80 protein-coding genes, 2 tRNA genes and 2 pseudogenes (1 of these 84 running past the window's edge) are annotated in these 91,536 nt (G+C 53.3%); 50 read left to right on the forward strand and 34 right to left on the reverse strand.

Annotated features, from left to right (window positions below; translation table 11 throughout):
• The 3 genes from ACTG3Z_RS10645 to ACTG3Z_RS10655 form a co-directional block, all read right to left on the reverse strand.
• Positions 1-2,186, reverse strand: partial view of a hypothetical protein gene (locus tag ACTG3Z_RS10645; RefSeq protein ID WP_439143049.1) — the 5' portion only. The gene continues 652 nt to the left of window position 1, outside the view; only the first 2,186 of its 2,838 coding nucleotides appear in the window; it begins with the start codon at positions 2,184-2,186; the stop codon falls past the left edge of the window.
• A 271-nt stretch (positions 2,187-2,457) separates the two neighbouring features.
• Positions 2,458-3,549 (reverse strand): Gfo/Idh/MocA family protein, encoded by a 1,092-nt coding sequence (locus ACTG3Z_RS10650; RefSeq protein ID WP_439143050.1) that lies wholly within the window; start codon positions 3,547-3,549, stop codon positions 2,458-2,460.
• Positions 3,550-3,561: 12 nt separating this feature from the next.
• Positions 3,562-4,263 (reverse strand): GntR family transcriptional regulator, encoded by a 702-nt coding sequence (locus tag ACTG3Z_RS10655; protein ID WP_439143051.1) that lies wholly within the window; start codon positions 4,261-4,263, stop codon positions 3,562-3,564.
• Positions 4,264-4,352: 89 nt separating this feature from the next.
• Here ACTG3Z_RS10655 and ACTG3Z_RS10660 point away from each other — a divergent pair, with 89 nt between their 5' ends.
• Genes ACTG3Z_RS10660 through ACTG3Z_RS10685 form a run of 6 tightly spaced genes read left to right on the forward strand, consistent with a single transcriptional unit; the run spans position 4,353 to position 10,146 of the window.
• Positions 4,353-5,507, forward strand: a complete 1,155-nt coding sequence (locus tag ACTG3Z_RS10660) for an LLM class flavin-dependent oxidoreductase (RefSeq protein ID WP_439143052.1) — start codon at positions 4,353-4,355, stop codon at positions 5,505-5,507.
• A complete protein-coding gene (locus ACTG3Z_RS10665; RefSeq protein ID WP_439143053.1) occupies positions 5,508-6,398 on the forward strand; it encodes an aldo/keto reductase in 891 nt (296 codons plus the stop codon).
• Entirely contained in the window at positions 6,395-6,916 is a 522-nt protein-coding gene (locus tag ACTG3Z_RS10670) for a flavin reductase family protein (RefSeq protein ID WP_439143054.1), read from the forward strand. The genes ACTG3Z_RS10665 and ACTG3Z_RS10670 overlap by 4 nt, the downstream gene beginning before the upstream one ends.
• A gap of 52 nt (positions 6,917-6,968) precedes the next feature.
• On the forward strand, positions 6,969-7,562 hold the full coding sequence (locus ACTG3Z_RS10675; protein ID WP_439143055.1) for a TRAP transporter small permease: 594 nt from the start codon (positions 6,969-6,971) through the stop codon (positions 7,560-7,562).
• Complete coding sequence (locus ACTG3Z_RS10680) at positions 7,563-9,038, forward strand: TRAP transporter large permease (protein ID WP_439143056.1); 1,476 nt, start codon at positions 7,563-7,565, stop codon at positions 9,036-9,038. It abuts the gene before it with no gap.
• A 40-nt stretch (positions 9,039-9,078) separates the two neighbouring features.
• Entirely contained in the window at positions 9,079-10,146 is a 1,068-nt protein-coding gene (locus ACTG3Z_RS10685; RefSeq protein WP_439143057.1) for a TRAP transporter substrate-binding protein, read from the forward strand.
• A gap of 159 nt (positions 10,147-10,305) precedes the next feature.
• Here the strand turns inward: ACTG3Z_RS10685 and ACTG3Z_RS10690 are convergent, their stop codons facing one another.
• Both ACTG3Z_RS10690 and ACTG3Z_RS10695 read right to left on the reverse strand, forming a co-directional pair.
• Positions 10,306-11,232: an SH3 domain-containing protein gene (locus tag ACTG3Z_RS10690; RefSeq protein WP_439143058.1), complete on the reverse strand. Its 927-nt coding sequence runs from the start codon at positions 11,230-11,232 to the stop codon at positions 10,306-10,308.
• A gap of 209 nt (positions 11,233-11,441) precedes the next feature.
• The gene (locus ACTG3Z_RS10695) at positions 11,442-11,912 is read right to left on the reverse strand and encodes a tetratricopeptide repeat protein (protein ID WP_439143059.1); all 471 of its coding nucleotides are present in this window, start codon (positions 11,910-11,912) and stop codon (positions 11,442-11,444) included.
• A 27-nt stretch (positions 11,913-11,939) separates the two neighbouring features.
• Between ACTG3Z_RS10695 and ACTG3Z_RS10700 the strand changes: the two genes are divergently transcribed.
• Positions 11,940-13,211 (forward strand): cytochrome-c peroxidase, encoded by a 1,272-nt coding sequence (locus tag ACTG3Z_RS10700; protein WP_439143060.1) that lies wholly within the window; start codon positions 11,940-11,942, stop codon positions 13,209-13,211.
• Between the two features lie 79 nt (positions 13,212-13,290).
• Here ACTG3Z_RS10700 and ACTG3Z_RS10705 read toward each other — a convergent pair whose 3' ends face one another.
• Both ACTG3Z_RS10705 and ACTG3Z_RS10710 read right to left on the reverse strand, forming a co-directional pair.
• Positions 13,291-14,349, reverse strand: a complete 1,059-nt coding sequence (locus tag ACTG3Z_RS10705) for an ABC transporter ATP-binding protein (protein ID WP_439143061.1) — start codon at positions 14,347-14,349, stop codon at positions 13,291-13,293.
• Between the two features lie 4 nt (positions 14,350-14,353).
• Complete coding sequence (locus ACTG3Z_RS10710) at positions 14,354-15,166, reverse strand: IclR family transcriptional regulator (protein WP_439143062.1); 813 nt, start codon at positions 15,164-15,166, stop codon at positions 14,354-14,356.
• 221 nt (positions 15,167-15,387) lie between these two features.
• On the opposite strand from ACTG3Z_RS10710, the gene ACTG3Z_RS10715 reads away from it, so the two are divergent.
• From ACTG3Z_RS10715 to ACTG3Z_RS10755, 9 genes are all read left to right on the forward strand, one after another.
• Positions 15,388-16,650 carry an ABC transporter substrate-binding protein gene (locus ACTG3Z_RS10715; RefSeq protein WP_439143063.1) on the forward strand — a complete coding sequence of 421 codons (1,263 nt, stop codon included), beginning with the start codon at positions 15,388-15,390 and terminating at the stop codon, positions 16,648-16,650.
• A 127-nt stretch (positions 16,651-16,777) separates the two neighbouring features.
• Entirely contained in the window at positions 16,778-17,707 is a 930-nt protein-coding gene (locus tag ACTG3Z_RS10720) for a carbohydrate ABC transporter permease (RefSeq protein WP_439143064.1), read from the forward strand.
• Positions 17,707-18,555: a carbohydrate ABC transporter permease gene (locus tag ACTG3Z_RS10725; RefSeq protein WP_439143065.1), complete on the forward strand. Its 849-nt coding sequence runs from the start codon at positions 17,707-17,709 to the stop codon at positions 18,553-18,555. Before ACTG3Z_RS10720 ends, ACTG3Z_RS10725 begins: the two co-directional genes overlap by 1 nt.
• 1 nt (position 18,556) lies before the next feature.
• Positions 18,557-20,638 (forward strand): alpha-galactosidase, encoded by a 2,082-nt coding sequence (locus ACTG3Z_RS10730; RefSeq protein WP_439143066.1) that lies wholly within the window; start codon positions 18,557-18,559, stop codon positions 20,636-20,638.
• Positions 20,639-20,723: 85 nt separating this feature from the next.
• On the forward strand, positions 20,724-21,488 hold the full coding sequence (locus ACTG3Z_RS10735) for an SDR family NAD(P)-dependent oxidoreductase (RefSeq protein ID WP_439143067.1): 765 nt from the start codon (positions 20,724-20,726) through the stop codon (positions 21,486-21,488).
• Entirely contained in the window at positions 21,485-22,402 is a 918-nt protein-coding gene (locus tag ACTG3Z_RS10740; protein ID WP_439143068.1) for a 2-dehydro-3-deoxygalactonokinase, read from the forward strand. The genes ACTG3Z_RS10735 and ACTG3Z_RS10740 overlap by 4 nt, the downstream gene beginning before the upstream one ends.
• A 2-nt stretch (positions 22,403-22,404) precedes the next feature.
• Positions 22,405-23,013: a 2-dehydro-3-deoxy-6-phosphogalactonate aldolase gene (locus ACTG3Z_RS10745; RefSeq protein ID WP_439143069.1), complete on the forward strand. Its 609-nt coding sequence runs from the start codon at positions 22,405-22,407 to the stop codon at positions 23,011-23,013.
• Positions 23,010-23,843, forward strand: coding sequence for an SMP-30/gluconolactonase/LRE family protein (locus ACTG3Z_RS10750; protein ID WP_439143070.1), 834 nt, complete (start codon positions 23,010-23,012; stop codon positions 23,841-23,843). Before ACTG3Z_RS10745 ends, ACTG3Z_RS10750 begins: the two co-directional genes overlap by 4 nt.
• Entirely contained in the window at positions 23,840-25,729 is a 1,890-nt protein-coding gene (locus ACTG3Z_RS10755; protein WP_439143071.1) for a beta-galactosidase, read from the forward strand. Before ACTG3Z_RS10750 ends, ACTG3Z_RS10755 begins: the two co-directional genes overlap by 4 nt.
• Before the next feature lie 248 nt (positions 25,730-25,977).
• Here the strand turns inward: ACTG3Z_RS10755 and ACTG3Z_RS10760 are convergent, their stop codons facing one another.
• The 5 genes from ACTG3Z_RS10760 to pdxH all read right to left on the reverse strand — a co-directional run bounded on the left by ACTG3Z_RS10760 (position 25,978) and on the right by pdxH (position 32,123).
• Positions 25,978-29,655 (reverse strand): vitamin B12-dependent ribonucleotide reductase, encoded by a 3,678-nt coding sequence (locus tag ACTG3Z_RS10760; RefSeq protein WP_439143072.1) that lies wholly within the window; start codon positions 29,653-29,655, stop codon positions 25,978-25,980.
• Positions 29,656-30,274: 619 nt separating this feature from the next.
• Positions 30,275-30,351 (reverse strand) — tRNA-Pro (locus ACTG3Z_RS10765).
• A gap of 48 nt (positions 30,352-30,399) precedes the next feature.
• Positions 30,400-30,897, reverse strand: a complete 498-nt coding sequence (locus tag ACTG3Z_RS10770) for a DUF192 domain-containing protein (RefSeq protein ID WP_439143073.1) — start codon at positions 30,895-30,897, stop codon at positions 30,400-30,402.
• Positions 30,876-31,397, reverse strand: a complete 522-nt coding sequence (locus ACTG3Z_RS10775; RefSeq protein WP_439143074.1) for a cold-shock protein — start codon at positions 31,395-31,397, stop codon at positions 30,876-30,878. Before ACTG3Z_RS10775 ends, ACTG3Z_RS10770 begins: the two co-directional genes overlap by 22 nt.
• Positions 31,398-31,517: 120 nt before the next feature.
• Positions 31,518-32,123: a pyridoxamine 5'-phosphate oxidase gene (gene pdxH / locus ACTG3Z_RS10780; protein WP_439143075.1), complete on the reverse strand. Its 606-nt coding sequence runs from the start codon at positions 32,121-32,123 to the stop codon at positions 31,518-31,520.
• 164 nt (positions 32,124-32,287) lie between these two features.
• Here pdxH and fabI point away from each other — a divergent pair, with 164 nt between their 5' ends.
• The 7 genes from fabI to ACTG3Z_RS10815 all read left to right on the forward strand — a co-directional run bounded on the left by fabI (position 32,288) and on the right by ACTG3Z_RS10815 (position 39,856).
• Positions 32,288-33,094, forward strand: coding sequence for an enoyl-ACP reductase FabI (gene fabI, locus ACTG3Z_RS10785; protein ID WP_439143076.1), 807 nt, complete (start codon positions 32,288-32,290; stop codon positions 33,092-33,094).
• 4 nt (positions 33,095-33,098) lie between these two features.
• Positions 33,099-33,701 (forward strand): LysE family translocator, encoded by a 603-nt coding sequence (locus ACTG3Z_RS10790; protein ID WP_439143077.1) that lies wholly within the window; start codon positions 33,099-33,101, stop codon positions 33,699-33,701.
• A gap of 27 nt (positions 33,702-33,728) precedes the next feature.
• Entirely contained in the window at positions 33,729-34,247 is a 519-nt protein-coding gene (gene gpt / locus ACTG3Z_RS10795) for a xanthine phosphoribosyltransferase (RefSeq protein WP_375266285.1), read from the forward strand.
• A complete protein-coding gene (locus ACTG3Z_RS10800) occupies positions 34,219-35,451 on the forward strand; it encodes an aminotransferase (RefSeq protein ID WP_439143078.1) in 1,233 nt (410 codons plus the stop codon). The genes gpt and ACTG3Z_RS10800 overlap by 29 nt, the downstream gene beginning before the upstream one ends.
• 54 nt (positions 35,452-35,505) lie before the next feature.
• Complete coding sequence (locus tag ACTG3Z_RS10805) at positions 35,506-37,353, forward strand: SurA N-terminal domain-containing protein (RefSeq protein WP_439143079.1); 1,848 nt, start codon at positions 35,506-35,508, stop codon at positions 37,351-37,353.
• Between the two features lie 12 nt (positions 37,354-37,365).
• Entirely contained in the window at positions 37,366-38,877 is a 1,512-nt protein-coding gene (trpE, locus tag ACTG3Z_RS10810; protein ID WP_439143080.1) for an anthranilate synthase component I, read from the forward strand.
• A 67-nt stretch (positions 38,878-38,944) separates the two neighbouring features.
• Positions 38,945-39,856 (forward strand): tetratricopeptide repeat protein, encoded by a 912-nt coding sequence (locus ACTG3Z_RS10815; RefSeq protein ID WP_439143081.1) that lies wholly within the window; start codon positions 38,945-38,947, stop codon positions 39,854-39,856.
• Between the two features lie 5 nt (positions 39,857-39,861).
• Here ACTG3Z_RS10815 and ACTG3Z_RS10820 read toward each other — a convergent pair whose 3' ends face one another.
• Positions 39,862-41,238 (reverse strand): divergent polysaccharide deacetylase family protein, encoded by a 1,377-nt coding sequence (locus ACTG3Z_RS10820; protein WP_439143082.1) that lies wholly within the window; start codon positions 41,236-41,238, stop codon positions 39,862-39,864.
• A 158-nt stretch (positions 41,239-41,396) separates the two neighbouring features.
• Between ACTG3Z_RS10820 and ACTG3Z_RS10825 the strand changes: the two genes are divergently transcribed.
• The 6 genes from ACTG3Z_RS10825 (at position 41,397) to lexA (ending at position 46,286) form a co-directional block, all read left to right on the forward strand.
• The gene (locus tag ACTG3Z_RS10825) at positions 41,397-41,978 is read left to right on the forward strand and encodes an anthranilate synthase component II (RefSeq protein ID WP_439143126.1); all 582 of its coding nucleotides are present in this window, start codon (positions 41,397-41,399) and stop codon (positions 41,976-41,978) included.
• Positions 41,975-42,988: an anthranilate phosphoribosyltransferase gene (trpD, locus tag ACTG3Z_RS10830; RefSeq protein ID WP_439143083.1), complete on the forward strand. Its 1,014-nt coding sequence runs from the start codon at positions 41,975-41,977 to the stop codon at positions 42,986-42,988. Before ACTG3Z_RS10825 ends, trpD begins: the two co-directional genes overlap by 4 nt.
• A gap of 60 nt (positions 42,989-43,048) precedes the next feature.
• Entirely contained in the window at positions 43,049-43,867 is an 819-nt protein-coding gene (gene trpC / locus ACTG3Z_RS10835) for an indole-3-glycerol phosphate synthase TrpC (RefSeq protein WP_439143084.1), read from the forward strand.
• Entirely contained in the window at positions 43,864-44,340 is a 477-nt protein-coding gene (moaC, locus tag ACTG3Z_RS10840) for a cyclic pyranopterin monophosphate synthase MoaC (protein ID WP_439143085.1), read from the forward strand. Before trpC ends, moaC begins: the two co-directional genes overlap by 4 nt.
• Complete coding sequence (locus ACTG3Z_RS10845; protein ID WP_439143086.1) at positions 44,337-45,509, forward strand: molybdopterin molybdotransferase MoeA; 1,173 nt, start codon at positions 44,337-44,339, stop codon at positions 45,507-45,509. Before moaC ends, ACTG3Z_RS10845 begins: the two co-directional genes overlap by 4 nt.
• A 78-nt stretch (positions 45,510-45,587) precedes the next feature.
• Positions 45,588-46,286 (forward strand): transcriptional repressor LexA, encoded by a 699-nt coding sequence (gene lexA / locus ACTG3Z_RS10850; RefSeq protein WP_439143087.1) that lies wholly within the window; start codon positions 45,588-45,590, stop codon positions 46,284-46,286.
• Here lexA and ACTG3Z_RS10855 read toward each other — a convergent pair.
• Positions 46,283-48,331 (reverse strand): ComEC/Rec2 family competence protein, encoded by a 2,049-nt coding sequence (locus ACTG3Z_RS10855; RefSeq protein WP_439143088.1) that lies wholly within the window; start codon positions 48,329-48,331, stop codon positions 46,283-46,285. The two genes, lexA and ACTG3Z_RS10855, sit on opposite strands and share 4 nt — an antisense overlap.
• A gap of 84 nt (positions 48,332-48,415) precedes the next feature.
• On the opposite strand from ACTG3Z_RS10855, the gene gltX reads away from it, so the two are divergent.
• Positions 48,416-49,825, forward strand: coding sequence for a glutamate--tRNA ligase (gltX, locus tag ACTG3Z_RS10860; RefSeq protein ID WP_439143089.1), 1,410 nt, complete (start codon positions 48,416-48,418; stop codon positions 49,823-49,825).
• Positions 49,826-49,900: 75 nt separating this feature from the next.
• Positions 49,901-51,199 (forward strand): citrate synthase, encoded by a 1,299-nt coding sequence (gene gltA / locus ACTG3Z_RS10865; protein ID WP_439143090.1) that lies wholly within the window; start codon positions 49,901-49,903, stop codon positions 51,197-51,199.
• Between the two features lie 51 nt (positions 51,200-51,250).
• Here gltA and ACTG3Z_RS10870 read toward each other — a convergent pair whose 3' ends face one another.
• Positions 51,251-52,570, reverse strand: coding sequence for an ATP-binding protein (locus ACTG3Z_RS10870; RefSeq protein ID WP_439143091.1), 1,320 nt, complete (start codon positions 52,568-52,570; stop codon positions 51,251-51,253).
• Positions 52,571-52,611: 41 nt separating this feature from the next.
• Between ACTG3Z_RS10870 and ACTG3Z_RS10875 the strand changes: the two genes are divergently transcribed.
• Complete coding sequence (locus ACTG3Z_RS10875; protein ID WP_439143092.1) at positions 52,612-53,523, forward strand: MBL fold metallo-hydrolase; 912 nt, start codon at positions 52,612-52,614, stop codon at positions 53,521-53,523.
• Between the two features lie 75 nt (positions 53,524-53,598).
• Positions 53,599-53,673: transfer RNA gene (locus ACTG3Z_RS10880), tRNA-Asn, on the forward strand.
• A gap of 67 nt (positions 53,674-53,740) precedes the next feature.
• Here ACTG3Z_RS10880 and ACTG3Z_RS10885 read toward each other — a convergent pair.
• The 5 genes from ACTG3Z_RS10885 to iolD form a co-directional block, all read right to left on the reverse strand.
• A complete protein-coding gene (locus ACTG3Z_RS10885) occupies positions 53,741-54,706 on the reverse strand; it encodes an HlyD family secretion protein (protein WP_439143093.1) in 966 nt (321 codons plus the stop codon).
• 171 nt (positions 54,707-54,877) lie between these two features.
• Positions 54,878-55,705, reverse strand: a complete 828-nt coding sequence (locus tag ACTG3Z_RS10890; RefSeq protein ID WP_439143094.1) for a class II fructose-bisphosphate aldolase — start codon at positions 55,703-55,705, stop codon at positions 54,878-54,880.
• Positions 55,702-56,544 carry a 5-deoxy-glucuronate isomerase gene (locus ACTG3Z_RS10895; RefSeq protein WP_439143095.1) on the reverse strand — a complete coding sequence of 281 codons (843 nt, stop codon included), beginning with the start codon at positions 56,542-56,544 and terminating at the stop codon, positions 55,702-55,704. The genes ACTG3Z_RS10890 and ACTG3Z_RS10895 overlap by 4 nt, the downstream gene beginning before the upstream one ends.
• Positions 56,545-56,556: 12 nt before the next feature.
• Positions 56,557-57,537: a 5-dehydro-2-deoxygluconokinase gene (gene iolC, locus ACTG3Z_RS10900; protein WP_439143096.1), complete on the reverse strand. Its 981-nt coding sequence runs from the start codon at positions 57,535-57,537 to the stop codon at positions 56,557-56,559.
• Between the two features lie 2 nt (positions 57,538-57,539).
• Positions 57,540-59,408 (reverse strand): 3D-(3,5/4)-trihydroxycyclohexane-1,2-dione acylhydrolase (decyclizing), encoded by a 1,869-nt coding sequence (gene iolD, locus ACTG3Z_RS10905; protein WP_439143097.1) that lies wholly within the window; start codon positions 59,406-59,408, stop codon positions 57,540-57,542.
• Positions 59,409-59,526: 118 nt separating this feature from the next.
• Between iolD and ACTG3Z_RS10910 the strand changes: the two genes are divergently transcribed.
• The 3 genes from ACTG3Z_RS10910 to ACTG3Z_RS10920 are packed head-to-tail and all read left to right on the forward strand — an operon-like array spanning position 59,527 to position 62,695.
• Complete coding sequence (locus ACTG3Z_RS10910) at positions 59,527-60,630, forward strand: Gfo/Idh/MocA family protein (RefSeq protein WP_439143098.1); 1,104 nt, start codon at positions 59,527-59,529, stop codon at positions 60,628-60,630.
• Between the two features lie 13 nt (positions 60,631-60,643).
• Complete coding sequence (locus ACTG3Z_RS10915; protein WP_439143099.1) at positions 60,644-61,540, forward strand: TIM barrel protein; 897 nt, start codon at positions 60,644-60,646, stop codon at positions 61,538-61,540.
• Positions 61,541-62,695 carry a Gfo/Idh/MocA family protein gene (locus tag ACTG3Z_RS10920; RefSeq protein ID WP_439143100.1) on the forward strand — a complete coding sequence of 385 codons (1,155 nt, stop codon included), beginning with the start codon at positions 61,541-61,543 and terminating at the stop codon, positions 62,693-62,695. It abuts the gene before it with no gap.
• A gap of 21 nt (positions 62,696-62,716) precedes the next feature.
• Here the strand turns inward: ACTG3Z_RS10920 and ACTG3Z_RS10925 are convergent, their stop codons facing one another.
• Together ACTG3Z_RS10925 and ACTG3Z_RS10930 are read right to left on the reverse strand one after the other, a co-directional pair.
• The gene (locus ACTG3Z_RS10925) at positions 62,717-63,712 is read right to left on the reverse strand and encodes a LacI family DNA-binding transcriptional regulator (RefSeq protein ID WP_439143101.1); all 996 of its coding nucleotides are present in this window, start codon (positions 63,710-63,712) and stop codon (positions 62,717-62,719) included.
• A gap of 15 nt (positions 63,713-63,727) precedes the next feature.
• The gene (locus ACTG3Z_RS10930; RefSeq protein WP_439143102.1) at positions 63,728-63,928 is read right to left on the reverse strand and encodes a hypothetical protein; all 201 of its coding nucleotides are present in this window, start codon (positions 63,926-63,928) and stop codon (positions 63,728-63,730) included.
• A gap of 240 nt (positions 63,929-64,168) precedes the next feature.
• Here ACTG3Z_RS10930 and ACTG3Z_RS10935 point away from each other — a divergent pair, with 240 nt between their 5' ends.
• Positions 64,169-65,827 (forward strand): sulfatase-like hydrolase/transferase, encoded by a 1,659-nt coding sequence (locus ACTG3Z_RS10935; RefSeq protein ID WP_439143103.1) that lies wholly within the window; start codon positions 64,169-64,171, stop codon positions 65,825-65,827.
• Here ACTG3Z_RS10935 and ACTG3Z_RS10940 read toward each other — a convergent pair.
• From ACTG3Z_RS10940 to ACTG3Z_RS10960, 5 genes and pseudogenes are all read right to left on the reverse strand, one after another.
• Positions 65,824-67,161 (reverse strand): HlyD family type I secretion periplasmic adaptor subunit, encoded by a 1,338-nt coding sequence (locus tag ACTG3Z_RS10940; protein WP_439143104.1) that lies wholly within the window; start codon positions 67,159-67,161, stop codon positions 65,824-65,826. The two genes, ACTG3Z_RS10935 and ACTG3Z_RS10940, sit on opposite strands and share 4 nt — an antisense overlap.
• Positions 67,151-68,890, reverse strand: coding sequence for a type I secretion system permease/ATPase (locus tag ACTG3Z_RS10945; RefSeq protein ID WP_439143105.1), 1,740 nt, complete (start codon positions 68,888-68,890; stop codon positions 67,151-67,153). The genes ACTG3Z_RS10940 and ACTG3Z_RS10945 overlap by 11 nt, the downstream gene beginning before the upstream one ends.
• Positions 68,891-69,003: 113 nt before the next feature.
• A complete protein-coding gene (locus ACTG3Z_RS10950; RefSeq protein WP_439143127.1) occupies positions 69,004-69,807 on the reverse strand; it encodes a cyclase family protein in 804 nt (267 codons plus the stop codon).
• Positions 69,808-69,996: 189 nt separating this feature from the next.
• A pseudogene (locus tag ACTG3Z_RS10955) lies at positions 69,997-70,998 on the reverse strand (aminotransferase class V-fold PLP-dependent enzyme); the annotation flags it as partial.
• Positions 70,999-71,081: 83 nt separating this feature from the next.
• Positions 71,082-72,263 carry an ABC transporter substrate-binding protein gene (locus ACTG3Z_RS10960; RefSeq protein ID WP_439143106.1) on the reverse strand — a complete coding sequence of 394 codons (1,182 nt, stop codon included), beginning with the start codon at positions 72,261-72,263 and terminating at the stop codon, positions 71,082-71,084.
• Positions 72,264-72,415: 152 nt separating this feature from the next.
• On the opposite strand from ACTG3Z_RS10960, the gene ACTG3Z_RS10965 reads away from it, so the two are divergent.
• The gene (locus tag ACTG3Z_RS10965) at positions 72,416-73,150 is read left to right on the forward strand and encodes an SDR family NAD(P)-dependent oxidoreductase (protein ID WP_439143107.1); all 735 of its coding nucleotides are present in this window, start codon (positions 72,416-72,418) and stop codon (positions 73,148-73,150) included.
• Between the two features lie 19 nt (positions 73,151-73,169).
• Here ACTG3Z_RS10965 and ACTG3Z_RS10970 read toward each other — a convergent pair whose 3' ends face one another.
• Positions 73,170-73,943: an MBL fold metallo-hydrolase gene (locus ACTG3Z_RS10970; RefSeq protein WP_439143108.1), complete on the reverse strand. Its 774-nt coding sequence runs from the start codon at positions 73,941-73,943 to the stop codon at positions 73,170-73,172.
• A gap of 29 nt (positions 73,944-73,972) precedes the next feature.
• Between ACTG3Z_RS10970 and ACTG3Z_RS10975 the strand changes: the two genes are divergently transcribed.
• From ACTG3Z_RS10975 to ACTG3Z_RS11000, 6 genes are all read left to right on the forward strand, one after another.
• Entirely contained in the window at positions 73,973-75,097 is a 1,125-nt protein-coding gene (locus tag ACTG3Z_RS10975; protein WP_439143109.1) for an aminotransferase class I/II-fold pyridoxal phosphate-dependent enzyme, read from the forward strand.
• A gap of 186 nt (positions 75,098-75,283) precedes the next feature.
• Positions 75,284-76,390, forward strand: a complete 1,107-nt coding sequence (locus ACTG3Z_RS10980; RefSeq protein ID WP_439143110.1) for a hypothetical protein — start codon at positions 75,284-75,286, stop codon at positions 76,388-76,390.
• Between the two features lie 40 nt (positions 76,391-76,430).
• The gene (locus ACTG3Z_RS10985; protein WP_439143111.1) at positions 76,431-77,807 is read left to right on the forward strand and encodes a tetratricopeptide repeat protein; all 1,377 of its coding nucleotides are present in this window, start codon (positions 76,431-76,433) and stop codon (positions 77,805-77,807) included.
• Between the two features lie 93 nt (positions 77,808-77,900).
• Positions 77,901-78,323, forward strand: coding sequence for a VOC family protein (locus tag ACTG3Z_RS10990; protein WP_439143112.1), 423 nt, complete (start codon positions 77,901-77,903; stop codon positions 78,321-78,323).
• The gene (locus tag ACTG3Z_RS10995; protein WP_439143113.1) at positions 78,320-79,033 is read left to right on the forward strand and encodes a DUF1194 domain-containing protein; all 714 of its coding nucleotides are present in this window, start codon (positions 78,320-78,322) and stop codon (positions 79,031-79,033) included. Before ACTG3Z_RS10990 ends, ACTG3Z_RS10995 begins: the two co-directional genes overlap by 4 nt.
• The gene (locus tag ACTG3Z_RS11000) at positions 79,030-79,743 is read left to right on the forward strand and encodes a DUF1194 domain-containing protein (protein WP_439143114.1); all 714 of its coding nucleotides are present in this window, start codon (positions 79,030-79,032) and stop codon (positions 79,741-79,743) included. The genes ACTG3Z_RS10995 and ACTG3Z_RS11000 overlap by 4 nt, the downstream gene beginning before the upstream one ends.
• Positions 79,744-79,749: 6 nt before the next feature.
• Here the strand turns inward: ACTG3Z_RS11000 and ACTG3Z_RS11005 are convergent, their stop codons facing one another.
• The 3 genes from ACTG3Z_RS11005 to ACTG3Z_RS11015 form a co-directional block, all read right to left on the reverse strand.
• On the reverse strand, positions 79,750-80,271 hold the full coding sequence (locus tag ACTG3Z_RS11005; RefSeq protein ID WP_439143128.1) for a MarR family winged helix-turn-helix transcriptional regulator: 522 nt from the start codon (positions 80,269-80,271) through the stop codon (positions 79,750-79,752).
• An 80-nt stretch (positions 80,272-80,351) separates the two neighbouring features.
• Positions 80,352-80,609: a succinate dehydrogenase assembly factor 2 gene (locus ACTG3Z_RS11010; protein WP_439143115.1), complete on the reverse strand. Its 258-nt coding sequence runs from the start codon at positions 80,607-80,609 to the stop codon at positions 80,352-80,354.
• The gene (locus ACTG3Z_RS11015) at positions 80,609-81,046 is read right to left on the reverse strand and encodes a helix-turn-helix domain-containing protein (protein ID WP_439143116.1); all 438 of its coding nucleotides are present in this window, start codon (positions 81,044-81,046) and stop codon (positions 80,609-80,611) included. The genes ACTG3Z_RS11010 and ACTG3Z_RS11015 overlap by 1 nt, the downstream gene beginning before the upstream one ends.
• 93 nt (positions 81,047-81,139) lie before the next feature.
• On the opposite strand from ACTG3Z_RS11015, the gene ACTG3Z_RS11020 reads away from it, so the two are divergent.
• Positions 81,140-82,342 carry a pyridoxal phosphate-dependent aminotransferase gene (locus ACTG3Z_RS11020; RefSeq protein ID WP_439143117.1) on the forward strand — a complete coding sequence of 401 codons (1,203 nt, stop codon included), beginning with the start codon at positions 81,140-81,142 and terminating at the stop codon, positions 82,340-82,342.
• 23 nt (positions 82,343-82,365) lie between these two features.
• Complete coding sequence (locus ACTG3Z_RS11025) at positions 82,366-82,770, forward strand: hypothetical protein (protein WP_439143118.1); 405 nt, start codon at positions 82,366-82,368, stop codon at positions 82,768-82,770.
• On the opposite strand, the gene ACTG3Z_RS11030 is transcribed toward ACTG3Z_RS11025, so the two are convergent.
• A complete protein-coding gene (locus ACTG3Z_RS11030; RefSeq protein ID WP_439143119.1) occupies positions 82,767-84,143 on the reverse strand; it encodes an MATE family efflux transporter in 1,377 nt (458 codons plus the stop codon). The genes ACTG3Z_RS11025 and ACTG3Z_RS11030 overlap by 4 nt on opposite strands.
• An 81-nt stretch (positions 84,144-84,224) precedes the next feature.
• On the opposite strand from ACTG3Z_RS11030, the gene ACTG3Z_RS11035 reads away from it, so the two are divergent.
• The 3 genes from ACTG3Z_RS11035 (at position 84,225) to ACTG3Z_RS11045 (ending at position 87,172) form a co-directional block, all read left to right on the forward strand.
• Positions 84,225-84,872 carry a TIGR02453 family protein gene (locus ACTG3Z_RS11035; protein ID WP_439143120.1) on the forward strand — a complete coding sequence of 216 codons (648 nt, stop codon included), beginning with the start codon at positions 84,225-84,227 and terminating at the stop codon, positions 84,870-84,872.
• A 111-nt stretch (positions 84,873-84,983) separates the two neighbouring features.
• Positions 84,984-86,279 carry an alpha/beta hydrolase family protein gene (locus tag ACTG3Z_RS11040; protein WP_439143121.1) on the forward strand — a complete coding sequence of 432 codons (1,296 nt, stop codon included), beginning with the start codon at positions 84,984-84,986 and terminating at the stop codon, positions 86,277-86,279.
• A gap of 23 nt (positions 86,280-86,302) precedes the next feature.
• Complete coding sequence (locus ACTG3Z_RS11045) at positions 86,303-87,172, forward strand: alpha/beta fold hydrolase (protein WP_439143122.1); 870 nt, start codon at positions 86,303-86,305, stop codon at positions 87,170-87,172.
• A 491-nt stretch (positions 87,173-87,663) separates the two neighbouring features.
• On the opposite strand, the pseudogene ACTG3Z_RS11050 reads toward ACTG3Z_RS11045, so the two are convergent.
• Together ACTG3Z_RS11050 and ACTG3Z_RS11055 are read right to left on the reverse strand one after the other, a co-directional pair.
• A pseudogene (locus ACTG3Z_RS11050) lies at positions 87,664-88,542 on the reverse strand (sulfotransferase domain-containing protein).
• 71 nt (positions 88,543-88,613) lie between these two features.
• A complete protein-coding gene (locus ACTG3Z_RS11055) occupies positions 88,614-89,222 on the reverse strand; it encodes a carboxymuconolactone decarboxylase family protein (protein WP_439143129.1) in 609 nt (202 codons plus the stop codon).
• Between the two features lie 135 nt (positions 89,223-89,357).
• Between ACTG3Z_RS11055 and parE the strand changes: the two genes are divergently transcribed.
• Positions 89,358-91,313 (forward strand): DNA topoisomerase IV subunit B, encoded by a 1,956-nt coding sequence (gene parE, locus ACTG3Z_RS11060; protein ID WP_439143123.1) that lies wholly within the window; start codon positions 89,358-89,360, stop codon positions 91,311-91,313.
• Positions 91,314-91,536 lie beyond the last annotated feature (223 nt).

Genomic DNA, 91,536 nt, shown 5'->3' on the forward strand with positions numbered 1-91,536 from the left:
CGCGAAATTGGCAGAACGTTGCCGACAGAGTCTGTGCCCGTCACCGTGTAGATCATCGAGTCTTGGTAATCCATTGGGATACCACTCTCAGGGATATGGACACTCCAAGTCCCATTCACCCCATCGACCGTTGCTTGATAGTTGCGCCCGTTGAATTCGACCCACACAGTAGGTGTTCCATCAACGTCGACCCAGTTCGTTTCCATTGTACCGGTCAGATTGACGCCACCTGCGGCATCATCAAGACCAATGTAGGAGTCATCGCCAAGTGCAGGACGGTTAGACACCGTCAAGTTTTGCACTTCCGTGTCAACGCGCACGGTCATGTCTGCGGTGTCTTTGTTGCCATGCTCATCCGTGGAAATAGCAGAGGCTTCATAGGTATGTGTGCCAGTCTGATACGTGCCCGGCTCAAACGTGACAGACCACTCGCCGGTATCAGCGTCGACAACCGCATCACGGGTAAACCCGTTCATTGTGACACGCACAGAGGTCGTCCCGGGCTCTGACGTACCCGTCAGAATGAGGTTGTTGCCGACATTGTTGTCGAAGTCTTGCTGTGACGCCACGTGATCGGATTCGCCATCAAAGGTCGCTCCGAAATCAACATCTGCTAATGTATCAAGGTGGATCGTATCTTGGACTTCCAACGATGGGTTACCAAAATCGTCGATAGAGGTCATCGTGAAAGGAACGTTGTAGCCGTTCACACCGCTCAAACCACCAAGCTCTGCAAGCGAGAATTCTGCACTCCAATTACCGTTCTCATCTATCTCGCCAGTTTGGAAAGCACCACTGCCATTCTTGAGCTCAACGCGATACGAAGCGCCAGCCTCACCCGTGCCATTTATAACAACCTTGCCGTCTGCGTTCACGTCATCTTTGTTGACGACAAAACCCGCTGAGTTTGCACCGTTGTCACCATCAACTGAACTCGCACCTATCACAGGCAAGATTGTGTCGATGTCCATGTATTCGATGAAGGTATCCGTGTTTCCAAAAGCGTCGATCGTTTTGACGGAGATTTCAGCAGTGTAGTCACCACCATCAATTTCGCTGCTGTCAAAATCAACAAACCACTGGCCGTTTTCACCAACTTGTGCGCCATGGGTCGTGTCATCGATAGTCACCTCAACGCGCGAGCCAGCTTCGCCACTTCCAGAAATTCTGATTGTGCCAGCGCCATGATCCGCCGCATTGATGCGATCACCCGAGGAAATCGTGCCCTCGGAGTAATCAACCTCAGCTGGAGTTGTGTCGATTACCACTGTCTGACCAACAAGCCCAGTTGTGGTACCATCCGCTTCAACAACAGTCACTTCCGCGGTGTATGTGCCGTCAGCTGGGAAATCATCGCCATCAAACGTAGCGCTCCAGTTGCCGTCTTCGTCGGTTGTGACAACTTCGGTCTCGCCGGCCACTACAACAGTAACCTCAGATCCAGCTTCCGCAGTGCCCGTAACCGTAATTACTTTGCCAGCTTCAGTAAGATTGTCTCCGCCATAGGTATCTGTACGACCAGTGCCATCAATCGTTGGCGGCGTGCGTGGGTCGACAGGGTCAACGGGAACAACAGGCGTGACTGGAGTCTCGGGCGTCACTGGTGTCTCAGGCGTGACCGGTGTCTCAGGCGCTTCAGAGCCACCTGCACCAGATGCCAAAAGCGCAGCACCTGCCGCACCGGCAGCGATCGCACCAGCACCAATACCTGTACCACCACCAAGAAGGCCCGCGCCTAAAAGACCCGCACCAAGCATGGAAACATCCTGATCGCCATCAATGCCCGTTGCGGCCATGAGGTTCGGATCGTCCACAAAAATCAGTTCGTCATTAGGGCTCCACTTGCCCCACTCTGCTGTCGTGCCATACTGGGCAAAAAGCGCGCCATCAGCGCCCTCAATAAAGCTCACTTCGTTCAGCGTACCGCCAGAACTGATGAACAGACGGTTCGGGTTCTCACCGCCACCTACAAAGTAACCCTCTAGGATCAGCACCCGGCCATCGGCGAGTACGATCTCTAGATTATTTCCTTGTCTGCTATATGCTTGCATGTCGCCGGGTTGAAGGTTCAAAGAGAACTCTACCCCTGCACCCATGCCTACAACTGTCTCTGCGGCATCCGCCGCAACCGTGCCGCGCTCAACAACACCCATACCCCGACGGGCAACGAAATCTATCGCTTTCATGACCTATACCGCTCTTTACCTCAGACCGCCTCTTACGGACGTGCCTATTTTAGTTATGAGCAGAACGTAGCAATCTTTAGATACGTTTAATAGTCCAAAAGTTGCTCGATTCGCTCAAACGACAGAAGAGTCAAGGGATTGTTGCATTATTTCAGCACAAGAATGAGGCCAATATAGGCTAAATGCCCACGTTTGCTGCGGTGTCGCTACAAGATATAGTAGCGTGACGGATTTGCATCAAAACTTCTGCTTCAAGTCGGAAAAGGCTTGGTTAGAGTACAACCGCCTCTCCCAAAATCGCTGATTGCTGTGCAGCTTGGCCAATTCTAACGGCCCAAGCACCATCCTCTAGCGTGACATCAATTGGGCCTTCCCCGCGTACAGCCTCAACGAAACGTTGATGTTGATAAAAGGTGGAGCCATTGTGATCTCCCGCTGAAAGCAAAGCCGGATCAACGGAAATCTCATGCTCTACAGGCCCCATTGGAGAACGCGGACTTTCAACAAGACGCGCGATGGGCGGTGCGCCCAAATGCTCTGGCCAAAAACGCCCAGGCCCTGGAACGAAGACTTCAATTTTCCCGCTAGGCCCAACGGCACTTATCTCTTCTTGATAACGGGCACCTTCTGCAAACATGCAAAGCTCAAGCATTGCGCGCACACCATTTGCAAAATCGACAATGACGTAACCACTGTCCCAAATATCCGAGACACCGTCGTCGTAAGCCTCACCAATATGATTGACCGCCTGCCCTGCACTTGCCATGACGCGCACCGGATCGCTGCCAATAGCCAGACGCATCAAATCAAAGAAATGGCAACATTTTTCGACTAAGGTGCCGCCAGTGTTCTTGTTAAAACGGTTCCAATCACCAACTTTTTCGAGAAACGGAAATCGGTGTTCGCGGATTGTGAGCATCTTTAAGCCACCTGTCGCCGCATCCAAACGTTCAAGCAGCGCTGTAATTGGTGGCATATAGCGATATTCCATCGCCACCCAAATCGGTGCCTCATGCTTTTCTTTCAAAGCAGACACCCGCGCAAGATCGCTTGGGTCAGTAAACAAGGGCTTCTCTACAAGGATCGCGATATCTGGTCGTACCGCATTGATCGCTTCAAGCTGGCTTGCGTGGCAATGATTGGGCGAGACTATCAAAATCGCATCAAGAGCGGGAAAGTTAATGAGCTCCTCTTCTGTAGCCACCAATACGGCATTTGGTGCCAGCGATTGCGCCGCTTCAGCCATCGCAGCATCCGGCTCAAAGATTGCCACGACACTTGCATCTTCGAGCAACGCAATATTTCTTATATGCTCCCCGCCCATCATGCCGCAGCCTAGAATTCCGTAGTTGAACGTTGCCATGCACGCCTCTCCCTATTTGATCCGCGCGACGTAACGCGCTTTATTTGTATCTATCCAGTTACGCGATACTTCCGCGCGCGCCCCGTCTTGTGCCCAGCTTATGCGTTCTGCATAGGCGAGCGTGCTGCCGCTAACGGGCGCAAATTCATCAGGGGCCCATTCGGGACAGGCCGCAACGCTCAAGCGATCTTCGGCTCGTGTGATCCACAACCCCAGCGTTTCGCGATAAAAGAGATAGAGCGAGTCCGGCAACATTGGCGCAGTCAGTGTTTCAGCATAACTGCCATCGAGCCAGATCTCTTCAAGCACGCAAGGCACGGCTGATAAGCGACGCAAACGCCGAATCCTGTATCCAAACGCAGTGCTTCCAAATTCCGGTAAATCATCTGGCTTTTCACAACGATCCACTGACAAAAGTTGCGCCGTTGGCAGGCCACCGCCTTGCAGCAGCTCAACCCGAAAAAACGCATAGACGCTCTCAACATCTGATTGCGCTTGCACATAATTACCAGACCCCTGAACGCGCTTTAAGAGCTTCTTTTCATCTAGCATTTCCAGAGACTTGCGAAGCGTAGTTACGGTAGTGCCCAAACTAAATGCCAAGTCCCTTTCAGACGGCAAGCGCTCGCCATCCAGATATCGGCCAGCCGCTATATCACGGATCAAAAGCTCCGCAATCTGAACATAAAGAGGCAAGGCATTCTGCGCTGTCATTCTGCGGGCATCCAAAAATTGATACACTATTGATTTACACTTTCAGCGATGCTACGCAAGACAAAATGACGCATTCGAAAGGTGCTTAAATGACGGTCGTTCCTATCACGTCCCCAGACCTAGATGCGGCGGAAGTTTCATGGTTTTCTGCGCTCTGCTCTGATGACTACGAGTTCCTTGGCGTACCAAACGGCGACCTACGCTCGAGCTGGGATCACTGCTCGAACATCGTCAAAGAGGCGGAAGCGCAAGGGTTTCGCAACATTTTGTGCCCGTCGTCTTATCAGGTAGGCCAAGATACTTTGAGCTTTGTCGCTGGATGCGCGCCGATCACTGATAACATAAACATGCTTGCCGCAGTGCGTTGCGGCGAAATGCAACCCATCATGCTGGCTCGTACAATCGCGACGCTTGATCACATGATGAAGGGGCGTTTAACGGTAAACATTATCTCTTCTGACTTCCCCGGTGAAAAAGCTGACAGTGCATTTCGCTACCAGCGTTCTCGCGAAGTTGTCGAAATCCTGAAACAATCTTGGACACAAGATGAAATCAACTACAGTGGCGAAGTATATGATTTCCAAGGGGTAACCACCGACCCCGCGCGCCCGTATCAAACTGGCGGCCCTTTGCTATATTTCGGCGGATATTCTCCGTCTGCCTTGGATCTTTGCGGGCAGCATTGTGATGTGTACCTCATGTGGCCAGAGCCGAAAGACCAACTCTCAGAGCGCATGAAAGCAGTTCATAATGTGGCCGAAGGCTATGATCGTACACTCGATTACGGCTTACGGGTTCATATGATCGTGCGCGACACCGAAGCAGAAGCCCGCGAATATGCAGAATACATCGTGTCCAAGCTCGATGATGAGCAAGGCAAAACAATTCGTGATCGCGCGCTGGACAGTACATCTTTGGGCGTCAGCCATCAGGCCGCAAACCGCGATTTGGCGGACATGGAAGGCTTTATCGAACCGCATCTTTGGACTGGCGTAGGGCGTGCGCGTTCAGGCTGTGGCGCTGCATTGGTTGGTAGCGCAGATCAAGTCCTGAGCGAGATTGAAAACTATCAAAAGATGGGCATTCGTGCTTTCATCTTCTCGGGCTATCCGCATATTGATGAGTGCAAGCACTTTGGAAACCTTGTGTTGCCCCACTTGAAAACCTGTTCACTGCCCCACGTTTACGGTCGGGTGCCAGACAGCACCCCTTTGACCCCTCTTGGCGCAGGAGAAAGACGCTAAATGGAACGCATTAACCTCACTTCCGACGTAAGCCTAAGCCGTTTAATTTATGGCATGTGGCGTATTGGCGATGATGCCGACACCAGCACGAGCCATGTGCAAGCCAAGATCGAAAGCTGCCTGTCACAAGGTATCACCACAATGGATCAGGCTGACATTTATGGCGGCTATGAAGCCGAAGAAATTTTAGGAAACGCCCTGAAAGGCACCGATCTACGTGACAAGATCGAGCTTGTGACAAAGTGCGATATCGTCGCGCCCGCTGGTCGCTATTCTGATGCGCGGGTCAAGTATTACGACACATCGCGCGCGCACATCATGGCCTCTGTCGAGCATTCATTGCGCTTGATGGATACGGATTATGTCGATCTTTTGCTGATCCACCGCCCTGATCCCATGATGGATGCGGATGAAACCGGTGCCGCACTGGATGACATTGTCGCTTCTGGTAAGGCCCGCTCAGTGGGTGTGTCAAACTTCAAGCTGCACGATTGGACGTTGCTTCAGAGCGCGATGAAGACGCCGCTTGTCACGAACCAGATCGAACTGTCGTTGCTCGCACATGAAGGTTTCACCAACGGTGACGTCGCCTATCTCCAAGAGCGCAAGATCGCGCCGATGGCCTGGTCCCCGCTTGGCGGAGGCGCGCTTTTCTCACAAGCAAACAACGACCTACTAGACGCTTTGAAAGTAATAGGTGAGACGCATGGCGTTGATGAAACAGCCGTTGCTGTCGCTTGGCTTCTCGCGCATCCAGCGCGGGTGATGCCCGTGATGGGGACAAACTCTTTGGATCGCATTGGCAAGATCAGCGATGCCTTGAAGGTCAAAATGGATCGTGAGACGTGGTTTGAGCTCTACACCATTGCGCTGGGAAATGAAGTTCCATGAGCCGCGAAATGCCAACGCCTTCGCTAGATGTTAGCTTTGTGCCAGATGCAGACAACGCGCGCGCGCTTCGTGACGCACTCGGGCGTTTCGCGACGGGGATCACGGTTATAACCTGTGACAGTGCGCTCGGTCCTCTTGGCATTACTGCCAATAGCTTCGCCTCCGTCTCCCTTGACCCACCTTTGGTTCTTTGGTCGCCGGGCAAAGCTTCAAAACGCTATGAAGCCTTCGTAAGCGCAAAACACTACGCAATCCATGTTATGTCGGCAGCCCAAGCGAACATTTGCTCTGGTTTCACAAGCAATGGCCATGCCTTTGAGGGCTATGACTGGCATGCCTGCCCAAAGGGTGTCCCGCTGATTGCTGGCTGTTTGTCACGATTTGAGTGCACCCAAGAGGCGGTTCATGACACTGGTGATCACTCTATCATCGTGGGGCGCGTCACACGAGCGAGCACACAGGCGGCAGACCCGCTAATGTTCTATTCTGGAAAGTACGGGGGCTTTAAAGAGGCCTAATTCTGCCAATGAGGGCAGAATATCACAAGTCATCCTTGGGAGGGGAACGGCAATGGGACTACTTAAAGGGCTCTTGATGCCTTTTCAGATCTTCAATGATCTGGTGCTGCCCGTTGGTCGTGGCCTTGCTGTGCTGTGCATCGCGCTTATGGTGGTGTGTATCCTGATCCAGGTTTTCTTTCGTTATGTTTTGAATAACGCTCTGCCTTGGCCTGATGAAGCTGCCCGCTTTTTGATGCTTTGGATGACGGGCCTTATTGCACCATCTGCTTACCGTGTTGGCGGGTTTGTCGCGATTGACATGTTCGAGCGCGCATTACCGCGAGCGGCGGCTGCGATTGTGTCGCTCTTCTTATTGGGGACGTCACTGTTGGTCCTGATCACAGCAGTTCAACTCGGAATGGATCATTCCAGCGGCATGTCATGGAACTTCAAATCCTCGACCCTTTGGGTGCCACTCGATTGGGTTGGTGGCAAAAGCTTCAAGGTCGCTTTGGCGTGGATGTATATGTCCCTCTTGGTCGGGTTTATCTTATTAACAATCGTCAACATCGAACTGATCTTGCGTAGCCTCATCACTTTAACGGGGGGCGGTGAAAGCTTGAAACCGCTCTCCGATGTTGAAGAATTTGTGGGAGCTGAATAGATGCTCATCTGGTTCCTTCCCGTTTTTCTAGTCCTTTTGATGATCGGCCTTCCAGTTTTCTTTGGCCTTCTGGCGGCTCCGGGCATTCTGCTTTACCTCAACGGGCAAGAACGTGATATCGCCCTGCTCTACCGCAACGTCTACAATGGCATGGACAGCTTTCCTTTGATGGCGATCCCGTTCTTCATGCTTGCGGGTGAGTTGATGAATCGTGGTGGCATCACTGAGCGTCTCGTTGAATTTTCCCAAGCATTGATGGGGCATTTGCGCGGCGGTCTTGCGCAAGTGAACATCCTTTCCTCAATGCTCTTCGCAGGTCTGTCTGGATCAGCAGTCGCAGACACCTCTGCGCTTGGCTCTATGTTGGTGCCTGCGATGGAAAAGGAAGGGTACACCCGCAAATACGCTGCCGCCGTTACCGCAGCGTCCTCTGTCATTGGCCCGATCATCCCACCCTCTGGCATCATGATCATCTACGCCTACGTGATGGGCGAAAGCGTCGCGGCACTGTTTCTCGCTGGCATTGTACCCGGCATTTTGGTCGGTGTTGGTCTGATGGTCATGGTCCGTTTGACGGCTGATAAATATGACCTGCCAGCAGCGAAACGCGTGGTGTTGCAAGGCACATCCATGGGTGCGGTGGAATGGTGGGTGTCCTTCATCCTCGTTCGTTTGAATATCGGCCTTATCATTTGGGCCTTTGTGCCACTTGGCGATGATGCGAGCGCGACGGCGAATTGGCTTAGCCTAGGCGGCGCATTGCTCGCCGCGCACGGTTTGTTCCTTGGCATCCGCCAGCTTGTCGGCCATGATTTCCGCATGGTGTGCAAACGCGCCATGGTGCCGTTGCAAACGCCGATCCTGATCTTGGGCGGCATTCTAGTCGGCGTCTTTACCCCAACAGAAGCCGCGGCCATCGCGGTCTTCTACGCAACGCTCGTCGGCTTCTTCATCCTACGCACGCTGAAAATGAAAGACATGCCGCTGATCTTGATGAAAGCGGCGAGCACATCGGCTGTGGTCCTCCTGCTCGTTGGCGCAGCGATGGCGTTCAAAACCGTCGTCAGCCTGTCGCACGCACCAGAGCAACTCGCCGCGATCATCCTTGGCCTGTCAGAGAACCCGCTGATTTTGCTGCTCCTCATCAACCTCTTGCTCTTCATTGTCGGCATGTTCCTAGACGCAGGCCCTGCGATCATCATCCTTGGCCCAATCTTGGGTCCGATCTTCGTCGATCTCGGCGTGCACCCTGTGCATTTCGCCATCATCATGAGCGTGAACCTGACCGTCGGCCTTGCCACACCGCCGATGGGCCTTGTGCTGTTCGTTGCCAGCTCCGTCAGTGGCGAGCGAGTCGAAGCCATTGCGCGCGCCATTATTCCATTCCTTTTGGTTGAAATATTTGTGATTTTCCTGATCACTTATGTTCCAGCCATTTCGATGACGATCCCCCGCCTTACGGGGTTCGTAAACTAACCAAAAACCAACACGATCAACTAAACTGGGAGACCCAAAAATGCTAAAAAGCTTAACTAAAACACTGCTTGCTGCGAGCTTCCTCGCAACAACAGGCTTTGCTGCCTACGCAGACGGCCACGCGCAATATAAAATTCGCGCGACAGCGAACTCCAATGAGAACGACGAAGACTATGACGGTCTGGTGGTTTTCAAAAACTACGTCGAAGCGGCCTCCAACGGTGCAGTCGAAGTTGAGCTGTTCATCGGCACGCAGCTTTGCTCCAAAGGTGCTGAGTGTTTGCAAGGTGTGGCCGACGGCTCAATCGACGTCTACATCTCCACATCCGGCGGTGCAGCTGGACTGTTCCCTTATGTTCAGGTGCTCGACCTGCCCTACCTAATGGCGGACGACCGCGTGGCAGAAGCTGTGCTCGAGGGCGACTTCACCCGCAAAATGCGCGAAATGGCACTGGCGACATCCGGCGACAAGATCCGCTTGATGACCATCGGTAACACAGGCGGCTGGCGCAACTTCGCGAACACAAAGCGTCGCGTCCAAAACCCGTCCGACATGGAAGGCCTGAAAATCCGCACGGTTGTTGCTGATCTTCCACAGGAACTTGTCCGCGCATTGGGTGCCTCCCCGACGCCGATCCCATGGCCTGAGCTGTTCACATCGTTCCAAACGGGCGTTGTTGAAGGCTCCAAAAACGGCATCACTGACATCATGGGCATGAAGTTCCCGGACGCGGGTCTGCAATATGTGACGCTTGACGGCCACGCCTACATGGGCGCGCTCTGGTGGATGAGCAACGACGCATTCATGGCAATGCCAGAAGACGTGCGCGCAGTTGTTGTGGACGGGTTCTCCCAGCTCCAGCAAGCGACATTTGCGTCACCAAAGCGTAAGTCGATCCAAGCCTACGCGGACTTCGTCGCAGGCGGCGGTGACCTTTATGTGCCAACACCCGCGGAAAAAGCAGCTTTCAAAGAAGCGGCGACACCGGTTTATGATTGGTTCAAAGGCAACGTAGAGGGCGGCGGCGAGATCTTTGACGCGCTGACATCTGCGGTTGCGGATGCTGAGGCCGACATTAATGCTGGCCGGATGGCTGATATTAAGTAAGGCTTTTGCTTTCGAAGAGTGATGTCTGAGAGACTAAGGAGCGGCATCCAAAAGGATGCCGCTTTTTTGTGAAAACCGAAGCAATGATAAAAGTCGTTCCGAAAACGCCCTCTAAGTGATTATACTCACTCAAAAATCCGTACATCTACTCTAGAAAAATCAGGCTTCTCGCAAAAATTCAGAGAATACGAACCCGTCGGCAACTCCATCGTTTTCTAAATCGACTTGCGCCCAAGCATTGCCACTGCCGCCATATCCCAACAAAGCCAAACTGGTCCCGAAAGGCACAAGCTTCAAGACGTCAAATTTCACACTTGGACCAGCCCGAAGCCGAAGGCCAGATCGAGCGTTAACTAAATACCGTTTGTTACCATTTTGCCCGCCGATCACTGCATCTGCGATATTCATATACTGGTAGATAAGTTCGCCGTAGTATTTTTGCGCCCACTTAATCCAACGAATTTGCTTGAGACCGCGGAGAGGGTCATAGTCCTTACTCCCCCCATTATAGATCGCACCGATGAGCGCGAGATCATAATTGGAAATTTTTTCATTAGAATCTCTATCATAACCAAGGAACTCGGCTGCAAGTAGCATTTCCTCTATAGCTTTTTCCAAGCAACGATCGAAATCCATCCATCCTTTTTCCAAAAAATATTGACTATCCCCTTCATTATAAAACAATAAGTCGTATTGAAAAATTCCATATCCAAATAAGATGTTATCACTATCGTGAAAATATGACCCAAAAGTCTTTGGGTTAACCGCCGCCGCCTTTTTCAAAACATCTCTAGCAATTTTATACATTTTTGGACCATTTGGGGCGTCTAGAAGTGTTTTCTTTTTTGCCGGAAAATAACTACGTCCAGCATCCCAGCCCAACTTATCGCCGACGCAAAGCTCTAGAAATTCTTCCTCTGTACTCACAGATTTTCGAATATTGGACCAAATATAACCAGTTTCATGAACCGCTATAGAAGCTACAAATGAGAGAGTTAAAGGTGTTTGCTCAACCCTCTTAGCCACTCGATCTCCGAAATTCTCAATGAACCAAATGATATTTTTTTTGACATTATTTTTCTCCATAAATTAACAAACATCTTTATATCAAATGCGGGCGAACTTACGAAGATAAAAATTTTAATGCACCATTTTGCTTGACCGGCGGCATGTCAGATAAATCGTCTTGAGGTGCCTCGCGTTCGCTTGCGGTTCGTTTGAAGCATATTTTCGTCAATCGGAAAAACTACAGCCATCCCTCTTCACCTACGGCCAATTGCCAACTACCCTGCCTCCTAACGAAACGGATACATCCACACACGGTAGTCATCGATCAGCACATGCGCTTTCTCAATCTGCTCCGCACTCATCTTCTTCACGACCTCTTCCTGAGAGATCGCAGCGTCAGGGTCACCCCCAATCGCGCTGAGGACATACCACAAATACGCGCGGGTCAAATCGGGCGCGGGCATGCCAAGGCCAACCTCATAGTACCAACCCACCCCACTTTGCGCGCCCGGATGGCCCTTCATTGCAGAGCGCAGATACCACTCAAACGCACGCTCATAATCCTGCTCCACCCCAAGGCCCAGCGCGTACATCACGCCGATCAACTCCTCCGCATCCGCATTGCCAGAGCGGGCCGCGGGCCAAAACGCCTCGCGCGCTTCCTCGAAACGCCCTTGCTCCATCAAATCGCGGCCTTCTTCAATCTCGCCAAACGCGGGAGCCGCCAGAACCGCCAATATTGCCAGACATTTGCGCATGTGGCGCTCCTTTTGATGCTGCCTGTGATGGCGCAAGCAAATGATCTGCCCGCGCCTTTAACTGCGGATCAGTTTCACACCGCTGATCCTGAAAAAGCAAGGATCGGGCAGTTGTTATTCTATGACAAGATCCTGAGCGGCAATCGCAATATTTCTTGCGGCACCTGTCATCACCATGATCTCGGTGGCACTGATGGACTGAGCCTCGGCATTGGCGAGGGCGGCGTTGGCCTCGGCCCCAAGCGAACGGCTGGCGTCGGCGAGAGCAAAATCCGCAAGCGCATCCCCCGCAATGCACCCGCACTGTGGAACATTGGCCATAAGAGCATTCGCAACATTTTCCACGATGGCCGCTTGTCGATCTCGGACCTTTACGGCAACGGTTTCAACTCTCCCGCCGAAGAATGGCTGCCCCAAGGGCTCGACAACATCACCGCCGCACAAGCGCTGTTCCCTCTGACGGCGCAGTTCGAAATGGCAGGCAATCCCAAAGAAAACCAAATCGCAGGCGCTGTGCATGATCGCATCGATGCCGCATGGCCAATCATCGCCAAACGCGTACGCGCAATCCCTGAATATGCGGATATGTTCGCCGCCGCCTTTGACGACATCAACGATCCGCAAGACCTCACCATCGTGCAAATCGGCAATGCGTTAGGGGCGTTCATCAATTCCGAATGGCAAAGCCATGACAGCCCTTTTGATGCGTTTCTCAAAGACCAAACGCCACTGCCCGAAGCCGCCCAGCGCGGTATGGCCCTCTTTTACGGCAAAGCAAATTGCGCCTCTTGCCACTCAGGACCACTGTTCACAGATCAAAAATTCCACGCCCTTGGCCTCCCCGCCTTTGGCCCCGGCAGAACACGTCGCTTCGATCCCATGCCGCGCGACGTAGGGCGGATGGGCGAAAGCGATGCACTCGAGGATGCCTATCGCTTCCGCACGCCGCCTTTGCGCAACGTGGCCCTCACCGCGCCCTATGGCCACAACGGGGCCTTCCCAACGCTTGAAAGCATGATCCAACACCATATCAGCCCCGAAACGTCCCGAAACACTTGGACCCGCGATATGGCAAATCTGCCAAGCGCGCCTTGGTTGCAAGCGATCGATTTCACAATTCAATCAGACACGCGCGAAATGGCCCGCCAAAACCGCGCGCTGGACATCACGCCAATCGCGCTGACACCAAATGATATCGCTGATCTGGAAAGCTTTTTGCATAGCCTAACAGGATCGTCAGGCAATATACGCCCCCTCGGTCGCACTAACAGCGTCCCCAGTGGTCTCATCGTCGATTAACTTCATTTTTCCAAATAAACTCTGGGGGGTCTGGGGGGCTAGCCCCCCAGACGGTCGGATCACAAAGTGATCCGAAATGCTACCTAATGCGCATTTCTGTCCCAGCATCAAAGACGTAAGATCGCGCCTGTTCAAAGCTCAACCCAACAACATCCCCTTCACGCGACCGCTCATCACCGCGTTCTTCAACAACAATACGCTCGCCCGTGTCGCCAATCAGATAGGCATATGAAATGCCGCCGAGGCTTTCTGTCATATCAACTTTATGCGTCGCACCTTTAGGGTCAATTGTGATATGTTCAGGACGGATCCCAAAACTGACCTTGGTACCAACAGCCCCTTTAACACCCGTTGCAACATCGCATTGCAAAGCCGGGACAGTAACAGAACCACCCTCGCCCATGACACCTTCCATAAAGTTCATCGCTGGGGAACCGATAAAGCCCGCCACAAACTTGTTGTTAGGATCACGATAGAGATCCATCGGGCTGCCAAATTGCTCAATCACTCCAAGTCTAAGTACAACGATCTTATCGGCCAAAGTCATCGCTTCGACCTGATCGTGTGTGACGTAAATCATTGTCGCACCGATTTCTTTGTGCAAGCGCGCAATCTCCACACGCATCTCAACACGCAATTCAGCATCCAGATTGGACAAAGGCTCATCGAACAAGAAGACTTCTGGACCACGTACAATCGCGCGGCCAATAGAGACACGCTGACGCTGACCACCTGACAAAGCAGCAGGCTTTCGTCCCAAATATTCATCCAGTTTCAGAATTCGACTCGCCTCAGCGACTTTCTCTTTTATCTCGGCCTTGGGATGTCCGTTCATTTTCAGACCGAACCCCATGTTTTCGCGCACTGTCATATGCGGATACAAAGCATAGGTTTGGAATACCATCGCAACACCGCGTTGGGATGGATCCGCTTTGGTCACATCGCGCGCGCCGATATTGATTTGTCCGTCAGTGGTTTCTTCCAATCCCGCCACCATCCGCAGCAAAGTTGATTTGCCACACCCGGACGGGCCAACAAAGACGCAGAACTCACCGTCTTCGATTTCAAGATCAATCCCATGGATCACTTGAACATCACCGTATTTCTTAATGACCTTATTGAGCGTCACACCAGACATTAGCCTACCCCTTTGCCGTCTCTACGGATTGAAATCTTGATTGATCAGGAAAACGCCAGCTTTCCGCTTCACTTGCGATGGCCGTTGCGGCCGATTGAATACGCGGCACCAATGCTTCTAACGCAGCGAGGTTGGTACGCGCGGTCGAACTTGTGACCGATAGCGCCCCAAGAACACGGCCTTGCGCTGTTAAAATCGGAAGCGCGATGCAGATGATGCTGGGCTCATGTTCTTCACGATCAAATCCGTAGCCATTGGATCGAATATCGATCAACTCGGCGCGCAGTGATTGCGCATCGGCCAGTGTGTGCTCGGTAAAGACATGAAAGCTCTGTTGTTCAATCACTTGATCCAAATGCGGTGCATCCAGATAGGCCATCATCGCTTTGCCAACACCTGTGCAATAAGCGGGACCGACTTTGCCAGCTTGACTGAACATTTCGATTGGCTTGCTTGGATCTATCTTGTCGACGTAGAGCACTTGCGCGTGATCGAGCTGCGCCAGATGCACCGTTTCGCCGACCTCTTGCGCTAATTTTTCGATGTGAGGATGGGCAACAGGTGCAAGCGAAGACTGCTGCCAAGCAGAATGCGCCAACCGGACAAGCCGAATCCCCAAGGCATATGTCTGCCTGTCGGGATCGTAATTCAGCATACCCTGAGAAGTCAGCGTTTGAATAAATCGATAGACTGTTGCCTTTGGAAAATCGGCACGTTCGAGCACATCAGAAAAGCGCACAGGGCGCTCAAAGGATGCGACAAGATCTAATATTTCCAGCGCCTTACCAACGGTTCCGTCGCTTTTACCTTTATCCATAGAATTCCTGTAAGCCTCCCTACCAAACGCTTGAATGCAGTTAAAAATTGCTGCACCGCCGCATGTCTTGGCTGTTGACAAGCCTAGCCTGTTCGCGATTTAGTATCAATATCCAAAACCAAGTTTCAAATAATGGAACTTTTCTTGGAACAGAAAGACCGATGGGGTGACGCGATCTCGCGCGCCCTATTCGACATATGAATGCACCTAGGGAGGACACCATGCGTTCCATCATTAAAGCGTCCATCGCGACGCTTACAGCAACAACAATTCTGGCAGGCGCTGCATTTGCAGATGGCCACGCCGCACTCAAGGGTGAGTTGAACATCACATCCGACATGTCCAACCCTGCGCCACGCGCAGTGATGGAAGGTCTCGCAGCTCAGTTCGACGAGATGCACCCAGATCTCACAGTGAACCTGACAATCGTTGACCGCGAAGCGTGGAAAACACAGATCCGCAACTCGCTCAGCGCGAATGCACCGGACGTTGTAAACTGGTACGCGGCAAACCGTATGGCTCCATACGTTTCTGCTGGCCTGTTCGAAGACGTCTCTGACGTTTGGGCGGACGAGTCCATGGCGGCACTTGCCTCCACAAAAGGCGCGATGACAATCGACGGCAAGCAGTGGGGTGTACCATATACGTACTACCAGTGGGGCATCTACTACCGCGAAGATATCTTCAACGACCTGGGCCTGTCCGAGCCAGCGACATTCGACGAAGAAATGGCGAACTGCGCAAAGATCATCGAATCTGGTCGCAAGTGCTACACAATCGGCTCCAAGTTCCTTTGGACAGCCGGCGGTTGGTTCGACTACATGAACATGCGCACAAACGGCTTTGACTTCCACATGCAGCTCGCTCAGGGCGAAGTTGCGTGGACAGACGAGCGTGTTCGCGAGACATTCGCAAACTGGCGCAAGTTGATCGACATGGGCGCATTTGTTGATGACCATCAGAACTACTCTTGGCAGGAAGCTTTGCCATTCATGGTCAATGGTGAAGCAACAGCTTACCTGATGGGTAACTTCGCAGTTGCGCCATTGCGTGAAGCGGGCCTGACAGACGAGCAGTTGGGTTTCTACCAGTTCCCACTCATCGCAGACGTTCCACAGGGTGAGGACGCGCCAACAGACACGTTCCACATCCCATCCGGCGCAACGAACAAAGACGCAGCACGCGCGTTCTTGAAGTTCGTCACATCTGCGGACGTTCAGTCTGACATCAACGGCGGCGACAAGCTGGGCCAACTTCCAGTGAACTCCGGGTCCTCCGTTGCAGACGACAAGTTCATCGGCAAAGGCTTCAACATGCTGTCCAACAACGCAAAAGGCGGCGTTGCACAGTTCTTTGACCGTGATTTCCCAGCGGAAATGGCGTCAGCGGGCATGGAAGGTCTTCAAGAGTTCATGGTCTTCCCAGACAACTTGGACGACATCCTTGCACGTCTCGAAGAAACACGCGCACGCGTATACAAGTAAGCTCTAGAGCTTTATTTCGGCCACTCCTGTTCAGGGGGTGGCCATTCCTACCCCGCATTTATCGACATATTCGCAAGCACTTGTCATTAGTGTTTTCGCATGTGCATCCAGCTCAGGAGAAGATGTAATGTCCACGCCGGTTCCTCAAAATCGCAGTTGGTACAGACGCAATGAAATTGCCATCACTCCATGGCTGTTTCTTATTCCCGGGATCGCATTCTTTGCGCTCTATGTCATCATGCCAATCTTTCAAAGTTTTTGGATCAGCTTTCATGAGTGGGACGGTCTGGGCGAGAAAACCTACGTCGGCACCGCGCACTACGAACGGCTTCTCGGCATTGGCGATCAGAAAATGGATCGCAAGTTTGAAGTGTCTTTCTGGAACAATCTCAAATGGTTGGTGCTATATTTGCTTGCCATTCCCATGGGTTTGTTCATTGCGTTGTTTCTGAACCAAACCGTGCGCGGCATACGGATTTACAAGTCCTTGTTTTTCTTCCCATTCGTGATCTCGCAAGTGGTTGTAGGCTTGGTTTTCTCTTGGTTCTATCTGCCGCGCGAAGGTCTGCTGAACGCGATCCTTGGCTTCTTCAATATGGGATCACTGAACATCCTTGGCGATCCCACGATGGCTACATACGGGATCATTGCAGCGGGCCTTTGGCCGCAAACGGCATATTGCATGATCCTTTACCTCACGGGCCTAAACGCCGTTGACCCCGAGCAGGTCGAAGCTGCACGCCTTGACGGGGCCAAAGGTTGGCGCATGCTGTGGTATGTGATCCTGCCACAACTGAAACCTGCGACGTTCATCGCCTTTGTTGTGACAATCATCGGCGCGCTACGCTCGTTTGATCTGATCTCAATCATGACCAACGGTGGCCCGTTCGGTTCCACACGCGTGTTAAGCTTTTACATGTTCGAAGAAAGCCTGTCTGAGTTTGGCTTCCGCATGGGCTACGGTTCTGCCATTGCGACCGTGCTGTTCTTTATCATGCTCGGATTTATCGTCTACTTCCTCTACTCCATGTGGCGCGAAGAAAAGGAGGCACGCTGATGTTTCCCACCCCAATCGAGAAAAAATCCCGCCGCTATCAAATGACCTACCAAGGCTTACTGCCCGTGGTTCTTATCATGTGGCTTTTGCCGCTGATCGCTGTGGCTGTCTTTTCAATCCGACCGGATTCAGATTTTACCAATGGCAACTACTGGGGCGTTCCAAGCAGCTTTAATTTCTTAGAGAATTACGGCAAAGTCTTCTTCGAAAGCGATATGCCCCGCTATTTGTTGAATTCCGTATTGATCACGGTCCCCACCGTCCTTGGCACTATTGCACTGTCCTCGATGACTGGTTTTGCGCTTGGCGTGTACAAGTTCAAAGGCAACCTGCTGATTTTTTTCATGTTTATTGCGGGTAATTTTGTACCGTTCCAAATTTTGATGGTGCCTGTGCGCGATCTGACTGTGAACATGAACCTCTATGATACAAAAACAGGCTTGATCCTGTTTCACATCGCGTTCCAAACTGGCTTTTGCACACTGTTCATGCGCAATTTCATCCGTGCCTTGCCCTTTCCTTTGATCGAAGCGGCCCGCGTGGAAGGCGTACGCGAATGGCAAATCTTCCTGTACGTGGTGTTGCCATTGATGAAGCCCGCGCTTGCGGCACTGGCAGTACTGATCTTTACCTTCATTTGGAACGACTACTTTTGGGCTGTCGTTCTCACACAAGGCCCCGATGCTCAGCCTGTCACAGCTGGCATCACCGCCTTTAACTCTCAATATCGTGCGGCGTATCACTTAATGAGCGCAGGCTCGATCGTCGCCGCTCTTCCCCCTGTCTTGATGTTTTTCTTAATGCAGAAGCACTTCATCGCAGGCCTTACACTGGGTGCCGTTAAATAAGATGCAACACTGGAGACTAGATTGCAGCCGCCAGACGCTGGTGCTGGCCGCTACAGGTGCGCGCTTGCCGCAAGTGGTATATTGGGGCGCACCGCTGCCTTTGAACGAAGACTTGGCAACGATCCAAGCAGCGCATGCGCTGGATGTGACAGGCGGGATGCTAGATGAAAACCCCGATTTGAGCATTTGTCCAGAAGCCTCGCGCACCTTCCCCGGCCAGCCGGGCATGATCATTCGCTCGGAGAATGGCACGCCTTTGCTGCCAAAGTTCTGTTTTCAAAGCGATGAGGTTGAAGAAGATGCTCTTACCCTCATTTATCGCGACGACGCTCATGCCCTGAACTATACGGCGACATTTAAGATCGATCCGGTCAGCCACATTATCACATGTCAGGCCATGCTCGACGCAGATGCTCCGATCCACCTCCACTGGCTTTCCGCCCCTGTTTTCCCTGCGTCCCAACAAAGCGCGGATATGATTGATTTCGCCGGTCGCTGGTGTGGTGAATTCCAACCCCACCGCACCGCATGGTCGCCCGGCATCCGCATGCGTGAGAACCGCACAGGTCGTACTGGCCATGAGCATTTTCCGGGTTTGATTGTTCCGGAATACGGCGCAACAAATACCACAGGCTCCGCACACGCGTTCCATTATGGTTGGTCAGGCGGCCACAAAATGATCGCCGAAGAATTACCTGATGGCCGTCGTCAAATCCAGTTCGGCCATGCGCCTCGTGTCGAGGCAAATGCCTCCAAGCACTTTGAAACTGCGCCGCTCTATGCAGTCTTTAGCTATGATGGGCTAAACGGCTGCGCTGTCTCGTTCCAACGCCACGTGCGCGATCATATTGTAACATTCCCCAAACCAAATCGCCCGCGTCCTGTGCATTACAACTGCTGGGAAGCCGTCTATTTCGACCACAAACTCGACGTTCTAAAGGACATCGCGGATCGTGCTGCAGATCTCGGTGCCGAGCGCTTTGTGCTTGACGATGGCTGGTTCGGTCAACGCGATGACGACACGACGTCGCTGTCAGATTGGGAAGTCGATCCACGCAAATACCCCGATGGTCTGGGGCCTTTAATCGATCATGTACATTCCAAAGATATGACCTTCGGCATCTGGTTTGAGCCCGAAATGATCAACCCCGACAGCGACTTGCACCGCGCGCATCCTGATTGGGCCCTCGGCAGTGAAGACCAGACCTTGGGGCGCCAACAAAAAGCGCTCAACATGGCGCTACCTGAAGTGCGCGACTTCATCTATGACCGCATGGCCGCGATCTTGTCTGAATACCCGATTGATTACATCAAATGGGATCACAACCGTGTGCTTCCAGCCCCTGATGCGGCACAAACACGCGGCTCATACGCTCTCATTGATCGCTTGCGTGCTGACTTCCCGATGGTAGAGATCGAAAGCTGCGCTTCTGGCGGTGGTCGCATTGATTTTGGTATCTTAACCCGTACCCAGCGCGTGTGGCTTTCAGACTCCAACGACGCGCTTGAACGTTTGCGCATGCAACATGACGCGGCTCTGTTTTTGCCGCTCAACGTCACTGGCTCTCACGTCGGCCCGCGTCACTGTCACACATCAGGGCGCGTCATTGATATCTCCATGCGCGCTTGGGTCGCCGCGCAACGCCATATGGGCTTTGAGATGGATCCGCGCGAATTGACAGAGCACGAATATACCGTCCTCAAAGACATCACCGCATGGTGGAAACACAACCGAACTTGGATGGAGCGCGCAGATATTTTGCGTCTTGATAGCACAGACCCAGCGGTGGTTGCCGAACAACAATTGGCTGAAGATGACACGCAGTTCGTTGTCTTCGCAGGCAAGGCAGCCACGTCGTCGCAAATTGCACCACGCCCGTTGCGCCTGACGCGTCTAGACCCAGAGGCGCAATACGAAATTTGCCTGCGCAATCGGATCACAGCCCCTGCCCTGTCACGCGGCACGCCCATCCTTAAAAATGAAAATATCACTGTATCTGGTAACTATTTGATGCATCAAGGCCTTACATTGCCTTGGGATTTCCCCGATACGATGTGGGTGGTCGAAGGGCGCAAACTTTGATGCTTCCTCTTTCTATAAATATCCCCGCCGGAGGCCTCGATTTTTTTCGAAAAATCTAGCACCCTCACTATAAGGAGCAAAGCTCATGACTGCACATTTTAGCGAACTCAAAGACGCATCTGTTTACATTACAGGTGGCGGCAACGGGATTGGCGCGGCGCTGACTGAGGGCTTCCTCAAGCAAGGGGCGCGCGTCGCAATCGTCGGGCGCTCGGATGCGACCGAGTTTTGCGATGATATGGAGCAAAAACACGGTAATCGGCCCTATTTCATGCAATGCGATATTACCGATATTTCTCGCCTCAAAGAGACGATGGATGAGGCGAGCGCACGCCACGGGACAATCACCACGCTCATCAACAATGCCGCCAACGACAAGCGACATGCGACCGGCGAAATTGACGACAGTTTTTACAACTGGATGATGGACATTAACTTCAAAGCTTACGTTTTTGCCTGCCAGCACGCAGCGCCACTGATGGCGGCGGCGGGTGGTGGCTCTATCATCAACTTCACTTCGATTTCTTACATGATGGGCAATGCAGGCTATCCGCTCTACACTGCTGCAAATTCTGCAATCAATGGTCTCACGCGCTCGCTCGCGCGTGAATTCGGGCCCGACAAAATTCGCGTCAATGCGCTTGCACCCGGTTGGGTCCTTACCCAAAAACAAAAAGACATGTGGGTGACCAAAGAAGGGCTCGCCGCCCATCTTGAGCGTCAATGCTTGGATGACCCTCTAGCACCTGAAGACATTGTGGGTGGCACTCTATTTCTTGCCTCTGATCTCAGCCGCGCAATGACTGGTCAATCGCTGGTGATTGACGGTGGTGTCGTGGTGACCGGATGAGCCAAGACGCGACCATAGCACCTGACTGGATTGCCGTTGATTGGGGAACCTCGACGCTCCGTGCATTCGCGATGAACGTTGATGGTGCTGTTTTGGCACAGACGCGCTCTGAGCAAGGTATGTCATCGCTCGCACCGCTTGAGTTTGAACCAGCCTTGCGCGCACTTATCGCCGATTGGTCCCTTCCAAACCCTTGCACCGTCGTTGCTTGTGGCATGGTCGGCTCGCGTCAAGGATGGCAAGAAGCGCCCTACAGAAGCGTTCCGTGCGGTGCGAAATCAAATGCGCCCATTCGCGTGAAAAACGTTGGTGATGATCTGGAAGTCTGGCTTATCGCCGGCATCAAGCAATCCGACCCAGCTGATGTGATGCGCGGCGAAGAAACTCAAATCGCAGGGTTTCTTGCCCTTAATCCTGATTGGGACGGCGTCTTGTGTTTGCCCGGAACGCATTGCAAATGGGTGCATATAAGTGCTGGTGAAATTGTCAGCTTTCGCACGTTTATGACTGGTGAATTGTTTGATGTGATCAGCAAAAATACGGTTTTGCGTCATTCGCTTGAGGGCACTGGCAGCAATGATGCGGACTTTCTCAACGCTGTGTCTGATACGCTTTCAAGACCAGAAAAATTTGCGGCAAATCTGTTTTCGTTGCGCGCCGCTGATCTTCTCAATGGACAAGCCCCTGCAAGCGCACGCGCAAAACTATCGGGTGCTTTGATCGGCATGGAACTTGCGGCGGCGAAACCATATTGGCTTGGTCAAAACATAGCCTTGATTGGCGCAAGCACTTTGTGCACTCTTTACAAGCAAGCAATGGCACAGCAAGGCATCAACGCCGCGTTGACTGATGCAGCATCCGTGACCCGCGCAGGATTAAGCGCAACCTACAAAGCATTGACCAGAAAGTCCTAAGCATGAGCCGACCCCTTATCGCTATTTTACGCGGTGTTACGCCAATCGAAGTCAAAGACATCGCCGCCGGTCTGATTGATGCGGGCATCACACGTATTGAAGTTCCAATGAACTCGCCCTCTGCGCTGAAATCGATTGAAACACTGGCAAAAGCATATGGTGACATTGCTCAAATCGGTGCGGGAACCGTGATCACTGTGGAGACCGTGCTGGACGTTGCCAAAGCCGGTGGCAGGCTGATCGTCTCTCCGAACGCAGATACGAAAGTCATCGCAGCAACCAAACTTGCAGGCTTGGATAGCTATCCCGGTGTCATGACACCAACAGAATGCTTTGATGCACTGAGCGCAGGCGCCGATGGTTTGAAGGTTTTTCCCGCGTCGCTGCTGGGCCTAGAGGGTTTGAAAGCCATTCGCGCGGTCTTGCCGATTGGCACGCAGGTCTACGCCGTTGGCGGCGCGGATCATACAAACTTTGCAGACTGGATGGCTGCTAGCGCTGATGGCTTTGGCATCGGCTCTGCGCTTTATAAACCCGGCTTTACGGCCGCTGAAGTCGCCACACGTGCAACGATAATGGTCAAAGCATTCGACCTCGCACAGCGCACATGATCTTTGACGAACGTTCTTGCGGGCTTGGTGAGGGACCTTTGTGGCATCCATTGCGTCAGGAACTTTTCTGGTTTGATATCAACGCACGCAAGCTGCACACGAAAGCGCAAACGTGGGATTTCGATCTGAGCGTTTCAGCAGCAGGCTGGATAGATGAGCAGACCCTGTTGGTGGCCTCAGAAATTGGCTTGCATGAGTTCGATATAACAAGCGGCACACTCAGCGCACCGCTTGTGAAAATAGAAGCAGAAAACGCAATTACACGCTCTAATGATGGGCGTACAGACCCGTGGGGCGGCTTTTGGATTGGAACGATGGGCTTTAACGCAGAGCCTCAGGCAGGCGCGATTTACCGCTTTTACAAAGGCGAGCTGCGCGTAATTGCACCAGACATTACCATTCCAAATGCGATTTGCTTTGCACCGGATGCGAGCTTTGCGAACTTCACAGACACCGTGACCAAACAGCTCATGCGGGTCACACTTGACCCAAGTACAGGCTGGCCAAACGCAGCCCCCGACATCTGGCGCGACCTGACTGAAGAGAACGTCAATCCAGACGGCGCTGTGATTGATGCACAGGGCACGCTTTGGGTCGCGCTCTGGGGCTCTTCATGCGTGAACGGCTACGCTGCCGACGGGACTTTGCTCGCATCGCATAAAGTCGGGGGGCGGCACACGACTTGCCCTGCATTTGGCGGCGCAGAGCTTAGCGACTTGTACGTCACATCTGCCACTGAAGGAATTCAGGGCGAAACAGGCGACAATGGTAAAACTTTTATTTTGCAAGGCGTTGGCAAGGGTCAAAAAGAGCATCAGGTGATTTTATGAAACGGACGCTTGGCGTTTGCTACTACCCCGAACACTGGCCCGAGGATCGTTGGGCGATTGATGCCGCGCAAATGATCGAGGCAGGTTTGAGCTGGGTGCGCGTCGGCGAATTCGCTTGGTCGCGCTTAGAGCCATCCCCCGGAGATCTGCAACTTGATTGGCTTGAACGCGCGATCAACGTGCTTGGAGACGCTGGGCTTCAGGTTGTCCTTGGCACACCCACCGCCACGCCGCCACGTTGGATGCTCGACAAGCACCCCGACATGCTTGCGCTCGATGCGCAGGGGCAAACACGGGGTTTTGGATCACGCAGGCATTATTGCTTCTCTCACGAAGGCTACATCGCTGAATCGCGACGCATCACCGAAATTCTAGCAAAGCGTTTTGCCAAAAACCCGCATCTTCACGCTTGGCAAACAGACAATGAATATGGCTGCCATGAAACGATCCTGAGCTATTCCGACGCCGCCAAACGCGCGTTTCAGGACTGGTGCGCGCAGACCTATCAAAGCCCCGCTGCGCTGAACCGTGCTTGGGGAAATATATTCTGGTCGATGGAGTATGACAGCTTTGAGCAGATTGGTCTGCCCAATCTGACTGTCACGGAACCCAACCCGTCACATGTGCTCGCGTTTCGCCGATTTTCTTCGGATCAGGTGGTGCGTTTCAACCGCGTGCAAACCGATGTGTTGCGCGCGCATACAGACGCGCCGCTTATTCACAACTATATGGGCCGTGTCACTGATTTTGATCACTACGATGTTGGTGAGGATCTCGATATCGCCTCATGGGACAGTTATCCAATCGGCTTTTTGTCAGATCGTCTTGAAGGCTCACCAGAGCACAAAGCGCGTTATTTGCGTCAGGGCGATCCTGACATGCAAGCCTTCCATCACGATCTGTATCGCGCTGTTGGCAAAGGCCGCTGGTGGATTATGGAGCAGCAGCCCGGCCCTGTGAATTGGGCCCCCTACAACCCTGCCCCCTTGCCTGGAATGGGACGGCTTTGGGCGTGGGAGGCGTTTGCGCATGGCGCTGAGGCAGTGCTTTATTTCCGCTGGCGTCAAGCGCCTTTCGCGCAAGAGCAAATGCACGCAGGCCTCTTGCGCCCAGATGCTGCCCCTGCCCCTGCGCTTGATGAGGCGCGCCAAGTCGCCAACGAACTTGCGGCGCTGCCCGACGTCGACATCGGCCAATCGCGCGTTGCTTTGATCTTTGATTATGTGTCCTGCTGGGCATGGGAGGCACAGCCGCAAGGCGCGGATTTCGACATGTTCCGCCTCGCATTTGAAACCTATCGCGCGGCACGCCGTCTTGGTCTGTCGCTGGATATCGTATCCCCCGATGCAGATTTGAGCACCTATGACTTAGTCCTCGCGCCCGGCCTTTTGGAGACACCCGACAGCTTGCAAAAGTATAAAGGTATCGCCTTGATCGGTCCGCGCACAGGATCGAAAACCGCTGAGCTGAGCATCCCAACACCAATGGGGCCTAACATCAAAGGGCTTGATTGCACGGTCGCGCGCGTCGAAAGCATGCCGCCCACTGCACAAGTTGATTTAGAAAACGGCGGCGCATTTTTGCATTGGTTTGAAGAGCTTGAAGGCAACGCAGAGGTTAGTTTACGCACATCCACAGGCGCGCCTGCGATCATGCGTGCAGAAGGTTTGCACTATATTGCTGGCTGGCCTAACGCTGCGAGCTATGTGGACATCATAGAAGACCTTGCCACGCAAGCGAATATCCCAACCGAGCGCCTGCCCAGTGGCTTGCGCGTGCGCGACACGTGTTCTCATCGTTTTTGGATCAATTACGCACCTGAGGCGGTCACGTATCAGGGCAAGACCATCGCATCAGCAGATGTGCTTTGGGACGCGCGCGACTAGCGCAACAAAAAATGGGGAGCCAAAAGGCTCCCCAGGTTCGCAAATTCAAGCTCATCATTAATCACCGCTCGGAATATTTTTTGCCTGCGGCCTGATTTGCGTCAGCGGCGGGCGCACCCGCCGCGTGAGCGAAGGAAACCGAAACGGTCACCTGTTGAGCGGCATTTGCAAGATGTGACGTAGTCACGGCTCTTAATGTCACCCCTTAACAAAACTGGGCACTTCCGAAGAAACGCCCAGTCTAACCCTTAACTACAACCGGATGTTCCGCCGCATGTGTTGCACTTCATGCAAGTGCCATTGCGCACGAGCGTGTAGTTACCGCATTCACCACAAGCCTCGCCCTCGTAGCCTTGCATTTTCGCTTTTGTACGTTGATCCATCCCAGTCGCAGAGCTCACTGCTGCCGCGCTGGTTGATGCGGGCATCGCCGCAGCAACACTCACCTCTGGCACTAAGGTCTGCAAAGCTGTTACCGGGTCTGCCGTACCGCTCAGCGCGACTGCGCCTGCTTGACCGCCCTGCAACACCACCAGTTCTTGTGGCAAACGCTTGCGCAAATACCCTGTGGAGCTGATTTGCTTGAGCACTTCCAAAGAGTTGTTTGCCGCCGCATCAGACAGCTCAGAGACGTTGCTCACACCCTCTTCTGCACCACGCCCAAGATCATCAAAGCTCGCACCCGTTGGTTTGATGTGCGCAAGGTCTGTGCGATCCAAGTAGGACACAGCCAATTCGCGGAAGATGTAATCAAGGATCGACGTTGCGTTTTTGATGCTGTCGTTGCCCTGAACCATGCCTGCTGGCTCGAACTTGGTAAAGGTGAAGGCATCCACGAACTCCTCGAGCGGCACGCCGTACTGAAGACCAACGGACACAGCGATTGCGAAGTTGTTCATCATCGCGCGGAAACCCGCACCCTCTTTGTGCATGTCGATGAAGATTTCGCCAAGCTGACCGTCCTCATATTCACCCGTGCGCAAGTAGACCTTGTGCCCACCAACAACCGCCTTTTGCGTGTAGCCCTTACGGCGCTCAGGCATCTTTTCGCGGTTGGATTTGACGATCTCTTTGACGATCACCTTCTCGACGATCTTTTCTGCGATGACAGCCGCTTTTTCAGTGATGTTGCCACTCTCGAGGATATCCATCGCGTCGTCATCATCTTCAACCAAAGCCGCGGCCAGTGGCTGGCTGAGTTTGGAGCCGTCGCGATACAAAGCGTTGGCTTTGACACCCAAAGACCAAGACAGCTCGTAAGCCTTTTGGCAGTCCTCGATGGTTGCGTCGTTCGGCATGTTGATCGTTTTAGAGATCGCACCAGAGATGAAAGATTGCGCGGCAGCCATCATGTGGATGTGGCTGTCGACGGACAAGAAACGCTTGCCCTTTTTGCCGCATGGGTTTGCACAATCAAAGATACTGAGGTGCTCTTCTTTCAAGTGCGGCGCACCTTCAAGCGTCATCGTTCCACACACGTGGTCGTTCGCGGCATCGATGTCTGCTTTGGAATAGCCCAAGTGCTTGAGCAGATCGAACGTCGGATCATTCAGCTTTTCTGCGGGGATGCCAAGCACGCCTGTGCAGAACTCTTCGCCCAACGTCCATTGGTTGAAAACAAAGCGAATGTCGAATGCGGACGCAAGCGATGCATCGATCTTCGCCAATTCATTCGCACCAAAGCCGTGACCAACCAATGATGTCGTGTTGATCCCGGGTGCATTACCGATGGACGCATGTCCAACAGCGTAGCCGACGATTTCTTCAATCTGGGCAGAGCCGTAACCGAGGTTCTCAAGCGCTGCTGGCACAGACTGGTTGATGATTTTGAAGTACCCACCACCTGCGAGCTTTTTGAATTTCACCAAAGCGAAATCAGGCTCGATACCCGTCGTGTCGCAATCCATGACGAGACCAATCGTGCCTGTTGGAGCGATTACAGAAACCTGCGCATTTCGGTAACCGTGCTTTTCACCCAGCGCCAGTGCATCGTCCCATGCGGACATGGCTAGTTTGGTCAGGTCTTGATCAGGGCTGTTCACCAGATCGAGTGGTACAGGTTTGATTTCGAGGTTCTCATAGCCTTCCGTCGCGCCGTAGGCCGCATTGCGGTGGTTGCGCATGACGCGCAGCATGTGATCTGCGTTCTTCGCGTGACCCGGGAAGGCACCAAGCTCAGACGCCATTTCTGCGGATGTCGCATAAGACACACCCGTCATCACAGCTGTCAAAGCACCGCAAAGCGCGCGGCCTTCATCGCTGTCGTAGGAATGACCCATGTTCATCAACAAGCCACCGATATTGGCATAGCCAAGACCCAGCGTGCGGAAGTCGTAAGAGCGCTGTGCAATCTCTTTGGACGGGAACTGCGCCATCATCACGGAGATTTCGAGCGTGACAGTCCAAAGGCGTGTCGCGTGTACATATTCATCCGCTTGGAACTTGCTGTCTTTGTAGAATTTCAGCAAATTCATGGACGCGAGGTTACAGGCCGTATCATCGAGGAACATATACTCAGAGCACGGGTTAGAGCCGCGAATTTCGCCGTCCTCTGGGCAAGTGTGCCATGCGTTGACCGTGTCGTGGTACTGAATGCCTGGATCCGCGCAGGCCCATGCTGCATGACCGATGTCTTCCCACAGATCCCGGGCTTTGATCGTCTTGGCCACTGTGCCATCTGTGCGGCGGATCAGTTCCCAATCGCCATCCGCTTCAACCGCTTTGAGGAAGCTGTCGGTGACGCGCACGGAGTTGTTGGAGTTTTGACCAGAAACGGATGCGTAGGCCTCGGAGTCCCAATCTGTGTCGTATGTCGGGAATTCGATGGATGCGTAGCCCTGCTTTGCGTAATCAAGCACGCGTTTGACATATGTCTCAGGAATCGCTGTTTTCTTCGCACCGCGAATGGCGTCTTTCAGTTGAACGTTCTTCTTAGGGTCAACGGAGTCCTCGGAGGAGCCATCCCAAGCTCGGATCGCTTTGAAGATTTCATTCAGGTGCTGCTCGTGCATCTTGGAACCAGCAACGATGGACGCAACTTTCTGCTCCTCTTTTACCTTCCAGTTGATGAATTCTTGGACGTCAGGGTGATCCGCATCGCAGATCACCATTTTCGCCGCACGGCGCGTTGTGCCGCCGGACTTGATCGCACCTGCTGCGCGGTCACCGATTTTCAGGAAACCCATGAGGCCAGAGGACTTGCCCCCGCCTGAGAGCTGCTCGCCATCTGCACGCAGGGATGAAAAGTTCGTGCCAGTGCCGGAGCCGTACTTGAACAGACGCGCTTCGCGTACCCATAGATCCATGATGCCGCCGTCGCCGACCAAATCGTCAGAGACAGATTGAATGAAGCAAGCATGTGGCTGCGGGTGCTCGTAAGAGGATTTGGACTTTGTCAGAACACCTGTTTGATAATCAACGTAGTGGTGACCCTGTGCAGGTCCGTCGATGCCGTAGGCCCAGTGCAGACCTGTGTTGAACCACTGCGGCGAGTTTGGCGCGGCGCGCTGCGTGGCAAGCATGAAGCGCATTTCGTCGTAGTACGTCTGTGCGTCTGCTTCGGTCGTGAAGTAACCACCTTTCCAGCCCCAATATGTCCAAGCACCCGCGAGGCGGTCGAAGACTTGCTTGGAAGATGTTTCACCTGTGAAACCGTCGTTGTCCGCTGCTGGCTCGGAACGCCATAGGAACTCTGGCACACCTTTTTCTCTAACTGTTTTGGTCTTGTTGGGCACGCCCGCCTTGCGGAAATACTTTTGAGCGATCACGTCGGATGCGACCTGCGACCATGTGTTGGGAACTTCGACGTTATCGAGCTTGAACACGATGGAGCCATCGGGGTTCCGAATTTCGGATACTGTGCTCACAAAATCAAGTGACGCGTATGCGTCTTCGCCTGCTGTGGTAAAATGTCTGCTAATCTTCATGTCCGAGCCTTCCCAATACTCATACGTTCCGTTGCCTGCGCCTGCGCGCCTCGAACGAGGAAGAACCCAAAGCGTGACCGAATGATCTGAGTTTGACCACACGTTTCAGGGCAAAGTACGACTTCTCGACCTCGCCAACCGTTTTTCACTAAGAGAACTTTTGCCACTATATGTTGTGGCTTACTTGCCTCGCCCCCACAAACTGGCGTATTTCACTGCGCACGGTCAATCCAATTATTTACATTTTTGTGATGTTTTTTGCGTTGACCTGATCGTCAAATTTGCGGCGGTTGATCACCTCGATGATTCAGCCTGAAAGGTCCACACACACTGCGAAGATTCGCTAATCGAAAAAACCGTTATTTGCAGCATGGTTAGCTATTTTTGCTCGTGCATGAGATGAAGATTCCCTAAGAAAGCCTTAATCACTTTTGATCAATTGGTTAAAATTTTGGAACCGTTCAATCGTGACATTCTGGCACTAAAAGCGCCTCATATTGCGGCAGCTTCAAAACCAACCACCACCTGTGGTATGCAGCGCTGCGGGAGCACAACATGTAGTGGCGCACGAACGATCTCAACCCAAGTGGGGTCAAAACTCGTTTTCAAAAAGGTGAAGTGGTCGGGACGGCAAGATTCGAACTTGCGACCTACGGTACCCAAAACCGTCGCGCTACCAGGCTGCGCTACGCCCCGACTGAAGCGGTGTTTAGCTGTGTCGTCTCAGGATGAAAAGCCCGAAAATCACTCTGGGCACGGAATAACTGCTGGCCCGCCAGAAAACACCGGATGTTGCAACGCATCGCCAGTCCGAATGCCGTATGTTTTGCTAAGGCCACCGTTGATTTCGAGCACTGCATAGATCCCTTCACCGCCTGGGATCGGTGTCTCATCAAGCGGGATCGCATTTTCATGAATGTGCGCGATTCGCCCCGTCGAATCTATGAAGATCATATCCAGTGGGATGAGCGTGTTCTTCATCCAAAACGCGACGGCCTGTGGTTGCTCAAATACGAAAAGCATCCCCGCAGATCGCGCCATTGATTCACGATGCATCAAGCCCTGCGCGCGCTCAGCAGGTTCATCTGCAAGCTCAATCGTAAAACGCGCTTCGCCGAAATCTCCGCGCACGACGACTTTATTTGTCGCGCAGCTCTCTTGCGCACTCACAGTGCCAGCAAACATGCTGATGGCGAAAGCTCCAGCGATCAGAAACCGAATTAATGTAGCGCTGCTTCCCATGCGTTCACCTCGATTGCCATGAGGCCACGTTTACCATCGATGACTCGGATCGCCAAGGCTTCACCAGGTGCGAGATCTGCAAGACCAGAGCGGCGCAAAACCTCAACATGCACGAAAATGTCTGCGTCCGAACCGAAGACGTTGGCAAACCCAAACCCTTTGCCTTTGTCGAACCATTTGACGCGTGCTGGCTGAAGCTCGACACTCGCGAGTTGCTCAGGATCGAAGTGTTCCAGATCCGGAAGCACAGGCCCTGCGTCAACCTTTGGTGGATCGATTGATACGACCTCAACGGCCTGACAGCCGCGATCTGTGACCTGAGTGAGGATCTCAATCGCGGCGCCATCAGCCACCGAGTTTTGTCCAAAATTGCGCAACACATTGGCATGCAGTAAAATATCTGCACCGCCTTCTTCCGCAACGACAAAGCCAAAACCCTTTGCAGGATCGAACCATTTCACAACGCCGCGTGAGCTACGCGGTGCCTCTTCACTGTTCATCGTTTTTCACCACTTCAAAATCCGCCATCCCCTGACTGCATCTGATGAAATTCGAGCCCACAAAGCAAGTGGTTAAAAACACTAAAAAACAAGTGCTTACAATTTCACGTCACATGAAATTCAAGGATTCAAGCGTGTAATATTCCATGCTGTATCGATATTTTCGCGTCGCCAGACAAACCGATCATGCAGTCGAAATGCACCGTCTGCCCAGAATTCTATCTCAAGCGGCGTGATCCGGTACCCCCCCCAAAAAGGGGGGCGTTTGGGCGCGGTGCCGTGTTTGGCAGTCACTTTCGCAACTTCAGCCATCAACGCTGTGCGACCTTCTAGCGGACGTGATTGCTGGCTGGCCCAAGCGCCCAACCTGCTCTTGAGTGAGCGCGAGTTGTAATACTCATCCGCTTGCGGACCTTCTTCTTTCGTCACAAGCCCGCGCACTCGAATTTGACGGCGCAATGACTTCCAATGCATGACGAATGCGGCTTTGCCAGCACTATCGAGTTCACCGGCTTTGGCGCTCTCGTAGTTTGTGTAAAATACGAACGCCGCATCTTCGACGTCTTTCAACAGCACCATGCGCGCATTGGGCAGACCATCAGCATCAACAGTGCTTAACGCGATCGCGTTTGGGTCATTGACCTCGCTTTCAACCGCTTCAGCAAGCCAGTCCTTCGCAATAACAAAGGGATCATCCCCTGCAAAAAGTCCGCTTCTATCTGTCATGTCATAACGCTCCGTGTTCGCTTCTCTTAGCGCTGCAAGCTAGGCCTTAAGCGAGCTTTTCAAGGCAAACAAGCGTGACCCTTCGGTAATTAACGGGGCAAAGCTTGATGCGCTCGACCCATTGCCCTAAAGACAACGTCAACAATTAAAACTGGAGCGATTATATGTCCAACGCACTTATGGCCGGAAAACGTGGCCTGATCATGGGCTTAGCCAATGATAAATCCATCGCATGGGGCATCGCAAAGGCCTGCGCAGACGCAGGTGCAGAACTGGCATTTTCATACCAAGGTGACGCACTCAAAAAGCGCGTCGAACCACTCGCAGCGCAGCTTGGCAGTGATTTTGTCGTTCCTTGTGACGTAAGCAGCGCAGAATCAATGGATGCGTTGTTCGTCGAAATCGAAAAACGCTGGGGAACGTTTGACTTTGTAGTACATGCCATCGGCTTCTCAGACAAAAGCGAATTGCGTGGGCGTTATGTTGATACATCGCGCGACAATTTCACGATGACGATGGATATTTCCGTTTACTCATTCACTGCAATCATGCAGCGCGCAGAAAAGCTGATGAACGAAGGTGGCAGCGCAATTACCCTAACGTACTACGGTGCTGAGCGTATTATGCCGCATTACAATGTCATGGGCGTCGCCAAAGCAGCCCTCGAAGCGTCTGTACGGTATATGGCCGAAGACCTTGGCAAGGACGGTATCCGCGTCAATGCGATTTCTGCGGGTCCTATTAAGACATTAGCCGCATCTGGTATCGGTGATTTCCGCTACATTATGAAGTGGAACGAGTACAACAGCCCGCTACGCCGCAATGTAACAACCGAAGACGTTGGGAAATCCGCGCTGTATCTGCTGAGTGACCTTGGCTCTGGTGTCACAGGCGAGACGCATCACGTCGACGCAGGATACCATGTTGTTGGCATGAAGGCCGTCGACGCGCCGGACATGTCCAAAGACTAAGCGTATGGAGCTGGCCCATCTGATCGCCTTCAACGCAACGCTTTTAGCCGCGATCCTTAGTCCCGGCCCCGCGATGTTGTACTTCATTCGCACCACCCTTGCGAGCGGCCGGATGGCGGGGCTCTATACTGTGTGGGGTTTAGGCGCGATGGCGGCAATTTGGACCGGATTGGCCTTCATGGGGCTAGATGCAATTTTTGCGATCTTCCCTTGGGCCTTCATCGCGCTGAAAAGCGTCGGTGCGCTTTATCTGTTATGGATCGCTTATCAAACGTGGAAACATGCGCGCGCGCCCTTGGGTGATGCGCCGACGCCGCCGATGCGCGCCTTCCTTGGCGGGGTTCTTGTTAACATGAGCAACCCTAAATCCGTGTTATTCGCAGGCGCTGTGATTATGGTGATCTTCCCGCAAGGCATGGCTTTCAGCGACAAAGCCTTTGTAGTGCTCAATCACCTTTTGATAGAATGGCTTGTTGGCAGCGCGCTGGTGCTCGCATTTTCGACGAAACATGTCAGTGCAGGCTATTTGCGCACCAAACCTATTCTTGATCGTATCGCAGCTTCTGTTTTAGGCCTTTTAGGTCTAAAGCTTTTACTCAGCCGCTAATCTACTTTTGTCTTCGGAGACCTGCCCATGACCGATCGTTTGCCACACGAAAAAGGATTTCACGTCAGCTGGGATCAATTGCACCGCGACGCACGCGCGCTCGCTTGGCGCTTGGATGGCAAAGGTCCGGACGATGGCGCTTGGAAAGCGGTTGTCGCGATCACCCGTGGCGGCATGGCACCTGCGATGATCGTCGCGCGTGAATTGGACATTCGTGCGGTCGATACAATTGCCGTTGTTTCATATCATTCCGGCGGTGGTGCAGCGACGGAGCGGCGCGAAGCCAAAGTTCTCAAAGCCCCGGATGCAGAGCTAATGGGTGATGGGACAGGAATCTTGATCGTCGATGATTTGGTCGACAGTGGCAAAACCCTAGAGCTGGTGCGCACACTGTATCCAAACGCGCATTATGCCTGTGTTTACGCAAAACCGTCTGGCGAGCCACAGACAGATACGTTCATTACGGGCGTTTCGCAGGATACGTGGATCTTCTTCCCTTGGGATATGGCGCTGCAGTATGTACAGCCTTACCGCGGTCAGGATTGATCAGGTGACGTCTGCCACACAAAGCACATTTGCGCCCCCTGTGATGGAAGCGCGCCGCTGGTTGGAGGGTGTCACCTTCCCCCCCGAACGTCCATTGATAAACGTGAGCCAAGCAGCACCGGTAGACTTGCCGCCGGATGAGATGCGTGCGGCAATGGCCAACATCATCGTTAATGAACCACAAGCACATCTATATGGCCCTGTGCTTGGTTTGCCTGAGTTGCGCGCCGAAGTCGCGGCGCAATGGAGCCATGCCTACGGCTCAAAGATCGACCCGACCCAAATCGCGATTACCTCGGGCTGCAACCAAGCCTTCGCTGCAACGATCAGCGCGATTGCTCAGACAGGCGACGAAGTTCTTTTGCCAACACCATGGTACTTCAATCACAAAATGTGGCTCGATATGGCAGGTGTTATCGCCAAGCCGCTGCCCACGGATGAAGGTTTGCTCCCTGATCCAGACGTCGCGCGCGGCCTCATAACAAAGCGTACTCGCGCGATTTCGCTTGTGACGCCCAACAATCCCGCAGGCGTTGAATACCCCGCCGATCTGGTGCTGCGGTTCTTCAAACTCGCGCAAGAGACCGGCATCAAACTGATCGTTGATGAAACCTACCGCGACTTTCATAGTCAAACCGGCGCGCCGCATCCGTTGTTTCAGCAAGCGGATTGGGATCAAACACTGATCCATCTATATTCTTTTTCCAAAGCGTTTCGACTAACGGGCCATCGCGTTGGCGCGATGATCACATCACCAAAGATCTTGGCCGAGTCCGAGAAATTCCTTGATACAGTCGCGATATGCCCGAACCAAATGGGGCAGTTTTCCGCCCTTTGGGGATTGCGCAACCTCACGCAATGGTTGTCTGGCGAACGTGATGAAATCCTCGCACGGCGCGCGGCGATTGAAGCGAACATGCCAAAACTCACCGCGCAAGGTTGGTCCCTTAAAGGATGCGGCGCTTACTTCGCTTACGTGCAGCACCCTTTCGCCATGCCATCTGATGAACTTGCGCAAGAGCTCGTGAAAGAGGCAGGCATTCTCGCACTGCCCGGCACAATGTTCACGCCGATCGATGATCCAAACGGCGCGCGACACTTGCGCATTGCGTTTGCCAATATCGACAGTGACGGAATTGCGGAATTGTTCACACGTTTGGCAGCTTTGCGCTTCTCGCTTGCGACCTCTTCGACAGGCAAGTAAACCTCTGCAAACGGGTCCGCAAAAGCGACCCCAAGCAATAGGGTTAAGTGCAACATGGCTGTACGTGGCAATACAATTTCGAAGACGTTTATTTGGATCTTGCTGGCCCTTTTGATCGTCGGTCTCGCAGGCTTTGGCGCAACCAGCCTTGGCGGGAATATTCGCACAATTGGATCTGTCGGCGACAAACCGATTTCGGTTGAGCTGTATTCGCGCACGCTTCAAGAAGACCTTCGCGCTGTCTCTGCGCAAGCTGGTCAAAATGTGCCCTTCTCTACGGCGCAAGCGCTTGGTGTAGATCGCCAAGCTTTAGCACGTGTTGTCACCTCACGCGCGCTCGATCACGAAACCACCCAACTCGGTTTGTCCGTGGGCGATGAACAACTACAACAGCAAATCCTTAGCATGAACGCGTTCCAAGGCATCAATGGGCAATTCGATCGTGAAGCCTACCGCTTCACGCTTGAAAACGCTGGCCTCAGCGAAGCAGAATTCGAAGAAAGCCTCCGTGAGGAAGCGGCACGCACGCTTGTACAAGGGGCCATCCTGTCTGGGACAACGGTGCCGGACAGCTATGCAGATACCATAGTCGCGTACATCGGTGAGCGTCGCAATGCGACAGTCGCCCGTTTGAAAGCCGCCGATCTGGCAGAGCCTGTAGGCGACCCAACTGATGCGCAGCTCAAGACGTATTACGATGAAAACATCGACAATTATACGCTGCCGCAAACAAAGAAAATCACCTACGCTTGGCTTTCACCAGATATGATTTCTGACACCGTCGAGATCGATGAAAGCATGTTGCAAGCGGCTTACGATGAACGCAATTCAGAGTTTAACAAGCCTGAGCGCCGCCTTGTAGAGCGTTTGGTTTTCGGCGCGGAAGAGGATGCAAATTCTGCCAAGGCACAATTGGAAGCGGGTGGCACGACCTTCGAAGCACTTGTCGAGGATCGCGGGCTTAACCTTGTCGACATTGATCTGGGTGACTTGTCAAAAGAAGATCTAGGGGCTGCTGGCGACGCTGTCTTTGCGGGTGCAACGGGCGATATTGTTGGACCATTACCAAGTGATCTTGGCCCAGCACTTTTCCGTATCAACGGTATTCTAAGCGCACAAACGACGACTTTTGGGGACGCACGCGCCCAACTGCGCGACGAACTTGCAGCAGATCGCGCGCGCCGCGTGGTCGAAGCGCAGATGAGCGACATTGATGACCTGCTCGCTGGTGGTGCAACGCTGGAAGACTTGGCCGAAGAAACCGATATGGAGCTTGGCACAATCGATTGGACAACTGAAGCTGAAGACGGGCTTGCCGCCTATGAGGCGTTCCGCGACGTCGCGCGCAGCGTCACTGATGAGGACTTTCCAGAGGTCGAAATCCTTGAAGATGGTGGAATTTTTGCACTGCGCCTGGATGAAACCCTCGAGCCGCGCCCACAGCCACTGGATGAAATCACCGAGCGTGTAACCGCCGGGTGGCGCACAGCCGCAACGCTTGACGCCCTGCGCGCCGAGGCGGAAGCGCTGCTGCCGCAGATCACGGAAACGAGCGATTTCGCCGATGTAGATCTGGAGGCGGAAACGCTGACAGAGCTCACCCGCACCGGTTTTGTAGAAGCGATGCCCGCAGAGGCGATTATCGCTTTGTTCGATGCTGAGAAAGGTGCAAGCGTTGTCGTGGAAGATGTGACGGATGTACTCATCGTACGCCTTGATGATGTGCTTGCTGCAGATGAAGACAGCGATGATGTGAAGCGTCTGCGTGCACAGCTTACGAGCCAAGCGTCCAGCGCCGTCGCGCAAGATCTGTTTGAAGCGTTTGCAGCAGATATTCAGCAACGCGCAGGCATTAGCCTTGATCAAAATGCCCTCAACGCGGTGCATGCCAACTTTAATTAAAGGGTAACGCCCATGGCGCTGGTCCCCTCTTTCAACGATTTCGCGAAAGCCTATGACGCGGGTGAAAATCAGGTGGTCTACACGCGGCTTGCTGCTGATTTGGACACGCCCGTTTCGCTGATGCTCAAACTGACGGGCGCACAAAAGGACGCCTTTGTCCTTGAGTCCGTGACGGGCGGCGAAATACGCGGACGCTATTCGATCATTGGGATGAAGCCTGATTTGATCTGGCGTTCGCAGGGCGAAACCGCCTCTGTGAACCGCATAGCGCGTTATGACAGCGATGCGTTCGAACCAATGCCCCAAGCCCCGCTTGACGCGTTGCGCGCCTTGATCGCAGAAAGCCACATTGATCTACCCGCTGATCTGCCACAAGCGGCGGCAGGGCTCTTTGGCTATCTGGGTTATGATATGATCCGCCATGTGGAACACCTGCCAGATGTGAACCCAGATGTGCTTGGCGTGCCAGATGCGATTATGCTGCGCCCGTCAGTCATCGCGGTGCTTGACGGCGTCAAAGGCGAGGTCACTGTTGTGTCACCAGCTTGGGTCAGTGACGGTCAGTCCGCGCGCGCAGCTTATGCGCAAGCGGGTGAACGTGTGATGGATGCGGTGCGCGATCTTGAACGCCCTATGCCTGCAGCGACGCGCGACCTTGGCGATGCGCAGGATGCCCCTGCCCCTGTAAGCAACTTCACCCATGAGGGGTATTTGAGCGCTGTAGAGAAGGCGAAAGAATACATCAAAGCAGGTGATATTTTTCAGGTCGTTCCGTCCCAGCGCTGGTGCCAAGAGTTCAAGCAACCACCCTTTGCGCTTTATCGTTCGCTCAGACGCACCAACCCTTCGCCATTCATGTTCTATTTTAACTTCGGTGGTTTTCAGGTTGTCGGCGCGTCGCCAGAAATTCTTGTGCGCGTGTTCGGAAACGAAGTTACGATCCGCCCCATTGCAGGCACCCGCAAACGCGGCGCGACACCTGAAGAAGATGATGCGTTAGAAGCCGATCTTCTCGCCGATGAGAAAGAACTAGCAGAACATCTTATGCTGCTCGATCTCGGTCGCAATGATGTGGGCAAGGTCGCCAAAATTGGCACCGTGCGTCCCACAGAAGAGTTCATCGTAGAGCGCTATTCCCATGTCATGCATATCGTGTCCAACGTTGTTGGCGAATTGCACGAAGACCAAGACGCGCTGAGCGCCTTCTTTGCTGGCATGCCCGCTGGCACAGTCTCAGGTGCGCCAAAAGTGCGCGCGATGGAAATTATCGACGAGTTAGAGCCAGAAAAGCGCGGCATCTACGGCGGTGGTTGCGGCTACTTTTCTGCGGGCGGTGACATGGACATGTGTATCGCGTTGCGCACGGCGGTGGTGAAGGACGAAAAGCTCTACATCCAAGCGGGCGGTGGCGTGGTCTATGACAGCGATCCCGAGGCGGAATATATGGAAACCGTGCACAAGTCGGGTGCGATCCGCAAAGCCGCTGAAGACGCGAGCCGTTTTACGGGCAGTGGGAACGCCTGAGAGTTTTGCTTTGAAACCAGACAATCTGCGGTAAACTCATTCTCATTATACCAATGAGGATTTTCTGATGCGTTTGATTTCTTTCGCTTTGCTCACCTTTCTCGCAGCCCCAGTCGCCCATGCGGCCCCTACTCAAGAAGACGTCGCCGCCGCGCGACTGGCTTATATTGAAGGTGACTACGACGCGGCTTTGAAGGTCATCCAAGAAGGTGCTGAGGCTGGCAACGCGATGGCGCTCAATATTCTGGGTGCAGCATCATTAGATGGACGCGGTGTTGCACAAGACACTGACAAAGCGATCGAATTTTTTGAACGGGCGGCAAAAGCAGGCGAAGTACGCGGGTATTTCAATCTTGGCACGCTCTTTCTCGAAGGGTCGCCCCCTGTAGAACAGGATCGTGCGCGCGCAACTCGAGAATTCCAAAGCGCAGCAGATCAAGGCTACGCACCCGCAATGACCGCACTGGGACGGCTACAGGAAACCGCAGAGCCCCCAAATCATAAAGCTGCAGCCGATTGGTATGAAAAAGGTCACAAAGCGGGTGATGTGGTGGGCACGACGAACCTTGCACATGCCTATGTTCAGGGAATCGGGCGCAACGAAAACTGGATCAAAGCGCGCGTTCTTTACACCGAGGCTGCAGCGCGCGGATATCCACGTGCATTCAATGATTTAGGTGTCATCCACGAAGAAGGTTACGGTGTTCATATGGATCAACTCACCGCCTACAGCTTCTTCTTGCAAGCGGTGAACGCGGGCTATCCCAAGGCTGGCAAGAACATCGCAGAACTGATCCTGAAGGCACGGTTTCCTTGGTCATCCAAACACGCAGCTCTTGGGTATTGCATTTGGGCCGTGCGGACGGCACCCGACGCTGAAAAAGCGAGCTTTCAGGAAGACTGCGAAGCGCTCGTGACAGAGATTAACCCAGATGCCGCCATGCGCGAACGCGCGGAACGCTTTGCAGACCAGCTTTGAGCCAATTACCCTTCGGGCGCGTCGTCTTGCTTAAGAACCTGGCTGACAGGCACCAAAGCGACACGGCTCGCGCGATCCGCCAGCCCCCAAATGAGCAATGCTGAAATCGTTTCGGCCTGTAAACGCCCCATCATAATAACGCCGCCTTCCTGTCCCGCACGGAACGCCGCTTGATCAAGAAAACGACGCATCACGCTGGCCGACTGGTCATTGCCGTCAAAATCGCGAAACACCGTTCCAGCGGGTATACCTTCACGCTCCGCGAGTTTACGCGCAGTATTAAGACCGCTTTTCTGAAACAGCATGCCATGTCCACTGGCCAAAACAATCTGCGTCAGCTGGTCCGCCATTTCACGGCTTGTTTGGACACCTGTATCCACACCTTCCAAGATTCCAACGGCCTCAGGAACTGCAGACAGATGCGCGCTCATGGCGATTTCAACGTCTGATGGTGTGGCTCCGCGTGGCAAGTCAACAAGCGCAAGCACTTCAAATCCTTTTTCGCGGTAAACCTGCATACGATCCGTCGCATCAGGTTGGCTGGTATCGACCGCAAAGGTCAGCGGATATGGAAAGGACTCGAGCGCTTCGACGCCAAGATCGCCTTCACCCGTGTCGATCAGAACAATCGCCATGCGTGGCTTGTCGCTGTCTGCTTCAAAAGACGATGCAAACCGCTCAAACGGGGGGGGCGCAACAGCGCTTGGCGCATCAGCGTCATCATCATCTGATAGCGTCGGCAAGCGTCCTGTCGTGATAGCGGGCGCGGGATCCTCAACAGATTGTTCGGGCTGAGGAAGCGCTGCGATGATCTCATCTGTGATGCTTTCAGACGCTTGTGCGGTCGCGTTTTCCTCTGCGCTTGGTTCTTCTGTCGGTGCTTGCACTGTTTCGACGAGATCTGTTGTCGTTGGCTCAACTTCCGCTTCTGGCGCGGCTGCGACCTCCGCCTCGACCTCCTCGGTAGGCTCTGGCTCGGTAGGCTCTGGAATTGGCTCTGGCTCAACAGAGGGGTCAAACACCTCATCGTTTGCTGGCGCTGCTACAACTTCTTCCGCTTCCGGTTCGGGTGTCTCTACCTCAGCCATGTCTGTTTCCAAAGCATCACCTTCGGCTTCAACTATGTCGGCTTCAGCCTCGACAGCATCTGTCTCAGGCAAATCGGACTGAGCAGGCTCTGCACTTGCCATGGCGTCACTGTCAGGTGCATCCACGCTTTCAACAGGTGCCGTTTCAGTTTCAGCCATCTCAGGCTGTTCCATCATTGCATCGCTGGGCGCGACACCCGGTTTAAAATCAGGATAAGCCAGCGACAAGCCACCAGCGCCAGCGACTGCAACGACAGCTCCCCAAATCACTCCTGAAAACGCACCTTTTGCCACGATATGCCCGCCCTAACCACTATACTCAGTTTGGTGACAAGTTTGACCCTTTGAGGGGCGCAAGACAAGGGGCCTCTTGACCCTTGCGCACTGACCTGAACATGTATGTGCCAACTGATGCCGCTTTGCGCACAATTTGGGATAGTTTGAGAGATTTCATGCTGCTTTTGATCGATAACTACGACAGCTTTACCTATAACCTTGTTCATTATCTGGGCGAGCTCGGCGCAGATGTGAAAGTGATCCGCAATGATGCGATGAGTGCCGCCGAAGCGATGGCGTTAAATCCAGCGGGTATTTTGCTCTCTCCGGGTCCAAAAGCCCCCGCGCAAGCGGGGATTTGTTTGGAAATGGTGCGCTTGGCCGCCGATACGAAAACGCCGCTCATGGGCGTCTGTCTGGGTCATCAGACCATTGGCGAAGCTTTTGGCGGTGAGGTCGTGCGTTGTCATGAAATCGTGCACGGTAAGATGGGCCAAATAAAACATACAAACTCTGGCCTTTTCAAAGACATTCCAAGCCCATTTGCAGCAACGCGGTACCATTCCCTTGTCGTTGATCGTACCAGCCTTCCCAATTCATTGAAAATTACAGCTGAACTGGACGATGGTACGATTATGGGGTTAGAGCATGCTGAACTCCCAATCCACGGTGTTCAATTTCATCCCGAATCCATCCGGTCCGAACATGGGCATGCGATGCTGAAAAATTTCCTCAAGACGATGAAGGTTCCCGCATGAGCGACGCGTTAAAACCCCTAATTGATGCCGCAGCGGACCGCGCTTTAACACGCGCAGAGGCAGAAGCGGCCTTTGAAATTCTGTTCACAGGCGAAGCCACGCCAAGCCAGATCGGCGGCTTGTTAATGGCCATGCGGACCCGCGGTGAAACGGTAGATGAATACGCTGCGGCCGCCTCTGTGATGCGCGCGAAATGCAACGCGGTCAAAGCCCCTGATGGCGCTATGGATATCGTTGGCACAGGGGGTGATGGCAAAGGGACGCTCAACATTTCGACGGCAACCGCCTTTGTTGTTGCGGGTGCAGGTGTCCCTGTGGCGAAACATGGCAATCGCAACTTAAGTTCGAAATCTGGTGCGGCGGATGCGCTGGGTCAGATGGGTATTGATGTCATGGTCGGAGTCGATGTGGTGGAAGCCGCGCTCACAAAATGCGGAATTGCCTTCATGATGGCCCCGATGCACCACCCTGCTACGCGCCATGTTATGCCGACACGCGCAGAACTTGGGACACGCACAATTTTTAACATTTTGGGCCCTTTGACAAATCCAGCTGGCGTAAAACGCCAACTGACCGGAGCCTATCGTCGTGACCTAATCCGCCCTATGGCTGAAATATTAGGGCAGCTCGGCTCAGAGGCCGCATGGCTTGTGCATGGCGGTGACGGCACGGATGAGCTCAGCATCGCAGGTGTGTCTTGGGTGGCCGCTTTGACAGATGGGAAGATCACTGAATTCGAAGTGCATCCAGCCGATGCAGGTCTACCAGAGCATCCCTTTGAAGACATCATGGGCGGGACACCAGAAGAAAACGGCGTTGCGTTTCGTGCCCTGCTGAACGGTGAAAAGTCTGCCTATCGCGACGCCGTTTTACTCAACAGTGCCGCTGCATTGTTGGTGGCTGGAAAAGCGAGCGATCTCAAAGCCGGAGCCGAGATGGCACGCGCGAGCATCGATAGTGGTGCCGCGAAAGACAAGATCGAAGCGCTTGCAGCAGCAACTCAGGCGTAACTTCGATTGTTCTAGAATAACCGCCCGCTCCGACCCGAGCGCAAGGCATAGGAATATAGCATGACGCAAACGGCACTAGATCGCATCAAAGCGTATAAACTTGAAGAAATCATCGCAGACAAGGCGGCCAAATCTCTTGAAGCCGTCGAAGCTGACGCACGCGCCGCCAGCCCGACACGCGGCTTTGCGCAGGCTTTGATGCGCGCCTCCCGCGAGGGCTATGGCTTGATTTCTGAGGTGAAAAAAGCCTCCCCCTCCAAAGGGTTGATCCGTGAGGATTTCGATCCAGCCACCCTTGCACAGGCCTATGAAAAGGGGGGGGCAACCTGTCTTTCTGTTCTGACAGACACGCCAAGCTTTCAAGGTGCCAAATCATTCTTGACCGCTGCACGCGACGCCGTTGCCCTACCTGCTTTGCGCAAAGACTTTATGTATGACACATATCAAGTCGCTGAAGCACGCGCGCTTGGGGCGGATTGCATTTTGATCATCCTTGCCTCCGTGTCTGACACTCAAGCAGCAGAGTTGGAAGCCTGTGCCTTCGAGTGGGGCATGGATGTTTTGCTAGAGGTTCATGACGCCGCAGAGTTGGAACGCGCCACCGCGCTCAAATCGCCCCTCATGGGCATCAACAATCGCAATTTGAAGACGTTTGAGACCTCTTTGGACACAACGCGGCAATTGAGCAGGATGGTTCCGGAAGATCGCCTTATCATTTCCGAAAGCGGGCTGTTCACCCCAGCAGACCTCGCAGAAATGTCGCGCTACGGCGCGCGCACATTCTTGATCGGCGAAAGCCTGATGCGCCAAGATGACGTTGAAGGCGCCACGCGCGCATTGCTTTCCAGCCCAGCATCCAGCGCCGGTATGGGCGCATGAGCGAGCTGACGCATTTTAACGCCAAAGGCGAAGCGCATATGGTCGATGTCTCTGAGAAAGAGATCACATCGCGCGTTGCAACCGCGACAGGTTGGGTCCGTATGAGCGCTGATGCGTTTGAGATCATTTCCTCAGGGCGCGCGAAAAAGGGTGATGTACTAAGCGTTGCGCAACTCGCGGGGATCATGGGGGCCAAGAAAACCCCCGAGCTGATCCCACTCTGCCACCCCCTTCCCATCGCTAAAGTCGCGCTTGATCTAGAGCTCGACGCAGCGCTTCCAGGAGTTCAAATCAGCGCAACTGTCAAAACCACAGGGCAGACAGGCGTCGAAATGGAAGCGCTCACAGCTGTCAGCACCGCTGCTTTGACCGTTTATGATATGATCAAAGCCGTTGATAAAACGATGGAGATCGGCGGCATTCATGTGACGCTGAAGGACGGCGGAAAATCCGGCCGCTTTGAAGCGAAATGATCTCAGTTGAGCAGGCGTTAGAACAGCTTTTCGCACTAGTTGAACCACTTGAGAGCGAAAATGTTGCGCTCACCAGTGCCAATGGGCGCACCCTTGCCAAGCCGGTATTTGCCAAGCGTAACCAGCCGCCTTTTGCAGCCTCTGCGATGGATGGCTATGCGATCTACAAAAATGACTACCAAGTTGGGCGAACCCTTCAAGTTATTGGTGAATCTGCTGCCGGCGCGCGTTTTGAGTACAAAATGTTGGAAGGGGAAGCCGTTCGCATTTTTACAGGTGCGCCTGTTCCTACTGGTGCCGATTGGATCGTTATCCAAGAAGACGTTGACGCAATCGGACGCCAAATAACCATCCGCGACACCCGTGAGAGCAAAAGCTACATTCGCCCTGCAGGCACAGACTTTGAAGCTGGCGAAACTCTGGATGCACCGCAGGTTTTGACACCTCAGCTCATCGCTTTGCTGGCCTCGATGAACATCTCAAACGTGAACGTCACGCGCAAGCCAGAGATCGCAATTATATCCACCGGTTCAGAATTGGTGATGCCCGGCGAGACACCTGGCGACGATCAGATCATTGCGTCCAACACCTTCGGTCTCAAAGCAATGCTGGAAGCCAACGGCGCAAACGTGCGCGTGCTGCCAATTGCACATGACACGGCCCCCGCTTTGCGAACTGCTTTTGCGCTCACCTACGGCGCGGACCTGATTTTGACGATCGGCGGTGCATCCGTTGGTGATCATGATCTGGTTGCGGGCGTCACTGAAGAGCTCGGCATGCAACGTGCGTTTTACAAAGTTGCGATGCGTCCTGGGAAACCGCTCATGGCAGGTAAACTAGGCAAGGCTGCCATGATCGGACTGCCCGGAAATCCCGTATCAGCAATGGTGTGCGGGCAGATTTTTGTCCTTCCCGTACTGCGGGCCTTGCTTGGCTTGGGCAAAGCCCCCGCCCCTCGTCAAAGTGCGACACTTGCAAACGATATGCCCCCCAATGGCCCACGGGCGCACTACATGCGCGCGCATGTTTTAGACGGTGTCATCACCTCGTTCGAGCGCCAAGACAGTGCGCTTTTAAGCGTACTGGCTAAAGCCAACGCATTATTGCTGCGCCCGCCGCATGAGGATGCGAAACAAGCTGGAGAGGCCGTCACATTTGTTCCTATTTAACAAATCTGAACAAAACGTTGACACAAAACAGGAACATCGGTAGAACAAAGCAAAACTGCACAGCAGGAGGATGCAGATATGCTGACCAAAAAACAGCTCGATTTGCTGGAGTTTATCAATAAACGTGTGCAACGGGATGGTGTTCCCCCTTCGTTTGATGAAATGAAGGAAGCGCTCGATTTACGGTCTAAATCTGGCATTCACCGCTTGATCACCGCTTTGGAAGAGCGCGGTTTTATCCGCCGCCTTGCGCATCGTGCCCGTGCTATCGAAATCGTCAAACTGCCTGACAGCATGGGTATGGCACCTGCAGGCTTCGTTCCGCGTGTTGTCGAGGGCGGCAAACCTGATGCCCCTGCCCCGCGTGACGCAATGCCTGTGGAAGCCGTCGGCGCGATTGAATTGCCTGTTATGGGTCAGATCGCAGCGGGTGTTCCAATAGAAGCCATCGCCCATGCGTCTCATAATGTGGCAGTCCCAAGCCAGATGTTATCTGGTCCGGGCGAGCACTATGCCCTTGAAGTAAAAGGGGATTCCATGATCGACGCAGGCATCAACGATGGCGATACCGTTGTGATCCGTGAAACCAATACAGCAGACAATGGCGATATCGTGGTGGCCCTTGTCGAGGATCAGGAAGCCACGCTGAAGCGTTTCCACCGCAATGGAACAACGATCGCGTTGGAAGCGGCCAATCCCGCTTACGAGACGCGCTTTTTCTCGCATGAGCAAGTTAAAGTCCAAGGGCGTTTGGTCGGCTTGATCCGCAGCTACTAATACCCAAGACGCTGTTTTCGGAGCGTTTTATCGTTCCATAAGCGACGGCCTGCCATTTGGCGGGCGGTTTTCATATCTAGCTGACCATCCGGCAACAGCCAAATTGCAACGCTGCCCGTTTCGCGCAAGCGGGTTTGATCGAAGACATTACAAACTGCATTGCCTACGAATTTTTCCGAAAAAACCACGATATCTGAAGCCTCACAGCCCTCAAACGCGCGCAGCCCGCGTTTGCCAGCCGCCGCATAAATTTGGCCACGCCCGAAGCGCATCTTGTTGTGTGACCATTCAATCGCGGCGGTGTCTTGAAACCGGGGGTCACCATCATTCTCTAGCCAAACACTTGCGACAAAGCCGGAACCTTTGGCCTTGCTCAGAACACGGCCGTTTTCGCTTAAGACCCCCACCAATGACCCTGTGTCAGAGATCAACACGTCCGGTCGCTGAACAGTCGCCCAAGTAAAAAGAGCCGCGAATATAGGAACCATACCGACAAGTCGCGCACGACTGGCCATTAGAGCCATGGCAAGCAAACCCAAGCACAAGGCGAAAAGCGCCCAAGACGGCGGTGCTGGCACTTTATGTATCGCCCCTTCCCAGTTTGAGACCTCATCCGCCACACCTAAAATCCAGTCGAGCCCCCAACCCATCGCGCGCAAAGGGAGCCACTCAAGCCCAAAGGGCAGCAAACAAATCGCGAACACCGCCAAGGGAATGACCCATACCCCCATGAGTGGCACGGATAACAGGTTCGCAATTAACCCGAACTGCGCGATATTGTTAAAATGTGCAGCAGCGATAGACAGCGTCGCCAAACCCGCAACCGCAGATGAAATCACAGTGCCTGTAAGCAAGTTCCAAGCGAAACTCTTTGGTGCACGGCCCGCGTTACGCTGACTGAGGGCATTAAACACAACGACAAGCGCTGTGGTTGCCGCAAAAGACATCTGAAACCCGGGGCCAGTGATGGCTTCTGGGCGTCTTAGCAGGATAATGATCGCAGCCATTGCGACAGCACGCAAACTGATCGCGCGGCGCTCTAACAACACGGCACACAGCGCGACGGCAGCCATGACGAAAGCACGCTCCGTCGCGATAGAACTGCCAGATAGCCCCAAATACCCGGCAGCAGCGATCAACCCGCCGATGGATGCAAGCTTTTTGACCGCCCCACCTGCTGCCAAAACAGGGACCAGCGACAAGCCAAAGCGCAATGCAGCAAAGACAAACGCGACAAGCAGGCCCATATGCAATCCTGAGATGGCTAGTAAATGGGCAAGGTTACTATGTCGTAAATCGCGTAGCGTTTTCTGGCTCAACCCGCTGCGATCCCCGGTCATCAAAGCAGATGCAAACGCGCCTGTTTGGCCGTTCAAATGTTGGGTAATCTTATCTGAGAGCGCAAGGCGCAGCTTGAAAAAGCTTACTCCATCAGCGGGGTAGCTCGCCATTAGCAATGGCACACGTGTATAACCGACACCACCCATTTGCGTGAACCAGGCATGGCGTTGGAAATCAAAGCCCCCTGGTTCAGCAGGGCCTGACGGCGGTGAAAGATGTGCCGTTGTCATCACGCGCGCGCCCGCCAAAGGTCGTCGCTCAGCATCTGAACCGTAAAGCGAAATACGCACTTTTGCAGGCGTTTCATACGGTGCCATTCGCGCAAGCGTCACCTGATCAAACGTCACGCGCAATGCCCCAGACGCAGACCGGTCTAATCCAATCACGCGCCCTTCGACGGGACCATAATAACGCCAATTCAAAACCGGTGCCGCCACCTGTGCAGTGCGCCACGCAGCTGCCGAAAACCCCAGTGCTAAAAGGGTCAGTAGCCAGAATATAGGGCGTATCGATTCGGGTCCGCGCATCAAAAGCGCTGCGCTGATACACCCACTCGCGAAAACACAGAAAACAACCACTGTGCTAGGCTCGACGCCCATTTGAAAGAACAGCAAAATTCCAAGTCCAAGCACGACCGGCGCAAACACAAAGCCTTGCCCGAGCTCCGCGCTGAGTGCACTTTGCATGTCGCGGATGAGGCTCATAGGGGTCCTTGTCCTTGCGCGGTTCCAAAGCTATCAGGTCCTCAACTCTACCCAATTTATACTTACCGAAAGGTTAATCGCGCCATGTCCGCAGATGTCGTCACTCGTTTTGCCCCCTCGCCCACGGGCTATCTTCACATTGGCGGTGCGCGCACGGCCTTGTTCAATTGGCTCTATGCGCGCGGCCGTGGTGGGAAATTCTTGCTGCGCATTGAGGACACAGATCGCGCGAGATCAAACCCTGAAGCGACTGCTGCGATCCTGCAAGGCATGGCATGGCTTGGCTTGGATCACGATGGCGATGTGATTTCACAGTTCGAACGCGCAGATCGTCACGCCGAGGTCGCACATGAGATGCTCGCGGCCGGCAAAGCCTTCAAGTGTTTCGCAACACAGGACGAAATAGAAGCCTTTCGCGAAGCTGCGCGTGCTGAAGGGAAATCAACGCTTTATCGCAGCCCTTGGCGTGATGCAGATGCATCCACACATCCTGATTTACCCTATGTGATCCGCGTGCGCGCACCTGAAGGCGGCACAATGGTGATCCGCGATGAGGTACAGGGCGACGTAAAGATCGGCCACGACCAACTCGATGATATGATTTTACTGCGCTCTGACGGCACGCCCGTTTATATGCTTGCAGTGGTGGTTGACGATCATGATATGGGCGTCACCCATGTCATTCGCGGTGATGATCACCTTAGCAATGCAGCGCGCCAAATGATGGTGTACGAAGCTATGGGCTGGGACGTACCGGTTTTTGCGCATATCCCACTTATTCATGGCCCCGACGGTAAAAAACTTTCAAAGCGGCACGGTGCTTTGGGTGCGCAAGAATACCAATTGATGGGCTACCCAGCCGCAGGCATGCGCAACTATCTCGCGCGTTTGGGCTGGAGCCACGGTGACGATGAGTTCTTTTCTGACGAGCAGGCGAAAGCGTGGTTCGATCTGAGTGGAATCGGCAAATCACCTGCTCGCTTTGATACCAAAAAGCTCGAACACCTGTGTGGTCAGCATATCGCGAGTGCCAACAATGCTGCTTTGCAGCAAGAATTGCTTGAATTTATGAGCGCGCGCGGGGATGACCCCCTTAGCGATCCAAAGATATTGCTTTTGTCAGCAGCTATGGATTGCTTGAAAGAAAGAGCCAAAACATTTCCAGAACTACTTGAAAAGGCTGAATTTGTCTTGACCGATAGACCAATCGTTCCGGACGAAAAAGCCAGCAAGGCGCTTGATTCAGTATCCCGTGGTATACTGAACGCGTTGACGCCGCATTTGCAAAATGCTAGCTGGTCACGGGACGCTTTAGAGGCCGTTACCTCAGACTTTGCCGAAGCGAACGGTACCAAGTTTGGAAAGATGGCAGGGCCTCTTCGCGCAGCACTTTCTGGACGTGCTGTGACACCAAGCGTATTCGATATGTTGCTGGTTTTGGGCAAAGAAGAGTCCCTTGCTCGTATTTCTGATGCGGCGAACCACACAGGGTAAGACTTCGGTAAGACCCAGCAGTTACACGGACCCGAAAGCGATCCGCGCTTCGGGCAGATTTGAAAAGGGATATATATGTCTGATACCGCCAAACGCAGCGCTACGCTGAGCTTCGATGACACGTCGGTTGAATTGCCGATCTACTCGCCAACTGCCGGCCCTGATGTCCTCGACATCCGCAAGCTATATGCGCAAGCAGGTGTGTTCACCTATGATCCTGGTTTCACCTCGACCGCGAGCTGCGACAGCACCATTACGTTTATTGACGGTGGCAAAGGCGAACTTTTGCACCGTGGTTACCCTATCGACCAGCTTGCAGAAAACTCCCATTTTCTAGAAGTTTGCTACCTTTTGCTCTATGGCGAGCTGCCAAAAGCGACAGAGCTTGAGCACTTCGAGCAAACCATCACACACCACACAATGCTGCATGAGCAGATGGTAAACTTCTTCCGAGGTTTCCGTCGCGATGCACACCCGATGGCGATTATGACCGGCGTCGTTGGTGCGATGTCAGCCTTCTATCATGACAGCACGGACGTTAACGACGAACGCCAGCGTGAAATCGCATCACACCGTTTGATCGCAAAAATGCCAACGATTGCTGCATGGGCTTACAAATATTCAGTTGGTCAACCGTTCGTTTATCCGCGCAATGATCTTGATTACGCGTCCAATTTCTTGCGCATGTGCTTCGCGGTACCTGCAGAAGACTATGAAGTGAACCCGATCCTCGCCCGCGCGATGGACCGTATTTTCACACTTCACGCCGATCATGAACAAAACGCGTCAACGTCAACTGTACGCCTTGCGTCGTCTTCCGGTGCAAACCCGTTTGCTTGTATTGCTGCTGGTATTGCTTGCCTTTGGGGGCCTGCACATGGTGGCGCGAACCAAGCTTGCCTCGAAATGCTGCGCGAAATTGGCACGGTAGATCGCATTCCTGAGTACATCGCGCGCGCGAAAGACAAGGATGATGATTTCCGTCTCATGGGCTTTGGTCACCGCGTTTATAAAAACTTCGATCCACGCGCGACAGTGATGAAGCAATCTGCAGATGAAGTGCTTGAACTGCTCGGCGTAGACAACAACCCAACACTTCAAGTTGCTAAAGAGCTGGAGAAAGCTGCGCTAGCTGATCCGTATTTTGCAGACAAGAAACTCTTCCCGAACGTTGACTTCTATTCTGGCATTATTCTTGAGGCGATGGGCTTCCCAACATCCATGTTCACGCCCATCTTCGCGGTTTCCCGCACAGTGGGTTGGGTCAGCCAGTGGAAAGAAATGATCGCAGATCCACAGAACAAAATTGGACGTCCTCGCCAGCTCTATCTTGGTGAGACCCAGCGCGACTATACGGACATCGAAAACCGCTAAGCGCACTCAAATAACAATCAAAGCCCCGCCTGTTCAAACGGCGGGGCTTTTTTATGCACCAATCACAATTTCAGCGCACAAGCCCCCAAGCTTTTCACTTTTAGAAAACCGCAAGCTACCGCCATGCGCGCGCGCAATGTCATTTGTGATGGCAAGCCCAAGCCCAACACCTGTTCCTTTATCCTGATTACGTGCGGGATCAAGACGAACAAATGGTTTCACGGCTGACCCATATTGGCTCTCTTCAAGGCCTGGCCCGTCATCTTCCGCCCTAAAAACCACTGTCTTTTCAGTACGTAGCACCGATAATTCTGTTTTATTCCCATAGCGCACCGCATTGCCCACCAAATTGTCCAAAGCGCGCCGGATCGAGACCGGGTTCAACATCACGGCTGGACCTTCATCTTCAATCAACATCTTTGCGTCATTTCCCATGCGCACCGCATCCTGTACAACGTTGCGCATTATCGTCAATGGATCGCATAGCGCCTGCTCCCCTTCCGCGTTACCGCTGGCAAAACTCAGAAATTCATCCAATAACAGCCGCATATCTTCTACGTCTCGTTCAAGTGGTTCACGGTCTGAATCATCCAACATCGACAAACCCAACTTCAGCCGTGTTAAAGGTGTTCGCAGATCATGGCTGACCCCTGACAGCATCATTGTGCGCTGCTCAATTTGTCGCTCGATACGCGCGCGCATAGACAGAAACGCATTGCCGGCAGCGCGTACTTCCACAGCCCCAGACGCGCTATATGGCAATGTCTGCCCGCGTCCAAATGCTTCAGCAACACGGCCAAGACGGGTGATCGGGCGCAACTGATTGCGCAGATAAAAATAAGCGATAACGGTCATCAAAACACCGAAAAACAACATATTTACGAGTAGTTGGTGAGGGTTCGTCGCTGACACTCGGGGGCGGTCAAACCCGATACGCAAAATACCTAATTGCGTATCTGCATAGGCCGTTATCCGGTGATCATCTGGCATTTCAACGCGCTGCACCTCTCTTAAGTTTTCACTCAACGTGCGCACGACGACGATCCCGGAAAAATCATACCACCGCCGTAAGTTTTGCTCGGGCACTTGCGCTTCGCTCACAAATGCAACGTCAAAACGCAAACTGCGCGACAGATTACGCACATCTCCCAATGCGCTCGCTTGCGTGGGTGCCCCTTGCATTTCATTCAACAAATAACGCAATTCAAGCGCCACGCTGCGACTCATTTGCTCAGTCACGCCTTCAAAGTGACGTTGAATGAACACGACCGACACGACCAGTTGCAAAGTCACAACCGGTAGGACCAGAATAAGCGCGGCGCGACCATAAAGCGAACGCGGCATATAGCGTTTGAGCCAAGCGAAAGACATGTCATAACCTACGCATAAGCGCGTTAGAGAGGAAAGAGGCGATGGACCTAGCAGACTTTAATCCGCCGATCGGCGTCGCAGAAACACTTGCACCCAACTTGCGTCGCGTGCTCGCGCCAAATCCCTCACCGATGACATATCGCGGCACGAACACCTACTTGCTTGGCGCGCAAGACATCGCCGTAATTGACCCTGGCCCAGAGAGCCAAGCGCATTTGGACGCGATACTGAAGGCATGCAAAGATCAAACGATCACCCATGTCGTCGTTACGCACTCGCATGTGGATCATTCGCCTTTGGCCAAAAACCTGTCCAAGGCGACAGGTGCGCCCATCCTTGCGTTTGGCCCAAGCTCTGCGGGTCGCAGCAAAGCAATGCAGGCTTGTTTGGAAGCGGGTATGAACAGCGGTGGCGAAGGAATCGATCCTGATTTCACCCCAGACAAGTTGCTAGAAGACGGTGAAACTTTCAAAGCAGGCGATCAAACGCTCAGAGCTTGGCACACGCCCGGCCATATGGGCAATCATATGTGCTTTGAATGGGATAAGACATTGTTTTGCGGAGATCTTGTCATGGGGTGGGCCAGTTCGCTCGTTTCTCCGCCTGATGGTGATCTCACTGATTTTATGGCGTCTTGCTTCAAAATCCGTGATCTACGCCCGCAGGTAATGCACGCAGGTCACGGAGCACCGATCACCGACCCAATGGAGCGGATTGATTGGCTCATCGCGCACCGTAAGTCGCGCGAAGAACAGATCATAGAACATCTCTCAAAGGGCTCAACAACGGCCCTCAACCTTGCGCAAGCGATCTACACAGACACACCAGCTGCCTTGATCCCAGCTGCAACGCGAAATGTATTTGCACATCTCATTGATCTTGAAGGTAAAAAATTGATTGTACGAGATGGCATTCCAAATGAGGAAGCCTTGTTCACTCTCTTTGCAACTTAATTCAAAGAAAAACGTGTTTTGCGCGTAAATCCCTCTGGACGCCGCAAACGCGCATTGCTAATACACGCGAAGTGATCCGGCGTAGCTCAGCGGTAGAGCAGTTGACTGTTAATCAATTTGTCGTAGGTTCGATCCCTACCGCCGGAGCCAATAAATACAAAGCCTTAGCAAGAAATTGCTAAGGCTTAGATTTTTTAAAGTGGCCTATTCAGCTCTATTATGAAGCATCCACCATCGTTTGCACTTCGACGGCTTCGTTTAAAAACAAATCTTGTGCGCATGTTTCGTCGACTTCAATCGACGATTTTATGAATTGATTTTCAACATCGGCCTGCGTGCCAATCCAATTAATCGCACCATTGCAGGCACTGCCGTTGAAGCGCTTTATCTTCACCGGTGCACCGATGGACACGCCAGACGACCCTTCCCCAACCAGTTGGTTCACACGCACAAACATCTCAACCGACTTCTGAGACGGCGTGTAGATTTGCGTGGCAGAAGTTCGCGCAGTGACACAATCACCTACATTTGACTCAAAATCGAGCAGCACACCGTCAAAAGGCGCGCGCACTATAAGATCTTCCAGTGCGTCTGTTTGAGCACGCAGTTCTAAACTGCCAATCCTGAGCGCAATTTCTGCGCGTGACTTTGCTGAAATGGCACTGGCCAGAGCTTCACGCGCCTGATCTGTCGCAAAGTTTGTGTTCATCATTCGGCTCTCGACGCCTTCCATTGTTGCCTCATTCACCAAACCGCGCCGAAATATCTGCTCCGTGCGCGCAAATTCTTTAGCGACCAAAGCCTGCTCTTGCGTGCGCCGGTTCACGCTGGCCTCAGCGGCATCAATCGCCAATTGCCGCTCTGACACTGCGGCTTCCAGATCTGCAACGCGTGCCATTGCGGTTTCGTATGATAATTCAGCAGCTTGCGAATCCAGCTCAACAAGCACTTGTCCTGCTTGCGCGTTTCCAGTGCGGCGCGCAGTTTCTGACACCGTGACGATACAGCCACTTGTTTCGTACGAAATACCTGTGATGTCTCGCGCGACAACCGTTCCAGCAAATGACACTGGCTCCAAGCCGTCCGCGTCGTCATTTGATTGAGCCAAGACAAATGGCGCGTTGGCAAATGTCATTGCTGCGCAGATCGCAACAGCTTTGAGCGTTTGGGATTGGTTCATCATGTGACAGCCTCCGACTGAAGCGCGCGCATGAATGCCGCCCTTCGTGTATCAGCAGCGTGGGCAAATTTGGACGCTAAAGCAAGGATTTTACAAACTTGGCGTGATCGTCGCTGATCTGCGATCGAGTAAGCGATCTCGCTAGACCTGTCCTCAACACATCCTCAACCGCGTTCACGCCTTCAAAGCACTCAACACGTGACGCGTGGCAGCAACCATAGGATCATGGGTTTCTTTTAAAATGCTAACCCTATCAAAACGAGAGGGGTCAGCATTCACCGCATCACGCAGCGCCGCTCCAAACACCATTCGCAGCTCGGTTCCGATGTTGTACTTACAAATATGGGTATTTTTCGCAAGCCGCGCGCGTTGTTCCACGGGCACGCCAGAGCCGCCATGAATGACCAACGGCACGTTCGTCAAAGCTTCGATCGCTGCAATTCTCGCCTCGTCTAAGCCACCTTCTTTATTCTGCTGCAGATGCACATTCCCAACAGATATCGCCATCGCATCAACACCCGTTTCACTGGCAAAAAGCGCGGCTTCTTCAGGATCTGTACCGGCCGATTGCTCCCCGTCAGAATAACCGACAAAACCGATCTCTCCCTCACATGATATACCCGCTGCATGCGCCAGTTCTGCAATTTTGCGCGTCTGCGCAATATTTTCAGCCAAAGGGCGACGGGAGCCATCAAACATCAATGACGTAAACCCGTTATCTAGCGCTTCGGAACATTCATCGTATGTGTAGCCGTGATCCAAATGCGCAACGACAGGAACGCTGGCCGCTTCTGCAAGATGGCGAAACATCTTGCCCAAGACAGGTAACGGCGTGTGTTGGCGACACCCTGGGCCAGCCTGCAAGATAACGGCGCAATCCTCAGCCTCCGCGGCGGCTACGAATGCGCGCATGTCTTCCCATCCCAGCGTCACCAATCCAGCAACGGCATACCCGCCCTTCAACGCGGGTTGCAGCACATCAGCAAGGGTCGCCAAGCTCATTTGAATTTGGCAATCATATCTTTGATGCCGGGAATAGTTTCAATTTGATAGGCGTGCGAGGGTTGGAAATATTGCACCAAAGAACGCTGCGAAAGCCCTCCAAGAATTGTGAAGTAATACATCTGATACCCCGGCAAAACCGCACAGGGATGATAGCCATTGTCGATGCAAATCGTCGAACCATCAACGATATGATACGCGTCGCCGGGCTGGCCATCTTCGCGCTGCAACATCTGAACACCGGACCCGTGCTTTGGCTTAAAACGGAAGTTATATGTCTCGTCGTGCCGCGTTTCTTGCGGGAGACGGTCTGTGTCATGCTTGTGCGATGGAAACCCAGACCAACCGCCCTCGCCCACCGTGAACAGCTCTGACACCAGCAAACGACCGACTTTATCGTGATACTTGGTGCCGAGTATGTGCTTGATTTTGCGATGTGTTTTCGTGTCATCTGACCCATATTGCACCAAATCAAGCTCATCAGAGCGCACTGCAAATGCATCCAGAACTTTGTCATACAAAGCGCCAGCCACAAAAATCTCTGCCTCGTCCGAGGTGCACACGATCTCTGCTTTGGCCGCTGTGGGCACATACACGCCCTCTGGCTCACCCCCCCAAACATCCTCGACACGGCCACCGATATCAGCCGCTTTAAACCCCTCGACATTCACATCAATCGATCCTGTGGCAGGGACGATACAGGTTTCATAACGGGGCACGGCATATTCAAACGCCTCGCCTTTTTTAAGCTTTACGATGTTGAAATAGTTCAGCGGCACCGTGGGATCATCCGCATCAACAATAGGCTTATTTTGGTTGTCAAAAGGCGCGATATGCATGGTTATGTTCCTTTAAGCAGCGGTCGGGCCGGGATGTTCGGCCAAAAAAGTTTCAAGCGTTTTAGTATCGGCCATCGCAGGGGCGCACCCGGCTCTGGACACAGTCACAGACGCGCAAGCTGAGCCACGCAAAATTGCTGTCTTCAGATCATGCCCATCCGCGATAGAAGTTACAAATCCGGCCATGAAACTGTCCCCTGCCCCTGTTGGTTTGAGCGCATCGACAGGATAAATCCCAGTGCGGATTTCTTCGCCATTTGCAAAGGTAATCGCGCCCTCTGGACCCATTTTGTAAACCACAATCGCGGCGCTGGTTTCAGACAATTCACGCGCTTTGGCGAGGCCTTTGTCGATGGAACCGGCCATAAAACCGAACTCCTCATCATTGCCCACAATCATGTCGCACTCGGCTGCGGCGCGGCTCAACACCTCTGACGCCACTTGTGGCGAGGGCCATGAATATGGGCGATAATCCACATCAAATATGATTGGAACGCCCGCCTTTTTGGCCAGTGAAAATGCATGAAACGTTGCTGCGCGCGATGGCTCGGCGGCGAACACAGTACCCGCTGTGATGAGCGCGCCGAATTTGGCATAGTCAACAGCCTCTACGTCCGCGATGTCCATCTGAAAATCCGCCGCACCATTGCGATAAATGACCGATTGGTGATCTTGGACGCGACTTTCATAAATTGCGGTGGAGTTGCGAAACTCACCAGCAACGGGCGTCACATGATCCGCATTCACCCCATAGTTTTTGAGCTGCTGCACACAGTAGCGCCCCACTGCATCGTCAGAGACGCGCGTGACCAATGCAGATTTGCCCCCAAGCTTGCAGATACCAGCCGCAATATTAGCGGAAGATCCGCCCATGCCCACTTCAAGCATTTGAGCATCTTCAATCGCAACCCCTGGAGGATCAGGATATAAATCCATACCCACACGACCGATCACCACGAAATTGTTCGCTTTGATACCCTCGATAAGTCCCATGGTTACACACCTTTCCGCTGACGGTCTCGTGTCGCTTCCTGATCCACATGTGCCGCCTGAACTTTCGGGTTTTTCGTGACATGCGGTGTGCCCACTTCCCACCACGTATGGCCCTCGGTCGTCCAACCCTCATATGGGTCAACTTTGGCGCAGATCACATAAGTTTTGTCGCTCACTTTCGCGCGCTTAAACGCTTCTGCAAGACCCGACATTTCCACTGTTTCCGCCTCTGCACCCATAGCGCGCGCGTGGGCTTCAAAATCGACACTCACTTGCCGCGTCGCGGTGGGCGTATCTGAGATCAGGTTGTTAAAACTCTCGTTGCCAGTATTGTTTTGAAGCTTGTTGATCACCGCAAACCCGCCGTTATCAAGCACGAGAATAATCAGCTTCTTGTCCGTCAAAACGGATGAATAAACGTCTGAATTCATCAACATGTATGAGCCGTCACCTGTAAACACAATCGTGTCCCTGTCCGGCTCGATCTGTGCTTGCGCAATGCGCGCGCCCCATCCGCCCGCAATCTCGTAGCCCATGCAGGAAAAACCGAATTCCACATCAACCGTGCCAATATCAAGCGTTTTCCAATTCGCCGTGACCTCAGCAGGCAAGCCCCCCGCGGCCGCGACAATGCGATCACGCGGATCACACAGCTCATTCACGACCCCAATCGCTTGCGCATAGGACGCGGGGCCATTTCCGACACGCGTGTTTTCAGCAACGTAAGCGTCCCACCTAACGCGCTCCGCTTTGGCGCGCTTGGTCCAATCGTTGGGGGCTAAGTAACCTTCGCCCGCTTGCGCCAAATCCGTCAGCGCAAGTTTTGCATCGCCAACCACCGTCACCGACATATGTTTTGCCGCATCATGTCGCCCTACATTCACGCCAATGATCTTCGCATCTTTGGCAAAAGCGGTCCAAGAGCCAGTCGTAAAGTCCTGCAAACGTGTTCCAACGGCAAGGATCACATCCGCATCCTGTGCAATCGCATTAGCACTGTCAGAGCCTGTGACGCCAATAGGTCCAATATTCAAAGGATGGTCATGCTTCATGTTCGCGCGGCCCGCGATGGTTTCAACAACAGGTATCGCGTGGCTTTCTGCAAAGGCAGTTAACTCCTCAACAGCACCAGAATACTGCACACCACCGCCCGCGATTATCATGGGTCGCTCAGCGCGCTCTAAAAGCGCGATAGCCTCAATGATTTCATCGGCATCCGCAGATTGACGGCGAATGCGATGCACTTTTTCGTCAAAGAACGACGCAGGGTAGTCATATGTCCATCCCTGAACATCTTGTGGCAAGCCTATGAACGCGGGTCCGCAATCTGCGGGGTCCAACAGTGTCGCCAACGCGGCGGGTAAAGACTGAAGTATCTGCGCCGGATGCGTGATGCGATCCCAAAACCGTGACACCGCTTTGAAGGCATCATTCACACCAAATGTCGGATTTCCAAAATGCTCCAACTGCTGCAAGACAGGATCAGGCAGCCGCGTCAAAAACGCATCCCCACATAGCATCAACATCGGCAAACGGTTCGCATGCGCCAAGGCCGCGCTCGTCAACAGGTTAGCGGTTCCCGGTCCAGCACTCGCGGTGCAAAACATAAAGCGTCGACGCAAATGGGCTTTTGCATAGGCTGCCGCAGCAAACCCCATGCCTTGTTCATTCTGCCCACGGTACAGCGGAAGCACATCTTTATGATCAAAAAGCGCTTCGCCCAGACAGGTCACATTGCCGTGGCCAAAAATGCCAAAACCGCCACCACAGACACGGGTTTTCGCGCCATCAATCTCAATAATCTGCGCGGCCAAATAGCGAACGATCGCCTGCGCTGTAGTCAATGTGATGGTCTCTTCAGCTTGCCCCATTGCGCTCTCCCAGATGGCTAAGTACCCACTCTATCAACAATCCTATTGACCAGTAGACCTAAACGAGGATACCCATTTTGCAACCGGTTGCAAAGCCTTTTTGGAGAGGATTTCAAGGATGACACAAATCAGAATAGGAATCGTCGGCGGCGGCTATATGGGCAAAGCACATGCAGCCGCATATGCGAGCGTTGGCACCATATTTGAAACCAACCTGCGCCCAGTGCTCGAAATGGTCTGTGCAACTTCACCCGCATCTGCCGAACGCTACAAAACCAAATTCGGTTTCAACCGATGCACGACAAATTGGCAAGACTTGGTAAATCACCCTGACGTTGACGCCGTGATCATCGCCTCCCCACAATCCACGCACCGCGCTATTGCAGAAGCCGCTTTTGCGCTCGGCAAACCTGTGTTTTGCGAAAAGCCCCTTGGTGAAACGCTTGAAGACAGCCGCGCCATGCTCGCCGCTGCCGAGACAGCTGGCGCAATCAACATGGTGGGCTTCAACTACATTCGCACCCCCGCTTCCCAATACGCACGCAAATTGCTGGGCGAAAACGCAATCGGTGACGTCACATATTTTCGTGCAGAAATGACCGAAGACTTCTTCGCTGATCCCGCAGCCCCCGCCACATGGCGCACCTCAGGCATGGCGAATGGCTGCATGGGCGATCTTTCTCCGCATATCATAAACTGCGCGCATGCGATGATGGGACCGATCAAATCCTTGAGCGCTGTCGTTCAAACCGTTCACAAAATGCGCGGTAGCGAAGCAGTCACCAATGATGATCAAGCGCAATTCATGATGGAATTCGAAAACGGGGTCAGCGGCCATATCCACGCCAGCCGCATCGCGACGGGCCGGAAGATGGGTTACGCCTACGAAATTCACGGCTCCAAAGGCATGATCCGTTTCGATGGCGAAGATCAAAACGCTCTGCATCTGTATATTCGCGAGGGCGACGCGGCCACACAAGGCTTTCGCAAAATTTTGACCGGTCCCGCGCATCCGGATTATTTGCCCTTTTGCCAAGGTCCCGGTCATGGCACAGGCTACCAAGACCAAATCATTATCGAGGCTAAGGATTTCCTGACCGCCATCGAGACCAAGCAAAACATCTGGCCCACTTTCCGCGAAGGCATGGAAGTGAACCGCATTGTCAAAGCAGCAATTGATTCAAGCGAAAAACGCGCTTGGGTGAATGTCGCTGACTACTAAAGGACTGAAAGACATGATCAAAATCGGGAATGCGCCCTGCTCATGGGGCGTTGAATTTGCGGATGATCCGCGCAATCCAAGCTGGCGCAAAGTCCTGCAAGAGAACGCCGAAGCAGGCTATACAGGTATCGAACTTGGCCCCGTCGGGTTCATGCCAGAGGACCCTGCCATCCTATCAGACGCACTTGATGAATTTAACCAAGAGCTCGTTGGCGGTGTCGTCTTTCGCCCCTTCCACAACCCTGACGCTTGGGATGATGTGATGGACGGGTCCGTGCGCACTTGCAAAGCGCTCAAGGCCCATGGCGCAGAGCATCTGGTTCTGATCGATTCAATCTCGCCGCGCCGCGCCCCTACCGCAGGGCGCGCTGATGAGGCAGAGCAAATGGACAAAGCAGAATGGAGCGCCTATCGCGACAAGATAGCGACCATCGCGAAAATGGGTGCTGAGGAATACGGCTTGACTGTTGGCATCCACGCCCATGCCGCAGGCTTTATGGATTTCGAACCAGAGCTAGAGCGTTTGTTAAATGAAGTTGATGACGCGATCCTCAAAATTTGCTTCGACACAGGCCACCATTCCTACGCAGGGTTTGACCCCGTCGCGTTCATGAAAAAACACATCAACCGCATCAGCTACATGCACTTCAAAGATATCGATCCCAAGGTGAAAGCTGAAGTCGTCAAGAACCGTACCGACTTCTACACCGCTTGCGGCGAAGGTATATTCTGCAATTTGGGCGACGGCGATGTGGACTTCCCCACTGTCCGCCAAATCCTGCTCGATCACGGCTTTGAAGGCTGGTGCACCGTAGAGCAAGACTGCGACCCAACCTGCACGACTTCCCCGATTGATGACGCAAAACTGAACCGCACATATCTTCAATCTATCGGCTTTGAGGGCGCATAAATGACAAAACTTAAATGGGGTATGATTGGCGGCGGTGAAGGCAGCCAGATCGGTCCGGCACACCGCTTGGGCGCGGGCCTTGATGGCTTGTTTGAATTCACCGCCGGTGCATTGGACCACCGCGCGGCTGAAGGAATAGACTACGGTCAGCGACTTGGGCTTGGTGATCGCGCCTATGGGTCTTGGCAAGAAATGCTCGCAGGGGAATCAACGCGCGAGGATCGCATTGATCTGGTCACTGTCGCGACCCCCAACTCTACGCATTTCGAAATTACCAAAGCCTTCTTGGAAGCGGGTTTTCATGTGTTGTGCGAAAAACCTATGACAATGACCGTCGACGAGGGCGAAGAAATCGTGCGCATCGCCGAAAAGTCGGGCAAAATTTGCGCTGTGAACTATGGCTACACGGGCTATTCTCTTGTGCGTCACATGAAAGCGATGATCGCGCGCGGTGACATTGGTAAAGTGCGTTTGGTGAATGCCGAATTCGCGCACGGCCATCACGCAGACGCTGCGGATGCGGACAACCCACGCGTCCGCTGGCGCTATGATCCAGCGCAAGCAGGTGTGTCCGCGCAATTTGCAGATTGCGGGATTCACGCGATGCATATGGCGTCATTTGTAACGGGTCAGGAAGTCACGAAACTCTCTGCGGACACTGTTTCTTGTCTCGAAATGCGTGTGCTTGAAGACGATGCGATGGTCAACTTTCGCATGGATGGTGGCACCGTTGGCCGCCTCTGGACATCCTCCATCGCGATTGGCCGTCAGCATGGGCTTGGCATCCAGGTCTTTGGTGAAACGGGCGGCTTGCGCTGGTCACAAGAACAGCCCAACCAGCTTTACTACATGCCCCTTGGGGGCCGCTTGCAGGTGATTGAGCGCGGCGAAGCCAACCTTTCGCCAGAAGCGGACCGCACCACGCGCGTCACGATCGGCCATGCCGAGGGCATGCCATTGGCATTTGCAAACATCTACAAAGATCTCGCTGAAGCAATCAGTGCGCAAAAAGAAGGCCGTGAGATGGACCCCGCCGCCAACCTTTATCCCCGTGCACAAGATGGTCTGCGTTCGATGGCGGCCGTTGTGGCTGTGGCGGAAAGTGGCAAACAGAATGGCGCATGGCTCGATGCCCGCCCACCGATGTTTCAATAAAACAAGGCGCGCTGGGGCAACCTAGCGCGCCTTCAACGTTGCTCGCTCCACAACCGAACATTCAAACAAATGCGCTTTTGGCGTAATACTTGGGTCTTCTATCAACGCCGTAACCTGCTCAATCGACGCCGCGATGATCTGCGAAAACGGATTGCGGATCGTAGTGAGATCAATGTTTTCCCAGCGCGCCATTGCGATATCGTTCAAGCCTAGAATTCCAACATCCTCTGGCACGCTCAAACCTGCGGTTTGAAGTGCTGATATCGCTCCAATCGACAAAACATCATCACCACAAAAATAAGCCTGTGCCAAAGGCGCGTTCAACAACGCCAACATCTCCTGACGCCCCGCTTCAAACGAATAGGCATTCGCAAAACTCACCCGCGTGGTCACACCTTTATGCGCGGCGCATTCCAGCAAAAACCCCTTTTCACGGTCGATACTAGACGTCGCCCGCACTGGACCACCCAAGAACCCCAAATCGGTGTAGCCATGCTCGATCAAAATGCGCGCAGCCATGCGACCAGCTGCTATATTATCAATCCCCAGCACATCCACATCAGGTGCTTCGGTATGACGGCCAAATGAGTGCACAACCGGAATACCAGCATCCCGAAACGACTTGGCAAAGGCAGGCGGCAACGTGGACGAAGCCACAATCACCCCATCCACAGAGTACTGTCGCAGCATGCGGATAGACGCCTCTGGATCAGTTTCATCTGTCAAATTAACTAGCAAAGGTCGCAAATCCCGCTCGTGCAGACCGCGCGTAAACATATCAAAAACTTCAAGAAAAACAGGATTATGGAAGTTATTGGAGATCAACCCAATCATCTTGGTGCGACCCGTCGTCAAAGAGGATGCAAGCGCATTAGGGCTATAGCCAAGCGCATCAGCCGCTTTCATCACTTTTTGACGGGTCTTTTCAGAGACTGACGCCCCCTTGGTAAACGTGCGCGACACCGCAGAGCGTGACACGCCAGCCAATTCAGCCACGTCTTTCAGTGTCACCGCCATTGGGTCGTATGATCCTTATGTGTCGGGCTTTGAACTATAATCGATGGTCGCGAAACGCCAACCGCAAACAGCCCCAACGGCGAGAAAGATCAGCGCCCAAATATAAGCCCCTTGAGAGAGCTCAAAAACAGCCCAGAGCACTAAGACGACAGTCACCGTAACGCGGATCCACAAAGGCGCATAAAAGGCGCTTTCAAGATCAAGAAATTTTCTCATATCAATCCTTCAAACTTGAAACCGACAGTCGCGAATTCAGTCAAACCCAATCAAGTCATAGCGCCATTCTTGCGCGTCGTCTCCGTTTAGTTTGCAGTATTCACATCGCAGTGCGACGTTAATCTAGCGCGCAATCGCCACGCGCCTTTCGGCTATATTCTAACGAAACTGATTTAGTTTCGCTACCTTAGGCGACATAGTAGTCTTCGAATCAGAACTTTGCACAGCGGACGAACAAACATGAACATTCTCTTTATTATGTACGATCAACTTCGCTTTGATTACCTCAGCTGTGCAGGCCACCCCCACCTTCAAACCCCAAATTTCGATAAAGTCGCTGCAATGGGCGTGCGTTTTACCAACGCCTACGTGCAAAGCCCCGTCTGCGGCGGCTCGCGCATGTGCTACTATACAGGGCGCTATGCATCGAGCCACGGGGCGCAATGGAACGGATTTCCCCTGCGCGTTGGTGAACATACAATGGGCGATCACCTGCGCCGATCTGGTATGGATTGCTGGCTCATTGGTAAAACCCACATGAAAGCCGATGCGGAAGGCATGGAACGTCTTGGCCTTTCGCCCGACACAATCATCGGTGCGCGCCAGGCAGAATGCGGTTTTGATACCTGGATCCGCGACGACGGCCTATGGGCCCAAGGTCCAGACGGATTTTACGACGAAAAACGCTCGCCCTACAACGAATACCTCAAGGACAAAGGCTACCCTTCTGAAAACCCATGGGCTGACTTTGCCAATGCCGGCATCGATGATGAGGGCGACATGGCCTCTGGCTGGATATTCAAGAACGCTGACAAGCCCGCAAACGTTAGCGAAGAAGATAGCGAAACGCCGTGGCTCACCACCAAAACGATTGAGTTCATGAAGGAAAAAACCGGACCTTGGTGCGCACATGTGAGCTATATCAAGCCGCATTGGCCCTACATCGTTCCAGCACCCTATCACAATATGTTCGGCGAAAACCATGTGCCTGCCCCCACGCGCGACATGGCAGAGCGCGAAGATCCGCAGCCGGTTTTTGGCGCCTATATGGAAAATAAAATCGCCACCGCATTTCAAAGCGATGAGGTACGCAAAAAAGTTATTCCAGCCTATATGGGCCTGATCAAACAGTGTGATGACCAGCTTGGCCGCATCCTTGAGCACCTAGAGCAAACCGACACCCTCAAAGACACGATGATCGTTCTCACCTCTGATCACGGTGACTATCTGGGCGATCATTGGCTAGGTGAAAAAGATCTCTTTCACGAGCAATCCGTCAAAGTTCCAATGATCGTGTATGATCCCCGCGCTGGTGCCGATGCGACCCGTGGCACGACAAGCGACGCCCTTGTCGAGTCCATTGATCTTGCGCCGACGTTCGTGGATTTTGCAGGCGGTAAGATCGCAGATCATATTCTAGAGGGGCGATCCCTTACACCCATTTTGCATGGCGAAACGGTGGAATGGCGCGATGTCGCAATAAGCGAATACGACTATTCCGCAACCCCTCAGGCGGTGAAACTTGGCCTTGCTCCGCGTGATGCGCGGCTCTTTATGGTGTTTGATGGTCGCTACAAACTGATGCATGCAGAGGGCGGCTTGCGCCCAATGCTATTCGATCTTCAAAACGATCCTGAGGAATTTCACGATCTTGCCAAAGACAGTGTCCGCACGCCAGAGATCGAAACAGAAATCGACCGCTTGTATGCGCATCTGTTCAAATGGGCGCGCCGCATGTCCCAACGCGTCACCAAATCAGAGGATGACATCATCGCGATGCGCGGTCGCTCTATTCGACGTGGCATCCTGCCCTTTCTTGCGGACGGCACAGAAGTGCCTGAGGAACTGCTTCAATTCTACAAAGGCAAGGCAAGCGCAGATTACACGAACAAGGATTAAGCTTCCCTGAACGCCTTGTTGAAGTAGTCCATCAAAGGTTTCATCAAGTAGCTGAGCGGTGAACGTTCTTGTGTCTTGATAAAGGCTTCGACAGGCATACCGGGAACCAATTGTTGGCCCGACAGCTTCGACAATTCATCATCCTCAGGCAGGAGTTCCGCCTGATAAAACGAGATCCCTGTCACTTCGTCCGTGAAGACGTCTGCTGACAAACGCGTCACGCGGCCAAAAACTTCCGGTGTTGTGCGTTGATCAAACGCCACAAACCTGAGCGCCGCGCTTTGCCCTTCATGTACTTGATCGATGTGGATCGCCTCGACCCGCGCAGACACAATCAACGCTTGATCCTGCGGGATCACATACATGATCGGCGCAGCGGGAGAGATCACGGATTGCAACGCAAACACCGTATTGCCGTAGATCACCCCAGACACAGGCGAGCGCACTTCCATTTTTGAGAGCGTCGCACGCGTGGAGAGCGCGCGTTCTACCAATTCGTTTTCTTGAAACTGCAGGTCGCGCAAGCCACTAATCGCCTCTTCACGGCGCTGGGTACTCAGGCGCAAAATTTCGATATTCAGTCGCGCGATATCTCCTTTGAGCTGCGCCATAAGCGATGAATATTGTCCAATTTCACCTTGAAGCCGTGAGTCTTCGCGCCGCAAGGCCGACACGCGGGAAGCTTGCGCCAAGCCCTTATCCAGCAGCGTTTGCGCGTCTTCCAACTCGGAAATGATCAGTTCCGCTTGTCCTTGCGTCGCTGTCAATTGCGCGCGCGCGCCCTCGATTTGATCGCCGGTTTGCTCGATCTGGTTTTGCAACTGCTCTGACACTTGCGTCAGCGCGACACGGCGGGTTTCAAACAATCTGGCTTGCCCCTCCATCAACGCTTTTACCGCCGGATCAAGCTCTCCCTGCGCGATCAGTTCAGGATCAAATGAAATCTCATCCGCATCATCACGCTCCGCGCTCAGCCGTCCTTTGCGCGCGCGGGTTTCATTTAGTTGCGCGGTGATAATCGCCAGTTCGGAGCGTAATAATGCATCATCCAACCGCAACACCACATCGCCAGCTTCAACGCGGTCACCATCGCGGACCAATAGTTCACCAACAACACCGCCCTGCGGATGCTGCACAACCTGGCGATTGTTTTCGACCTGAATCATACCCGATGCAATCACCGCCCCAGCAATACGCGCTTGAACGCTCCAAACTCCGATAACACCAACTAAAATCGCCAGTGAAAAATACCCTATAAACAGTGGCTTACCTGCCTTCGCCAACTTCGATTTAGTGGGTTTTGACGGCACTGCAGGATTAGGATCAAGTTTCATTTGGCTTCTCCGGCGCAATCTCGCGCTGCACTTGGCCCGCGTTTTTCAACATCGCTTTCAACACTTCATCACGTGGTCCATTCGCCTTTATCCGACCACTATCCATAACGATCAAACGATCACATTCAGAAATCGCTTGCGGGCGATGGGTCATAATAACCACCGACCGATCCGAACTTTTGAACTCTCGAACTGTGCGGTTCAACGCTTCTGTGCCAACGGCATCCAGCGCTGAATTTGGCTCATCCAGAACCAACATCACAGGATCCTGATACAGCGCTCGCGCCAACGCAAGGCGTTGCTTCTGTCCACCTGAGAGCTGATTATCATTGCCATGCACAACCGTCTTATACCCCTCGGGCAGCTTTAAAATCATCTCATGCGCATTGGCGCGTTTCGCTGCTTCAAAAACCTTGGCCTCATCAACATTTACGGACATGCGCGCAATATTTTCAGCGACGGTCCCACTAAACAACGTCACATTCTGGGGCAAATACCCGATCAACGATCCAAGCTGGTCAGGATCATATTGATCCAAAGTCGCTCCACCAAGACGAATTTCACCACTGATGGCTGGCAGCAAACCCACCATCGTTTTTGCGAGCGTAGATTTACCCGTGCCACTGTTGCCAATCACGCCAACAACCTGCCCCGGCTGAATATCAAAAGTGATCGCTTGCAAGATCGGCGTCCGCGTTCCGGGGGCTAAAACACCAACACCTTGAAAGGAAACATGCGCAGGGGGATTAGGAAGTTGCGTGGTCTCATCGTCCTCAGGCACTGCTTGCAAAAGCTGTCCAACACCGCGCCATCCTTCAATCGCGCGCTGGATCAACGCCCATTGACCGACGGATTGCTCGATCGGTGCCAAAGCGCGACCTAACAAGATTGAACCTGCAATCATGGCACCTGCCGTCAGCTCACCTTGCAAGGTCAAATACGCACCCAGCGCCAACATCGCTGATTGCAAAAATAAGCGGAAAGACTTGGTTATGGCCGTGAAACTGCCGGTCCAATCACTTGCGCCAACACTTGCTCCAAGCGCTTCATTTTGCATGCCCTGCCAGCGCGTTTGCATCGCACGGCTCATCCCTTGCGAGCGTACAATTTCGCTAGAATTACGCGCCTGATCAGAAAAATTATGCGCCATCTGGGACATTTGCTGCGCGTTCAAAACCTTGCGATTTGTCAGCAAGCTATTGAGAACTGCAACAAGAATAAGCGCACCGCCCCCCGCAACCGCCATCCAACCAAGCAGTGGGTGGAAAATAAAGATCGCAGCAATGAACAAAGGGGTCCAAGGAATATCAAATAGCGCCGTCATCACCGGCGAGATGAAAAACGACTGAACCGCCTCTAGCTGACGCAGTCCCGCAGCGGGCCGTCCAAGCGATTCCGGCATTAAAGAATGCCGCAGGCTCGCATCGAACACACGCCCATCGAGCTGCTCGCGAAAGCGCACGGCAAATCTCGCCAGCAAGCGCCCACGTGCATAGTCCAAAAAGCCCATAAAGAGGTAGAGCGCGGCGACCAATGCAAAAAGCGCGACCAGCGTTTCCTCAGAGCGCGATCCAAGCACTCGGTCGTAGACCTGCAACATGAACAGCGGGCCCGTCAGCATCAGTAAGTTAACAAATATTGAAAAGACGAATGTTGACCCAAGCAGGCCAAAACCCGCACGTCGCGCGTGCCTAAGTTCCGCCTTGCCTGAAATCCTTGGCTTTGCCATGTAAATAATACCCTACTTCTCAATAATTCAAATTGGTCGGATCAAATATTCCCCGAACAGGGCATCCAATGTACTAAATCACAACGCCGAAATGCGCCAAGGCGCAAATAATTCTAGTGTTTCGGTACTAACGCCATCGCGCGAATAGGCGATCCTGTTCCATTATCAATTTTCAGTGGCGCTGCGATCAAAATCGCACCCTTTGGCGGCAATTGGTCCAGATTACAAAGGCTTGCCAGGCCAAAGCAATTGTCGCGGTGTAAGTAATTATGCGCCGGATAAGGCGGGCTAAACTTACCAGCCATACCAGCATCGGTGCCAATGCATTGGGTTCCCCAACCGACTATCCCTTTGGAGAGCAAATAATCGATACACTCCGTTGTTGGGCCAGGGCTGTGACTCCCGTCCTCATGTGGGTCAGGATCGTCATTTAAAAACAACGCGGTATCATGTGCACGCTTGTCCCAATCCGTCCGCATCACCACCCATTCGCCAGGATTGATTTCGCCGTGCGTCGCCTCCCACGCTTTCACATGATCAGCGGTGAGCAGAAAATCGTTGTCCGCCTCGCTCTCTGCAGAGCAATCGATCACATTCACAGGGGCCATCACCCGTTGCATATCGAGCGTGTCGGTAAAACCGTCTTCGTGATCTTTGCCAGAAATCCAATGATGCGGCGCATCAAAATGGGTGCCGGAATGTTCCCCCAGCTTCAGCCAGTTCCATGCAAAGAAAGGCCCATCAGCATCGTATTCGCTAATCTTGTGAATTTCGACCTTTGGTGTGTTCACAGCAAAATCTTCAGGTAGATGAATGATCGGCGTGTCGGGACCAAGCTGAGCCGTGCAATCAACTATCTTGATATCGCCGCTCAAAAGCATCCCGCCGAGCGCTCCAAGAACATCTTTAGACGACATATCGCCCCCTTTCATTGTTGGAGTTTGACCGTGACCGGCAAAACGGCGACGACGGCGCGCCATCACTTCGCCAGTCAGATCAAATACATCATCAATCGTTTGTTTTTGCGTCACATTCCCTGGTGACAGGCGCAATAATTGCCCTCTAAAATCAACGGACAAACCTTCCACGCCCAACGCGCCAACGACTGCGGCGGCTTCGGACTTGTCAGGGAACCGCAACATTACAGAGCCGCCCCGCCCCTCCACATCACGTGGAGAATGGAGTGGCAAATCCAAAGCATCAGCGCGTTTGATAATCAAATCAACAAGTTCACGGTTCCATGACGCTAGTTCCGCATGATCTTGCGCCGCATGCCATTTCAGTGCTGGCAAAGATGACAGAGCCGCCACAGACCCCGGCGTACCACTGTCAAAGCGGCGAATATCCGGCGCATATTCGAATTTGTCCAAATCCCAAGAAAACGGATTGTTTTGCGAAAACCAGCCCCGCGCGTCCGGCTCTAACTCGCGCGCGAGCGCCTTATCAACGTATAGTATGCCTGCACCCGGCGTGCCGCACATCCATTTGAGCGACGTTGACAGAACAAAGTCCACTTTCGGCGCCATCGCATCAAATGGAATAAGACCCGCTGCTTGTGTAATATCCACACCAACCATACTGCCCATCTCGCGTCCGTGCGCAACAAGCGGCGCAAGATCGACGCGTGCAGACGCCGTTGATGTCACCCAAGTCAGCAAAGCCAGCCCTACATCACGGCCCCATTGCTCCATAAAGTCATCAGGATCGACCCAAGACGCACCATCGCGTTTGGGCACAGTATCAAGTGTAAAACCCATCTTTGGTGCAAGCCCAGCCAGCAAGAAATGCATCGACGGGAAGCAATCTTCGGCAATCAAAACCCGCTTGCCCCGCAACTGCCCATCCGGCAAAGCGCGCAGCAACTTATGCATCCCATCCGTGACGCTTTCGCAGGTGGTCATCGACCCCTTGGGCACATTGATAATGCGACGCCAGTAATCAATGAAATCCTGCCGCTTCAGCAGCGCATAGCCCCACTGCTTGTCATCGGGAGCCGCCCAAATCTTTGCAAATTCGGCGGTCGCTGCTGCGAGCTCTTCTTCTTTGCCGGGGTACATCCCGATAGAGTGATACAGAAAATAACCTGCGTGTTTGGAATTGCTCAGCATATGCACGATCCGACTATAGGGGTCTCATCAATGGCAAAAGGCCCCAGCACTGCCGGGGCCTTCTTTTTTCAAAGTAGCCGCGTTTAGCGATACTTTACAGTCACAAACTCTCCGCCTTCGACTTTAAGGTGACGGTAGCTTCCAGCGCTTTCGCCGTTGCCGATCAGCTCAACCGCGGATGCGCCGACATAGTCAACATCACCACCATCTTTGATGATCTGCAGAGCTTTCGCCAACTCACCAGGGAAGATCTGCTCGCCCGGTGCGTTTGCAACGTCAAACACGTGATCTTTGAAATCGCCGCTAGCAGAAGATCCCGCCTTTTGCATCGCCAACATGATCAACGCAGCCGCGTCATAGCTTTCTGGTGTGAATGGGGATGTACCGTCAAAGCCAGCCGCTGTCGCCATTTCTGCGTAAGTCGCGGCACCTGTGCTGTCGGTACCCGCAACCTGACCGAAAGATCCGTTCAAAGCATCGCCGATTGTCAGGATGTTGTCGCCAATCATGCCACCTGGCAGCACGAAACGATCCCAAGCGCCTGTGTCGATGGATCCCTCAATGATACCGCGTCCACCTTGGTCAAGGTAACCGGCAACAACCAAGATATCGCCACCCGCAGAGGCCAATGTGCCCACTTCGGAAGAGTAGTCCGCTTTACCATCTTCGTGCGAAATGTTGACTGTGATCTCACCGCCGGCCGCTTCGAATGCGGAAACAAACGAGTCTGCCAAACCTTTGCCGTAGTCGTTGTTCGTATATGTCAAAGCGACAGATTTGATGCCCTCTTCCATAAGAATGTCAGTCATAACCTGACCTTCACGCGCGTCGGATGGCGCTGTGCGGAAGAACAAACCGTCGTCTTCAGCAGTGGAAAGCGCAGGGGATGTCGCGGATGGGGATACCATGACGATGCCGTTTGCGCGTGCTACGTTCTGCAAAACCGCGCCTGTGACGCCAGAACAGTCGGCACCCACAATTGCGTTCACTTTGTCCGCTGTGACCAAACGCTCAGCCGCCGCAGTCGCCGCCGCGGAATCGATGCATGTGGAGTCCGCACGTACAGATGTGACAGAGGAACCGTCCAGCAAAAGACCGGAGTCCGTAACTTCCTTCATCGCCAATTCTGCGCCAGCCGCCATTGGGCCAGTCAGCGATTCAATCGGGCCTGTGAAGCCGTAGATCACACCCAATTTAATATCTTCTGCAAACGCTGCAGAGCACATCAGCGCTGAAACAGCCGTTGCCGTCATTAGAGTTTTCATAATGTTCCCTCCCGAGGAAAAAATTTTGATGCTGTACCATGCCCTTACCTTTAGCGACTCGCAAGCAATCTCGCGTCAAACACATCGCGCGATTGCAAAACGCAGTCTTGCAACGCATGTTTAGCGCGCAGTGATGAAACAAAGGTATACAGATGAGTGCTAAAGTCGCGATTGTCACAGGGGCTGCGGGCGGCATGGGCCAAGCCTTTGTTCATCAGCTGATTTCAGATGGCTGCAAAGTTGCAGGCTTTGACATCTCGCAAGCTGGTTTGGATGAACTCGCCACAAAACACGACACTGCGTTTCTAGGTATTCGCGTCGACCTCACCGATCCAGAGGCCGTATCAACAAGCTTCAAAGACGTCGTCTCAACCTTCGGCGGGGTCGATATCTTGGTGAACAATGCCGGCACATGTTTCATGTCGGAGTTTCCCAACATCCCCGCAGATGAGTTCAAACAACAAATGGCGCTCAACTTCGAAACAGCCTTTCATTGCTGTCAAAACGCAGTGCCATTGATGCTTGAACGCGATGGTGTGAAGAAGATTATCAACATTTCGTCCAACGGGGCCTACAATTTTGACGTCTTTGATCCCCCGCCCTACCGCGCCAGCAAAGCAGCGCTTGATACGCTGACCAAAGACCTCGCAAGGCGCTACGCAACAGACAAAATCTGCGTTAACTCCCTCGCCCCCGCGATGACGGAAACGCCGCTGTTTGGTGTTCTCAGCGACGATGTTCTCGCCAAAGCAATCGCACAAATGCCACATGGCCACGCAATGCAGCCTGAGCAAATCGCAGGTTGGGTGGGCTTTCTTGCAGGGCCTATGGGCGATGTCTCAAGCGGTAATGTCTTCATCCTTAACCAAGGCCGTGACGTCAGATAATCCCACAAAACAGCGAAACTTAGTCGAAAAACTCAGGTGTCTTGCGCAGCTTTGGCCACTGCGCCGGACAATGCCCATAAATTATCTGCGCCCCTCTTTCTTGCGCGAGAAAGATCAAACGCGCGCCGTTCTTGATGGCTAACGCTTCATCCCAAGAGCCTGCAAAAGCTTCTACAATCTCATCAGGACGTGAGATCGCATCACTCACCAACAACATTGGCCCGCTCTGCGCTAAATCCACAAACAACGCCAATTGCCCCGGTGCGTGCCCCGGCACCAAGAGCACACGCAGGTTCGGTCCTAGATCAAAATCCTCAACAACCTGTAAATATTCGCGCTCAGGCCAGTCCATTGGCTGAACTTTTCCCCAGTACAACGGCTTGTCCAAATCCCGTTCAGCCTTGGCGATCAAGATCGGTACATCCGGGAAATCACACAATCCACCCACATGATCGATATGAGTGTGGGTGATAATAAGCAGATCAATATCACCTAACTGCACTCCTGATTTGGCCAGCTGCGCCTTTGGCATATTCTCGGCACTCAGCGCCAAAACCTCGCCAAATCCCCCCAAACGATCCTCTTTTGAGGCAGCAACCACATCGTCCGCATACTTCTGAGGAAAGCCCGTATCGATCAAGATACGCTCACCCAAATCTGTCACAAGCAGAAAGCCGCAAATCCCGATCACACGTCCATTCGCGTGGACTTTAAACAGCCCGTAATCCAACACATGCAATTGCTGCACTTGCCCCTTGATGAAACCTGCTGGACCCACGATGCTCTCCCTCATATTGCTCCTCAAAAAGGTCAGGCCCCCAGATGAAAGTCAAGATTCACACGTTGTTTGAATATCTTCTTGAAACAACCGAATCCGAGCCTGAAGCCTTCGTTGGCTTTTCTTTGTCCAAATCTCCGGTCTTGGGCGATTTTTTGGATGAGCTTGACCCGACCCTGTCGCTTGATTGGAATGGTCGCTCTTTTCGCGGCTTACCTGAACTGCGCGCACATGTGTTGCGTCAAGCCAGCCTAGAGCACATCTGCAATGTTAACGATGTGTTAATCACTGCGGGCGCTGCGGAAGCGAATTATTTAGCTTTGCGTCAATTGCTGGAACCGGGCGACGAAATAGTCATCGAAAAGCCCGGCTGGCCCCAAGCAGAGGTCATGGCAAAAGCGCAAGGCGCTGTGGTCAAAACAGGGTTTCGCCGCGAAACCTCTGGCTGGGACTTGGACCTAGATGAGCTGTGCAGCCTCGTTACCCCCAAGACAAAGCTGATCTTTCTCACCAACCCCAATAACCCAACCGGCCGCCTTCTCTCCCTTGATGATCTTACCGAAATCGTTGCAATCGCGCGCAATGTGGGCGCGTGGCTCATCGTCGATGAGGTCTACGCGGGCCTTGAATGGAATGCGCCCCGTCCCCCTTCTATTGCTGGTCTCTATGAGCGTGGTATCACGACTGGGAGCGTGTCCAAGGCGCTTGGCTTGCAGGGCCTTCGAACGGGTTGGATGATTTGTCAGGACAAAGACCTAATCATGGACGCCGTGATCCTGCGTGAAAACTCTAGCGAAATCATGAACATCTTGGGCGAAGTCATCGCAGAAATCGCCTTGCGCCCTGATCACTATAACACCGCACTCAGCGCCGCGCGCGCGGCGGGTCTCACCAACCTTGCTGAACTTAATAGCTTTATCGAAAATCAGCCATTGCTAAGCTGGATCCCGCCCGAAGCCGGTCTCATAGGTCTCGCCAAGCTCGGCAACGGGTTAGATGGCAGTTTCTTCGCGAAACGCTTGCTTGAACCGCCCTACAAAACCTTCCTGCTCCCCGGCTCAGCCTATGATCAACCGAACCACATTCGTGTTGGTGTTGGTGGCGGCACCGAGGCAAATCTCGCCCTCGGACTTTCGCGTCTCGCCGCGTTTCTGAGCGCGCAAGTTTAAGCCCTTCACGGTATAGCGAACAGCCAAAATCATCCAAATATATGCGCTGGAACTTAGACACACTCTATATTCAGTAGGTGGCCCCATAACATCGGTTTACGATTAATCAGGGAATATGGCCTAAGTTGCGTTGACTTTTGCACCCCCACACCGGATTTTGAGTGCGACTCTTATAAGGCTCATTTCATGACTCGTTTTGCCGTTCTTTTCGCCATTGCCTTTGCTCTTTCCGGCTGCCTCGATGGCACTAATCCGTTCGTGGAAGAGGACGCGAACACGGACAACACAGCGGCAACCACTGACACTGCATCAGACGATACAGACACGACAACGACTGCGCCTACTGTCGATACCACTGACCCCGCAACCGTTACTACGGACACCGGCACCGCGATCGAAACTGATACTAATCGCTTGCCTGGCACGGTCAATCCATCTGCTGCGAGCTCGATTTTCAGAACCGAAGATCGCTCCGATACTGATGACGGCGCAGGTTACGCTGAAGGGTTCGCCTACAATAGCGCGGACGATACGTTCACTGTTGATAACCTAGCGTTTGACGGCGACGGTCCGTACACGGCTGTGAGAGACGGGGCCGGAAATCGATTTGGAATGGGTCCATTTTCAGTGTTCGAAGCCGAAGGGACTGCTGCAGATACGCTCACCACTTCGTCAATAAATCAATTCGATTACCGAGCGCTTTACGCGGTTGGCCCTGATGGTAACACATCCGTCGCTATTGTACGGACAGGTGGTTACACTGAATACGGTTTTGGCGGCTACATTTTCCAACGTGATGGTGATGTCACTCTGCCTACTGAAGGTCAGGCAAAATATGTCGGTATAGACAACTATGGCGGGCTTAGAGATTTCACCAATCGTGGCGGTCTTGAATATGTAAAAGGCGACATCGAAGTCGCCATCGACTTTGACGACTTCAACGACGGCTCAGGCGTTCGCGGCAACGTCACCAACAGACGTATCTATGACCTAGAAGGCGAAGACATTACGCAACAAGTGTTAACCGCACTTGGCGTGGGATCCACTGAACTACCTACGATGCTATTCGAAGTCAGCGCGGGCGCACTTGATATTAATGGTGAACTTGCAGGGAAAGTGTTTTCGCGAGACCCACGTGATGGTGATGAGTTTGTATCAGGCAATTACTACGCCGTCTTGTCAGGGGACCAAGCAAACACTATCACTGGTGTTATTGTTGTGACCGGCGATGATCCACGATTCCAAGATGTCACTTTCCGAGAGACAGGCGGATTTTTCGCTGTTCGCGAATAGATTTTTTAAACAAACCTTCTTTGGGTTCAGGAGTTTTTATATGAACCGGTCTCGAAAGAGCATTTTAGCCTTTCTTTTTGTTGTTTCTAGTGCGCTCTCAAGTACATCTGCCGTTTCGCAAGAGGTTAATTTAACACCCACTGAAATGCGCACGCTTGCCGCGAATGCCGTGGTTTCTGGCGCGCCTCAGCAAGGGTACCAACTTGCCAGTGCTTTGCTAGAGCGCAATCCAAACGACAGAGAAGCCTTGATCATCCGCGCCCGTGCCGCGCGCGATTTGGGCCGCGTTGATGAAGCGACGAGCACAGCGCGCAAAGCTTGGAATGGCGCGAGCACCCCGTCAGAGCGCTTTGGAGCGGCGATGGTGATGGCGCAAGCACTCTCAACAAGCGGTGCAAAAACACGTGCTCAGCTCTGGTTGCGGCGCGCTGCACAGAATGCCCCGAACGAGAATTTCAAAGACATCGCAATCCGCGATTTTCGCTATGTTCAACGCACCAACCCTTGGTCGACTGAACTGAGTTTTGCAGCCGCTCCCAGCTCTAATGTCAACAACGACAGTGCGCGCAGCACGACACGCTTGTTCGATCTACCATTCGAATTTCAGCTCAGCGGCACCGCAAGGGCGCTGTCAGGCATTCAATACAATGCTGGTTTTGCAACGCGTTACAGGGTTTCAGAAAGCCAACGTAGCCAGAATGATTTGCTTTTCCGCTTTGATCATCGCACCTACACGCTGAGTTCAGAAGCGAAGCTTCTTGCACCCACGGCCAAAGGCTCCGACTTTGCCTTTACCTCAGCGTCGCTGTCCTACATCCGCCGCGGATTCACTGGTTCAGGGATCGATTTGCCCAATCAGTTTGAATTCACAGGCGGTCGCACGTGGTATGCCCAACAGCCTTTCATGCAATATGCGCGAATTGGGTTTACGCAGAACTACGTGTTTGCGCCCGGCTCGTTCGTGTTTGGCGGCGTGAGTGCGGAGCGGCAACAATCCCTTTCTGCACGTCAAGATGCCGACAGCTTGAGCCTGAACACAGGTGTGCGCTTTAGTTTAGCGAACAAAGACAGGCTTACGTTTAGCGTAAATGCAAAGCGCAGCCAGTCGCTGGATGTTAATCTGGACTATGATCAACTCACGCTCAGTGCGCGCTATGCTTTGGCGCAACCAATTGCAGGAGTGTCAGTCGATTTTGGGATCTCTTTGGGACAGAAAAACCATGACTTGTCGCGCTTTTCGCGCTTTGGACGACAGGACAAAACAGCGTCTTTTGATGTGACGGGTGTCTTCAATCAAATCGAGCTTTACGGATTTTCACCGTCTGTGACGCTCTCAGCGCGCCAAACCAATTCCAATATTGGCCTGTTTGAGACGCGTGATTTCGGTCTGCGTGTCGGTATTCAATCAGCGTTTTAAGCCAAAACATCCGCTGGCCTCCCCTGAAATTCACTCGACAGTGGCGATTCTGCCGCTACTCTCTTGTTGAGCTATTACAGGGGAGCGAACACGATGAAATATCTGCACACGATGGTGCGCGTAAAAGACCTTGAGGCGTCGATGGCCTTTTATCGCCTACTGGGTCTGGTAGAAACGCGACGCATGGACAGTGAGCAAGGGCGTTTTTCCTTGATTTTCATGGCACCGCCCGATCAACACGAATGCCCGGTCGAATTGACTTACAATTGGGATGGGGATGATGAATTGCCTGCGGACTCGCGCCACTTTGGCCATCTCGCCTATTCAGTGAAGAATATTTACGAAACCTGCCAGCACCTTATGGACAATGGCGTGACGATCAACCGCGCTCCCCGCGATGGGCGGATGGCCTTCGTGCGATCCCCCGACAATATCTCTATTGAGCTTTTGCAAGATGGTGACGCGTTGGAAGCTGCGGAACCCTGGGCAAGTATGGAAAACACAGGGCACTGGTGATCCGACCTGCATTAACCTTTGGCGGCGCTCTCGTTAGCGCCGCTTTGGCATCCTCCGCTGAGGCCGCATGCCGGCTCGCGTTGATATTGGCGATGGATGTCTCTTCTTCGGTGTCTGACGAAGAGTATCGTTTACAACAGACAGGTCTGGCGGCGGCACTGATGTCCGAAGATGTGCTGAGCGCGATTTTGGATACGCGAGAAGGCTATGTTTCCCTTGCGGTTTATGAATGGAGCGGGCGTAACCAACAAAATTTAATCTTGGATTGGATCGAGTTGACGGATCGCGCGGCGGTCGCTGCCGCAGCGAGTACGATACTACAAAACACGCGGAGCTATTCGAAATTTCCGACCTCGATGGGGTTCTCGCTTGGGTATGGCGTAGGACTATACAAGTCTGCCCCACGCTGTGATCGCCGCGTCATCGATGTATCAGGTGATGGTGTAAATAATGACGGCTTTGGTCCACAAATCGCCTATCGTCATTTTCCATTTGAAAACGTGACCGTAAATGGCTTGGTGATCAAGGGCAGTGATCCAGAAGTAGAGCTGTTTTATGAGCGCGACGTTCTGAAAGGCCGTTTCGCTTTTCTTGAAGTTGCTCAAGGGTTTGATGACTTTGAACGCGTGATGACGCGCAAGTTGTTTCGTGAAATCAGCAACCTGATGGTCGGAGACGCATCGCAACTGATAGGCGATTTGAAACTATGAAGCGTCTGGCGTTTCTGCTTTCGCTTGTCATGGCACTACCCGCATTTGGACAAGAACGCTGTCGGCAAGCGCTGGCCCTTGGGCTTGACGTGTCCGGTTCTGTGGATAGTCGCGAATACCGCATGCAAATTGACGGCCTCGCTGCCGCGTTGAGTGATCCTGAGGTTATGGATATCTTGCTTGCTATGCCTGCCGCGCCGATCCGATTGGCCGTTTATGAATGGAGTGGTCCTCAGGATCAGGTCATGCTTTTGCCTTGGACCGCCTTGAGCGATCAAAAGACTATCAATGATATCATCGCACGCTTGAAAAGCACTCAGCGCTCACCGGCCGAGCAATCCACTGGACTGGGTCGCGCGATGTTGTTTGGCACAGCCCTTTTGGAACAACAGTCTGAATGCTGGACCCGAACGCTTGATATTTCCGGAGATGGAAAATCCAACAATGGACCGCATCCAAAAGATATTGAGGATGCGCAGTTTGATGGCATATCGATAAACGCTTTGGTGATTGGAGCCGATTCACTTGATCATGGTGATGATCGCCAAGATCAAATTGGCGAGCTTTCATCCTATTTTCGGGCCTATGTGCTGCATGGCCCGACCAGTTTTCTAGAAGTCGCGCTTGGCTTTGAGGATTATGAGCGCGCGATGATCCGCAAGCTCAAACGCGAGTTGGAAGGTATGATGCTAACCCAAGACAGCCAATAAGCATACCTAGTAAATGTAGCGGATCTGATCTGTCCAATATCGCTCCATCCGTTTGAGCGACCCCGTAATTTCGATCAAGCCCTCTGGACCAAGCACACCTTTGCTTTGCAATCCTTCTGCGTGACGCTCAAACAGTTCCGATACGATATCGCGGACTTCACGCCCTTTGGGGGTTAGTTTCACACGAACCGAGCGGCGGTCAATTTCGCAACGCTGATGATGCATAAAGTCCATTTCGACCAGCTTTTTCAGGTTATAGCTGACGTTCGATCCTTGATAGTAGCCACGCGATTTCAGCTCACCCGCGGTGACTTCGTTATCGCCAATATTAAAGAGCAACAGCGCCTGAACTGCGTTTATCTCTAACATGTTGACGCGTTCGAACTCATCTTTGATCACATCAAGCAACAGCCTGTGCAATCGTTCAACCAGCGCAAGCGCTTCTAGATACCCCGTTATAAACCCTTTGTCTGACCCTGTTTTCAACTCTGGCCCAGATTTCAACTCTGACTCGACAAGACTGTGCATGCTCATTGGCTTCTCCGATATTCTGCTCACGGAGCAAGATGAGACAAATTTGCAAATATTCCGTTAAAGTTGGTCGCCAATCAGTTTTGAAATGTCTTTGCAATTTGAGACAACATAGCTGCAAAGCGCTCTGGGGGCGTGGTTTGCCCGGTTACCCACGAATAAAGGTCCTGATCATTTTCTTCTAAAAGCGCATCATAAAGTGATATTTGCGCTTCAGACATGTCGCTCAGATGATCATCTGCATAGGCAGACAAAATGATGTCCATCTCTTTTATGCCACGGCGCATGGAGCGCATTTTGAGACGTTTAATGCGGGATTCAGGTGTTTCAGACATTAGATTGACTTTAATGCGCCGCGCAGGCGTTTTTCCAGACGGCCAAGTTTTTCAGCGGATTGATTAATCGTCACGCGCAAATCGCGCATGTCACGCAACAACTCACCAAGGTCAGATTCGCTTACCGCGGCATCCGCATTGGGCGCATCAAGCCCTTCCCCTTCACCGTTCATCAGCCACATCATGGAGACATTCAAAACGCCTGCCATAATCGAGAGGTGATTGGCGCGTGGTTCTGAGAGGTCTTGCTCCCATGCTTTCAGAGTGCTTGCCTTGATACCAAGCCGGCGCGCCATTTGAGCTTGGGTCATTTTCGCGTTCTCGCGCGCAGCCGCAAGCCGATCGCCGAAGGTGGCTGCATCAGGACCATACCAATCATCGGCCGCCATATCGTCAGTCGTCATCGGTGTTGCGTTCAATGCGTCGATATCATCCATTGGTTTAACCTTATGTGATTGCTTTAGAACGCTTGCTTGCGCGCGCGCTCCACCCTAAGAGGAATGAGGCCAGATTACAATTCGGAGCGCACCATGACTTTCCTCTCTGCGACACTCTCACGCGTAAAACCATCACCGACGATCGCTGTGACGACGAAAGCGCAAGAGCTGAAAGCTGCCGGGCGCGATGTGATCGGCCTTGGTGCAGGCGAGCCTGATTTTGACACCCCACAGAACATCAAAGATGCCGCCGCTGCCGCAATAGCTGCGGGTAAAACGAAATATACTGCTGTGGATGGGATCATCGAACTGAAGCAGGCGATTTGCGCAAAGCTTCTACGCGACAACGCGCTGAGCTATGCCCCCGATCAAGTTTCGATCGGTACGGGCGGCAAGCAAATCCTGTATAACGCGCTGATGGCGACGATGAACCCAGGCGATGAAGTGGTGATCGCTGCACCCTATTGGGTGAGCTACCCTGACATGGTCCTGCTTGCGGGCGGAACCCCCGTGATCGCAAGTGCATCGTCGCAAACGAACTACAAGCTCACCGCTGATCAGCTAGAGGCAGCGATCACGCCAAACACGAAGTGGTTTATCTTTAATTCACCGTCAAACCCAACCGGTGCGGGGTATAACCGTGAAGAGCTGAAAGAGTTGACGGATGTCTTGATGCGCCACCCGCATGTTTGGGTGATGACGGATGATATGTATGAGCATCTGATGTATGATGACTTTGAATTCTTCACCCCTGCACAGATCGAACCGCGTCTGTATGAACGTACGTTGACCTGTAATGGCGTCTCTAAAGCCTATGCCATGACGGGGTGGCGGATTGGCTATGCGGCAGGTCCGAAAGAGTTGATCGGCGCAATGCGCAAGATCCAAAGCCAAAGCACCTCTAACCCGTGTACGATTAGCCAATGGGCAGCGGTTGAGGCGTTAAATGGGCCACAGGACTTTTTGGAAGAAAAAAATAAGGTGTTCGTCCGCCGACGTAACTTGGTTGTTGAGATGCTCAACTCGATTGACGGCATGAAGTGTCCGGTGCCTGAGGGAGCATTTTACGTTTATCCATCGATCAGTGGTTTGATCGGAAAAAGCACGCCAGATGGCACAGTCATTGAAAACGATGAAATCTTTGCCACTAAATTACTCGAAGATACAGGAGTTGCGGTTGTATTTGGAGCAGCCTTTGGCCTTTCTCCCAATTTTCGTGTCAGCTACGCCACATCTGATGATGCATTGACAGAAGCCTGCAAGCGCATACAAACATTCTGTGCTACGCTTACATAGGTATTTCTACGCTATAGGTTTTTATGTCCGGTAAACTTCCTGATTACTATTTTCGAGTGCGCGAAAACGGCGCGCTTGTGTTTCGCGTGGACACCGAGAACCGTCAACGCCGTATCGATATGGATCAGATCGCGGCCGTCAACATTCGCAATGGCGAGATAAAGCCGCAAGGTGACCGCGTCCTGAGCGAACGCGATCTGGACGAAATCCATACTTGGATGCAAGAACGCACAGCGCTTTTGGCAGAGCGCGATATCGATGATATTCTGCGCGCTGTGGATTATCTCAACCTCACGTCGCAATGGGCGCAAGCGAAAGCTACGGATGAACAGTTAGAGGCGGTAACGGATGATCTGCTTTTAGCGATGCATGATTTGCGCTCCGTTCTGGTGCGCAAGAAAGCCGATCGCTTGATGAGAGATCGCTAAACGCCTTTTCGCGCGAGAGATGGCCCCAATCGGAAGAACCGTTCCGTCATCAAGACTGCGGCCACAGCAAGGCCCACCACCAAGCCGCCCCAGACACCAACCCCTTCATATTTGAAGACAAAGCCAAATAGGTAGCTGCACGGCACGCCAACGACCCAATAGCTAAAGACTGCGAGGCTCATCGGGACCTTTGTGTCGCGCAGACCGCGCAATAGCCCTAACGCCATGACTTGCGCCGCATCTACCAATTGGAAGATACCCGCCATCAAAAGTAACACGGCTCCAATCGCCATAATCTCTGCGCGATTGGGTTCATCCCTGTCCAAAAAGACCGAGATGAGCGGTTCAGGAATAACAACGAAAACGATAATCGTCAGAAACGCGATCAGTAAAGACATGGCGATGACCACCTTTGCACCACGCATCAGATGATCGGGGTCCTTTCGCCCCAGCGCGTTTCCGGACCGCACCGTTGCTGCGTTTGAAAGACCAAGGTGAATCATAAAGGTGAGGCTCGCGAGTTGCAGCGCCACACCATGAGCCGCGAGCTGAATGGTGCCCAGCCACCCCATCATCAGAGTGGACGTCGCGAAAAGACCAACTTCGGCAAGGATCGTAAAACCAATCGGAACACCCAACCGCCCCACAAGAAAGAAAGCATCCCAATCAGGTTTCCACAAACGCGCGAAGATTTTATGGTGTGGCAGCGCCCAGAGCACATAACCTGCAATGACCAGAAGCGACAGAATTTGCACCCCAAGTGAGGCAATCGCAGAGCCGCGCAACCCGAGTTCGGGCGCGCCCCAATTGCCAAAAATAAGTGCGTAGTTGGCGAAACCATTTACAACCATAGCAATCAGCGTCACCCAAAGCACGACTTGCGTGCGCTCCAGCGCGGCGAGGTAGGATTTTAGCACCATCACACCAAGTGCAGGAATGACACCCCAGCCAGCGATACGCAGATACCCTTGCGCCTGCGCGGACAATTCAGGTGTTTGACCAAGTGCTAAAAGCAAGCCCTCTGAAAAGTAGAACAAGGGCATAACCGCAAGCGCAAAAACAAAAGACATCCAAAGACCCATGCGCGTGGTGCGGCGCATTTGAACATCGTCATTTTCTGCGAATTGACTGGCAACCAAAGGCATTACAGCTTGGGCAAACCCTGAGCCAAAAATAAAGAGCACGAAAAAGAATGTGCTGGCGAGTGTAACCGCCGCCAAACCTTCAACAGAATACCACCCCATCATAATCGTATCGGTCAGTCCGATGGAAAATTGTGCAAGGTGCCCGCCAATAAGGGGCAAGCCTAGCGACAAGATCGCTTTGGCATGCTGGCTTTTGGGCATTTGAGTTGATTTCGTGTTCGTGTTCATCTCCTTAGCATTGACCCAAGCGCACAAAGGCGGCAAGCGTCCTTTTAACAAATATTGTACCCCAAAAGAACGAGCACCCACATGAGCCAACCATTTGAGACGTTGATATCTGACGCGCGCGCGTTCTACGGCGAACTCGCACAGAACAATAACCGTGACTGGTTTAACGAAAACAAAACGCGCTATGAAACGCAGTTGAAAAAACCTGCAAAGTTGCTTTTGGAGACGATTGCACCCAAGCTGGGTGCGATGCTGGATCAAACGGTGACAACAAAGCTGTTTCGCGCCAATCGTGATGTGCGCTTTTCTAAGGACAAGACGCCCTACAGCTTGCATCTGCATATGATGTGGAGCCCGCAAGGAAATGGCACGCAACCGGTCTATTTCTTTGGAATTGCAGGTGAATATGTGCGTACGGGTGCTGGCTTGATGTCGTTTGACAAAGCCCAACAGAGCGCTTGGCGCGCTTGGGTCAGTGAGCGCGAGGGTGATGCGCTACAAACCCGTTTGGATGCAGCTGTGAACGCGGGTGCCACATATGGAAAACCCGAACTCAAGCGCGTGCCTTCACCCTTTGGCAGTGATCATCCGCGCGCAGAGTTGTTGCGCCGTAAATCGCTTGTGCTGTGGCAAGATCATGCAAACGCACAAAGCGACCTTGTCGGAGCTATTGAGCAGAGCTTTGCGCAATTTGAGCCCGTAATGGATGACCTGCGCACCTTTCTTTAAGGGCGCGCGTTAACGCGGCGACAAATGTCATCTTCCGTAGCGTAGTGCTTGACCCGTTGGTGTGCAGCGGCACGATACAGGCATAACGCTAAATGTCTGGGAGGATGACGAATGAAACATGCAATAGCGGCTGCCGCAGTGGCCCTTACGGTTGGACCTGTTATGGCTGAAAACCGAATTGATACGATCAGGCCCGACGCGCCCGCGCTCGCGGCCTATGGGGAGTACGTGGTTGGTGTGCGCACATTCGAGCTCAGCAACCCGGGCCAAATCGATATCGTGAACACGACCGCCGACAATGCGCCGACATATGACCGCCCTTTGACAGTTGAAGTTTGGTACCCTGCGGCGGATGGCGTCGAGGCTGGTGGCACTTATGAGGGCGTCAACCTGCGCGCCGCTTCGGTGCAAGTCGCCCTTGAAGGCCAAGCGGTGCGCGATGCAGCACCTGCTGCTGAAGGAAGCTTCCCCCTCATCGTGATTTCACATGGGTATCCTGGCAACCGTTTTTTGATGTCACATCTGGGGGAAAATCTTGCCTCTAAAGGGTATGTGACGGTTTCGATTGATCATACAGACAGCACCTATGCGGATCAAAACGCGTTTGGGTCAACCTTGTTGAACCGTCCGTTGGATCAGGACTTTGTGGTTGAAACGTTTTCTGATTTCAGCAGTGTATCAGCTGAACTTGCAGCAATCATCGACGGCGATACCGTTGGCGTCATTGGCTACTCAATGGGTGGTTACGGCGCGCTGATTTATGGTGGTGCGGGTGTCACCCAAGCCTCGACAGAATATCCTTGGGGCACGCCGAACGGCTTGCTCACGCGTCACTTGGAAGGCTCACAGAGCCATGCAAGCATGCCGAATGACAAGGTTAAAGCGATCATTTCCATCGCGCCTTGGGGCAAGAACACGGGCTTCTGGTCTGCAGATGGTCTTGCGGGGTTCTCCAAGCCGCTGATGTTGATGGCAGGCTCTGTGGATGACGTCTCCGCTTATTCTGCACTGCGTTCGATCTTTACCGAAACAACTGGCACAAAGCGCCATTTGTTGACGTTCGAGAACGCCAACCACAACGCAGCCGCACCGATGCCATCGCCAAAAGAAGGCTACCAGATGGTCGAGGGCATGGATTTCGCACCGTTCGAACACTATGCGGATGCGGTTTGGGATAACACACGCATGAACAACATCGCGCAGCACTTCGCGACGGCCTTCATGGACATGCATCTCAAAGGCGACGACAGCAAAGCGGCCTACCTCGATCTGATCGAGAACGCAGCAGAGGGCGTCACAGCGCTGGATGATGCGGGCAAACAGACGGACGCGCACACCTATTGGGAAGGTTTCCCAGCGCGCACGGCGGCGGGTCTGAAGTTTGAAACGTTGGATGCTGGCAACTAAGCCTTAACAAAAAGGAACGCCCCATGGAGCCGCGCTGGTATACTTTGAACGGTGAAAAGTTCTTCGCGCGCACATGGGGCGATCCATCTCTTCCCCCTTTACTGATGCTGCATGGGTTTCCCGAATATTCAGGGGCTTGGGAAGAACTGGCACTAGAGCTGCAAGATCAATTCTACTGCGTTGCTCCCGATCAACGTGGCTATGGGCAAAGCTATTGCCCTGAAGGTGTCGAGAACTACCGCACAGGTATTCTCGCCACTGACATGGCGGAGTTGGCCAAACAACTCGGCGCGCCTGTGACAGTGATAGGGCATGATTGGGGGGCGTCTGTGGCCTATGGTTTGGCGATGTTCTTTCCCGAACTCGTGTCGCGTTTGATCATCGTGAATGGCGTGCACCCTGTGCCGTTTCAGAAAGCGATGGCCTCTGGTGGTGCGCAATCAGAAGCGTCGCAATACATCAATGCTCTGCGTCGTGAGGGGTCGGAAGACTATTTAGCTAAAGATGACTTCGGCAAGCTTTTGCAGCTTTTCTCAGCGCATATGGATTTGAGTTGGCTCACTGGTGAGAAGCTCGCGGAATACAAGCGAGAGTGGGGTCGCGTGGGCCGTTTGAAAGGGATGATCAACTGGTATCGCGCGTCTACATTGGTGGTGGCTGATCCGGGGAAGCCTGTGGAGTTGGCGGAGATGGATGTCTCGCGTTTGCAGGTGACATGCCCACATTTGTTGATTTGGGGAATGGACGATAGCGCGCTTTTGCCTGTCTCGCGTGCGGGGTTGGAGGCGTTTGCGGCTGATCTAGAGGTGCACGAAATTGAGGGCGCGGATCATTGGGTCTTGCATCAGCGGGCTGGTGAGGTTGCTGAGGTTCTGCGGCGGTGGGTCGGATAGCAACCTGTGCGTTTGGTTGAGAGCACAAACGATGCATTTCCCCTCAATCGCTCTATCACCGATTAGGCCTTTGCAAATATCTAATCGCACACTTTTTACCAACCAATAGAACAACGAAAATGATCGCGATTGAAATTGGCGTGGTCAACACAGACAATGCAAGCAGTTCCCATCCGCCAAAAAAAGTATAACAATTGCGCTCGCTGATCCAGCACAGCAGAAGAACAAGTGGTGTGTACAATCCCGGCAATGCCAAACTGCTAAGCCCAAACATTAGGATACTTGCGCGCCTGCTTACGTCTGGTCGATATGAGCGAGATATGAAAAATGGTGTCAGCGCTAGAGGAACGGCAAGTAGCAGGTTTAATGGGATCAAGCCCATAGAATTACACCCCAGACTGTTTCATCAATTGATATAATCAAGCAGCAAACATCGCATATCACTTAGCGATGCCTCTTTAGAACTTGTATTGATCAATTGCACCATACCCCTATGACCCAAATTCAAGCCACGCTTGATCACGAGGCTCCAAAAGACCACTCATCCGGTCTCGATACATCGACAGGCTCGTATCACTCAAAACACCTTCCCATTTATTGCTCGTGCCACTCTCGAAAAACTGGGCGTTGTCCTTCCAAATGCCACGATCCGCGGAGGGCGCGTATTTGGCGGCGTCGCTTTTCATATTGGAAAACGTCGCGGGGGATGTGATGGCGTCGAGCAGCGCATCAGAATGGCCACAATTCAATGCCTCTGACACAGTGGAAACAGTGCGTCGCAGATCGCGCGTCATACCCGAATAATGAAAGACGTGTAAATTGGGGAGTGAGCTCCAACTCGCAAAGCTTTGGTAGTGAACAACGACGCTTTCCAATGAGTTACCAATGTCTTCGCTCAACGAATGGGATTGATGCAGCCATGTCTGAAACCCATCATTGACGTCTAAGGTCAACAAACGAGAGGTGCTTTCCTTTTTCATATTTTTCGTGTGGTTCAGTCCAGAGAAAAACGCATCAATCGGGTGACGCTACACCGCCAAATAAGTGCAGTTTTCGTCATATGTAATCCCATCGAGCGGCGTGTGCGTTTTGATGTATCGACGGTGGGCTTGGGCCTCAAGCTCGGCCAGTAAGACGTCTTGATCGTTGAATCCGCTATCGAGCCAGCGCGTGGTCGTGCCATTGCCAGGGTTCACCGCAGGATTATCGAAGATCAACATGCCGTAAATGGTCTGCATCCAAGTGGTGCCACTTTTGGGAGGCGTGCAAACGAACACATCGCTCGCGCGCTGCTCAAATCGCTCCCAAATTTCGGAAACGCTGGTGCGGGAGCAATATTTTTTCGTGCGTTGCGGTAGAGATTTGGTCATGAAACACTGGCCCTTTTGGGAAACTTGGTGCGGTCTCGAGCGGAGGTTTGAGGCGTCAAAAGACGTTCTTGTTAACGATGCCCCCAATCGTTCGGATCATCCGAGTTATTCGGGGACAATCCTATGATGTCGCCTTGAGTATTAACACCCGGCCCCAAAACTGTGCGGTTAGCGTAGCAGAAATACGACGTCACTTGGTTGATTTCCAAGATCTCCCCATCAACTAGCCCAGCGTCACGCAAAGCTATAATATCGCTTTCAACAACACCCACGGGATCAACCGTCAACTTGCGCGCGTTTGCCATACCTGCAATCGCGCGCGCATCTAAGGGGGCACCCCTAATCGCGTCCGCTTCAATCGAAAAGCGCAGAGCAGAAGAACGTGCGTCATCGTTAACCAAACGGCGCATGCCTTGGAAATGATGCTCCACACAATAGTCACAGCCATTCAAAGACGACACATAGACGCCGATGCACTCCAGATGCCACTTCGGCAACGTGTTCCCTGAGTGGTGCAGGCAGTACTTGTACATCGCCATGTGCCCCTCCATCGAGTGAGGGCGCAGCGAGTGCGACAGCATGATGTTATCGACGTTGTTGTCAGGCCCTTTGACGCGATCATAGAGCTTGCGCAACTTGCCTGTCGCGGACTCATAACTGATTGTGGTGATCCAAGTCATATGCGCCCATTCCTTTATGTCGATCTTTGCACCTTGGCGAAACGGGTTGCACAGATCAAGGAACACATCTTCCCCCCCTGCCCGCGCTCTGTCATACTAGCCGCCAACACTCGCACCAAGAAGAGCAGGCCCCCAATGAGCGATCTTTTGACCGGCGCAGAGCCGACTGACTACGATGCGTCCTCGATTGAGGTGCTTGAGGGTCTGGAACCCGTGCGCAAACGCCCCGGCATGTACATCGGCGGCACGGATGAGCGTGCGTTGCATCACCTCGTGGCGGAAGTGCTCGACAACTCCATGGACGAAGCGGTCGCGGGACATGCGAGCCGGATCGAGGTGGAGCTGCACAGTGATTATGCGATCACCATTCGCGACAATGGACGCGGTATTCCGATTGATCCACACCCCAAGTTCCCCGACAAATCCGCGCTTGAGGTGATCCTGTGTACCCTGCACGCGGGTGGTAAGTTTTCTGGCGATGCTTATGAGACGTCCGGTGGTTTGCACGGTGTTGGTGCGTCGGTTGTGAACGCTCTGAGCGACAGCATGGTCGTGCAGGTCGCGCGCAACAAAGAACTGTTTGAGCAACGCTTCTCGCGCGGCATCCCCTTGGGACCCGTCGAGAAAGTCGGAGCAGCCCCCAATCGGCGCGGCACGACTGTGACCTTCCATGCGGATGAGCAAATCTTTGGCGCGCACCGGTTCAAACCCGCGCGTTTGTTCAAATCGATCCGCTCCAAAGCTTACCTCTTCTCAGGCGTTGAAATCCGTTGGAAATCAGAGATCGACGACGGGGAAACGCCAACAAGTGCGACCTTCCACTTTCCCGGCGGTTTGTCTGACTATCTCACAGAATCGCTCGGAAGCGCCTCCACCTACGCCGAAAAACCCTTCGCGGGCGTCGTAGACTTCAAAGAGAAGTTCAACGCGCCGGGCAAAGTGGAATGGGCGATCAACTGGACCCCCTCGCGCGATGGCTTAATCCAGTCCTACTGTAACACCGTCCCCACGCCCGAAGGCGGCACGCATGAAGCGGGTTTTTGGGCGGCGATCCTCAAAGGCATTCGTGCGTACGGTGAGCTGTCCAACAACAAAAAGGCAGCGTCGATCACCCGCGACGATCTGATCACAGGCGGCTGCGCGTTGGTGTCGTGTTTCATCCGTGAGCCGGAGTTCGTGGGCCAAACCAAGGACCGCCTCGCCACGGTCGAAGCGCAAAAATTTGTCGAGGGCGCGGTGCGCGACCACTTTGACAACTGGCTGGCGGCGGATACGAAATCTGCGGGCGCGATCTTGGACTTCTTGGTGCTACGCGCAGAGGAACGCCTGCGCCGCCGTCAGGAAAAAGAGACCGCGCGCAAGTCAGCGACCAAGAAGCTGCGCTTGCCCGGCAAGCTCGTCGATTGTTCCGCCACCAACCGCGAGGGCACGGAGCTGTTTATCGTCGAGGGCGACTCGGCTGGCGGTTCGGCCAAAATGGCGCGCGATCGCAAGACCCAAGCGCTTTTGCCTTTGCGCGGTAAGATTTTGAACGTGCTCGGTGCCGCCTCTGGCAAGATCGGTACGAACCAAGAGATTAACGATCTCACCCAAGCTCTTGGCGTTGGGCTGGGCACCAAATTCAACGTCGATGATCTGCGCTATGACAAGATCATCATCATGACCGACGCGGACGTCGATGGCGCGCATATCGCGGCGCTGCTGATGACGTTCTTCTTCACCCAAATGCGCCCGATGATCGATACGGGCCATTTGTATCTGGCCTGTCCACCTTTGTTTAGGCTCACGCAAGGGGCCAAGCGGGTGTATTGTTTGGATGAGATGGAAAAGAACGAACATCTGGAGAAAGGCATCGGCGGCAAAGGCCGCATTGACGTATCCCGCTTCAAGGGTCTGGGCGAAATGGACGCAAAGGATCTGAAAGACACCACGATGAACCCCGCGACCCGCAAGCTGATCCGCGTGACGATTGACGAGGATGAACCGGGCGAGACGAGTGATCTGGTGGAGCGTTTGATGGGCAAGAAGCCTGAGAAGCGGTTCGAGTATATTCAGGACAACGCGCAGTTTGTTGAGGAGTTGGATGTTTGAGTAGTGCACTCAATTTTGTCCTAGGAATAATCATAGTCGCCACCACACTAGGAATACTGTGGATTGGGGGGTATTATGGTTGGTTCTTTTTCGCCGCAGTTATCGATGGTGCTAAAACGCTAGAACCTCCAGTTTACGTACCCTTGGTGGCTTTGTTGCACAAATCGGGCACTGTAGGATTCACTGTGTGAATCCAGCGTGATAGCTCGCGGACATGAGCAGT

Source organism: Planktotalea sp., assembly GCF_965659345.1.
Lineage (GTDB): Bacteria > Pseudomonadota > Alphaproteobacteria > Rhodobacterales > Rhodobacteraceae > Planktotalea.

Excerpts from the sequence above, each read along its gene's own strand:
- ACTG3Z_RS10650 (WP_439143050.1), bottom strand. The coding sequence starts at position 3,549 with ATGGCAACGTTCAACTACGGAATTCTAGGCTGCGGCATGATGGGCGGG.
- ACTG3Z_RS10655 (WP_439143051.1), bottom strand. The coding sequence starts at position 4,263 with ATGACAGCGCAGAATGCCTTGCCTCTTTATGTTCAGATTGCGGAGCTT.
- ACTG3Z_RS10660 (WP_439143052.1), top strand. The coding sequence starts at position 4,353 with ATGACGGTCGTTCCTATCACGTCCCCAGACCTAGATGCGGCGGAAGTT.
- ACTG3Z_RS10665 (WP_439143053.1), top strand. The coding sequence starts at position 5,508 with ATGGAACGCATTAACCTCACTTCCGACGTAAGCCTAAGCCGTTTAATT.
- ACTG3Z_RS10670 (WP_439143054.1), top strand. The coding sequence starts at position 6,395 with ATGAGCCGCGAAATGCCAACGCCTTCGCTAGATGTTAGCTTTGTGCCA.
- ACTG3Z_RS10675 (WP_439143055.1), top strand. The coding sequence starts at position 6,969 with ATGGGACTACTTAAAGGGCTCTTGATGCCTTTTCAGATCTTCAATGAT.
- ACTG3Z_RS10680 (WP_439143056.1), top strand. The coding sequence starts at position 7,563 with ATGCTCATCTGGTTCCTTCCCGTTTTTCTAGTCCTTTTGATGATCGGC.
- ACTG3Z_RS10685 (WP_439143057.1), top strand. The coding sequence starts at position 9,079 with ATGCTAAAAAGCTTAACTAAAACACTGCTTGCTGCGAGCTTCCTCGCA.
- ACTG3Z_RS10690 (WP_439143058.1), bottom strand. The coding sequence starts at position 11,232 with ATGGAGAAAAATAATGTCAAAAAAAATATCATTTGGTTCATTGAGAAT.
- ACTG3Z_RS10695 (WP_439143059.1), bottom strand. The coding sequence starts at position 11,912 with ATGCGCAAATGTCTGGCAATATTGGCGGTTCTGGCGGCTCCCGCGTTT.
- ACTG3Z_RS10700 (WP_439143060.1), top strand. The coding sequence starts at position 11,940 with ATGGCGCAAGCAAATGATCTGCCCGCGCCTTTAACTGCGGATCAGTTT.
- ACTG3Z_RS10705 (WP_439143061.1), bottom strand. The coding sequence starts at position 14,349 with ATGTCTGGTGTGACGCTCAATAAGGTCATTAAGAAATACGGTGATGTT.
- ACTG3Z_RS10710 (WP_439143062.1), bottom strand. The coding sequence starts at position 15,166 with ATGGATAAAGGTAAAAGCGACGGAACCGTTGGTAAGGCGCTGGAAATA.
- ACTG3Z_RS10715 (WP_439143063.1), top strand. The coding sequence starts at position 15,388 with ATGCGTTCCATCATTAAAGCGTCCATCGCGACGCTTACAGCAACAACA.
- ACTG3Z_RS10720 (WP_439143064.1), top strand. The coding sequence starts at position 16,778 with ATGTCCACGCCGGTTCCTCAAAATCGCAGTTGGTACAGACGCAATGAA.
- ACTG3Z_RS10725 (WP_439143065.1), top strand. The coding sequence starts at position 17,707 with ATGTTTCCCACCCCAATCGAGAAAAAATCCCGCCGCTATCAAATGACC.
- ACTG3Z_RS10730 (WP_439143066.1), top strand. The coding sequence starts at position 18,557 with ATGCAACACTGGAGACTAGATTGCAGCCGCCAGACGCTGGTGCTGGCC.
- ACTG3Z_RS10735 (WP_439143067.1), top strand. The coding sequence starts at position 20,724 with ATGACTGCACATTTTAGCGAACTCAAAGACGCATCTGTTTACATTACA.
- ACTG3Z_RS10740 (WP_439143068.1), top strand. The coding sequence starts at position 21,485 with ATGAGCCAAGACGCGACCATAGCACCTGACTGGATTGCCGTTGATTGG.
- ACTG3Z_RS10745 (WP_439143069.1), top strand. The coding sequence starts at position 22,405 with ATGAGCCGACCCCTTATCGCTATTTTACGCGGTGTTACGCCAATCGAA.
- ACTG3Z_RS10750 (WP_439143070.1), top strand. The coding sequence starts at position 23,010 with ATGATCTTTGACGAACGTTCTTGCGGGCTTGGTGAGGGACCTTTGTGG.
- ACTG3Z_RS10755 (WP_439143071.1), top strand. The coding sequence starts at position 23,840 with ATGAAACGGACGCTTGGCGTTTGCTACTACCCCGAACACTGGCCCGAG.
- ACTG3Z_RS10760 (WP_439143072.1), bottom strand. The coding sequence starts at position 29,655 with ATGAAGATTAGCAGACATTTTACCACAGCAGGCGAAGACGCATACGCG.
- ACTG3Z_RS10770 (WP_439143073.1), bottom strand. The coding sequence starts at position 30,897 with ATGGGAAGCAGCGCTACATTAATTCGGTTTCTGATCGCTGGAGCTTTC.
- ACTG3Z_RS10775 (WP_439143074.1), bottom strand. The coding sequence starts at position 31,397 with ATGAACAGTGAAGAGGCACCGCGTAGCTCACGCGGCGTTGTGAAATGG.
- pdxH (WP_439143075.1), bottom strand. The coding sequence starts at position 32,123 with ATGACAGATAGAAGCGGACTTTTTGCAGGGGATGATCCCTTTGTTATT.
- fabI (WP_439143076.1), top strand. The coding sequence starts at position 32,288 with ATGTCCAACGCACTTATGGCCGGAAAACGTGGCCTGATCATGGGCTTA.
- ACTG3Z_RS10790 (WP_439143077.1), top strand. The coding sequence starts at position 33,099 with ATGGAGCTGGCCCATCTGATCGCCTTCAACGCAACGCTTTTAGCCGCG.
- gpt (WP_375266285.1), top strand. The coding sequence starts at position 33,729 with ATGACCGATCGTTTGCCACACGAAAAAGGATTTCACGTCAGCTGGGAT.
- ACTG3Z_RS10800 (WP_439143078.1), top strand. The coding sequence starts at position 34,219 with ATGTACAGCCTTACCGCGGTCAGGATTGATCAGGTGACGTCTGCCACA.
- ACTG3Z_RS10805 (WP_439143079.1), top strand. The coding sequence starts at position 35,506 with ATGGCTGTACGTGGCAATACAATTTCGAAGACGTTTATTTGGATCTTG.
- trpE (WP_439143080.1), top strand. The coding sequence starts at position 37,366 with ATGGCGCTGGTCCCCTCTTTCAACGATTTCGCGAAAGCCTATGACGCG.
- ACTG3Z_RS10815 (WP_439143081.1), top strand. The coding sequence starts at position 38,945 with ATGCGTTTGATTTCTTTCGCTTTGCTCACCTTTCTCGCAGCCCCAGTC.
- ACTG3Z_RS10825 (WP_439143126.1), top strand. The coding sequence starts at position 41,397 with ATGCTGCTTTTGATCGATAACTACGACAGCTTTACCTATAACCTTGTT.
- trpD (WP_439143083.1), top strand. The coding sequence starts at position 41,975 with ATGAGCGACGCGTTAAAACCCCTAATTGATGCCGCAGCGGACCGCGCT.
- trpC (WP_439143084.1), top strand. The coding sequence starts at position 43,049 with ATGACGCAAACGGCACTAGATCGCATCAAAGCGTATAAACTTGAAGAA.
- moaC (WP_439143085.1), top strand. The coding sequence starts at position 43,864 with ATGAGCGAGCTGACGCATTTTAACGCCAAAGGCGAAGCGCATATGGTC.
- ACTG3Z_RS10845 (WP_439143086.1), top strand. The coding sequence starts at position 44,337 with ATGATCTCAGTTGAGCAGGCGTTAGAACAGCTTTTCGCACTAGTTGAA.
- lexA (WP_439143087.1), top strand. The coding sequence starts at position 45,588 with ATGCTGACCAAAAAACAGCTCGATTTGCTGGAGTTTATCAATAAACGT.
- ACTG3Z_RS10855 (WP_439143088.1), bottom strand. The coding sequence starts at position 48,331 with ATGAGCCTCATCCGCGACATGCAAAGTGCACTCAGCGCGGAGCTCGGG.
- gltX (WP_439143089.1), top strand. The coding sequence starts at position 48,416 with ATGTCCGCAGATGTCGTCACTCGTTTTGCCCCCTCGCCCACGGGCTAT.
- gltA (WP_439143090.1), top strand. The coding sequence starts at position 49,901 with ATGTCTGATACCGCCAAACGCAGCGCTACGCTGAGCTTCGATGACACG.
- ACTG3Z_RS10870 (WP_439143091.1), bottom strand. The coding sequence starts at position 52,570 with ATGTCTTTCGCTTGGCTCAAACGCTATATGCCGCGTTCGCTTTATGGT.
- ACTG3Z_RS10875 (WP_439143092.1), top strand. The coding sequence starts at position 52,612 with ATGGACCTAGCAGACTTTAATCCGCCGATCGGCGTCGCAGAAACACTT.
- ACTG3Z_RS10885 (WP_439143093.1), bottom strand. The coding sequence starts at position 54,706 with ATGATGAACCAATCCCAAACGCTCAAAGCTGTTGCGATCTGCGCAGCA.
- ACTG3Z_RS10890 (WP_439143094.1), bottom strand. The coding sequence starts at position 55,705 with ATGAGCTTGGCGACCCTTGCTGATGTGCTGCAACCCGCGTTGAAGGGC.
- ACTG3Z_RS10895 (WP_439143095.1), bottom strand. The coding sequence starts at position 56,544 with ATGCATATCGCGCCTTTTGACAACCAAAATAAGCCTATTGTTGATGCG.
- iolC (WP_439143096.1), bottom strand. The coding sequence starts at position 57,537 with ATGGGACTTATCGAGGGTATCAAAGCGAACAATTTCGTGGTGATCGGT.
- iolD (WP_439143097.1), bottom strand. The coding sequence starts at position 59,408 with ATGGGGCAAGCTGAAGAGACCATCACATTGACTACAGCGCAGGCGATC.
- ACTG3Z_RS10910 (WP_439143098.1), top strand. The coding sequence starts at position 59,527 with ATGACACAAATCAGAATAGGAATCGTCGGCGGCGGCTATATGGGCAAA.
- ACTG3Z_RS10915 (WP_439143099.1), top strand. The coding sequence starts at position 60,644 with ATGATCAAAATCGGGAATGCGCCCTGCTCATGGGGCGTTGAATTTGCG.
- ACTG3Z_RS10920 (WP_439143100.1), top strand. The coding sequence starts at position 61,541 with ATGACAAAACTTAAATGGGGTATGATTGGCGGCGGTGAAGGCAGCCAG.
- ACTG3Z_RS10925 (WP_439143101.1), bottom strand. The coding sequence starts at position 63,712 with ATGGCGGTGACACTGAAAGACGTGGCTGAATTGGCTGGCGTGTCACGC.
- ACTG3Z_RS10930 (WP_439143102.1), bottom strand. The coding sequence starts at position 63,928 with ATGAGAAAATTTCTTGATCTTGAAAGCGCCTTTTATGCGCCTTTGTGG.
- ACTG3Z_RS10935 (WP_439143103.1), top strand. The coding sequence starts at position 64,169 with ATGAACATTCTCTTTATTATGTACGATCAACTTCGCTTTGATTACCTC.
- ACTG3Z_RS10940 (WP_439143104.1), bottom strand. The coding sequence starts at position 67,161 with ATGAAACTTGATCCTAATCCTGCAGTGCCGTCAAAACCCACTAAATCG.
- ACTG3Z_RS10945 (WP_439143105.1), bottom strand. The coding sequence starts at position 68,890 with ATGGCAAAGCCAAGGATTTCAGGCAAGGCGGAACTTAGGCACGCGCGA.
- ACTG3Z_RS10950 (WP_439143127.1), bottom strand. The coding sequence starts at position 69,807 with ATGTCGTCTAAAGATGTTCTTGGAGCGCTCGGCGGGATGCTTTTGAGC.
- ACTG3Z_RS10960 (WP_439143106.1), bottom strand. The coding sequence starts at position 72,263 with ATGAAAACTCTAATGACGGCAACGGCTGTTTCAGCGCTGATGTGCTCT.
- ACTG3Z_RS10965 (WP_439143107.1), top strand. The coding sequence starts at position 72,416 with ATGAGTGCTAAAGTCGCGATTGTCACAGGGGCTGCGGGCGGCATGGGC.
- ACTG3Z_RS10970 (WP_439143108.1), bottom strand. The coding sequence starts at position 73,943 with ATGAGGGAGAGCATCGTGGGTCCAGCAGGTTTCATCAAGGGGCAAGTG.
- ACTG3Z_RS10975 (WP_439143109.1), top strand. The coding sequence starts at position 73,973 with ATGAAAGTCAAGATTCACACGTTGTTTGAATATCTTCTTGAAACAACC.
- ACTG3Z_RS10980 (WP_439143110.1), top strand. The coding sequence starts at position 75,284 with ATGACTCGTTTTGCCGTTCTTTTCGCCATTGCCTTTGCTCTTTCCGGC.
- ACTG3Z_RS10985 (WP_439143111.1), top strand. The coding sequence starts at position 76,431 with ATGAACCGGTCTCGAAAGAGCATTTTAGCCTTTCTTTTTGTTGTTTCT.
- ACTG3Z_RS10990 (WP_439143112.1), top strand. The coding sequence starts at position 77,901 with ATGAAATATCTGCACACGATGGTGCGCGTAAAAGACCTTGAGGCGTCG.
- ACTG3Z_RS11000 (WP_439143114.1), top strand. The coding sequence starts at position 79,030 with ATGAAGCGTCTGGCGTTTCTGCTTTCGCTTGTCATGGCACTACCCGCA.
- ACTG3Z_RS11005 (WP_439143128.1), bottom strand. The coding sequence starts at position 80,271 with ATGCACAGTCTTGTCGAGTCAGAGTTGAAATCTGGGCCAGAGTTGAAA.
- ACTG3Z_RS11010 (WP_439143115.1), bottom strand. The coding sequence starts at position 80,609 with ATGTCTGAAACACCTGAATCCCGCATTAAACGTCTCAAAATGCGCTCC.
- ACTG3Z_RS11015 (WP_439143116.1), bottom strand. The coding sequence starts at position 81,046 with ATGGATGATATCGACGCATTGAACGCAACACCGATGACGACTGACGAT.
- ACTG3Z_RS11020 (WP_439143117.1), top strand. The coding sequence starts at position 81,140 with ATGACTTTCCTCTCTGCGACACTCTCACGCGTAAAACCATCACCGACG.
- ACTG3Z_RS11025 (WP_439143118.1), top strand. The coding sequence starts at position 82,366 with ATGTCCGGTAAACTTCCTGATTACTATTTTCGAGTGCGCGAAAACGGC.
- ACTG3Z_RS11030 (WP_439143119.1), bottom strand. The coding sequence starts at position 84,143 with ATGAACACGAACACGAAATCAACTCAAATGCCCAAAAGCCAGCATGCC.
- ACTG3Z_RS11035 (WP_439143120.1), top strand. The coding sequence starts at position 84,225 with ATGAGCCAACCATTTGAGACGTTGATATCTGACGCGCGCGCGTTCTAC.
- ACTG3Z_RS11040 (WP_439143121.1), top strand. The coding sequence starts at position 84,984 with ATGAAACATGCAATAGCGGCTGCCGCAGTGGCCCTTACGGTTGGACCT.
- ACTG3Z_RS11045 (WP_439143122.1), top strand. The coding sequence starts at position 86,303 with ATGGAGCCGCGCTGGTATACTTTGAACGGTGAAAAGTTCTTCGCGCGC.
- ACTG3Z_RS11055 (WP_439143129.1), bottom strand. The coding sequence starts at position 89,222 with ATGACTTGGATCACCACAATCAGTTATGAGTCCGCGACAGGCAAGTTG.
- parE (WP_439143123.1), top strand. The coding sequence starts at position 89,358 with ATGAGCGATCTTTTGACCGGCGCAGAGCCGACTGACTACGATGCGTCC.